Here is a 97582-nt window from a genome sequence, read left to right on the forward strand (position 1 = left end):
CATAGAATTGGCTGGCGACGGGAAGGGGGAATTCCTGCCCCATTCCGCAGCGTTGCGCCATGGCAGCAATGGGATCCATGCCGATACGCTGAGCGAAGTGATAGTAATAGACGTCGCAGGACTGGTAGATGCCCTTGGCCATGTTGACCGTGCCGTGGCCGCCGCGTTTCCAGCAGCGGAATACGCGATTGCCCACCCGTAAGCCACCGCCGCAGAACACGGTTTCGTCCGGGTCCAGACCTTCACGCATGAACGCCATGGAGACCATGGGTTTGACCGTCGATCCAGGCGGATACAGACCCTTCAGAACCTTGTTTCGCAGCGGCACGCGTTCGTCGTCGCGCAGCATGGAATATTCGACGCGCCCGATCCCTTGCGAAAAGCTGTTCGGATCGAAGCTAGGCATCGATGCCATACACAGGAGGTCGCCGGTTTCGCAGTCCATCACGACGACAGAGCCGCTTTCCAGGCCGATGCGCCGTGCGGCATAATCCTGCAGGGGCCCATCGATGGTAAGCCGGATCGGATCGCCCTGAATATCCTCGCGAGTTTCCAGTTCCCGTACGATCCGGCCAGATGCCGTCACCTCGACCCGCCGGGCGCCAGGTACACCGCGAAGTTCCTGCTCGTACTGCTTTTCCAATCCGTCCTTGCCGATCTTGTAACCCGGTGTGACGAGCAGAGGATTCCGATCCTGTTCGGCATATTCTTCGGCATTCGCCGTCCCGACGTAGCCGATAAGATGGCCTACGCTGGGCCCTGTCGGATAAAACCGCGAGAAACCGCGCTGAGGAACAACACCGGGCAGATCGGGCAGCCTCACGCTGACCGCGGCGAATTCGTCGTAAGTTATGCCAGAAGCAATCTCGACCGGCTGATAACCAGGACCATCGGAAACCTGCTTGCGAATATCCGCGGCCTGATTTTCATCGAGGTTCAGGATCTTTGTAAGGGCCGCGATCGTCGCTTCCGTGTCGGGAGTGCGATCGGGAATGATATCGACGCGAAAATCCGCTCTATTGGAGGCGAGGGGGGCGCCATTACGGTCCAGAATCCAGCCGCGCCGAGGCGGGATGAGCGAAAGGTTGACCCGATTGCTTTCCGATTCCAGTTCGTATTTTTCGTTCTCGGCAATCGCGATGTAACCCATCCGCGCTGCCAGCAGCACGCCAAGGCCGCCCATGGCGGTGCCGATGACGAAGGTCCGCCTGTCGAACGCATTGTCAAGCGTCGATTGCGTTACGACCTCTTTCGGCTTTGCACGCTTACGCAGACGCATCACAGCGCCTTCCACCTGGTCAGGCGGAAGCGGTCGAGCATGGCGACCAGACGAGCGGCGATCGGGAAGAGAAGGATGGTAAGCACTAGCTGCGGTATCAGGGCGATAAGAGAATGGAACGTAGGTTGGCCACCTGAAAGCAGCCAGCCTGCCAATAGATAACCGAAGATCAATATACAGGCGGTGAACCAGTCCTGCCAAAATGTGCGCCACGGCAGCCGGGTTTCAATAAGTTCGATTACGATCATGATCAGAGACCATGTGAAAATCGCAAATCCGAAGGGTTGGCCGTTATATAGATCGTCGAGCAGACCAAGTGGCATCCCTGCCCAGATCGGCATCAGGCCCGGGCGAACCAGTCGCCAGGCGAGAAGCATCAGCAATCCAAGGGGTGGAATGATCGGGAGAGCCGAAGCGATCGGAAAGATGGGCAGGATCGAAGCGACCATGATGCTGACCCAGGGAACAACATTTGCCAGCAAGCTGGAATGCGAACGGTTGATCCGGCTGCCATAGGCATCGCTGCGAGAACGCGGGTCGTTGCGTTCCATCAGTCGGTCAGTTCGCGCTCGATCGGCGTCTCCGCGCCGAGCACTGCTTCGGGTTCGTAGATCGGTTCTACACTTACATAGTCGGTCGCCGCGGGATCGCTGATGATGCGCGCCACCCCGCCGTCATCGGTCGTTTCCGTCAGGATGGCGACTGCGATACCGGGAGGGTAGTATCCGCCAGCGCCGCTGGTCACGAAAACATCGCCAGGCTTGAGCGGGTTGATACCCAAATTGATAAGCCTGATCCGTATCAGCCCATCTCCGCGCCCCTCGGCGAAGGCGACAACCTCGTCATTGGCGCGGCGGACCGGGAGGATGCTCTCGGTGTCCGTAAGGAGAAGAACGCGCGAACTGTCGCTGCCGACCTCAAGAATCCGGCCAACGATGCCGCGCGGCGACCGTACCGGCATGCCGATCGCGACACCCTCGGACGAGCCAGCGCCCAAATAAGCGAAGCGTCTCGTGCTCGAGGCCGAAGAGCTCACCAGGCGGGCCACCGCAACGGGCTCACGCTCGGCGTCCTGAAGTTTCAGCAAGCCCTTGAGGTGAAGATTTTCGCGCTTCACTGCCTCCGCTTCAGCAAGGCGGATCCGCGCGATTTCCATTTCGCGTTTGAGGTCAGCATTCTTGGACCCGGCCCGGTAGTAGCCGCTGATCGTGTCCCAGAACCCCTTGCTTCCCGTTCGAACAGTAGAGGCAGCTTCCGTGGCGGGCGAAACACCATCCTGCGCGACCCCGCGGAGTCCGCCAAACAGATGGGGTTGAAAAAACGACAGGGCGAGCAGGATCGCGCCGATCAGCGCGCCGATGCCCGCGATCACGTAACCGGTAAAAAGATTGTACTGCGCCCTGCGAGAATACCCCGAGCGCCGTGAACTTATCGGCGCCATCCGTTTTGCCTTTCTACGCCGTCATCAGGACGCCGCGATAGATCGGGTCCTCCATCGCACGACCGGTGCCGAGTGCGACGCAGGAAAGCGGATCTTCGGCTATGGTGACCGGCAGGCCGGTTTCTTCGCGCAGGTAATCGTCGAGCCCGCCGATCAATGCGCCGCCGCCGGTCAGCACGATGCCCTGATCGACAATATCGGCAGCCAGTTCAGGTGCAGTATTTTCGAGCGCAATACGCACGCCTTCGACGATAGCGCCGATCGGTTCATTGAGCGCTTCGGCAAGGTGGCCCTGATTGATCGTGATTTCCTTGGGCACACCGTTCACGAGGTCGCGGCCCTTGATGGTGATGCTTTCGCCAACACCATCTTCCGGTGGGCGCGCCACGGCGTAGTCTTTCTTGATGCGTTCGGCTGTGCTGTCACCGATCAGCAGGTTGTGGTGTCGGCGGACATAGGAAACGATCGCTTCGTCCATCTTGTCGCCGCCAGTACGAACCGACGTGGTGTAGGCAAGGCCACGCAGGGAAAGAACGGCGACTTCGGTCGTGCCGCCACCGATGTCGACGACCATGCTGCCGACCGGTTCCGTAACCGGCATGTCGGCGCCGATCGCAGCGGCCATCGGTTCGAGAATAAGATAAACCTGCGATGCGCCAGCATTCGATGCCGCATCGCGGATTGCGCGACGTTCGACCGAGGTGGAACCCGACGGAACGCAGATCGTGATTTCCGGATAGCGCATCAGGCTCTTGCGACCATTCACCTTGCGGATGAAGTGCTTGATCATCTCTTCGGCCACGTCGAGGTCGGCGATCACCCCGTCACGCAGGGGGCGGATGGCTTCGATGCTGTCCGGCGTCTTGCCCATCATCATCTTCGCATCATCGCCTACGGCCTTGACGCGCTTCATACCGTTGATCGTCTCGAGGGCGACGACGCTCGGCTCGTTAAGAACGATGCCCTGATCCTGTACATAGACGAGGGTATTGGCGGTCCCCAGGTCGATCGCCATGTTCTGCACGCCGAATTTGAAGATGTTGTTCCAGAAGCCCATTTTAACTCGATTTTCCGTGTTGTCGCGTGGTCAGGCGAGGGGGATGCGGCCCACTCGCACCTCTCCGGGGGGATATGGTGGCCGTGCCTTAGCGAGATTAAGCAGGGAATGCCAAAAATTTCCGTGCATCTCATGGGGGATAGCGAAACGCACTGTCTCGGAATCGTGGCGCTTCATCGTTAGGATTGCCCATCAATGCCCGAAATACGCCGCCTGCCCGAGAATCTGGTCAACCGAATTGCCGCCGGTGAGGTGGTGGAGCGTCCGTCTTCCGCGCTCAAGGAGGTGGTCGAAAACGCCATCGATGCTGGCGCAAACCGGATAGCGATAAAGCTGGTCGACGGTGGGTTGACGAGTCTCGAAGTGACCGACGACGGGTGCGGCATGTCGCCCGAGGAAATGGCGCTGGCCTTAGAACGTCATGCCACGTCTAAACTGCCGAACGAAGCAATCGAACAGGTTGCAACGCTCGGCTTTCGCGGAGAAGCGCTGCCGAGCATCGCCAGTGTGGCGCGCTTTACGCTGGAAAGCCGGCCGCACGGGGCCGAGCAAGGCTGGAAACGGGTCGTGGACCACGGCGAAATTCGCGACGAGGGACCGGCTGCATTGCCACCGGGGACGCGCGTGCGAATCGAAAACCTGTTCGGGAAAATTCCCGCGCGGCGAAAATTTCTACGCACCCCGCGCAGCGAATACGCCGCATGCAAGGATGTGGTGCAGCGACTTGCCATGGCGCGACCCGATATTGCGATCACGCTCGACCACGGCGATCGCCGCATTTTCGGTTTGCAGGCCGGGGAAGGGCTGGCGAACCGCGTGGCACAACTCGTAGCACGCGAACTCAAGGATAACGGCGTTGCCATCGATCTCGAACGTGGGGCGATGCGTCTGACCGGAATTGCCGGCCTGCCGACGTATAACCGCGGCATTGCGGATCATCAGTATCTGTTCGTCAATGGCCGACCGGTAAAGGACCGCCTTCTGACCGGCGCAGTTCGGGGGGCTTATGCCGACATGCTCGCCCGGGATCGCCACGCTGTGCTGGCGCTGTTCCTCGAACTGCCGTGTGAAGACGTCGATGTGAATGTCCACCCGGCCAAATCGGAAGTGCGCTTCCGTGATGCCCAGGGGGTCCGCGGATTTATCGTTTCCGGACTGCGGCAGGCACTGGCAACGGGCGACAAGCGCAGTGCACAATCGCCGGATGCCGGAGCGATGGCGCGCTGGCAGCAGGAACCGGTACGTGAAGAACCGGCTGCGGCATTGCGGTCCATGTTCAGCGGTCGGGACTGGTCCGCTCCGCGGCAGCGCGTGGCGGAAGCCAGCGCCGCACGGCGCGGTGTCGAGGCCGATGTCATGGCGCAGCCGCAGGGGCGCGCCGAAGAAGCTGCACCGGTAACGCAAGCGACGGATGAATATCCGCTCGGCATAGCGCGCGGACAAGTGGCGAATACCTACATCGTAGCAGAAGCGAAGGACGGTCTCGTACTGGTGGATCAGCACGCGGCGCACGAGCGTCTGGTGCTTGAGCGGCTGCGCGAGGCGGGGGCTGAAGAGGCCGTGGCACGCAGCCAGGCCTTGCTTATTCCCGAAGTGGTCGAACTGGACGAAACGAGTTGCGACAGGCTGGAGGATGCAGCGCCGAAGCTGGCGGAACATGGTCTGGCTATCGAGAGGTTCGGCCCTTCCGCGATGCTTGTCCGCAGTCTGCCGCATGCCATTGCACGGACCGATCCGGAAAAGCTCTTGCGTGATATCGATGATGATCTCGCGTTGAATGGGGAGGCATTGCTTCTGGGCGAAAAGCTTGACCTCGTGCTTGCCACCATGGCGTGCCATGGGTCGGTAAGGGCGGGCCGCGTCCTGCGTGTCGATGAGATGAACTCGCTACTGCGCGAGATGGAGCGGACACCGCGGTCCGGGCAGTGCAATCATGGCCGTCCGACCTGGGTCAAACTCTCGATGGAAGACGTCGAAAAACTGTTCGGAAGGCACTGATGCGCGTTTCAATTATCCTACTCGCCCTGACGCTGGTGGCGTGTTCGAATGAACCGAACGAACAAGAACGCGCTGCCGCGGTTGCTGAGGTGGAGGCTAACCGCATCCCTCCACCGGAGGAGCTCCAGCTCGAACCAATCCGCTACCGCGAGATCGAGAAGAACGAATTATACGGAACAGGCTGTAGCTTTGCACCGGACGGTGGGGGCATGTCTGCGGTTGCCCTGGCGATGGCCGAAACCGGTCATTTTCTGCGCGGCGATAAACTGATTACGCTTGCAGCCGACAAGGGCAGTCCAGAATTGCCCTATCTCGCGCGTCGCAAATATGACGGGGCGGCTTATTCGATGACCCTGGATCTCGATGAGGCCGAGGGCGAACAATCCGGCGAAGAGACAAGCGACTATCCGGCCACCCTGACGATCCGGGATGCAAGCGAACAGGTCGTGTACCGCAAGAGCGGAATTGCCCAATGCGGCGCGTAGCCTAGTCGTTCCCTTCCGGGTCGCGCGTGCTGATCAAACCATTGGACACCATTTCCAGAACCGGCTCGTCGTTCTGATTGAACACGGTCAGCGAGCTTTTGAAGATTCCCATCTCCGGGCGCGATCCACTGCGGCGCTTTTCTATGACGACACTTTCACAGCGCAACGTGTCACCGGGAAAAACGGGTTTCTTCCAGCGCAGTTGATCTATGCCGGGCGAGCCGAGTCCTGCCTGGCGGTTGGCTTTCAGGTTCTCGACCAGCATGGCCATCGTCATTGCACAGGTATGCCAGCCACTGGCAGACAATCTACCGAAATGCGTCGCAGCAGCAGCCTCGTCGTCCAGATGGAAAGGTTGCGGATCGTATTTCGAAGCGAATTCGATCACTTCTTCACGCGTTACTTCGTAGCGCCCGAAAGCCTGCTTCTGCCCGACGGCTAGATCTTCGTAAAACTGCATTGCATATTGCAATGGATCACAAAGTCGGACGAAGCAACATCCAAATCGCCATGCCGATCATGGCGAGATTTTCGCTCAGGGAAACGAAACCCAGCGGCACATTCGCACTGCCGCCGACACAGGCACATTTGATGCTGCGCTTCTGGATGTATACCGCATAGAAAACGCTGATCGCGCCTACCGTCCCGATGAACAAGGCAACGGGTATGGATAGCCAAGGCAAAAGACGGCCTGCCATCAGGATGGCTGCGGTCGCTTCCAGGTAGGGGTAGGCATAGGCGTAGGGCACCCATCTTCGCCCCAGAAGATCATAACCGACGAACATGGTGGAAAATTGCTCGACATCCTGCAGTTTCAGCATGGCGAGCATCGCCATCGAAAAGGCGACAAACCATTCGGCCGTGCGAATGGTGAAGGGCAGCTGAAAAACGAACAGGCTCAGTGCAATCGCCAATGCAGCGCCGACTGCGAATACTGCAATGACAGGCCGATAGCTTGTCCCCTTCGCATCTCCGCTATCGTGACCGAAGTGCTCGCGGAGCTCGGTGTAGCCCCCAATCCGCTTGCCATCGATAAAGGTCTGCGGGGTGGTTTCTACCCCGTGTTTTGCTTTGAAGGCTTCCGTTTCCTCACGGGTCGTCAGGTAACGATCATCGACCGAAAAACCTTCCCGTTCAAGGAGCCACTTCGATTTCACACCGAATGGACAGACATGCTTGTCCATTACCATCCGATACAGGGTCGCGGTTCTCGACATAATCGGAATGTATACCCCTAGGGGGTATTATTCAACTCACGAACGGAACTTGGGAACGCGCCCGTTCAAATTCATCTCGGGAATGGTCCGATACCTCGCGAGCACCAGACTGAATATCCCGAACGCCAAGACACCGATCGCGACAAGCGTGAAGGCGATGCCTTCGCCGGCAAGGGCTGCGACTGCGTCGCCCAGCGTTTTAATCTGACCTGCTCCGGCTGACATGAACCCGGCTTTGAACAACGACCACCCGATGACGAGGAATACAACCGCCCGCGCGATGTATCCGATGCCCCCGAGCAAACGTGTTTGCGAAGGAGCAGCAGGACTGATCCGGTTCATAAAACTGCCGGTCACCGCCTTCTTCGCCTGAAAAAAAGCAGTCGCGAAAAATGCTATGCCTAGTAAGCCGAGCGCTGCCCCGCCGAATTGCATGGAAAGTATGCCCGAAGCTGCATCCTGCGCCCCGCCACCATTGTCGCTTCCGGTAGTCGCGAATTGATATGCGGAGAAGGCCAAGGCAAGGTGACCGATGGCACTACCGGCATGGCCGATACGATGCGCCCATCCCGTGGTGTCACTGCCTTGGTTTTCGATATCGAAGAAGGTCGAGGCGAAGCGAAACAGGGCATAGGCCAACAGGCCGACCACCATGAGCCAAAGGATGGCATGCCCCAACGGAAACTCTTCGATAGCGTCGAAGATGCCATTCGTACCCTGACTGATCCGACCGGCACTGGTCAGGGCGATCAGGCCGAGAACGCAATAGAGGATGGCACGACTGAAGTAGCCGACGCGCACCAATGTGCTGAATTTAGAAGACTTGCTACCCACGTTTCATCCCCACTACCTTTGCATGGCAACGGGGACATGGGACGCTCGTTCCGGATGGTGCTTAAATTAGGGTAGCAGCGCCCCGGACACATCGGACAGTTCGCCGTCAGTTTTGGCTGCTTGAGGAAGGCCCAGTAGCTGGCGAAGCAACGGCGTCACAGCCGTATTCTGAAAAGCAGGGAGCGTGGTACCGTGCTGAAAGGCTGGACCATTGACGATGAATAGCGACGTCATCTCCGGCGAATTGGGATCGAAACCGTGATTGCCGCCGTGCCAGCTACCTTCCGGCGCCGTCGGAGTGATGGTCCAACCTGTATCCGGCAAACAGAAATAAGGTGGGATACGTCGGTGGGTGCCATACTGGAAGCGGGCGGGCATATCCCCCTTGCGCCAGCATTCCATATGCTCGTGCTCACGCAAGAGTGCAGCTTCCAGCGCAGCCGTGTTGCCTTCAGTCGGCTCGAACGTGGCATAGGCGCCGCCTTCTACCAGGCGATAGAGCGACGGATCGACGATTTCGGCCAGCACGACCACTTTGTCCGATCCTGTTGCGGCCATGCCGTGATCGGACACGATGACCAGATTGGCTGGTTGCCTCAGGGTTTGAAGGCCCGAAACTAAATTTGCGATGTGCTGGTCCACGTCTGCGAGTGCGCGGTTCACCTCTTCGCTTTCGGGACCGCCATCATGACCCGCACTATCGACGGTGTCGAAATAGAGGGTCACGAATTCGGGACGAATGTCGGCAGGACGCCGCAACCAGTCGAGCACCGCATTGACCCGTTGGGTATTCGAAACCTGCATGCTGAAAGCCTGCCAGTCGCTTGCCATCTCGCCGTCCGTGACGGGGCCGTAGCGAACCGCGGTGCCGCCCCAGGGGACCGCCGAGCCGGGCCAGAACATGGCAGCACTGCGGATCCCTGCCTCTTCCGCTTCCACCCAGATCGGCTTGGCCTCGCTCCACCAGTAAGGATCGACCGTCGCCATCGTAAAGGTTTCACCAGGCCTGCTCTTATCCTCCATATTGTTGGCGATAATGCCATGATGGTCGGGGACGAGACCCGTTACCAGCGTCCAGTGGTTGGGAAATGTCTTGCTGGGAAAAGACGGTCGCATCGGCGCAGTGACGCCATCCGCGGCCAGGCGGGAAAGGGTGGGTGTCAAACCGCGATCCAGATAGCTGGGATGAAATCCATCTATCGCGATGAGAATGGTGACCGGATCACGCTGTTCGATAGCCGCGCTTGCAACGGGCTCACCGGAATATGTAGCGCAACCGCTCGTAATTGCGGCAAGACCAAGGGCGAGGGCGGCAGCGATCCGGTTCATTGGTGTTCTCAGACGTTGAATTTGAAAAGCATGACGTCGCCGTCCTGCACGAGGTATTCCTTGCCCTCCTGCCGCAGCTTGCCCGCTTCGCGCGCACCGCTTTCGCCACCGAGAGCGACATAGTCATCGTACGCAATTGTTTCAGCACGAATAAAGCCGCGTTCGAAATCGGTATGGATTTCACCGGCCGCCTGCGGAGCCTTGGCGCCGGCCGGGAATGTCCACGCGCGTGATTCCTTGGGGCCGGCTGTAAAGAAGGTCTGCAGGCCCAGCAGCTTGTACCCTGCCTTGATCACGCGGCTGAGACCCGATTCCACGAGTCCGAGTTCGGCGAGATATTCTGCGCGGTCCTCTTCCGGCATGCCGACCAGTTCGCTTTCGATGGCTGCTGATACCACGACGGCTTCAGCGCCTTCGGCAGCGGCTTTGGCGAACACCTGTTCCGAAAGCGCGTTTCCTTTCGCCGCATCTTCTTCCGCGACGTTGCACACGTAGAGGACGGGCTTGGCAGTCAACAATTGGGCTTGACGGAATACCCGCGCCTCCTCCTCATCCTTCGGTTCAGTGAGGCGGGCTGGTTTGCCATCTTTCAGCAGTTCCAGCGCTTGACCCAGCACACTGGCCATCAGCTTGGCTTCCTTGTCGCCGCCAGTGGCACGCTTGGCCGCTGCCGGCACGCGCTTCTCCAAGCTCTCCAGATCAGCGAGCAGCAATTCAGTCTCGACCACCTCGGCATCTGCGAGGGGGTCCACCTTGTTGGCTACATGCTGGATGTCGTCATCCTCGAAGCAGCGCAGCACGTGAACGATCGCATCTACTTCACGGATGTTGCCGAGGAACTGGTTGCCCAGACCTTCACCCTTGCTCGCGCCTTTCACCAGACCGGCGATGTCGACGAAGGCCAACTGGGTTGGAATAGTCTTGGCCGATTTGGCTATCCCGGCAATTTTCTCGAGCCGCTCATCAGGGACAGACACCTGGCCAACATTTGGTTCGATCGTGCAAAACGGATAATTCGCAGCTTGCGCAGCCTGCGTCTCGGTCAATGCATTGAACAGGGTGGACTTGCCGACATTCGGCAGGCCGACGATCCCGCAGCGGAAACCCATCAGAAACTCCGGATATAGTGTGTGGCGCGCGCCTTAGCCGCACCCCACACGAATTGCCATAGCGTCAGACGTTATGGACGGCCTTGATAAGCGGGCCATAGCCGCTTTCCCCCAACCACCCGACCTGGGTCTCGGCGGAAACCTTGTTGATCGCGACTTGCGGAATGCTTCCCGCACTGACTGGCAGGCGCACGGGGCGAGTGCCCGGCACCATTGCAAGCACCCTGGCCATGGCGCGTGGGACGTCCATTGGATCTGCTTGGCGTCCCGATCCGTCCTCAGTTCCCATGGTCGCGACGATTTGCGGGTAGCCATCGAGATGAATTTGAGACGCGCGATTCTTGAGGTCCTGCGAATATCGATTTCGGTTGACCCAAACCTTTGTCGGATAGCCGCCCGGCTCGATTATCGTGACGCCGATATCATGCGGTACCAGTTCGTAGGCTAGCTGCTCGAACATGGCTTCGACCGCGAACTTCGTTGCGGAATAGTGGCCGGAATAGGGGACCATTACCCGGCCGAGCTGGCTTGAAACAGCAAAGATATGGCCCTGTTTGCGCGCACGCATTCCGGGGAGGACAGCGCGGACAAGCCGGTGATAACCAAGCACATTGGTATCGAAAGCGAGCTTGGTTGCCTCCATGTCCTGAACCTCGACAGGGCCCGAAATGCCGACACCGGCATTATTGACCAGAACGTCGATCCCGCGTCCAATTTCTCGCTCTGCTGTCGCAACCGCTTCTGCGACCTCATCGTCGAGCAGAACGTCGAGCCGCAATACCCGGATATCCAGACCTTCGTCGCGCGCCAATTGCTGCAATTCATCCGCTTCGGGCCGCGGCGTATTGCGCATGGTAGCGAAGACCGTGGCGCCAGCCCGGGCAAACAGTTCGCTCGCCCGCCGGCCAAAGCCGGACGAGGTCCCGGTAATCAGGATTGCCTGCCCGGTCAGATCAGGAGGGGTGTCTAGCTTATCGTCCTGAGCGAACGAGGCCGTAGCGGCGAGCGCGCCCGTTGCCGCGGCGCCTGCGAGCAAGGTCCGGCGAGTAAGATCGGTCATGGCTGGTCTCCTTCACATCCATGATGCCGCGGCACAGCCCAATTGGCCAGCGCGTCATCAGGATCGTGAAAAAGTCTGAGCCGACCGGCCAGATATTCGCTGCCTTTGCGGTCCCATAGCGGAACCGCCAAATGTCTCAGCGCTTTTCGTTGCGCTTCTTGCGGCGGTAGAGCGCGACGGCCGCGCCATAGCCTGCAACGCCGGTTCCCATCATGGCGAGCGCACCGGGTTCTGGCACGGACGTCCCACCGCTGCTGCCACCCGTATCGCTAGGCGGACGGGTCATGGCTGCTGCCGAGGTGGCCGAGGCAAGCAAGGTAGCGGAAAGGAGAGCCGTCTGAACTAAGCGCATGATGAAATCCCTGAACAATCTTGATTGGGGACTAGCGTTCGGAGGACGAAAATCGACTGCCGGCTTCAAGCTGTCTCTTGCCGGGACAGTTTATCGCAGCGCAGCGTAAGTTAGTCAGATCCGCAAGGCGAGATCGCTCATGAAGCGTGCGTCATCGCCTGCGGCGAGCCACCTGGCTTCGGCGGCGATTCCGGCCAGCATGTCGGTTAGCGGATCCATTTCAGCTTTCGCGTAATTGCCCAGTACGTGGCCGTGGACGCGCTCTTTGGTACCGGGATGACCGATGCCAACTCGTACACGGCGGAAGTCGGGTCCAAGGTGCTGGTTGATCGATTTGAGGCCATTATGGCCTGCCAGGCCGCCACCGACCCGGACCTTTACCTTGAACGGTGCCAGATCGAGTTCATCGTGAAAGACTGTGAGTGCATCGGGCTCCAGCTTGTAAAACCGCAATGCCTCGCCCGCAGCACGGCCGCTCTCGTTCATGAAGGTGGCGGGCTTCAGAAGCAAAATCTTCTCGGACCCGATCCGCCCCTCCTGTACCCACCCGGAAAATTTCTTCTGAACGGGGCCGAAATCATACATGTCGGCGATCACGTCCACCGCCATGAAGCCGACATTGTGCCGGTTCATCGCATATTGCGGTCCGGGATTTCCTAGGCCTGTCCAGATCTGCATGCGGCTCCTCTAGCTTCGCTCACCTCAAAAGCAAAACGCCGGCCCCTTGCGGGACCGGCGCTTCGTAAAACCCCGGTAAGGGCGGAAGGATTAGTCCTCGCCGCCTTCTTCCTCGGTATTCTCTTCGTCGCCTTCGCCAGCGTCCTGCTCGGTTGCAGGAACATCGGCTGCGTCGGCGCTGGTCGTATCGCCTTCGGACTTCTTGAGAGCCGAAGGAGCAACGAGCGTAGCGATGGTGAAATCGCGATCCGTGATCGCGCTTTCGCTGCCTGCCGGCAGTGCGACTTCGCTGATGTGGATCGAATCGCCGACTTCCTTGCCGGTGACGTCGATTTCGATTTCGCTCGGGATCTTGTCGGCATCGCAGACAAGTTCAAGCTCGTGGCGGACGATGTTGAGCACGCCGCCCTTCTTGAGGCCCGGCGAGGCTTCTTCATGCGTGAAGACAACCGGAACCTGGACTTCGACCTTGGCACCCTTCGAGAGGCGCAGGAAGTCGGCATGTTCCGGACGGTCTGTGACCGGGTGAAGCGCTACGTCCTTGGGAAGTGTGCGGAATTTCTTGCCGCCCAGTTCGATTTCGACGATCGAATTCATGAAGTGGCCGCTGTCGAGCTGCTTGATCAGCTCCTTGGCTTCAACATGGATCAGGGTGGGTTCTTCCTTGCCGCCGTAAATCACGGCGGGGACGCGGCCATCGCGGCGCAGTTGACGGGAGGCTCCCTTGCCAGCCCGTTCGCGCGCCTCGGCCGGCAGGGTCAGAGCGTCGCTCATGTCACATACCTTTCGAATGCATATTGGTTGCTCGGTCCACCACACCTCCAGGGATGACCATGGTGCCGAAGGGCGCGCCGATAGCACGAAGCGGGGGAAAGGCAAGCCTTAACCGGCCTGTCCGGCTATTCGATTCGCCTGACGGTATAGCCGCGTTCCTGCAATAGTGCCGGCAGGCCGCCTTCGCCCAGAAGATGCCCGGCGCCAACCGCGATCAGCGGTTTTTCTTCGGCAGACAGCAAATTCTCGATCTGTGCCGCCCAACTCGCATTACGGTCGTGCAGCAGGGCTTTCTCGAGTTCGGGATCGGCCAGAACCCCGCGTCGCGTCAGTTGCGTCAGCTGGTCTAGATCGCCGGCAAGCCAGGCTTCGGCGAGAGCACCCCGGCCATCGCCATACTCCTTCGATTCCTCCAGCACGGCATTCAGCAGGTCGCGCTGCTCGGATTCGGGAAGCCTGTCGAAGATCGCCAGCTGTTTTCGCGCCCCCTCCAATTCCACGATTTCGCGCCCGTCGAAGGCGGTCAGTAGCGCGCGATCGGCACCATTCTGCGACTTATTGGACTGCGCCACCTGAGACAGTGCCAGAGCGGCCGCCCAACTTTCCATCGAATCGAAATGGTTGCGCCGGACTTTTGCCTTCGCCAGCAGCGTTTCGAACTCGTCCCGAAATTGCGGGTCGATGCGATTTTCCAAAGGGCCGGTGGACTGATCGAACGCCATCTCGCCGAACAGCCGGGACAGTTCCGCACCGTCTTCCAGATTGGCGACCTCGACCACCAGCGTATCGGCGTTGTCGATAACCTCGGCCAGTCTGGGCGAACGCCATTTGGTCCCGTCGGGAAGGGCGTGAATGGTCCCGAACATCCAGCCTTCCACCGAGCCGGAGCCGTTCACGATTTCCCACAGGGCCGGGTGCGGCCCCTCCGCTTTGCCGATATCCGGTTGCGAACCGCATGCCGCGATCAGCACGGACAGCGCGAAGCAGATGGACGTGAGGAAGCCGCGTTTCACGAAAAACCCGCTGTGCTCGAACGTTACTGTACGCGCTCAACGGTCAGACCGCGCTGTGTCAGGAAATCCTGCACGCTTTTCTGACCTGCAAGATGCCCCGCGCCAACTGCGATGAACACGGTACCAGGGCGCTCGAGGCGGGTATTGATCCACTCGGCCCAGTTTTCGTTGCGTTTGTAGAGCAGGGCATCCGCCAGCGCCGGATCGGTCAGGCCTTCGTTCATTAGCTCGGCCAGCCCGTCCGCATCGCCGGCCAGCCATTCGGCGACCATGCTGTCCATCATGGGCACGATGCGATCGATATTTTCTGCCGACACCATGAGGAAGGCGGTCTGGGATTCCTTGGGCAGGGAATCGAACAAGCCGATCTGCCATTCCATGGTTTCCAGCGCTCCGCGGGCGGCCGAAGCTGGGGCGAGCTGCTCCAGCTTGGCTTCCACGCCGCTTTCGGCACTGTACCCCGCCTTTATCAACGGCAGCACCGACAGCGTCATTCCGGCAAACCACGGTTCGAAACGGTCAAACGCTGCGGGCGGCATCTCCAGCTTGGTCAGCGCCGCTTCGTATGTGGTGCGGTCGCTATCGCTGAGCATTTCGCGCAGCGACTGATCTGCCGGCAGGATCGCCTTGGACATCACCATCTGCTGCGATGCCGGGTCCTGCGTTTCGGAGCTCGGAATCTCGGTTACGAGTTCCTGCGTTTCCGCAAGCGCGCTTTCGATCGGTCCCTGATACCAGTCGACGCTATCGGGCAGGGCGTGAACCGTGCCGAACAGATAGATCGTCGTATCCTCATCCGCCACCTTCCACAGGCCCGGGCCATCGCCTGTCCGCCCATCCGCCACGGGCGCGGTGGCAACATTTTCCTGCGAATGGGCGGCACACCCCTGCAGCAGAAGTGCAAGCGACAGAAGGCAGCCCGACAGCGGGCCCGAAGTAAGGCGTTTCATATTATGTGATTCCCTGTTGATTGACACAGGGATAGCGGGCGGCACGGCCTCTTGCAAAGCAACCCGCACGCGAAAGGCACCGAAGGCACGACGCTGTGGCATTGACGCATTTTCGCGCTTGCGCCATTGCCCCGCGCCATGGACCGCAATCCGCAGAATTCCTTCCAGGACATGATCCTCGCCCTCCACGATTTCTGGAGTGCACAGGGGTGCCTCATCCTCCAGCCCTACGACATGCGCATGGGCGCCGGGACGTTCCACACCGCGACCACCTTGCGCGCGCTGGGGCCCGAACCGTGGAACGCCGCCTTCGTGCAGCCCTGCCGCCGCCCGACCGATGGTCGCTATGGCGAGAATCCGAACAGGCTGCAGCATTACTACCAGTATCAGGTGATCCTGAAGCCGAGCCCGCCCGACATTCAGGATCTCTATCTCAAGAGCCTTGAAGTGATCGGCATCGATCCGCTGAAACACGACATCCGCTTCGTCGAGGACGACTGGGAAAGCCCGACGCTGGGCGCGTGGGGGCTGGGCTGGGAGGTCTGGTGCGACGGGATGGAAGTTACCCAGTTCACCTATTTCCAGCAGATGGGCGGCTTCGATTGCAAGCCGGTGGCGGGCGAGCTGACCTACGGGCTCGAACGGCTGGCCATGTACATCCAGGGCGTCGACAACGTCTATGATCTCAACTTCAATGGGGGCACGTCCTCAAGTAACGAAGCGGTAGGACGCGAAAGACTCGTTTCTTATGGCGACGTGTTTCTCGAGAACGAGAAGCAGATGTCGAAATGGAACTTCGAGGTCGCCGAGACTGATGCTCTGTTCGACCTGTTCAACAAGGCCGAAGCGGAATGCAAAAACGCGCTCGCGAGTGAAGTGCCGATCGCCGCTTACGAACAGGCCGTCGAGGCGAGCCACATCTTCAACCTGTTGCAGGCACGCGGAGTGATCAGCGTGCAGGAACGGGCCAGCTACATGGGCCGCGTCCGCGATCTGGCGCGCGGGTCTTGCGAAGCGCACATGGCGAAGGAAGCACCCGTCTGGGCAGAGAAATATCCGGAGTGGTCGAAATGAGCGACTTTCTCCTCGAACTGCGCAGCGAAGAGATCCCAGCGCGCATGCAGGCAGGCGCGCGCGCCGAGCTGGAAAAACTGTTCCGGCGCGAGCTGGACGCGGCGGGCATTTCCGCCGGTGAGATCACTGTGTGGTCGACCCCGCGCCGTCTCGCATTGATTGCCCGCGGTCTTCCCGAGGCAACCGAGGCGGTGAGCGAAGAACTGAAGGGCCCGCCGGTCGGCGCGCCCGATCAGGCGCTCGAAGGCTTCTGCCGCAAGGCCGGGGTCGACAAGGCCGACCTCGAGGTTCGCGAGCTGAAGGGCCGCGAGACCTATTTCGCTATCAAGAACGTCCCCGGCCGCGCGACCAAGGACCTGCTCGCCGAGGCAATCCCCGCGATCGTTCGCGATTTCAGCTGGTCCAAGTCGATGCGCTGGGGCGCGGCCTCGATCAGCACCGAAAGCCTGCGCTGGGTCCGTCCGCTATCGGGTATCGTTGCGCTGCTGGGCGACGATGTGGTCGATTGCGAAGTACATGGCGTCACCTCGGGCGCGGTCACGCTCGGCCACCGCTTCCACCATTCCGGCGACATCACCATCGGCAATGCTGAAGATTATGCGGTGAAACTGCGCGCCGCGCATGTGATCGTCGATCACGAGGAACGGCAGGACCTGATCCGTTCGGGCGCTGCCAAGGTCGCGTCCGAAGCCGGTCTCGAGCTGGTCGAAGATGAGGGGCTGGTGATCGAAAACGCCGGTCTCACCGAATGGCCCGTTCCGCTGCTCGGGCGGTTCGAAGAAGATTTCCTCGAGGTGCCGCCCGAGACGATCCAGCTGACCGCACGCGTGAACCAGAAATATTTCGTCTGCGAGGACGGCAAGGGCGAGCTCGCCAACGCCTTCATCTGCACCGCCAATATCGAGGCGGAAGACGGCGGCGCGCGCGTGGTCGACGGCAACCGCAAGGTGCTCGCCGCCCGCCTGTCGGACGCGCGTTTTTTCTGGGATGTCGACCGCAAGAAGACCCTCGCCCAGCACGCGAAGGGTCTGGAGCGGATCACCTTCCACGAAAAGCTGGGCACGGTCGCCGACAAGGTCGACCGGGTGGCCAAGCTGGCCGACTGGCTGGTGTTCGATGCCAAGGCCCCGAATGGCGATCATAAGCTCGCACGACAGGCAGCCGAATTGAGCAAGGCCGATCTCGTGACCGAAATGGTCGGCGAGTTCCCCGAGCTGCAGGGCCTGATGGGTGGCTATTATGCCAAGGCCGAAGGTCTCCCGCTAGAAGTGTCCGAGGCCATTCGCGATCATTACAAGCCCGTCGGTGCGAGCGACGAGGTGCCGACTGCGCCGACAACGGTCGCAGTAAGCCTCGCGGATAAGCTCGACAATCTGCTCAGCTTTTTCCGCATCGGCATCCTGCCGACCGGATCGAAGGATCCCTTTGCACTGCGCCGGGCCGCGCTCGGCTATCTGAGGCTGGTTCAGGCGAATGGACTTAAGCTTGAGCTGGATCAGGTGGTCCACGCCTGGGCAAGCCAGCGCGTTGCAGGTTTGCCAGAGAAACTAGGCGAATTTCTCCTGGGGCGTCTCGCGGTGCAGCTTCGTGATGAAGGTGTGCGGCATGACTATATTCAGGCATCGCGTAGCTGGCAGGGGCGGCCCGACATGCGTGTCGACCGCGTCGAAAGCCGGGCGAGGGCGCTTACCGCGTTTCTCGGTACCGAAGACGGTGCCAACTTGCTCGCCGGTTACAAGCGCGCCGCCAACATCCTCAAGAAGGAAGACTGGCACGGCAGCGAGGGCGAGATCGCCCGCACAGGTGAAGAAGATCCTCTCGCGCTTGTCGACGATCCGGACATGAAAGCCGTGATCCAGGCCAAGATGAATGAGCGCCACGCAAAAGAGCTTTCCTACACTCCGGAACCGGCCGAAAAGGCTCTTATGGACGCGCTGGAATCATCGGAACCTGCAGCCACACGAGCCATTGATGCGGAAGACTTCTCCGGCGCAATGGCTGCACTTGCTTCTCTGCGCGCACCGATCGATCGCTTCTTCGATGAAGTGACGGTAAACGCGGATGAAGAAAACAAGCGCGCCCATCGGCTCGACCTGCTTGCGCGTTTTCGCGCTGCAGTGCACCAAGTGGCAGATTTCTCTCGCATCGAGGGATGACTTTTTCCCCCTTGGACCGTGTAACAGGCGGTCCATGTCTCGGATAAGCAGGGATTAGAATGAACGATACGGTCTTCACCTTCGGCGGCAACGCTCCGCATTCGAATGCACGACAGAAGGACAAGACCGTCACGGGCGGCAAGGGTGCGAACCTGGCCGAGATGGCCAGCATCGGCCTGCCGGTTCCCCCCGGCTTCACCATCGCGACCGAAGAATGCCTCGAATATCTCGCAGGCGGTTCGGACTTCTCCGAAAAGTTGCGGGCGGACGTTGCCGACGCACTTCGCCACGTCGAAGAAACGGTGGGCAAGGGCTTTGGCAATGCTGCCGATCCGCTGCTCGTGTCGGTCCGGTCGGGCGCGGCCATTTCCATGCCGGGCATGATGGACACCGTGCTCAACCTCGGCCTGAACGACGAGACGGTCGAAGGCCTTGCCAGGACGTCCGGCGATGAACGTTTCGCTTGGGACAGCTACCGCCGCTTCATCCAGATGTACGGCGATGTGGTCCTCGGGGTTGATCACGGCCTGTTCGAAGAAGCGCTGGAAATCGCCAAGGAAGACAACGGTTATTACGCGGATACCGAGCTTTCCGCAGACGAGTGGAAGACGCTCGTCGCGCAGTACAAGTCCATTGTCGAAGAAGAACTCGGCTCTCCTTTCCCTCAGGATCCTATCGAACAGCTATGGGGCGCAATCAGCGCCGTCTTCGACAGCTGGGATACCGAGCGCGCCAAGGTCTATCGCCGCCTGAACGACATTCCGCATGACATGGGCACTGCGGTGAACGTGCAGGCGATGGTATTCGGCAACATGGGCGATACCAGCGCTACCGGCGTTGCGTTCACGCGCGATCCGTCGACCGGTGAAAAGGCTTACTACGGCGAATGGCTGGTCAATGCGCAGGGCGAAGATGTGGTCGCGGGCATCCGCACACCGCAATATCTCACCAGGGCGCGTCGTGAAGCCGCCGGGGCAGACAAGCCGAGCATGGAAGAAGCCATGCCCGAAGCGTTTGCCGAACTGTCGCATCTGTTCGATCTCCTGGAACGGCATTACACCGACATGCAGGATATCGAATTCACCGTGCAGCAGGGCAAGCTCTGGCTCCTGCAGACGCGCAACGGCAAACGGACGGCAAAGGCCGCTCTGAAGATGGCCGTCGACATGGTGGACGAAGGGCTGATCGACGAGAAGACCGCCATCCTGCGTGTCGATCCCATGGCGCTCGACCAATTGCTGCACCCCACGCTCGATCCCGATGCTCCGCGTGATGTTTTGACAACCGGCCTTCCTGCATCGCCGGGTGCCGCGAGCGGCAAGATCGTTCTCGATGCGGATACGGCCGAACTGTGGGCAAATCGCGGCGAGAAGGTCATTCTGGTTCGTGTTGAAACCTCGCCGGAAGATATTCACGGAATGCACGCTGCAACCGGGATTTTGACGGCACGCGGTGGGATGACCAGCCATGCGGCCGTGGTTGCACGCGGAATGGGGCGTCCTTGCGTATCGGGCGCTTCGCAGGTCTCGATCGCACGGGAAGGGCGCACGCTTAGCATCGGCGATCGCGAACTTTCCGAAGGCGATATCATCACCATCGACGGCGCGAATGGTCAGGTCATGGCGGGCGAGGTCGCCACAATCGAACCCGAACTCGCTGGCGATTTCGGTACCTTGATGGAATGGGCCGACAGGCACCGCCGCATGCGCGTGCGCACGAATGCCGAAACCGAAACCGAATGCCGCATGGCGCGCCAGTTCGGCGCCGAAGGCATCGGCCTTTGCCGGACCGAGCACATGTTCTTCGATGCCGGCCGGATCAGCGCCGTGCGCGAGATGATCCTGGCCGATACCGAAAAGGGCCGCCGTGCTGCGCTCGACAAGCTGCTGCCGGAGCAGCGCAGCGACTTCGTGACCATCTTTGAAGTGATGGCAGGCCTGCCATGCACTATCCGCCTGCTCGACCCGCCGCTGCACGAATTCCTGCCGCACGGCGATACCGAGTTCGAGGAACTGGCCGAAGCAACTGGGGTGCCGATCGAGAAGCTCCGCCGGCGCGCTGGCGAATTGCACGAATTCAACCCCATGCTCGGCCACCGCGGTTGCCGCCTGGGGATCACCTATCCCGAAATCTACGAGATGCAGGCACGCGCAATCTTCGAAGCCGCCTGTCAGGTCGCCAGGGACAGCGGGGATGCACCTGTCCCTGAAATCATGGTCCCGCTAGTCGCCACGCGGCGCGAACTCGAATTACTCAAAGCTGTCGTCGATAGGGTCGCGGCCGAAGTGTTTGCCGATACCGGAACGACGCTCGAATACCTCGTCGGCACGATGATCGAGCTCCCTCGCGCTGCACTGATGGCGGGCGAGATAGCCGAAGTCGGCGAATTCTTCAGTTTCGGGACCAATGACCTCACGCAGACCACGCTGGGGGTCAGCCGCGACGATGCCGGACGATTCCTCACAACCTACGTCGACAAAGGCATTTTTGCGCGTGATCCGTTCGTCAGCCTCGATGTCGACGGCGTCGGGCAACTAGTCGAACTCGCGGTAGAGCGGGGCAGGGCCACGCGCGAAGGGCTGAAGCTGGGTATTTGCGGCGAACATGGCGGCGATCCGGCAAGTATAGCCTTCTGCGATCGTACAGGTCTGGATTACGTGAGCGCGTCCCCTTACCGCGTACCCATCGCGCGTCTGGCCGCTGCGCAAGCCAGCCTTCGTTAGTCTTTCCAGCCGGTAAGCGTCAGTATCTCGAAAGTTTCGAGCACACGGCCCTTGTCGTTGGCAGCGGTGATGAACGCGTTGTCCGCTCTCTTCTTCGCCCTTTTTCCAAGCGGTGGAGGCACATTGGCTAGCGTGCTGCCCAATCCCTGATCGCGAAGGTCGGACACGAGCCGGTCAAGCGAGGCGAAGGATACGGTCAGGCGCCGACTGTCGACCACCTGCCGTTTGAACAAAGCGCGCTGGAGGAGGGCGGATGCCGCCTGATTGTCGACCAGCGGATGCATCCGCGCCGTGGGCCTGTCCGGTTCACTCGCGATCATGGCGCGCCGCAGATTGGGAAGGCTTCCAGCCCCAAGGAAGCTGGCCATCATCAGGCCATCATCCGCCAAGGCGTTGCGCATATGGAGAAGAGCGCCTGGAAGGTCGTTGACGCGGTCAACCGAAGAAAGGCTGACGATCAGATCGAACGGTTCGCCTTTGATCGGTCGCTCTTCGTCGAGAGTGGCAACGTCATGCTCGACGACGTTCGAACCAGCGCCTCGCAGCGACAGCGCCAGAGTTCCAGTCCAGTCGCCGATTACCAAGACACGTTCAGGCGACATGCGGATAAATTCGAGCCGGTCGAGAATATCCTCGACCATATCGTCCATGATGTAACGCGCCGCATCGCGATGAGCCTGCCTCACCCGGGCACGGCGCAAGCCCGCAATACGACGCTCGCGAGAGAATATCCGGGGGGGCGTGGAGGAATTCATGCCTCGATCCCTGCCGCGCTTGCCAGGTGCGCGCAAGCCGGGCAGCAAGGGAAGGTGTCGACAAGCCGCCTTCTCGCGACCAGCTTCGCGCCCGTGCTCAACTTCGTTTATCCTCCCCGTTGTCCGGCGTGCGGTGGGGGAGTGGGCGAGCAGGGCGGTTTGTGCATGACCTGCTGGGATGATCTTGTCATCCCATCTGAGCCGTGTTGCACTTCGTGCCAGCGCCCATTCGGCGAAAACGGTCCGACCGATGGCGCTATTTGTGCGCCCTGCCTTGCCGATCCACCGAAGCACGACGGGATCGCCGCGGGAACGCTCTATACCGACACGTCGCGAAAGCTCGTTCTCGCGTTCAAGCACGGGCGGCGGATCGCGCTAGCGCCGATGCTTGCAAAACTGATCGCCGCCCGGCTTCCGCGAGCAGACGGCCTCAGGCTTATCATTCCTGTTCCGCTTCACCGCGGAAGGTTGTGGCAAAGGGGCTATAATCAGGCGGCGTTGCTCGGACGGGAGCTTAGCCGCATGGGACATGGAACCCTGTGCGTAGATGGATTGATTCGAACCAAACCCACGCCAAGCCTTGGTGGTCTCGGAAGAAAGGCCAGGGCAAAGGCTCTGTCCGGGGCCGTGAAAATCAATCCCAAGCGCGCACGAGTTTTGAATGATGCTGACATCGTGCTGGTCGACGATGTATTGACCAGCGGTGCGACGAGCGCGGCTTGTGTGAAGGCCTTGAAAGCTGCTGGCGCGAAGAGCGTGATGATCGCGTGTTTTTCGCGCGTTCTCGACGAGGCCATACGAAGCTGACCCATAACGGAAACGCCCGGGATCTTGCGATCCCGGGCGCCACGTGACGAATATAACCGGACCTGCCTTGCGGCGCGGGTGCAGCCCCCCAGCATGCACCTTGGGTCCATCCCTCATCGTTTCCGGATGCGCCGCGCATACCCTCATCGCGGCTGCGGATCCGTTAACCCCCTGAACCTGGCGCTCTACTGGCACCGCTGCTCCGGTGGGCAGGCCTCACGTGCCTGCTGACCCTTTTGTTCCTCAAAAACGCCTGACTTCAAACACACTTCTGCAAGAGTGTGTGATTTTGGGTCGACTTTGTGGTTATCGTGCAACAAGCATGTCGCAGGTGTACAATTTGAAAGGTTCTACCATGTCAGATCGATCCGAGCGCGAAGCTGGACGGTCCTTTATGCCGAAGTTCGACGACAAGGGCCTCCTCACTGCTGTGGTGGTTCACCACGAGACTCGCGACGTGCTCATGGTAGCCTTCATGGATGCCGAAGCACTGAAGGCGACGCGAGAGACGGGGGCCGCCCACTTCCATTCCCGCTCGCGTGGCAAATTGTGGAAGAAGGGTGAAAGCTCCGGCAATATCCTCGAGGTCCATGAGATATTGGTGGACTGTGATCAGGATGCGCTTGTTCTGTCTTGTACACCGGCGGGGCCGACTTGCCATACCGGAGCCCGTAGCTGCTTCTACCGCGTATTGCAGGATGACGCTCTCGAACCCGTCAAGACTTGACGCTTACGTAAACGTTGGATTATTGGAAGGGCATGAACCAGCCGCTTCCCAAGGATGTCACCGCCGCGACTGGCGATCGCCGCCACGCCGGCGCCCATATCGAACGACCCGACGAACTGGGTCGCGAACAATACTCCATATCCGATCTTACCAGCGAATTCGGTTGCACGGCGCGGGCGCTCCGCTTCTACGAGGACGAGGGCCTTATCGCGCCGTCGCGTATCGGGCTGACCCGCATCTATTCGAAACGGGACCGCGCGCGACTCGCATGGATCATGCGGGCCAAGAACGTCGGCTTCTCATTGGTCGAAATCCGCGAGATGATCGACCTCTACGATCTGGGTGACGGCCGCGTCGAACAGCGGCGCGTCACGATCGAGAAATGCCGGACCCATGTCGCCAAGCTGAAGGAACAGCGCGACGATATCGACAGCGCGATCAGCGAACTATCCGACTTCATCGAACATATCGAAACACTCGACCGCGATTGATTTCACCAACCGGCGCCATGCCGGCCAGGCTCAAACCAAGGACACGCAGATGCCCACATATACCGCGCCGACCCGCGACACCCGCTTCCTTGTCAATGAACTGCTCGATCTTGCCAGCTACGGCAACCTGCCGGGCTTCGAAATGGCGAGCCCCGATGTCACCGATGCCGTGATCACCGAAGGCGGCAAGTTCTGTGCCGAGGTACTGGCACCCATAAACCAGTCGGGCGATCAGGAAGGCTGTACGCGTCACGAGGACGGTTCCGTCACCACTCCGAAAGGTTTCAAGGAAGCCTTCAACCAGTTCCGCGAAGCGGGATGGGGGACGCTGGCGCAGCCCGAGGAGTTTGGCGGACAGGGCTTGCCGCATGTGCTCGGCTTCGTGATGGAAGAATTCATTTCCAGCGCCAACCAGGCATTCGGCATGTATCCGGGCCTGACCAATGGCGCCATTTCTGCACTGATCGCCAAGGGCACTCAGGAACAGAAGGAAATGTATCTGCCCAAGATGGTGTCCGGCGAATGGACCGGCACCATGAACCTGACCGAACCGCAATGCGGCACCGATCTCGGCATGATCCGCACCAAGGCGGAGCCGAAGGGCGATGGCAGCTACTCGATTACCGGCACCAAGATCTTCATTTCTGCCGGCGAGCATGACCTTTCGGACAACATCATCCATCTGGTTCTGGCGAAGACCCCGGGGGCGCCAGACAGCACGAAGGGTATCTCGCTGTTCGTGGTGCCCAAGTTCCTGGTGAACGAGGACGGTTCGGTTGGCGAACGCAATGGCGTGATGTGCGGTTCGATCGAACACAAGATGGGTATTCACGCCAATTCCACCTGCGTCCTCAACTACGACGGCGCCACGGGATGGCTTGTCGGTGAAGAGAACAAAGGCCTCGCTGCAATGTTCATTATGATGAACGCAGCGCGCCTCGGCGTCGGCATGCAGGGTCTCAGCCAGGCTGAAGTCGCATACCAGAACGCTGTCGCCTACGCTCTCGACCGGCGTCAGGGCCGGGCACTGACCGGCCCCGCCGAGCCGGAAGCCCAGGCCGACCCGATATTCGTCCACCCGGACGTTCGCCGTATGCTGATGGATGCCAAGGCCTTTACCGAAGGCATGCGCGCCCTGTCGCTGTGGGGGGCATTGCTCGTCGACCTGACCCACAAGGCGCAGACCGAAGAGGAACGCGCCGAAGCCGATGCGATGATCGGTCTGCTGACCCCGGTCATCAAGGGATATGGCACCGACAAGGGCTATGAGGTTGCGACCAACATGCAGCAGGTCTTCGGTGGCCACGGCTATATCGAGGAATGGGGCATGAGCCAGTTCGTGCGCGACGCCCGGATCGCCCAGATCTACGAAGGCACCAACGGCGTGCAGGCGATGGATCTGTGCGGCCGGAAGCTCGCGCAGAAGGGCGGGGCAGCCATCCAGGCATATTTCAAAGCGGTGGGCGACGATATTGCAGCGGCCAAGGACGACGACGATCTGGGTGCAATGGCCGAAGCTCTGGAAAAAGCGCTTGGCCAACAGCAGGCGGCGACGATGTGGTTCATGCAGAACGCCATGCAGAACCCGAACCATCTTGGCGCTGGCGCGCACCACTACATGCACATCATGGGTATCGTGACCCTGGGCTGGATGTGGCTGCGCATGGCCAAGGTGGCACAGACAGCTCTCGCATCCGACACCGATGACAAGGCGTTCTATGAGGCGAAGCTGGCAACTGCGCGCTATTACATGGACCGGTTCCTGCCTGACGTGGGAGCGCTGCGTCGCAAGCTGGAAGCCGGTGCCGATAGCCTCATGGCGCTGGACGAAGCAGCCTTCTCAACTGCCGCCTGACAGCAGGGCGGGTGACACCGACCGGGGGTGAATTAAAAACTGCCTCCGGTCGATTTCCCGTTTGCAATCATCGAATTACAAACCTTTTCGACGAAGCGTGTGTCACCTTTCGCCTTTCCTCGAGTATGGGCGACACATCTAAAAGCGCGATCGCGAGAAAATGCGACTTACGCATTTCAAAGGCGCGGCTCGCCGTCACTTCTTCATTGATGTGAAAGAGCTGCTTCCAGCATCTACCCAACAGCAGCAGTGTAGGAAAATGCTTTTGCGCTCGTGAGTAACGGGTCCAACATGATCCGCTAAGCATCGGTAAGAAAACGCAGATCAGAAGTTCGATCTTATTCATCACCGGAGCGTCGGAGCACAGATTGACCTGACTTGCTCCGAACGAAGCTTAGAGCGGACAATCATTCCACCGAATTGTTTCCAAGGGCATGGTCGTTAATCCCGTCAAACCCTAATGCGCGTTTAACCAAGCATTCGCACTTGGAAGTTACCGACTGGCTCCGCTCATGACCGCCGTTTTCATCCTCAGCATCAACATGTTCGTTTCGGCGCTGTTTGCGGTGGCATTTGCGGTGGTCGCATCTACCAATCCAACCGTTCGCGGTGCGCGGTGGCTCGCTGCTGCCTATGGCATCGGAGTAATCGATGTCGCGCTGGAGTTCCTTCTGCCTTCGCTGGCCCATCCGGGGGTCGGCGTGGTGGCGATCTATCTTGTCTATCTGACTGCACTGACCTTTGGGGTCGTGGGCGTCGCAACGCATTACGATGTGAAGCGACCGAAGATAGCTCTGGCGACGATCTGGGTTGCCGCCCTGGGGCTGATCCCGGCCCTGTTCTACCTGCCATATGGCTCGACCCTGCGCACGCTACTGTACCAGCTTCCTTATGTGTCGCTGCATGTACTGATCGTTGTGCTCGTGCTCCGTTCTGGGCGGCGTATGGCGCTCGACAGACTCTTGGCGGCAGTCAGTGCGATGGGCGCGCTCACCTATCTGTCAAAATCCGCCATTGTTGCGCGAGTGAACAATGCCCCCGATCCGCAAAGTTACCTCGGTTCGGAATACGCCGCGATTTCTCAAACCCTGGGCGCGGTTGTCCTCGTCGCCCTGGCATTGGTCCTGTTGCTGGTGATCATGCGCGACACCACCATGGAAATGGTCGTCCGCTCCGAAACGGACCCGCTTTCGGGCGTACTCAATCGTCGCGGCTTCGAAGCGCGCGGACAGCCTTATGTCGAACACGCAAAAAAGAACGGTCAGCCATTGGCGCTGATCACGATCGACCTCGATCGGTTCAAGGCGATCAATGACAGCTTCGGCCATGCCGCGGGCGATATGGTGATCGCGGACCTAGCCGCATTGTTGAGTGCATCGTCCGGCCAGAGCGATCTGGTCGCGCGGTTGGGCGGTGAAGAATTTGCGATGCTTCTGCCGGGGCATAATGCAGCACAGGCCCAAGCTTTAGCCGAAGACATCAGGGTGCTGATTTCGCGCAAGCTTCCCCTTCGCTTGGGCAATGAGAAAGCGGTCACGGCATCGTTCGGAGTGGCTGAGTTGCAAATGACCGATCAGCTTTCCGACCTGTGCCGTAGATCAGACGTCGCCTTGTACGAAGCGAAAGCCGGAGGCCGCAACAAGGTCGCCGCGGCATCCATTCTGCGCGCGGTCGGTTCTGAAGAGGACAGGCGCGATTACGGCCGGGTGCAGGACAGCCGCACCAAATACTGCGCGTAATCCGCTGCGCTAACTGCGCAATTCCAGCACTTCGTCGAAGAGCGCGTGCATTGCGGCCCAGCTTTGGCGATCGGCGCTGGGATCGTATGCGGGATTTGGCGTCCCGTCGCGCGCAAGCGGGTTGGTGAAGCCATGTTCGACGCCGGCATAGCTGTGGAAGTGCCAGTCGGCTCCGATTGCGTCCATCTCTTCCCAGAAGGCCAGAACCTGTGGCCGCGGAACCAAGGAGTCCGCATCGCCATGACACACCAGAATGCGCGGTTTTATCGGATCGTGCGCGGGAAGCGAGGTTTCCAGCATCCCATGAAAGCTGGACACGGCAACCAGATCCTGCCCGGCGCGCGCAATCTCCAGTACCGCCATTCCCCCCAGACAGAAGCCTATCGCCAGATGGGGTAAATCTGGGTGCAAGGTGCGAAGAAGGTCGAGCGTTGCCCCCAACCGTCGGCGCATGGCTGCCGGATCGCTGCGCAAGGTCCGCATGGCGGCAAAGGCCTCTTCGGGATTTTCCGGTGCTTCGGGCCCGTAAAAATCGCCGATCAGAACGGCGTAGCCGGCATCGACCAGTTGCCGCGCCTTCATTTCGACCGCCGGGGTCGAGTTCATGAAGGTCGGATAGATCGCGACAGCGGCGCGGATCGCATCTTGCGGGTGTGCATGCAGTGCGGTCAGATCAACCGAACCGTCGCGATATCCGACCTTCCTGAGTTCCGTCATTCGGGAAGGAAATCCGGCACGGAGAGATAACGTTCACCGGTGTCGTAGTTGAACCCCAGGACCCGGGTGCCTGCGGGCAGATCGTTCAGCTTCTGCTTGATGGCGGCCAGCGTCGCGCCGCTGGAGATACCGACGAGCAAGCCTTCCTTTGCGGCACACTGACGAGCCATTTCCTTCGCATCTTCCGGTTCCACCTGGATGGTGCCGTCGATAGCCTGCGTGTGCAGATTGTCAGGGATGAAGCCGGCACCGATACCCTGAATGGGGTGGGGACCAGGTTGGCCGCCGCTGATGACGGGAGAGAGCGTCGGTTCGACGGCGAAAGCCTTCATATCAGGCCACGCGTCCTTCAGCACTTCTGCGCAGCCGGTAAGATGGCCGCCCGTGCCAACACCGGTGATCAGCGCACCGATCGGCGCGTCGCTGAAATCGTCGAGAATTTCCTTTGCAGTCGTGCGTGCATGGACCTTCCAGTTGCTGTCATTGTCGAACTGGCTGGGCATCCAGGCACCATCGGTCTGTTCGACAAGCTGCTGCGCACGCTCAATAGCGCCCTTCATGCCGCCTTCCTTGGGCGTGAGATCGAAGGTGGCGCCGTAGGCGAGCATAAGGCGGCGACGTTCGACGCTCATGCTTTCCGGCATAACAAGGACCAGCTTGTAGCCTTTGACCGCGGCGGCCATGGCAAGTCCAATGCCGGTATTGCCGCTCGTCGGTTCGATAATTGTGCCGCCGGGTTTGAGCTTGCCCGCCTGTTCCGCATCTTCGATCATTGCCAGACCGATGCGATCCTTGATCGAGCCGCCGGGATTGGCGCGTTCGCTTTTCACCCAGACTTCGTGGTCGGGAAAAAGGCGCGACAGGCGAATGTGTGGGGTTCCGCCAATGGTGGCGAGGACGGAGTCGGCTTTCATGGCATCTGCTCCTGCAGTTTTTCTTCAGGGGGAGAGTCTAGCAATTCCTCAGGCGGGTCAAAGGTCCGCGTGGTGCGCAAAACGGGAAATATTCTGGCCCAGATGGCGACGGTGACGATGGCGCCGACCCCGCCACCCACGACAGCGAAGACCGGCCCGATGAGAAAGGCCAGGCTGCCGGAAAAGAAATCGCCGAATTCGTTGGAAGCGCTGATGGTCAAGAGGCTGACGGACGAGACGCGGCCGCGCTTGTCATCGGGCGTGTGCAACTGGATCAGCGACTGACGGATGTAGACGCTGAACATGTCTGCGGCACCCACGATAAAGAGCATGGCCAGACTGAGCGGCATCCATTTGGAAAAGCCGAATATGATCGTGGCCATGCCGAAAATGCCGACGGCCCACAGCATGCGAGGGCCGACATTGGTCTTTAGGGGCCGGAAACTGAACCAGAGCGCCGTCAGCGCGGCGCCTACTGCAGGTGCCATGGCAAGCTGGGCAAGGCCGGTCTCGCCAACCTGGAGGATATCGCGTGCGAAGACCGGGAAGAGCGCCGTGGCCCCGGCGAGAAAGACGGCAAAAAGGTCGAGCGTTATCGCGCCCAGAACCATCTTGTTATGCACCACGTAGCGAAGGCCTTCGACCATTTGATGGATCGGCCGCTTGTTCGCTTCACGCGGGGGCTGGGGGACCTTGCCGATGAAGGACAGGGCGGTAATGGCGACCCCGAACAGGACGCATGCGAACGCATAGGGAAGCGCCGGATAGATGGCGTGCGTGTAGCCGCCGATCGCCGGTCCGACGATCATACCCGTCTGCCACGCGATGCTGGAGAGCGCGATGGCATTGGGCAGGATCGTCTTGGGCACCAGATTGGGGGCCAGCGCGGATAGGGCCGGGCCGTTGAAGGCCCGCACTATGCCGAGCACGATCGCCACGCCGAAGAGCGCTGTGATCGTGAGCGTTTCGGACCAGGTGAACCACGTGAGGGTTGCGGCGCAGCCGAGCTGTGCAAGCATCGTCAACCGCGCGACGTTGCGCCGGTCGAAATGATCGGCGGCCCACCCCGAAAACGGGGTAAGCAGAAACAGGGGCACGAATTGCAGCAGGCCGATCAGCGCGAGCTGCCCGGATGCCTCCGCAACGCCCAAACCGCTGTCACGGGCAATGTTGTATGTCTGCCAGCCGATGATCAGCATCATCGCATACTGCGCCAGTGTCATCGTCAGTCGCGAGACGAAATAGGCGCGGAAATTCGCGATGCGCAGTGGCGAGGATTCGGGAGAAAGGGTGTCGGTTTCGTTCACCCCGGACGCATGACAGGCCCGCCTTCGGTTGTGAAGGCGGGCCTGCTTGTTCTTCTAGAAGAAGGTGTTGCGGCTCAGCGCAGCTTGCGTAGGCGCGGATTTGGCTGAAGCGTGTCGATCAGGGCCAGAAAGTCGTCGACGCGGATGATGCGTTCGAACTGAAAGCCAGCGCGGTTATCGCGGGTCCAGATGCAGTAGGCCTCGATGCGTCCGATGACAGGAAGCCGCACGATTACGCGCTCGCCCCGTGCGATCGCATCGGCGTTGTCGACCATGAAGCCGTTAGCCGAAATATTCGCAATGTGCAGCCGCACGTCGCCCCTGCCGAAATGTTCGGCAATGACGGGGTGGTCGACCGGATGGCGCGCCATGCGCCGCTGATCGGTTACGCTCAGTTGTGCTCCGGCACTCATGGCTGACGATCCCTTTATTCGTGAAACAATCGAGGGTCTTTATGCCTGTAAAAGGCTAGCAATTGGTAAACCGAAGCACTGTAATCGGGCGTTGTGCCGGTTAACGGCGGATTATGGCGTGCTTTTTCTTGCCCAGGCTGAGCTTGGATTCCGCGCCTTCGGCTATGGTTACCAGATAGGCCGGATCGGCGACCGCTTCTCCGTCCAGCCTCACTGCGCCTTCGGTCAGTTTGCGCTTTGCTTCGCCGTTGGAAGCGGTGAAGCCCAGTGCAGTCAGAACGGCACCGATGCGCATGCCGTCTGCGCCCACTTCCAGAGTGGGCAGGTCCGCACCGGCCCCGCCGCCGGCGAAGGTTTCCGCTGCGGTGCGTTCGGCCAGCGTCGCAGCCTCGTCCCCGCGAACAAGCCGCGTCACCTCGTTGCCGAGTACCGTCTTCGCGTGATTGATTTCCGAACCTTCAAGCGATTCGAGCCGGGCGATCTCGCCAAGATCCAGATCGGTGAAGAGACGCAGGAAGCGGCCGACATCCCGGTCGTCCACATTGCGCCAGTACTGCCAGAAATCGTAACTCGGCAGCTGTGCCTCGTTGAGCCACACCGCGCCCGCAGCGCTCTTGCCCATCTTGGCGCCATCGGCCGTGGTCAGCAGCGGCGTCGTCAGGCCGAACAGCTCGCTGCCGTCCATGCGGCGGCCCAGTTCCATACCGTTGACGATGTTGCCCCATTGATCGCTGCCGCCCATCTGCAGCCGGGCGCCCATTTCCTGCGACAGGTAACGGAAGTCGTATCCCTGCAGGATCATGTAGTTGAATTCGAGGAAGGTCATCGGTTGTTCGCGCTCGAGGCGCAGACGAACCGAATCGAAGCTCAGCATCCGGTTGACGGTGAAATGCGTGCCGACCTTCTGCAGCATTTCGATGTAGCCCAGACCGCCGAGCCAGTCCTGATTGTTGACCATGACCGCATCGGTCGGGCCATCGCCGAAGGTCAGCAGTCGTTCGAAGACGGTCCTGATGCCGGCGATATTCTCGTCGATCGTGGCGTCGGTCAGCATTTTGCGGCTTTCATCGCGCCCGGTCGGATCGCCGATCCGTGTCGTGCCGCCGCCCATGAGGACAATCGGCTTGTGTCCGGTCTGCTGCAAACGGCGCAGCATCATGATTTGCACGAGGCTGCCGATGTGCAGGGAAGGCGCAGTGGCGTCGAAACCGATGTAGCCGGGCACGATCTGTTTTGCAGCCAGGGCGTCGAGCCCCACGGCGTCGGTTACCTGGTGGATGTAGCCGCGCTCGTTCAGCAGGCGCAGGAGATCGGATGTGTAGTTGCTCATGACGATGCGTCCGCTAGCAGCTAAGGGGCGGCATGGAAATGTATCGATTGGTGCCGCATCAGGCTCATCCACCACTTGCCATTACAAGCATCGAAGCACGCGTCATCGGTCGCGATCCGAACTGGCTGAGGCTGCGCTGGCGCATCGAGGGGGCGGGCAGACTCGTCGTGCCGAAATTCGCGGGCAAGGGCCGGGCGGACGGCCTGTGGCAGGCAACCTGCTTTGAAGTGTTTCTGCAACCCGAAGGCGGTGACCCCTACTGCGAATTCAACCTTTCCCCGTCCGAAAGGTGGAACGCCTATGATTTCCAATCCCGACGCGAGGGCATGGCGGAACGACCCGTCCAGCGCGAGCCCGTCTGCACGATGCGCATGGGCAGCAGCTTCGCCATTTTCGACGCCGCAATTCCCGGCGCGGCGTTGCCGCAGTCGCACTGTGCCATGGGGCTGACGAGCGTGATCGAAGAAGAGGACGGGCATAAAAGCTATTGGGCGCTGGCTCATCATGAAACGAAGCCTGATTTTCACGATCCGGCTTGCTTCACCGCCCGCCTTGCGCCACCCAGCGCGACATGAAATTCGGCATCGATCGTCTCATTGCAGAAGATGAACTTCGCAAGCCCCTCCAGAACCAGAGGGTTTCGCTCATTGCCCATCCGGCGTCGGTTACGGCGAGCCTCGATCATTCGCTCGATGCGTTGATCGATCGCGGGGTGAACGTCACCTCCGCCTTCGGTCCGCAGCACGGTCTGAAGGGCGACAAGCAGGACAACATGGTCGAGACCGCGGACGAAACCGATCCGCAGTACGGGATCCCCGTATTCAGCCTCTACGGAGAGGTTCGCCGCCCGACCGGACAAATGATGTCGAGCGCCGATATCTTCCTGTTCGATCTGCAGGACCTGGGTTGCCGCATCTACACCTTTGTCACGACATTGCTCTACATGCTCGAGGAGGCGGGGCGAGCGGGCAAGAGTGTCTGGGTGCTGGACCGGCCAAACCCTGCTGGCGGCCCGGTCGAGGGCACGCTTCTTCTTCCGGGACAGGAAAGTTTCGTCGGCGCCGGACCGATGGTGATGCGCCATGGTCTTACGATGGGAGAAATGGCAAAATGGTTCGTCGACCACTTCAAGATCGACGTCGACCTCAAAGTGATCGAAATGATCGGCTGGAAGCCCGGGCATCCTTCGGGATACGGTTGGCCGAAAGACCGGGTCTGGATCAATCCGAGCCCCAATGCTGCCAATCTGAACATGGCAAGAGCCTATGCCGGGACGGTGATGCTGGAAGGGACCACGCTTAGCGAGGGCAGGGGCACCACACGCCCGCTGGAAGTGCTGTTCGGCGCGCCCGACATCGATGCGAAGGCGGTTCTGGCCGAAATGAAGCGTCTGGCACCGGTCTGGCTGCGAGGCTGCGCAATACGCGAATGCTGGTTCGAACCGACGTTTCACAAGCATGCCGGCAAACTGTGCAATGGCCTGATGATACATGCCGAGGGACCGTTCTACGATCACCACGCTTTCCAGCCGTGGCGACTGCAGGCGCTGGCTTTCAAAGCGATACGGCGCTTATATCCGGATTACCCCATCTGGCGGGACTTCCCTTACGAGTATGAATTCGATCGGCTGGCAATCGATGTCATCAATGGTGGACCGGCCTTGCGCGAATGGGTCGACGATAGCGAATCCGTGCCCGACGATCTGAATGCCCTCGCGAGCGCCGATGAGCACGCATGGCGCCAAACCATCGCGCCGCATCTTATCTACAGCTAGTTCTCCCGTGGCCTCCCCCGTGAGAGCTTTAACGTCCCGACCGTCGGTTCAATTTTCCATCAACGGCCTTGACGAAGTGTCGTAATCAGTAAAGCTTGGTCAGACAAAACGGGCATACCCGTACTTCTGGAGAGGTTTTAATGGCGACGTCGGCAGAACGGCAGACCGGTGGGTCGGTGAGGGTTACACTGTGGATCCTGCTGATCGTCTATATCTTCAATTTCATCGATCGGCAGATCGTCAATATTCTCGCCGAACCGATCCGCATGGAACTCGGCCTGAGCGACACGCAGATCGGATTGATGACCGGGCTGGCATTCGCGCTGTTCTACACCGTGCTCGGATTGCCGATTGCACGGTTTTCGGACCGTTCGACCACCAACAGACCATGGCTCATCGGCGGGGCGCTGGCGATCTGGTCTGCGATGACGGCCCTGTGCGGACTGGCGCAGAATTTCGCCCAGCTTCTGCTGGCACGGATCGGCGTGGGCGTTGGTGAAGCAGGTTGTACACCCCCCGCGCACTCCCTGATTGCCGATCTCGTCGAACCTTCCAAACGGGCATCGGCGCTTGCCTTCTATGCCCTGGGAATTCCCGTCGGCACGCTCCTCGGGATGTTCATAGGCGGGTTGCTGGCAGACGCGGTGGGGTGGAGAAACGCGTTCCTGATCGTTGGTCTGCCCGGATTGATCCTCGCGATAATCGTCTTCACCACCCTGAAGGATCCGCGGCGGACGGGGCTCGTCAAGCAAACAGCTGCCCAGGCATCGGCTGGACAAATGCCCTTGAAGGACGCGCTGAGGGCGATGTTCAGTTCCCGCGCTTTCGTGCTTCTGGTGATCGCCGGTTCGGCGGCTGCGTTTCTTGGCTATGGGAAAATCACCTGGATCACGATCTTCTTCCAGAGAACGCACGGCCTGACACCAGGAGAGACGGGCTTCTGGTTCGGCGTCGTCAATGGCGGTGCGGGTATCGCCGGCACCATGCTGGGCGGATATATTGCCGACCGGTACGGCGCGAAGAACCGCAGGCATGTTCTGACCGCACCGGCCCTGGGAATGGTGCTCACCATCCCATTCGCGCTGTGGGCGTTCATGACCGACAACTGGTTCCTGGCTCTGTTCCTGCTGATCATACCGACGCTGTGCAACTCGCTATATTACGGCCCCACATACTCGAGCGTTCAGGGTCTCGTCCCGCTTCGGGCGCGAGCGATCGCAGCTGCAGTATTGCTTTTTTTCCAGAACCTGATCGGCCTCGGGCTTGGGCCTCTATTCTTCGGTATGCTGTCCGATATGCTTCAGCCTGCGTATGGAGAAGAAAGCGTCAGGTATGTGCTTTACGGAGCCACATTCCTCGGGCTCGTTCCCGCATTTTTCTTCTGGCGCTGCTCGCTGCGACTGGACGAAGAGCTCGACCGTAAGGATTGATCGGGCGCACGAACCGGGGCCACCAGTTCAACCAGGACGAAACTGATCAGCATCAGGAGAAACCAGCTGCCCAGCTTGGCGAGGCTGACCATCTGCCAACCGTTCTCCTGACCGGGATAAGTCCAAGCGCGTGCGAATGTGCCGATGTTCTCCGCGCCCCAGATGAACAGGGCAACGAGCAGAAACCCCAGCAAGAGCGGCATCCAGCGATGTTCGCGCCAGTTGCGGAAATAGACCCTGGTTCGTGCAAACAGGAGGATAGTCGCCGCGAAGAGAGCGAGGCGTATGTCGGGTAGCCAGTGATGGGCGAAGAAATTCACATAGACCGCGGCGGCAAGCAACCACGTCCAACCACGCTTTGGATAGCCAGTGTAGCGGAAATCGAAAATTCGCCAGACCCTTGCGATATAGCTGCCGACGGCCGCATACATGAACCCCGAGAAGAGCGGGACCGAGCCGATGTGTAGGGTGCTTGCTTCGGGATATACCCACGAGCCGGCGGCTGTCTTGAACAGTTCCATGACCGTGCCGACCACGTGGAAGATCAGGATCACCTTCGCTTCCGCCCAGGTTTCCAGTCGAAAGGCGAGCATGGCACCCTGAATGGCGACTGCGGCGATCGTAAGGAAATCATAGCGGTGAACTGGCGCGTCTTCCGGATAGAAGAAGTGCGTGGCCAGAAGAAGCGCGAGCATGAGGCCGCCGAACAGGCACGCCCAAGCCTGCTTTATGCCAAACAACAGAAATTCATACAGCCCAAGGCGCCATCCGGTACCTGGATCGAACCGTTCGAGGCTGAGGCGAATTCGAGCGAAACGTGAGTGATCGAACTCGTCCGTTCGCAACGCTGTCATCAAGACAGATCAGCGCGCCGGTTCAAGACGGGCTGGGCCATCCGGAGAAGAGGGCAGGGGGCGGAAATCCGCCTTGTCGTTGTGCATCACCATGACGCTGCAACCATCAATCTTCTGGTCAACTGCGGCAATGAAATAGGGTTTGTCAGCCGTTGCAGGCTGGCGATCCAGTTTGGGCAAAACGGAATCCTGGCGCGCTTGCGTAATCAGATCGTCGCACGCGTCTCGCTCGACATCCAGAGATCCCAAGACCGGCATTGCCGATTGAGGCGCGCTGTGCGTGGCTTCGCCTTCAGGTGGAGACGCCGCTATCGATAGGCCGGCTGCGCAAAGCATGAATGTAACTCTCATCGACATTCTCCTTTCCACACACGGTAAAGCAAATTTAGGAAGGGTTACAAGATGGGGTTCACTTGGCCGCGTCAGCCCTGCTTGCGGCTCAGTTCGCGCATCGCATCATCCAGCCCGTCGAGCGTTAGCGGGTACATACGATCATTGACGATGTGTTTCATCACCTTGGTCGACTGCGAATAGCCCCATTGCTTTTCGGGCACGGGGTTCAACCATACGGTTGCCGGGTAGGTGTTTACCACGCGCTGCATCCACGTGGCACCAGCTTCTTCGTTCATATGTTCCACACTGCCGCCGGGATGCGTGATTTCATAAGGGCTCATCGCGGCGTCTCCAACGAAGACGACCTTGTAGTCATGCCCATATTTGTGGAGCAGGTCCCAGGTCTTGGTGCGTTCCTGCCAGCGACGACGATTGTCCTTCCAGACGCCTTCGTAGAGACAATTGTGGAAGTAGAAGAATTCCAGATTCTTGAATTCGCTGGTCGCAGCGCTGAACAGTTCTTCGGTAATCTTGATGAACGGGTCCATAGATCCGCCGACGTCGAGAAACAGGAGCAATTTCACCGCATTGCGACGTTCGGGTCGCATATGAATATCCAGCCAGCCCTGCTTTGCCGTACCTTCAATCGTCGCGTCGATATCCAGCTGGTCGGCGGCGCCTTCACGGGCAAACCGGCGTAGACGGCGCAGGGCCATCTTGATGTTGCGAGTGCCGAGTTCCTTGGTGTTGTCGAGATTCTTGAATTCTCGCTTGTCCCACACCTTGAGCGCGCGCTTATGCTTGCTTTCGCCGCCTATACGCACGCCTTCCGGGTTGTAACCGGAATTGCCAAAGGGCGAGGTGCCACCCGTGCCAATCCACTTGTTACCGCCTTGGTGGCGCTTTTCCTGTTCTTCGAGCCGCTTCTTCAGCGTCTCCATGATCTCGTCCCAATCGCCCAGGCTCTTGATTTTTTCCATCTCCTCGTCGGATAGAAATTTCTCGGCCACAGCCTTGAGCCAATCTTCGGGTATGTCGACAGGGTTCTGACCGTAATCGCTGAGGACGCCCTTGAAGACCCGCTGGAAGACCTGGTCGAACCGGTCGAGCAGGCCTTCGTCCTTCACGAAGGTGGCCCGGGAGAGGTAATAAAACGCCTCGGGCGATTGTTCGATGACATCGCGATCCAACGCCTCGATGAGCGTCAGGTGTTCCTTGAAGCTTGCGGGGATGCCCGCAGCGCGGAGTTCGTCGACGAAATTTAAGAACATCGGTAATGTCTAGCGCGTGCCGATCCGTCGCACCAGTCCTGCTTTGCCACTCGTCGCGGAGGCCATTTAACCGTCCGCTAACCACCCTTCGTTAGGAGGTTCGCAAACAGGGACAAAGGGGTCACAACAGCCATGGAACTTAGCGCGATCGATGCCCGGGGCGCATCGGCTCTCGACAGGATACCCGAGGCGTGCGGGAAGGTCACCGTGGGCTGTTCCGATGTCGCCGGTATCGTTCAGGGCGTGATCGATTCCTTCGGCCACCTGCGTAGCGAATATGTCGAGTTGCAGGGTACCGTACGCGCCCTCGATGAAGACCAGAGTAAAGTCCTGGAGGCGAGCGACGAAGCGCGTTTGCTTTCCGAACGGGCCATCGAACGCCTCAACGACGGCACGACGCTTATCAGCAGCTCGCTCAACGAGATCGGCAATCTCCTGAGCCTAGTCGAAACACTGACGGAGCACGTTACCGGCTTTGCTGCGGCAATGGACCAGGTGCGGCGATCCAGCCAGGAAATCGACCAGATTGCCGAAACGACCAATATTCTCGCGCTTAATGCCACCATCGAGGCCATGCGGGCCGGTGAACAGGGACGCACCTTCGCCGTTGTCGCGAACGAGGTAAAGGCGCTCGCCAGCGAAACACGCAAGGCGACTGAGGAAATCAGCCGGACCGTCGATATGCTGGGCGGCGAGGCGGAACAGGTCATCGAAAAGATCCAGAGCGGTGCCGCGGCCAGCACGCAGGCCAAGAACTCTGTCGGTGCGATCGAAGACACGATGCGCAGCGTCACCGAACTGCTGCTCGAGGTCGACGGACAGCAAGACCAGATTGCCCGCAACACAGCCACGATTTCCGATCACGTTCACCGGGTTCAGGACGTGCTCGGCGATTTCGACGGTGCCGTCAGCGAAAACGAAAGCAAGCTGGCCACGGCGCATGGGCGCATGGAAGAGCTTGAACTGATCGCCAGCGACATGTTCGACAAACTTGTCAAAGCGGGTCTGTCGCCGCAGGACAGTTCCATGGTCGAGAAGGCGCAGGGACATGCGCAGGAGATCGTCGCACTAGCCGAGCAGGCCATCGCTGCGGGCGAGCTGTCGATGGATCAGCTGTTCGATCGGAACTATCGTCAGGTTCCCGGTACCAATCCGCCCCTTTACCGCACGGCGCTGAGCGAATGGGCCGATGCCAATTGGCGTCCACTGAACGATCGCGTGAGCGGCGAAGGCGGGGCAGTCATCATGTGTTCGCAGGCCGACATGAGCGGATTCCTTCCGACCCACGTCACCGCGCATTCGCGTCAGCCGACGGGCGATCTGCCGCATGATACGAAATACTGCCGCAATGGCCGCATCATTCTTGAAGGGATCGACCACGTCGCGAAGGCGACCACCGATCCCTACACGATGGCGGTCTACCGCCAGGAAGGCGACGGCAAGAACTACATGGTCGTGCGCAACGTCTACGTGCCGCTTCACATCGGCGGACGACGCTGGGGCGATTTTGAGCTGGCTTACAGCTTCCGGTAAAACCGTCGGTCGGGAAAGGCGACGGGACTGCACGTCAGCCCCATCGCACACCGAATTATTGCTGGCGCCGGGCCATGAAGGCGAGGCGTTCGAACATCATAACGTCCTGTTCGTTCTTGAGCAGGGCGCCGTGCAGCGGCGGGATCGCAGCGTTGGGATTGGCATCCTGCAGCACGTCGAGCGGCAAATCTTCGTTGAGGAGCAGCTTGAGCCAGTCGATCAATTCGCTGGTCGAGGGCTTCTTCTTAAGGCCGGGGACGTCACGGATTTCGTAGAAAATTTCCATCGCCTTGGTGACGAGAGATTTCTGGATGCCCGGGAAGTGGACTTCGATGATGTCGCGCATCGTGTCGTGATCGGGGAACTTGATGTAATGGAAGAAGCAACGACGCAGGAATGCGTCGGGCAGTTCCTTTTCATTGTTCGAGGTAATCACCACGATCGGGCGTTCTTTCGCTTCGATCCGCTCGTGCGTTTCGTACACGTCGAAGCTCATGCGATCGAGTTCCTGCAGAAGATCGTTCGGAAATTCGATATCGGCCTTGTCGATTTCGTCGATCAGCAGGACGGGCAACTGCGGTGAGGTGAAGGCTTCCCACAGCTTTCCCTTCTTGATGTAGTTGGCGATGTCGTGAACGCGCTCGTCACCGAGCTGGCCATCCCGCAGACGGGCAACGGCGTCATATTCATACAGGCCCTGCTGCGCCTTGGTGGTCGATTTCACGTTCCATTCGATCAGGGGCGCATCGATGGCCTTGGCGATTTCATGCGCGAGGACCGTCTTGCCGGTACCCGGTTCGCCCTTGACCAGAAGCGGACGGCGCAGCGTCACCGCGGCGTTGACCGCCACCTTGAGATCTTCGGTGGCGATATAGGACTTCGTACCTTCGAAACGGCTCGGTTCGGTCATCGGTTTTCCCTTGCAACTTTACGTAAGCGTTAGGGGCCGCAGAAGTGAAGGGCAAGGGGCATCTCGAACCCAAGCGTGACAGCGACCAGGGGTGAATTAAAAACTCCATATCCTTCTATTACTCCGCAAAAACAGATGGATATGGGGCAAATGATCAATTTCGTTGTCACCTTAGTTTTAGCCGGCAGAAACCATACCCGACTACCGGTCGATGTGCCGACATGCACGAATTTCCCGTTGTAGGAAAATGTCCAGTCGCGTGACGATGGCGAAAGAGGGCGACACCCCAGCGGTATCTTTGCAGAGCCTTCGTCCCTACTATTGAAGATCAGATCATCCGTCAGGCTGCGAGGAGACCCCATGCCGACCGAAACCATCACCATTGCGACCAACGCGGGCCATAATCTGGAGGGTTCGCTCGAATTACCGACGGGTCTGGTGCGTGGTGCGGCGCTGTTCGCGCATTGTTTTACCTGCACCCGGCAGAGCAGGGCGGCGGTACATGTTTCCCGTGCCCTGGCGCAGCAGGGCATCGCCTGCCTGCGGTTCGACTTTACCGGGCTTGGAGGCAGCGAGGGCGATTTCGGGCATGCCGGTTTCGCCACGGATATCGCAGACCTGGTTGCTGCGGCAGAGCATTTGCTCGAGCGCTTCGCACAGCCGATCCTGCTTGTGGGGCACAGCCTGGGCGGCGCGGCGGTTCTGGCGGCGGCGGATGATATCGGTTTCGACAGGATCGCTGCCATCGCCACCATTAGCGCGCCCAGCGACGTGCCGCATGTCCTTAAGCGCATCGACGGCGATATCGACGCCATACGAAAGGAGGGGGAGGGCCCGGTCACAATCGGCGGGCATTCCTTCACGCTCAGCCGCGAATTCATCGAGCGGGTAGAGGATGTCGATCTGCTTTCCCAAGTCAGCAAGTTGAAGCGGCCCCTGCTGTTCCTCCATTCGCCCACCGACGAGCTGGTGGGGATAGAGAACGCCACCGCGCTGTTTAGTGCGGCGAGGCATCCGAAGAGCTTCGTCAGCCTGGATCACGCCGATCACCTCCTGCTGGACGACAAGGACGCAGCGTTCGCAGCCGATGTCATCGCCGCATGGGCGAGCCGCTATATCCCTGTAAGAAACGATTGGCCGATGCCGGAGGAAGGCGTGGTCGTTAAGACGGGCCATGGCAAATTCGGAACGGAAGTACACACGGCCACCCACCGCTTCGTGGCCGACGAGCCGGCCGACTATGGCGGTGACGATAGCGGTCCCACGCCCTACGATCTTTTGGCCGCGGCGCTGGGGACCTGCACGGCTATGACGATGAAAATGTACGCGGACCGGAAAGGCTGGCTGCTAGACGGCGTGACTGTGCAGGTGACGCATGAGAACAATCACGAATGCGTGCATGCCAAGGCGATGGAAGACGGAACCAAGATCCAGGCGCTCAATCGCCGGATCTCGATCCACGGCGATGAACTGGACGACGACCAGAAAGCGCGAATTCTGGAAATGGCGGACAAGTGCCCGGTTCACCGCACCCTGGAAGGCGAACTGCACATTCACACCGATCCGCTTTAGAATTGCGGGAAAATGTTACCCGGCGACAGGCTTTACGCTTGCGCAGAAGCGTCGCCGGGCATCTGTCGTAGCCTGTTAACTGAGCAGGCGCGCGACCTGCTGGACGGCAAGCACCACGAACAGGATTGCAGAGCCCGCGAGCGTCAAGTTCGCGACCACACCGTTCCGGGCATGGGCTGGCACCCGCTCGGAATTGTTGAGCATCAGCAGCGTAACGGCCAGGAACGGCATGAACAGCGCGCCGAACGCCCCGTAGATGATGACCAGCAGGAACGGCCGGTCTGCGAACAGCAGGATCATGGGCGGGAATGTCAGCCAGGCGAGATAGAACTTGTAGGCGCCGCTGCCTTCATGGCCGCCTTCGCTGGCGCCGCGCAACTGGTACCACCAGTCAGAGAAGAACAGGCTCATGCCCTGCCAGACACCCAAGAGCGATGAGAGGGAAGTCGCCGCAAAGCCGACCAGGAACAAGGTCGCGATGGTCGCGCCGAAGCGTTCTTCAAGCACCCCGGACAGACCCAGCAGCCCCTTGTCGCTGTCTTCAAGCGCAATACCTGCAGAATAAAGCAGTTCCGCGCCCACGATCAGCATGGCGATGACGAAAATGCCGGTGACGATATAGGCCAGCGCATTATCCACCCGCATCATCGGGAACCATGGCATGCCGCGCCAGCCCTTGGCCTGCGTCCAGTAACCATAGGCCGCGGTGGTGATGGTCCCACCCACGCCGCCGATCAGGCCAAGCGTATAGAACAGCGAACCTTCGGGAAGTTCGAACGTCATCCCGCGTGCCATGTCGGGAAGGCTGGGCGCCACCAGGAAAGCGAGGCCGACCATGATGATGAACATGAGGCCAACCAGTATCTTCATGACGATTTCGAAGGTTTCGTACCTGTTGAACCACACGAAGACGAAGCCGAAGATACCGGCGATGATCGCCCAGGCCCGCAGGGGCAGTTCCGGGAACAGGGCTGTCAGTGGAAGGGCGGTCGCGCTCATGGCGGTGGCCCCGTAGATGAAGCCCCAGATGATGACGTAAACACCGAAATACCAGCTCGTCCATTTGCCCAGCGAGCGCCAGCCCGCCAGGATCGTGGACCCAGTAGCAAGGTGATAGCGCGCCGACCCTTCGGAAAGGGCGATCTTGACGATGCAACCGACGACCGCCGCCCACAGCAGGGCATAGCCAAAGCGGGAACCGGCAATCAGGGTGGCGACCAGGTCGCCTGCACCGACACCGGTCGCGGCGACCACGATGCCAGGCCCAAGATGGCGCCACATCTGCCCGCGGGTGGGCGGAGCGGAATGCGCATCGGGTCCCTCGGAGCTGGTGGCCGATGGGCCAGTCTGCGCAGTTACGCCGGTTTCAGTATTCATGTCTCTCCCCTGTGACCTTGGCGGCCCTTATGGTGGAACAAAATCAGAAGCGGTAGCTCAGCCACGCTGTCGCAAAAAAGCTGTCGGCATAGCCCGCGCGGGACAGGACGTTTCGCGCTATGGTGTATTCGGTGCGTGTACCCAGGAACAGGCGCGGCGTGATATTCCACCGGGTCTGCATGCGGATCATGTCGGCCACCTTATGCCCGGACACCTGATCGGTGCCTATGTAAGGGCGGTTGATGGGGCGATAGACCGCGTCGGTTTCTTCCGGACGATAGCTGAGCTGGTATTCGAGATTGACCGAAAAGTTCTTGAAGGCCTGGAAATTGAAACCGGGCGTGACCGCCAGCAAATTGGTCGGCGTCATGGTGATCTGATAGCCGAACGGCGCATTGATGCCATAGGGCGTGGTGGCCGTGCGCAATGTGCCCGTACCGCTGGTGCCGTTGCCCCCGCTGCCATAATCGAAGCGCAGACCGACCGAAGGCGCGGTGCGATCTTCCCCCAGACGATAGGTTTGCGACAGGAATACCTGCCAGGCGGAAATGTCGCGATCGCCGAATGATCCGGACTGGTAGTTCGCGTTCCAATCCACCGTGATCGGACCAGCGCTGCCCCAAAGACGTGCGCCCGTATACAGGCGCCGATCATCGGCAATTTGTGGCCCCCACGTGAGATCGTTCTGCCTCAACCGCCAGATGAAGGGATCGAAGTACAATTTCGATCCCCCGAACATATCGGTCGGCAAGACAAAACCGAGATTTACACCGCTGAAGCGGGTATCGTCGTCGCTGCGATCGTCACTAGTGCCACCCGCGCCAAGTTCGGTGAACTCGAAATCGAACAGTCCTGCGCGAACGCGAGAGCCGCGAACCCATGTCCGCAGGCCGTTGACGACGAAGCGGATAGTGTTGAAATCGCGTGACCCGATCAATAACGCGGACCCATCGAGGAATTCCTGGCGGCCGTAGCGCGCACCAGCCTCGAGCCCTGCAATATCACCGCTGACTTCCGCAAAGGCTTGCTGGACGACGAGGTCGTTCTTGAAGTTGGTCTGCTGGGTCGTGAGATTGCGACCGTCGAGCCCCCCATGGGCGATCTCGGCGAAGAGCCGGACATTCGGCCCTAAATGCAGGTCCGCGCCGCCGATCACCCGGAGCCGGTCACGCCGTTCAGTAGGGCGTTCGACCAAGCCGGTGTTGGTGAGAAAATCACTGCGGACGCGAATTTCGCCCGAGAGGGTCAGATAGACTTCGCCGTCGTCCGAAAGAGGCAGGAATTTAAGCCGATCCAGGAAATCGTCGCGCTTTGTCTGATCGGCCATGGCGCGCCAATCCTCGGTCCAGCGGGTCGAGGCGAGGCGCCCCACGACCTGACCTTCGCCGATTGCTTCGCGTGGATAGGGATCGGTTGCGGGTGCCTCGTCCTGGCCTTGTCCCACATCGTCAGCGGCCTGCGAGGCGACGGGCACCTGGGCGCTTTCACCGTCACTGCTAGCCGTGGGCAGGTTGGGCTGGGCGGCTCCTGCAAAGGCCAGAGCGAGCATGATCGATTGCATGATCCGCGCTTCTTATCGAGCTGCGAAAAACTGGTTGGCGGGCGTTGACCCACACGTCGCTTGCGCGAGCGGCGATGCGATGGATCGATCGATGATCGGCAAGTCGTGTGCCATGATAATGTCCTCTCTCTCGCAGATCCCGCTTTCTGCGGGATCCCCCAACGGCGGAGCATTCGTGCGCCCTGCCGACCTTGAAGGAGGAGAATGACCGATTTCGTGGCGTGGCGAAGAGGAATCCCACCTTGGATAAAGTGACTGAATATCAGGACGTTGCTTTAGGCCTCCAGTTTTTATGTGCCGAACTATAGACATACATCCCTCGGCATGTGCAGAAATATGCACGTAGTGTTCGAACGCGATTCGCCCCTCAGATATGCCTGGCGCTGGATAGTTGCGGTCGTTGCAAGCGTTGCTGCGGCGGGTTGGCTTGCCGGATTGGCCGCCGCGCAATTCACGCAGGATGCGGCCGCATCACGCATGGCAACCGAAGCACAACTGCGCGCCTCGCTGCTGGAAAGCGAAGTTGCGCGATACCGGCTTCTGCCGACGCTGCTGGCGAACGATGTCGACGTGTTGCGATCCGTGGATGATGCGCCAGGCGCACGCGAGACGCTCGATGCACAGTTTGCCCAACTCGCCGATGCAACCGGGGCAGCGGCCATTTTCCTGCTGGCACCCAATGGGGATACGATCAGCGCCAGCAACGCGAACACTTCGATGAGCTTTCTTGGCCAGAATTTCGCCTTTCGCGAATATTATCGCGAGGCGCGCCGCGGCGGCACCGGTATCGATTATGCCCGGGGAACCGTAAGCGGCAGGCCCGGACTGTTCCTCTCCCGGGGAACTGCCAACGGCGGCGTGGTCGTCGTCAAACTCGAATTCGATGAGTTGGAAGCCCAATTGGCTCGTGGGGGAGGGGCCACCATGGTCGAGGGGCAGAACGGGACTGTCTTGATCACCAGCGATCCTGCCCTTCGTTTCCGCTCCAGCGACGCGGGCAGTGAAGAGGGCGATCTCTCGGCGCTGCTGGGCGGCGCGCAAATCGCCGCTGCCGTCCCGATCGCCGTTGAAGGCTGGAAGCTCGTCCATGCAGAACCGCGCGCAGTGGCGCTTGGCGGAGTGGTGCCGATCGCCCGCCTCGCCGGCGCGCTGGCGGCGCTGGCGGTGCTTGCGCTGACGTGGATCGTTCTCGCGCGTCGCCGCCGACGGGTCGACATGGAGCGCGCGCGGATAGCACGCACGGCGGAACTCGAATCCGAAGTGGAGGCCCGCACTCGCGCTCTCCGGCTGGAAATGGACGAACGGGCAGCAAGCGAGGAACGTGCCGCCGCGCTGCGGGAGGGGCTGCGTCAGGCAAACCGCCTCGCCACGCTGGGACAGGTTACGGCCGGGGTCGCCCATGAAACCGCACAGCCGGTCGCCGCGATCCGGACCTATGCCGCCAATGGCGTCACGCTGTCCGAAAGGGGAGACAGCGCGGGTGTGTCCGAGAACTTCGTCGCCATTTCACGCCTGGCAGACAGGATCGGAAAGATCACTGCAGAGCTTCGCAATTTCTCCCGAAAGCGGACCGACAAGCTTGAAGATGTACGATTGAGCGACGCCATGGCAGGGGCGCAACTCATTCTCAAAGAGCGGTTGCGGCCGATCGAGCTCGATCTCGCACCCGAAATGGAGACACTGACGGTTCGCGCCGGCCGGGTTCAGCTGGAGCAAATCCTGGTCAATCTACTGCAGAATTCTGCCGAGGCGCTGGTTGATGTGCCGGATGCAAAGGTCACGATAAGTGTACGAAAAGAAAACGGAATGATTGTCATGAACGTTGCCGACAATGGTCCCGGTCTGTCGAAAGCGATGATTGCGCGACTGTTCACTCCGTTTTCCACCGAGCGTGAGGGCGGGCTGGGGCTTGGCCTGGTGATCGCCCGTGACCTCGCGCGAGATATGGGCGGAGATCTTCGTCACGTCGCCAATGGCGGGAAGGGTGCGGCGTTCGAGCTTACCTTGCGCCCGGCAGGAGAAGTGCCGTGACGTCTCGCGGACCGGTGATGGTCGTCGACGATGATGCGGATCTGCGCGCATCATTAAGCCAGATGCTGACACTCGCCGGATATGAGGTCAGCGAGGCGCGCGACGGCGCCGAAGCGTTGCGGGCGCTAAGTCGCGAATTCGCCGGACCAATCGTCAGTGACATCCGCATGCCGGGAGTGGACGGGATCGAGCTGCTAGAGGCAGTGTGCGACATGGATCCCGAACTCCCGGTGATCCTGCTTACCGGTCATGGCGACGTTGCGATGGCGGTAGACGCCCTGAAATCAGGGGCTTGGGATTTCCTGACCAAACCCTTCGACCCGCACGAGCTTGAAGGGGCCGTATCGCGCGCGGCGGACAAGCGGCGACTGGTCATGGAAAACCGCCAGCTAAAGGCCGTGGCGGGGAAGGGGGCGCAGACATCCCCGATCATCGGGCATTCTGCCGCTATCGAACAAGTGCGCCAGACGCTGGCGGCGCTAGCCCCGACGCCGATCGATCTGCTGATCGAAGGGGAAAGCGGAACGGGAAAGGAACTTGCGGCACGGGTGTTGCACCATGATTCCCGAAATTCCCGGCGGTTCGTTGTGCTGCCCTGTGCAGGCATAACGGAAGCAATGGCGCAGGATCGGTTGTTCGCGCCCGATGGCCCCATTGCCGATGCGCAAGGCGGCACGCTCTTCATCGATGACCTGCATCGTGCAGGGCCGCTGCTACAGTCTCGCCTCGCGGAATTTGCGGAGACGCGCCAGCTCGGCACTCTCGATCGGGATCAGGCGCTCAGCGTGGCCTGCCGGGTAATCACAACGGTGGCTCACCGTGACGATCTCGCCAAGATCGATCCCGCCTTGCTCTATCGCGTATCCAGCATGCGCATAACGCTGCCGCCGTTGCGCGAGCGTCGAGAAGACATTCCGTTGCTGCTTACCCATTTTCTGGGAGAGGCGGCCCAAAAACATGGGCGTGATCCGATCCAGCCCGATCGGTCCACGTTGGATTGGGCGGCGGGCCATCGATGGCCCGGCAACGTCCGCGAGCTCGAAAATCTGGCCGAACGCATGATCCTTGGGCTGGAAACAAGTTTTGGCGTTGGAGAGCAAACGCAAACATTGCCGGAGCGGCTCGAGGCTTTCGAGCGCAACCAGATCATCGCCACGCTGGCCGCGTCAGGTGGCAGCGTCGCCAAGACGATCGAGCGCCTCGGCATTCCGCGCAAGACGTTTTATTACAAGGCGAACAAGCTCGGCATCGATCCAGCGCAGTTCCGCGGAGACTGAATCAGACGATCGCTTGTCAGAATTTCGCTTGGGGTGTTTGCACGGGTGTCCGATCCTGGACGGACCGCCAGAAATCCAAAATTGATAATATATATTATGTTAAATTGAGTGCGGGTCGAGTTAGCGTACGATGTCGACGAATAAAATGACGATGGCGAATATACCCGCCCATGCACCGGCCATATAAAGACCTTTCTTCCAGTTCACGTCGTGCGAGCGAAATGCCGATGCGACCAGTATCAGAAAGCCGGTCAACGAAATCAGCGACACGATCTGATACTCGTTCATACTTCGAGGCCCAGTCCATCGAAGCCGACCACGACGTCTTTGGGGACTTCATCGCACAGCGTTCGATAGTCCATGCTGTTGTCCATATGAGTGAGGACGGTCTTCCGAGCCTTAATCTTGCGCGCAAGCTCTATGGCCATATCGAGATGCGCATGTGTTGGATGAGGACGGCGGCGCAGACAGTCTACGACCAGAAGATCAGGACCCTTGAAGCATTTGATCATTTGCGGAGTGATTTCGCTGAAATCCGTCGCGTAGACGAGAGATTTGCCATCTGCTTCAAAGCGAAATCCGGTGCTTGTTACCGGCCCGTGCGGCATCTCCACGAACTGAAAGGAAAATCCCGCAACCAGCTGAGCATCTTTGACATTCTTCAGACCAATCAGTGTGGGATATCCGAACTGGCCCTCGAATATATAGTCGAACCGCCGACGCAGTCGCTCGCACGTTCCTGTGTTGGCAAAGCCTGGTAAGGGATTGCTTCGATCGTAACGCATGACGCGAAGATCATCGATCCCGTGGCAGTGATCGGCATGATCATGTGTCCAGAAGACGGCGTCGACCTTTTCGATGTCATTTGCCAGCAGTTGGGCCCGCAGATCCGTCGATGTGTCGACGAGGATTCGCTGTCCTGAATCATTCTCGACGATGATCGACACGCGGGTACGGCGGTTGCGCGGTTCGTTCGGATCGCATTCGCCCCAGTCGTTTCCGATGCGGGGCACCCCGGTGGAGGTACCCGAACCGAGCATAAGGAGCTTCACGGTACCGCCTTGCTGAAGAGCGCATAAAAATTCCGGGTCGTGTATTCAGCCAGGCTGTCGAGACTTTCGCCGCGAAGGTCCGCCAGGAATGTTGCGGTATCATGCACGAAACCGGGTTCACATGTCTTGCCACGGTGAGGAACCGGAGCAAGGAACGGGCTGTCGGTTTCGACCAGTAGACGGTCTTGGGGAATGGCTTTGGCAAATTCCTGCAGATCGCGAGCATTCTTGAACGTAACGATGCCCGATATGGAAATGGACAGCCCAAGATCGAGTACCTGCCGACCAAAGTCGGCCGATGCAGTGAAGCAGTGAATGAGGGCCGGAAAAGCCCCCTTCCCCATTTCATCCTTAAGGATGGCAAGAGTGTCATCCTCTGCATCACGCGTGTGAATGATTACAGGAAGTTGCAGCTCTCGCGCGACATCGATGTGAAGTCGAAACAGGCCCTTCTGCGCCTCGCGGTCGGAATGATCATAGTAATAGTCGAGACCGGTTTCGCCGATACCGATGACCTTCCCACCCTTCGCCGCTGCCAGGAGGTCAGCCCTTTCGAGCTCTGAATGCTCATCCGCATGATGCGGGTGAATGCCGACACTGGCGTAAACATCCGCCGTTTTCTGCGCCGTGCCGACGACCTGCGCCCATTCGGCTTGTTTCGTCGAAATATTGAGAAAGGCCTGAACCCCTACACCGCGCGCACGATCGAGCACGGCTTCCTGTTCGTCGACCAACCCCTCATATTCCAGGTGACAATGGCTATCGACCAGCATCACGCAGCCTCTTCAGTGGGAAGTTCCAGGCGCGGAAAGATAGGGTTAGGTTTGTCGATCGCGTGCTCGGCGGCTACCAATTCGCCAAACCAGCTTTGGTCCAAAAGATCGGCGTAACTACGGCGATCGGTTGAAATGCCGAGCTGATCAAGCACCGCAACTGCTTTTTCCGGTACGACCGGTTGGATCGCAATAGCGAGATCGCGGATAGCAATAAACAAGGTCTGCAGTACCGCCTTCATCCGCTCGGGGTCTGCTTTCTTGAGCGCCCAGGGCGCCTGTTCATCGACATAGGCATTGCAGGCATAAACGGCCCTGAGCCAGGCTTCGATCCCAACCGAGAAGTTCAGCTTCTCGAACTCTCGTGGCAGTTCGGTAGCGCACGCGTCAGTGACCTTTGCCAGAAGCTCATCATCGGCGGGCTGCGTTTCGAACTGCTCCAGCTTCCCATCCATATTCTTGGCGATCATCGACAGTGTACGCTGTGCGAGATTGCCGAAGCTGTTGGCGAGTTCAGCATTCACCTTGTTTACAAGAGCTTCTGCCGAATAGCTGCCGTCCTGGCCGAAGGTTACTTCTGCCAGAAGGAAGTAGCGCAGCGCATCGACGCCGAATGTTTCGGCGAGTTCCATCGGGTCGGTGACATTCCCGAGCGACTTCGATTCCTTCACACCCCGGTTGAGCAGGAAGCCATGGCCGAACACCTTCTTCGGCAGCGGCAGATCCGCGCTCATCAGGAAAGCCGGCCAGTAGATCGTGTGGAAGCGAACGATGTCCTTGCCGATCAAGTGCAGATCGGCAGGCCAGAACTTGTCCCATAATTCGCCACCATCCGGATAACCGAGGCCGGTGATGTAGTTCGTCAGAGCATCCACCCAGACGTACATCACGTGGCCGTCATTATCGGGAACCTTCACACCCCAATCGAAGCTGGTTCGGCTGACGGACAAATCCTGTAATCCGCGCTCGACGAAAGCGACCATTTCGTTACGGCGACTCGCCGGCTCGATGAAGCCTGGCGCGTTCAGCACGTCCAGAAGCGGTTCGGCATATTTGGACAAACGGAAGAACCATGTCTCTTCCTCCGTCCATTCGACAGGTGTTCCCTGCGGGGATAGCTTTTCGCCCCCCTCCCCTTCGACGAGTTCCTTTTCGTCGTAGTAAGCCTCGTCACGAACGGAATACCAACCTTCGTAGCGGTCGAGGTAAAGATCGCCTTTGGCTTCCATCGCCCGCCAGATTGCCTGGCTGGCGCGATGATGATCGTCATCGGTCGTTCGAATGAAGCGATCATAGGATATGTTCAGAACATCGAACAATTCCATGAAATACCCGGACATTTCATCAGCAAGCTCACGCGGACTCTGGCCCAGATCGCGAGCTTTCTGCGCCATTTTCAGACCGTGCTCGTCTGTTCCGGTTTGAAAACGGACGTCGCGCCCGCGCAAACGCTGGAAACGGGCGACAACATCTGCTGCAATCGTCTCATAAGCATGGCCAATATGCGGCTTGCCATTGGGATAGTGGATTGCGGTGGTAAGGTAATAGGGTTCAGCCATCGGCTCGCTCGCTAGCGGTGGCAGCGTTGGCGAGCAAGGTACCGATTTCCATTGCAAGCAATCCGGCGTCGAAATTATAGGTCGGTTGTTCGCCGGTGAGGCGGACCAGTTCACTGTGCGTGTCGATTATCCGGCGCGGGTCGGACAGATTGTTCTCAAGCCTCTGACCCACGACCGATCGCGCAAGTTCCAGCACGGCGCGGATGCGGTTGCGATCGGGGCGTCCGCCGATCAGGCCAGCCAGTGTCCCGCGCATTCGAAAATCGGGGTCACCCCGATCCAGAATAGCGCGCATTTCCTGGGCGACTTTGCCGAGTTCCATATCGACGAATTCGAGAGCGGCACCGGGCGACCCTGCTGCCGCGGCAATCGCTGCAGACCGGGTGGCATCGTCAGCGCCTGGGGACAACTGGGTCAGCAGCCGGTCCATCTCGTTATCGCTGACGGTCGGGAAGCGAAGGACGCGGCAGCGCGAACGGATCGTGGGCAGTAGCCGGGCAGGACTATGCGCAACCAGGAGGAAGTACGTGCCGACGGGCGGCTCCTCTAGGCTCTTCAGCAGAGCGTTCGCTGCGTTTCGCTCGAGATCGTCCGCCGGGTCGATAATGATCGCCCGCTTTTCGCCCATGGTCGGCCGCGTGCTCAGCCGGCTTTGCATGGCGCGGACTTGGGAAATCCGAATTGAGCGAGCCAGTTCGAAGGACTTTCCTTCGGCGCGTTTACGCTCTTCCTTGTCGTCCTTCGGCGCGAAGGAGAGGACGTGAATATCGGGATGCTGGTCTGCCTGTCCATCGGCCCCGACCAGTTCGCGAGCAGCGGCAAGCGCGAATGTGGCCTTGCCGACGCCGCGCCGACCGGCGAGCAGCCATGCATGATGCATTCTGTCCCCGGCCATGGCCTTGTGCCATTCGCGCCAAGCCGCATCATGGCCAAGCAGGGTCACGCCGTAACCTCGAACCGCTGCGAAATGGCAGCGATAACCTGCTGATGAACCTCTTCGATCGATCCGGAACCATCGATGACAGCAAACCGGTCCGGTTCGGCGTGGGCAAAATCGCGAAACGCCGCGTTCACCGCAGCGTGGTAATCTGCGGCTCGCCCGCCAATGGCGTCGCTCGTGTCGCCATCACGCTTTGCCAGCCGCGCGGCGACCGCATCATTCGGCGCATCGATCAGGAGCGTCAGATCGGGAAGCAGCCCGGCGCTACCGATCCGGTGAAGCTGGCTGACTTTATCGTCGCCCAATCCACCCGCGATCGCCTGATAGGCACGGCTCGAATCGATAAAGCGATCACACACAACCCAGGATCCCGCCTCGAGCGACGGCCGGATCCTGCGCGCGACGTGATCGGCGCGGGCGGCAGCGAACAGCAGCGCTTCGGCCTCGGGAGTCCACCCCTCCCCCGGAGGTGACAAAAGCAGATTGCGGATAGCTTCCGCGCCTAGAGTGCCGCCGGGCTCGCGCGTCAATTCAACCTTGATTCCATCCCGCTGCAGCAAATCCGCGAGCAATCTGGCCTGGGTCGACTTGCCCATCCCCTCGCCGCCTTCGAAGGCGATGAAGCGGCCACGGGTCACGTTGCCCAACCCTTGAAGGCATTGAACACACGCTGGAGCGCAGTCGCTTCGATGACCTCTTCACCTGCAACCAAAGGCACGCGGTGCTGGGGCATGCCGGCGATGGAGACGACCAGTTCGGCCACCTCCTCCCCCTTGGCGACAGGCGCCTGTAATGGCCCTTCGTATCGCAAGGACAGGGAAACGTCCGGATTGCTGCCACGGGGAATGGATATTCGCACGCCGCGCGGGGCGATCAGCCTGACTTCGGATACTCCGCCGTCCTGTACCTGCGCGCTGGCCACGCGCTCCCCTTCTCCGAACAGGACGCGGCTTTCGAAATTGCGAAAACCCCATTCGATGAATTCACGCGCCGCCTTGTTCCGGCCCCTGCCGGTCGGACTCGCTGCGACGACCATCACAAGCCTCTGACCATTCCGCTTCGCCGAGCCGAGAAAGCCGTAGCCTGCCTGATTGGTAAAGCCCGTCTTGATACCATCGGCCCCTTCGACGACGCCGGAGATGGGGTCGTGATTGCGCTGTTCGATGCCGTTGTATTTCAAACCCGTCGCGCCCACGAAATGCCGATATTTGGAGGGATGCCGCGTGACCATTGCTTGCGCCAGCGTGCCGAGATCGCGGGCGGTCACAAAGGTCTTTCCGCCGTCCATCCAGCCATTGGGCGTCCCGAAATGGCTATTCGACATTCCGATCGCATGAGCCCTCGAATTCATCGCGGCGACCCAGTCCTCGACCGATCCTGCCGCACCTTCTGCCAGCACGACGGCTCCGTCATTGGCTGAAACGGTGGTGATGCCATGCAAGAGATCGTCGACCGTCACGCGAGCGTCGGCGGGGAGAAACATGGTCGAACCCTTGCGGTTCCATTTGCGGAACGTGTCCGGTCGAACACCATAGACTTGTTGAGGGAACAGACGGCCCTCTTCCATCCATTCGAACGCCAGGAACGTGGTCATCACTTTGGTGATGGACGCCGGCATGAAGCGGCGATCAATGTCGCGCTCGTACAGCACCTGTCCGCTGGACGTATCGAGCAGATAGGCGATCGGCGCATCCTGCACATCGGGAATCCGCGCAGTCACCTTGTTCTGCGCACCCAGAGGTGTTGCGATAAGAATCGTCGTCAGCAGAGCCAGCGACATCAGGCGGTTACGCAAGTTTGCTCCCGTGCCGGGCGAGAGCCGCGGCCTGTCAGTCCAGTGAATGTATCAGAGCATCGCTATAACCGCGCGCGCGCAGCTTGGCGAGCGCCTGTTCGGCCTGTCCACGGCTTGTGAAAGGTCCGACGCGGACAAGGGAGAACCGCCCGCTGGTAGCGATGCTGCCATCGACCTCACGGGCAAGCTTCTCGGCATTGGTGCGGATGGCAAAAGCACCGAGCTGCACGACATAGCCACCCTCCGCAGATGGCAGGTTCGATGATTGGGCCGGTTCAGCAGCGACTTCACCCTCTTCGGCCAATTCGACACCTGGCGTCATGGGCGCGGCGACTGCGGCAGGCTCGACGTCCTCCGACTCAGTCCGCTCTGACGTCATGACGGCTTCGCTTGTCGGGTCGATTGCCGTCACGATGCTTTCGGTTGGTTCCTTGCCGCTGACCATAGCCTGGCGCGGATCGCCAAGCGGCGCGGCGCCCTGTTCCGGCAAGCGTCGGCGCAGGACCTCGAGCAGACCAGCGGGCGTGTTCATGCGAAGGGGGGCTTCATTTCCGGCGCGAAGGTCCGCCCGATGGTCTTCGGGCGGATTTACGCGTCGCATGCGGATCGGTGCTCCTGCGACAACGCCCAACTGCGCCAAAGCGGGTGCAGACAGGGCCACCAGGCCGTCGCCGGTCATCGGCCCGCGCCGTTCAAGCCTAACGAGGATTGTTCGGCCGCTATCCAGCGATGTCACCTCGACATAACTGGGAAGCGGCAGGATGCGGTGCGCTCCGGTTATGCCCGACGCGCCAGGGGCGTCTTCGGTCACATAGCCGACCTGATCGTAATTCATCGTGTCGATCGGCGTGTAAGTAACGCCGTCGATCACATAAGGCTCGCCGATTACCACCGGGTAATCCGCTGCCGGACCGGTCCTGACAGACGAGGAGGTATCGTCCGGCTGGACCTTCGCATAGCTCACGCCACCGGCAGGCGCGAGCGCGGCCAATGCAGTGACTACGGCAAGCGTAGTCTTAATTGGCGATTTCATCAGCGAGCAGCCCCACACTCATCGCGTAATAGTTCGAGCAATTATACTCGAGGATAACCCGATAGTTCGAAGTCAGCAGCCACGCCGGCGTGCCCGGCCCGTCAGGCTGGAACAGCGTCGCGAGCGTATCATCACCAATCCCGCGTTGTGGTTGGATGCCGAGGCTGCGCCATTCGCGGACCGGCTTGTAAACGCTATGGCGCTCGTGAACGCGCGAGCAGACGGGAGCAACGATGGGGCTGCGGTAGGCGTTCACATTGAAGCCAGAGGGAACCGAGGCGCGTACACCCCAGGGTTGACCGGTGCGCCATCCGGCATCGCGGAAATAATTGGCGATAGAGGCCAGCGCATCAGCGCTGTTATTCATGATATCTGCCCGGCCATCACCATCGCCATCCGTAGCGAGCCGCAGATAGACCGACGGCAGGAATTGCGGATTACCGAACGCACCTGCCCAGCTGCCTTTCAGTTCGTTACGCGAGTAGCCCTTGTCAGCCACTTTCATGAGCGCAACCCATTCGCTCGCAAACAGATCGCGGCGGCGACCTTCCCAAGCGAGGGTAGCCAGCGATTGCGACAAGTCGAAACCACCCTTCACGGCACCGTAGGCTGTTTCATGCCCCCAGATGGCGACGAGAATTTCGGCCGGAACGCCATATTGCCGTTCGATCGCCCGTAAAGGGCCAGACCAGGTCGCGCGGGCACTGCGCCCACCACTAATCCGTGCCGAATCGACATGCGTGGCGATGTAGGGCGCGAGCGGAGGATAGCCGGAGCCACTCGACGAGCCAGGCTGGCTCTGATCGAGTTCGATCACACGACTGCTTGGCTGGAGACCCGACGTCATTCGTTGCAACGTAGCCTCGCTGACCCCTTCCGCCCGCGCGCGCGCGATGAGCAATTGCAGGTAGGCATCGAAACTCAGATTGTCCTGAGCATTCGCCGGCAAGCCTGGGAGCGCGAGTGCTAACGCCCCGAGGGCGGCTAAAAATCTTTGAAAAATCATGAGGAGGTTGTCGCAGAGTGAAGCTGAACGGCAAGTGTCATCTGTCGTGTACGGAGAACCCGCTATCGATGTTCCCGCAAAGACGTGACAAATCGAAAAGATACGACTAGCTAGCCTCGGCTCGCGGACAGGTGGCAGAGCGGTTGAATGCACCGGTCTTGAAAACCGGCAAGGGTGCAAGCCCTTCGTGGGTTCGAATCCCACCCTGTCCGCCACCACCCCGTCCTTCTGTAGCAGAAAAACCAACTCTTCCTGCTATTCCGCGAACTGGACTTCGATCTCCTTCTGAAAATCCATTTCGCTCGCTGAACAAGTGATCGTCGTAGTGCCTGGCACGGGATTTTCGATGTAGCTATCCGGATTGTCACCTTCTGCGAACTGTGCGCCCGGAACAAGGCGCCGCGGCTGGTAAACCTTTCCGTCGCTATCCGTAAAAGCGTTCATGGAGTAATCCGGAACATATTCGGCTTCCTTTATCCCGACAGAAAGAAATCGAGAACGCACCTCGTCCACCGATCCTCGCACTGCGATGGAAATGAACGTGGGTGGAGCAGTTCCAGGACCACGACCGAAGGGCTCCATGGCACCGCCGTCGGGCGACGACTCCCAGCCTCCTAACCTTACAATATCGAAACCAAGCAAGGACATCGGTCGCGTCGGCACGAAAAATGCGATGCCATCGCCTCCGCCGTCCGTCTCAGCGATCGCATGCCGCCGCAGCAACGCATTCATTGCTACAGAGGCCTGAGGAAGCCGGACACAACTAACTTGTTCTAAAAGCGCTCGCTCAAGAGGCGATTCCGCCGGTTGCTGGTCAACCGCTTCGATGTCGTCCGCCGATGCTTCTGTTGACCCCGATCCACACGATACAAGAAAAAAAGCAGCAAGCGCGCAGGCATTACTAAGAAATCTCAATTCTACCCCCAAATTTTTATTCCGACATTGTATGAATATAGTTCTTTGCTGCTTGCCGAGCGGCGTTCGGATGACCATCCTCTAAAAGAGGAAGAAAGTATCCGTGTAATCGGCGAAGCCTCTCAACATCGATCGCATGGAGATTGCCTCCATAGTGAACGTAGGAAGGTCGTATCGTCGTGCGACGGGGCCGTAAGCTGCCTCAAGTCGGGTGCCATGCAGCGATCCTATCTATTCCTGAAAAGATTTTCGCGGCATTTCGAGCGTTCAATAAAGCTTTCCGCAACGTTAGGACATCGATCGTCTCTGGCGATACTTCACTATACGGAGATTGCTCGCCAATAGGTGAAACAGCAGGTGCGGTGACTGTCGACTGCCTTGGCTGTCGAAGATGCCAGACCAGTGCGACAGCGAGCAGAACCACACCGAGAATCGTCAGCGATATTGAGTCGACAACCAACCCTGCTGCAGCAATGAGCACAGCGAGTCCCGTATTCACTAAAAGTCCGACGCCAGGAGACATTATACGAGCTCTTCCGCGGCGATCACCGTGTCGTAGAGCCCGACGTCCGAACCTCTGTGCCGATTGATACCGGTGTAGGAGAGGCTAGAATCCTCGTAGCGTTTGAACTTGTAGACCGCGTCATTCATCAGCCCGCTGTTGAATACCCCAAGGCTCACGAGGAGCTCGAAGTCGCGGATCGTCAGGCCCGTGACCTTCTTGAAGAGGCCGGGCTCCAACTGGGTGATAACATCGCGGAGCGACCGCTCGCGGTGATCCGTCAGATACATGAAGATCGGGATCCGCGTCGCGAACTTGATCAGCTTCTCCTGGATCTCCTTGCGGGCGCTCTTGTATTCCTTCTCCTCCTTCGTCAGCTGCTTCTTTTCCTTCGCAGTCAGATCGCGCTCGCTCGCTTCGGCCTTGGTATTCTTAACCGATTCCGACTTGTTGATGATCGTCTCGATTTCCTGGTTGAGATTACGGAAACCCTCGATCTTCATCAGTGCCTGCATGGCAGCATCGTTGTTCATCAGGCGCTGCAGGGTATTGTTGTCCACGTTGACCAGCAGGGCGCTTTCCCAGCGCCGAGCTAGCAGGGTCGCCGTTGTCCCGCTCATCGCCATATCGAGGACGCCGGCCGCGTCGATCTGGCGCATGGAGCTGCCATCGTATGCGAGCACCGGCAGGAAGTGGATGAACTCCTCGACCTTCCGCTCGGGGTTCGATTCATCGACATTCAGCCGGCAACTGTAGTCGGCCACCTGCTTGAGCGCCCGGTTGGGTGCGAAGTCGAACACGTAGCATTCCTGCTTCATGATCTCGCGCTTGGTGGGCGAGACGGAATCCGGGTTCTGGACCACCCAGGGCGTCTGCACGCGGAATGCGGCCTGGAAGTAGCTCTCCGGGCTGGAGATGTTGCGAAGCATCAGGATGCCGGTCCACGGTTTCACCGAGACACCCGTTGTCAGCTTTCCGCAGGAGAGCGTGATCGACTTCGACTTGAGCGGATCCTCCATGCAGTCCAGCACCGGCTGAAGCGCTGCAACGCCAATCCCAGCCTTGCTACCAGCGCAGACCATGACATTGTAGTCGCGATAGAAACGGTTCTGGCGCTCGGACATCAGGTTCTTCATGGCATGGCAGGCTGCCACCGAGGGGAGATACCAAAAGGTGTGAGACAGGAGGCTGAGCAGCCGGGCGTCCGAGAACGGCATCGGTGGGCGTTCCCTGCCCAACCGGAGGTCGTCGACCGCCGTATCCTCGTAGGATCCGCGGATCAGGTCGAGCCAGCTCTGAACCTCGTTCTTGTATTTGAAATGGGCCTCATCCCCTTCGCCATCGGCGGAGAAGAAGGCATTGAGGTCGAACTCGTCGAATTCGCCCTGCATTGCGATCTCGCGGATGGCATCGGGCAATTGATAGGTCAGCATGACCATGCGGGGCAGCGAGGCGTAGGGATTGTCGTCGCCCTCCCACTGTTCCTTGGCCCGTTGTTCGTCGGAGTAGGTCCAGTTGTATATCTGCTCCTCGATGAACTCGCCGGACGCGATGGCACGGAATGGGGTTCCGGAAAGATAGAGGTAGGCGCCTGTGGTGATCGGCATGTTCTCCTCGGAGAAATAGTCCAGACCTTCGCCTTCGGCGAATTCCATCTCCTTTCGGCCTTCGGCCTCGAACAGCTCCTTCGCGTTCTCGCGCCAAGCGCCGTAGTGGTATTCGTCGAAAATCACGCAGTCCCAGTTGGTCGCGTGCACCCATTCGTTCTTGGCCTTGATGCCTCCTGCCGAGTTCTTACCGAGAAAATCCTGGAACGAGCCGAAGCACACGATCGGACGCGACATATCGACATCATCCTCGGACAGGCCGCCGCGAGATACGAACTGCCACCCCTTGAAGTCGATGTGGCTTTTGAGGTCGTCCTCCCATGCATTCTGCACGGCCGGCTTGAAGGTCAGGACGAGCACCCTCTTCCATCCCATGCGCTTGGCGAGCTGATAGGAGGCGAAAGTCTTCCCGAAGCGCATCTTGGCGTTCCAGAGGAAGTGAGGGGTCTCGTTCGTCCCCTCGTCCTTGAAGCTGGAGAAATATCTGGCCGTCTTCTCGACAGCGGCGGCCTGCTCCGGCCGCATCTTGAAATCTTGCGTGCGGTTGTCGTCATTGTCGATGCCCTCGCGGACGGCCAAGATGGCAGCGAGAACATCATCGACTTCGCACTCGAACCATTCACCGGCCGGATTACGGAAACCCCTCTTTCGCAGGTAACGATGGATATCGTGGTCGGTGAACGAGCCACCATCGCTCCACACGGCGCTTTCCTCGAGCAGGATCTCGTAAGGCAGTTCACCTGGTCGCTTCGTCGGGTATTGCTGCGCGACTCGTCCTTCGACATCGCGGGCAGTGAATCCGACCTTGAGGAAGCCATCGTATGACGGGTTCTTGTCCCGATACGCGTAGATCTTGGGTTCGATATCGGGCTTGGGAGGAAAGAAGGTGTCAGGCATCGATCAGGTCCACCTCCAGCGGCCGGACCATTGACTCGATGAATGCAATCTCTTCGTCGTCGAGGCCATACTTGTCGTAGAGCTCCTCATCGGTCCACACCTTGTCCCAATTTTGCGTTGGAACAAAGGTATAGACTTTCCGCGTTGTGTCCTGTGAGGGCTTGTGGAGGAGGATCAGGAGACGGGTCAGCTTACAGGAAAGGTAAGACAGGGCACTATTCGCTTCTTCCTTCGTGTCGAAGGGGCCGATGGCGAGATATGTCTCCGATGATATCGATTCAGGTTCACCAAGAAACGGTGTGCTGATGATCCGGTGCGGGTATGTATCCTTGTTCCCCGTTCCAGGTGCGGCTCTACCTGTATAGATTTTCCATTTATCGATGTATTGCTTGCCCGAGCTCACTTCGCTCCTTTTCACGAAGCCCGATCCGCCATTCTGGTAGATCTTTAGATCGTCCTCTTGGGACTTTCGGCCGCGACCCTTGAAAGTCGTCGATAGGCCAAAGGGCTTTCGTGAGCTTACCAGCGCATCAAAGCGCTTTTCCTGAGGAATAGACAGGTGGGTATCCTGTCCCGTTTCCATTTGAACCACCTTTTTGAGGATGGAAAGACCGTCATTGAAGCGGATGAAGACGTCTGCCCCATCCTCGAGCAGTTTCCTTCTCACAGGCTCTGCCGATACCCCGTTGAGATGGGTCGTAACTTCGCAGTCACCCGGATTATCGCGATCCCACAGGAAGATGCAGATGCCTCCTTTTAGACCGACGCCCGGAAAGACATCGGATGCACTCAGGTAGTCGTCGATCTTCCGAATTCGGGTATCCGACAGCATCGTTTCGCGGAAATCGTCCAGCCCCTTTCCTCCCGCGAACCAACGCGCGGGAATAATCATGGACAGGTATCGCGGATTAAGCTTCTTCGCCTGCTCCACGAACTTCTGGTAGATCGGCGCGGCACTCGTTCCGAACCCAGAGTCGGCGAGCTGATACGGGGGATTGCCGACGATGACATCGAACTTCATGTTGAAAATCCCTTCCGGATGATCAGTGTGTATTAACTGGTAGGCGTGAGTTTCGAATTCAGCTCCGCGATCGAACGCTTCCTTGCTCGCGCCGCAGAACTTGCAGCGTCCATCTTCCCAGGAATGGTCGACTTTCTCGAACTTTATGTTCCCATCCGGGGCGTCGAATTCGGTGCAGACCGAGTAAGGACCGTTCGCGTTCTTCGAGCAGTAGACTGAACGGCGCGCCAGCAGTGATGTCAGTTCCGTGATCGCGATGCCGAACAACTGGTTCTTGAAAATGTGGTTGATGCGCTCCTGCTCATCCGGGAACTCGTCCTTCAAGCCTTCGATCAGCCTCTTAGCTATCTCCCGGAGGAATACGCCCGACTTGCTGACGGGATCGAGGAACGTGGCGCTGCTGTCCGACCAGAGGTTCTCCGGCAGCTGGTCGAGCATCTCGTTCGCTAGTTCCGGCGGCGTGAACACCTCATCGTTGCTCAGGTTCGCCAAGCAGCTCAGGACGTCGGGATTGTAATTGATCTCAAGCATGCTCAGCCTCGGCCAGCTTCAGGTAGTGGGTCAGCGGGAAGTCGCGGACGGGCTTCGGGATAAAAGCCTCCTCTCCGAGATCGGAGAACAAGCTCGGTCCTTCCATCGGCTGATAGACGAGCAGATGCGCCAAGGAGTAATCGCGGCGCTTCACAAGGCTACCATTAACGGGAGACCACTCAGAGAAGACGATCGGCTCGGGCTTCCTCCCCACGGTCTTCATGGTCAGCGCATCGCCACAGATAATGTTGCGGTCGAGGACATACCTTGCGGAGACTCGGCACTCAGCGCGGCAAGCTTCCCCGAAGAGCCGTGTATAGACCCCCTCGAAATGTTCGAACAGGCGCTCACGGCATTCGGCGGCATTGTCCTCCAGCAGATCGACCCCGTAGATGGAGCCGATCGCGACGATGGCATAGCGCTCGAATTCAAGCTGCCCTTTACCGTAGCGCTCCTCCACGACGGCGAGCTTCCGCCGGAGCACCTCGATCAGGAAATTTCCGGACCCGCAGGCCGGCTCGAGGAACCGACTATCGATACGCTCGGTCTCGGGTTTCACCAGGTCCAGCATCGCATTCACTTCCCGCTCGGCGGTGAACACTTCCCCGTGGTCGGCAACTCTCTGGCGGGTTTTGATGAGCGCGGCGGCCATCAATCAGCCTTCCCTGACTTGCTTCTTGCCAAAGCCTGAGCACCACCCTTGCGGCCGGCTTCCTCGATAGCCTGAGGGATCTGCAACAGCTCGACGCCGAGGGCCTGCATGCACTGCATGAAGAAGACGGCGGTGAATCGACCGCGGCTGACCTTGTTGCGGAGGTTGAGCTCATTGTCCTCGACGCCGTGCACTTGGAGCCGTTCAGCGAGGCCAGCGTAGGACACGCCGCGCCGCATCATTTCGGCGCGCAGAATGTTCTTCACCATCTCTTCCCAGACCTTTTCTTCGACTGGCATCGCGTCACATCCTTCTGAGGTTCACGCCACCTTGTAGGATTGAACGGACGGGTATGCCAAGTGGGTTGTAGTCATTTTGCGTGATTAGGATCATCACAAACGATGATGATATTGCTAGACATGACGCTGACATCACCATATATGATGATGCAGGACATCATATACCGTGGCGCAGCATCCTCTCCTCTCTCCAGCGATTTGCACGCTGACCATGCGGGAAGTTTACCGCATGACGGAGGATGAGGCCTACGAGAGGTTCAAGGCGATCAAGTGGCCCGATGGTGTCCCCACGTGCCCGGACTGCGGATGCAAGTCATCTTGGACGCTGAAAGGCGGCCGGAGGTGGAAATGTCAGGGAGTGATCACCGATGCAGGGACTGGCCTGCAGCGCAAGTGCTATCTGCAATACACGGTTACCAGTCGGACTCCGCTCCATAGCCGTAAGCGGTCCTTCTGCGATATCCTTGTCGCCATTGCTGAGTTCGTGAACGGAGTGCTGGGCACTGCGGCGCTCAGGTTGAGAAGAAGGGAAAACAATTCCTACAAGACGCCGTTCGTCTTTCAGCACAAGATTCGGGAAGCGCTGAAGGTGGACTACGACCAGAAGCTCGGTGGTGTCGTCGAGGTCGACGGATTGTTCGTGGGCAGCAAGAAGGTGAAGCCACCTTTTCCCATTACGAACGAGGCCGAACTCGAGAAGTTCTACGAAGTTTACCGCAAGAAGCAGACCTCCCTTGTCGTCGTGAGAGAGCGTCCGTCGGATGACGGCAAGAAGCCTGGTCGTCTGAGGGTTGTCCATCGGGAAAGCGAGGCGGCTGCCGTTGCCTTCGTGAAATCCGTCCTCACGCCCGGCACGATCGTTCACGTGGACTATGGATCGCAATGGATGCGATTGAACATGCATTTCGAGCTCAAGCGCGTCAATCACTCGGTGTCTTACAGTCAGGATGGAGCTTGCACCAACTGGGCGGAGAGCTTTTTCTCGCGCGTCCGTGCAGCTGAACGCGGCGTCTATCGATACTGGTGGCCTCGGTATGCCGAACAGTATGGGGTTGAACTCGCTTGGAAGGAGGAGAACCGTCTCGTCGACAACGGTTCACAGGTCGATATGATCATTAGCTGTCTGATGCGTGCCGGCCGATCGACTTGGACCGGCTACTGGCAACGATACAAGAACCGGATCCCGTTCTAAGCGTGGGGATCCGTCCACTCCTCGGGCGGTATTATTTCCCAACGAGTGGGGCGTCGGCTCACGATGCGGACCTCGTCTTTCGCAGACCGCAGGCTGGCATCTATCGCCGACTTTACGGCGTCACGAAGGTCCTCATCGTTCACGTCGCCCTTCAGTCGCTCGATGACCAACGGCGCGAGTTCGGCAGGGTTCGTGCCTCGGCCGAGTTCGCGCATGATTGAGAATGCGGCGACTGTCGTGGCACCGTGCTCGAATGGAATTCGCTGGGCTTTCGGCAACTTCGGTGGTGTGTCGCTGGGCTTCCACTCCGAATCAAGCTCGCCCATGATCGTAATAGATGCCTCGACCAGGTCCTCGAGGCGTGAAACGCGATCACGTTTTTCGGATAAGGTTTTGTATTCAGCCTCGATCTCGGCGATCTTCCGCTGAAGCTGAATTCGCTCACCGCACCATGCTGCATACTTGCGCAGCAGCCCCATTCTGAAATTGGTAACCCCCATCCTGAAACCGAATAGCGTCTTCACTGCGATTCGAGAACGCCGTTCGGATAGGTTTTTCTGCTACAGAAGGACGCACCACCCTTTCCCTCATTTTCCGCCGATGACCTGAAAAAGCCAAGCATTTGCGCGGCTTATCAGGTGATTCGGGTCCCACACTGTCCTTGCTCATCCATCGGTGTCCGATTGGATTTGTGGGAATAAATGTGGGAGAATTTGAAGCCATGGGTAAGCTTTCAGCAACAGCGGTAAAGGCCGCCACGAGACCCGGCAAATTAGGCGATGGCGACGGGCTTTACCTCGTGGTGAAGCCCTCCGGCACGAAGAGCTGGATGGTCCGGGTGCAGAAAAACGGCAATCGCCGCGATTTCGGTCTGGGCAGCGCATCGAAGATATCGCTGGCGATTGCGCGCGAGCGCGCACGCGAGGTCAGGACCTGGGTCGAACTGGGCCTCGACCCGCTGTTCGAGCGCCGGAAAGCGGAAGGCATTCCCACATTCCGGGAAGCTGCCGCCAAGGTACTCGCCCAGCATCGCGCGACATGGCGCAACGAGAAACACGAGAAGCAATGGATCAGGACGCTGGAGGCCTATGCCTTCCCCCATCTTGGCAACGTGCAGGTCAACGACATCACGGGGCCGATGATCCGCAATGTGCTGGCCGAGATCTGGCTGGCAAAGCCTGAGACGGCGCGCCGGGTGCGTCAGCGGATCGGGACCGTGCTCGACTGGGCCTATGCCTCGGGATACCGCGACAGCGAGGCACCCATGCGCGCGATCACCAAGGGCCTGCCGCGCCAGCCGAAGAAGGAAGGCCACTACGCGGCCATGGCCTATGCCAAGGTGCCGGACTTCATTCCGCGGCTACGCGAGCGTGAAAGCTACAGCAGGCTGGCGCTGGAGTTTGCGATCCTGACGGGGGGCCGCTCGGGCGAAGTGCGCCATGCTGTCTTCGATGAGTTCGATCTCGATGAGAAGCTATGGACCATCCCGAAGGAGCGGATGAAGGCCAATCGCGAGCATGTCGTGCCGCTGTGCGATCGGGCAATACGGATCATCGAGCGTTGCATGGAACTGCGCATACGCAATTGCGAACTTATCTTTCCCGGCATGCGAGGGAGGAAGGCGATGTCCGATATGACGCTGACCAAGCTGCTGCGCGAGATGAAAGAGAGTTGCACGGTTCACGGCTTCCGCTCGGCGTTCCGCGACTGGGCGAGCGAGGAGACCAGTCACCAGAGCGATGTCGCAGAAGCAGCGCTGGCGCATGTGGTGAAGGACAAGACCGAGGCGGCCTACCGGCGCGGTAATCTGCTGGAGAAGCGCAAACTGTTGATGGAAGACTGGGCTGCCCACTGCTGCAAGGGAAGCTAAAGCGATGAAACGTAGCCCAATGCAGAAAATCATGCACCGTGAGGCATCCAGGTCGCCTTCGATCAGGCCGCCTTTTCCACTCTCCCGTTACCGCATAGCCACGCCGGTCCCTGTGGATAAACCTGTCACCTGTTCGGACTATCAGGAACCGCAGCGTTCGGACTATCAGGAACCGAAAGTTCGGACTATCGGGAACCGAAACAGGCGGCAAACCCGCAGGATTGCTGGGCTCCAGCGTCCTTTAACTATCCTAACGACAATCCTTACCGGATTGTTGCTAACGTGGAGCGCTCCGCGCGCGGCTCCTCAGCGCTATGGATGGCGCCGTCGCCGCGCGCTGCTGCACTCGGCACGTGCAAGCGGCCGAACAGCTTGCTAGGGTTTGACCGATGAAGACGGACCTTGATCATCTTCCCCCTCAAAAGCAGCGCGAGATCGAACGCGTTGTCCAGCTCATCTTCGAAGAGTTCAACGATGCCTTCGCGCTCGCCAAGCACGAGTGGAAGAAAGCCGGACGGATACTCAAGATTATCCTCTACGGCAGCTATGCCCGCGGCACCTGGGTCGATGAGCCGCACACCGCCAAGGGTTATCAGTCAGACTACGATCTGCTCATCATCGTCAACGACAAGAGGTTGGCGGACAGGGTCAAATACTGGGCCAAGCTCGATGACCGGCTGATGCGCGAGTACGGTGTGACCGGTACGCTCAAGACGCCGGTCAACTTCATCGTCCATACATTGCAAGAAGTGAACGACGGTCTAGCCCATGGTCGCTACTTCTTCATGGACGTGAAGCAGGACGGAGTAGCGCTTTACCAGTTCGACGACAGCGAACTGCATACGCCCAAGCCCAAGACGCCCACGCAGGCGCTCACCATGGCGCAGGAGTATTTTGACGAGTGGATGCCGAGCGCGGCGAGCTTTCTAAAGGGCTACCGCTTCTATATGTCCGAAGGCGACTGGAAGAAAGCTGCCTTTCTTTTGCATCAGGGGACAGAGACCCTCTACCACTGCGTCCTTCTCGTCTGCACTTTCTACACGCCCCACGTGCACAATCTGGGCTTCCTGCGTACGCAGGCTGAGCGGATCGATTATCGCCTGACGTTCGTCTGGCCGCGCGACAATCGTAAGGATCGCGCGCGGTTCGAGAAGCTCAGGGAAGCCTACGTCAAAGCGCGATACTCGAAACACTACCGCATCAGTAAAGAAGAGCTTGAATGGCTTGGCGAACAGGTTGAGGAGCTTGGTCGCGTTGTACACGAACTTTGTTCGGAACGACTAGAGAAGCTCAGGGCAGAAGCGCTCGCGAAACCAGACAAGCAATAGTCTTTGCCCAAGAAGCTTTGGCAATTCGTGCGTCGCCCATTCTAGCTATCTAAAGCAGTCCGGCCATGACGACCGCTTTTGGGTCGTCTCCTGACTGTCCAGTGTTGCCGGCGTGAGTGCTCAACGCGGTCGTTCAGCTAATGACCTCGAGCCAAACATTCGCCATGCTCCCCGATCACGCCTCAATAAAACCAGGGCGCTATCGCTATGATCACGGCGCCCGCCACGATTGCAGCTGCAAGCCAGTGAATATCGCCGCTCGAGCCGCCGCGAGCCGGAGGCGATGGAGACGGCGGCATTCCATCTTGTTCCAACCGGCGGATCGCCGCCCGGATCAGGCGCGGCGCGTCATCTCCGATCTTGAACAGTTCCCAAGCGACGCCCTGCAGAATGGGACTCCAGTGCTCGGGTGACAAGCGCGCCTGCGCGATTCGAAACGAAGAGCGTCGCATGGCCTGCGTCAGGTCGAAGTCCGGTTCGATTTTCGCCAATACCCCGTCCATCGTGATCAGCGCCTTGAAGATCAGGAGAAGGTCGGGCGGTAACGTCATGCGCTCGTCGCGCATCAGCCCCAGAAAATCGGTTACCATGGCGCCCAGAACAAGGCGACCGCTGCCATGGCGCGCGATCAGCCGTTCCGATGCAGAGAGCACGCGGTCCGCCGGAACGTCGTCGCCGATCGACCACCGCGTCAACACGTCGGCGAGCTGCGTCGGACTGCCAGTGCTAAGCGCCTGCACGAAGCTGACAAATTCTTCTCTCCTGCGCGGGGATACATAGCCGACCATGCCCAGGTCCAGCAGAGCTATATGATTGCCCGGCAGGCAGAGAAGGTTGCCCGGATGCGGATCACCGTGGAACCGGCCGTTCACTAATACCATGTCCAGCACCATGTCGGCACCCAGCGCTGCTATTCGGGCCGGATCAAGGCCCGCAGACACCAGAGCCTGCGCATTGCTCGGCGGCACACCATCAATGTATTCCATGACGAGCAGCGTCTCAGACGTCCATTCCCAGTGGATTTCGGGCACGACGACGCTCGGCTGATCGGCAAAATCGGTTCGCAGACGATCAGCATTGCGCGCTTCGTTCGTGAAGTCGAGTTCCTCAATCATCGCGTCCGCAAGCTGTCGCATCATCCGGCTCGGCCCGAAGCGCCTCGCTTCGGCACTGCCGCGTTCCGCCAGGGCCGCAATATGCGCAAGGAGCCGGATATCCGCCTCGACCCTCAAACGAATGCCGGGCCGGCGGATTTTGATCACTACTGCACGCCCATCGTGCAGCGTTGCGCGATGGACCTGCGCTATGGAGGCCGCCGCCAGCGGTTCTGTATCGAATTCCGAAAAAGCGCTTTCGGGCGCCTCGCCAAGCGCCTCCTCGACAATCGGTCGCAACTCCTCGAACGGAAGCGTTGGTGCCTTGCTATGCAATTGCTCGAATTCTGCAACCCACTCCGGAGACAGGAGATCGGCGCGTGTCGCCAGGATTTGGCCGAGCTTTACGAAGGTCGGCCCAAGCTCTTCCATGGCAAGTCGAGTGCGCCGAGGCAGGCTATGCGACACACCATCGCCCGCATCATCGCTGCCCGAGCGGTCCAGTCCTATCCGGGCGAGCAGAACGCCGAGGCCATAGCGGGAGGTGACGCTGAAAATTTCATCCAGGCGCTTGCGGTCCCGGCCTGCGATACGCAAAGTCTTTAACATCGCTTAGCATATGGTCACGCCGCAGCTTCTGTTCCACATCTAACTTGCGTGCGCGGTCAGTGATTGAATGGGGCAGCCATAACCGCCCTCGGCGCACGGCGCGATCCGCATTGACCAGTCGCGGAAAACCAGGTGGAGCATATACCTATGAGAAATTGAGTTTCCGCCGCCCAGCGAGCAGATGATGCTAGTCTACCACGAACTGGCTAAAGAAACGCAGCCTGCCGTGAACATAACAGACAGGAGTAGCCTCTCGTCTCAATAGCGGGCGCGCTTCGGCGTGATCGCCTTTCAGAGGAGATCATTCTCATGCTTGCTTCGATCCAAGACCTCGACGGTGCGCTCCAAAGTCCCATCACTGGAGAGGCGCTTAAATTCGAAAACGGACGCGTGAGCCGTCGGACCTCGGTCGGCGGAAGCGAGCCCTGCGACTTTCCAGTAGCCCGTGGAAAACCCGTGCTAATCGATTTTGCGAATTCGGTAATCCGCCGCGAAGATCTTGAAACAACGGGGGCAGAAAGCGCGATCGAGCGGCCACGATATTCCTTCGCCACGAAGCTGATCAAATCCCTGCTGTCGCCGGAAAAGAAATCGACGCGCAGAAATGTCTGTCGGCTGATTTCCGAACTCAAGCGCCGGTCCGATCGTCCCAGGGTTCTCGTGATCGGTGGCGGGAGCGAGGGACAAGGAATGAAGGCGCTCTATGTCGACCCCGATGTGGAAATATTTGCTTTCGACATCTATTCGACGCCGCAGGTGCAGTTCGTCGCCGATGCGCACGATATTCCGATCATCGATTGCTATTTCGACGGGGTCGTAGTGCAGGCTGTGCTCGAACACGTTCTGGAGCCGCAGCGAGTGGTTGACGAAATCCGGCGGGTGCTGAAGCCCGGAGGCCTGGTTTATGCCGAGACCCCCTTCATGCAGCAGGTCCACGAAGGGGCTTACGATTTCACCAGATTTACCGAGAGCGGTCACCGCTATCTGTTCCGCCAATTTGCCCTGATCGATTCAGGTGCATCCGGCGGACCGGGAAGACAGTTGATGTGGGCAGTCGATTATTTCGTGCGCAGCGTTTTTCGCTCACGCGCCGCCGGCAAGATAGCCAAGCTGGCCTTTTTCTGGGCAGTCTATTTCGACGCGATCATCCCTGCCGACTATGCCATCGACGGTGCCAGCGGAGTTTATTTCCTGGGCACCAAATCGGATCAGGCGGTCGGTCCGGATGCGATCATCGCGCATTACGGTGGGGCGCAATAGCTGTTTCACCCGAGTGAGCATCGTACAGCGCCATATTCAGGCACGATGCATGCAGTTCCTCATAAGCAGCGCCGATCTTTTCGAGCGCGTAATCTCTCGCCACGGTGGATGGCGAGTCATTTGCAGCAATGGGATGAGGGCGCAAATGCGATCGTGGCACCTTGTTCAAACATCCCAGGACCCGATGGATGCCTTTCTGATCCAAAAGCGAGCAGGACAATACAAATGCGTTGGTCCAGAAAGCCCAACAACTGCTCGAAGGTTTCTCTGCTAAAGGCTTCACGGATGACTGTGAGCAATCGAAGACAGGTGCCACAGAAAGCGTACCCTTTACTGACAGCAAATGGGCCGGTTCCAGACTGTCCGCTTTTAGCAAACAATTGGATGAAGCGAACATTTGATTTTTGGCGCACGCAATCAAACGCCTTTCCAGCCTTCTTTAAACGGATATTGGACCAGATCCCGCGAACTCGCTAGAAAGCGTTCCAATGGAACTGTCGACGAGTGATCTTCCCGCAAATTTCTGCCAAGCCTGTGCAGTGCGCAACCGGGCGATCTGCGGCGATCTCGACAGCAATGAACTCGACCTTCTAAATTCGATTGGGCGCCGACGACGTCTCGAACAAGGCGAACAACTCTTATGGGAAGGCGACGAAGCTGTCCTTGTCGCCAACGTGATTGACGGCGTGCTTAAGTTGTCGACGCAGTTGGCCGACGGCAAGGAGCAGATTCTCGGTCTCGTATATCCGTCGGATTTCCTTGGGCGACCTTTTGGAGACACCACTCCCTATGGTGTTGAAGCCCTGACTGACGCCAATGTTTGCGTGTTTCGCCGAGCGGACTTCGATCGCTTCGCGCGCGATCATCCACGCTTAGAGCACAAGCTGCTTGAACGTACGTTGTCCGAGTTAGACCGGACGCGCCGCTGGATGCTACTGCTTAGTCGCATGAATGCGGAACAGAAGATGGCGACTTTTCTACTCGAAATGTCGGAGAGGCTCGCGCCACATGGGTGCCTAAACGCGGTCAATGCCGCGTCGGTATTCGCTTTACCCCTGTCCCGTCAACAAATCGGTGACGTGCTTGGTCTAACCATCGAGACAGTCAGTCGCCAATTCACGAAGTTGAAAAGCGAGGGGCTGATTGGACTACCTTCGCGTCGAGAGGTCACGATCCTCGAGCGAAGTGCACTCGAGAATCGCGCCGTCTAGTACCGAGCATTTATTCCGGGTTCCTTGGACTTTTTAGAAGCGGTAGCTCGCGCCTGCACTAAGGACCCAAGGGTCAAGTTGGTGGCGGGTTTCAATGGCCAACGCATCGCCAGAATACCATCGCGCTGTGGTATCGACAAAGTAGCGCTTTGCGTCGATTGTCAGGCCGAAACCGCTATCTCCGATCGCGATGTCGGTGCCTGCCTGCAGGACAAAGCCGAACTCGTCGGAAAGAGTGGTCCGCGTCACTCCGAGCGGAATAGTATCTGCCCCAGGATCTACATCGATCCACCAGAAATACGTCATCCCTAAGCCGAGGTAAGGCCTCACATTTGCAGCACCGAAGTGATATTTCGCTGTAAGCGTGGCGGGTATGAGCTTGGCCTTCGAAACCAGTTCGGCGCCAGGGACACCCGTCACGCCATCGACATCATGTTGAGTCAGGCAGCAGATCGTCTCGACCGAGAACTTCGGTTTGACGAAGTACTCGACTGCAAGCGTTGGCACGATGTTGTCATTGGCTTTGGTCTGAGTGGTGGCAGGAAGACCAACGACGTCTGTCCTGAACTCTGTGATTTTGCCGTCGGGGGCGACGTAGGTGCCGAGCAGTTTAACCTGAAGGTTCCTGTCATCATCCTGCGCCTGCGCCGGTGTGGCGAACATCGCCGCGCTAGTCAGCACAGCCATAAGCAACTTGTTCATATGGTGATCCTTCTGCGCTGCAGTGGAAGCACCATGCTTCCATAAGTTCCAGCGTTCGGCCGCGAATTATGTCGCGGGAAAGACCGCCGCATTGATCTAGATCAATGATCTCCCAGCGGCTTTCACCCATTGCCCACAAGTGACCAGTTGCGCGAACGCTTTCGAAGAATTCTTGAGCTGTGTAGTGCCGGCAGGTTCTCGCGATGCTGCTCGTCGGCGTCTTCAGCACCGCGCGAAGTTAAGCTCGCTTACGCGCAACGCTTCGTTCGAGGTCAGCGAGGGCGACCACCAAATCATCTATGTCGCATGTGGCGTAACCAAACTGGTCGCTCACATGTCGGACTCTCGTGACCAAGTTCTCGCTTTTCACTTTGTTGGCGACATTTTCACCGTGCCCGCACCCGATAATTACGTTTATTCTGTCATCGCATTACGCGAAGCCCGGCTCGTGACCTTTCCTTCGGATGATTACCTCACGGAGGCGACAACGGAACCAGGCATCCTTCGCCATCTGCTAGACAACACCATACTTTCACTCCGTCGCAGTCGCGAAAAGGTCATCGCCCTGGGAAGCAAGACCGCTGCCGAGCGGCTTGCCGTTTTCTTGCTCAACATGGCAGAGCGTATTGGTACCGAGCGGGACGGCCTGTGCGCTTTCGACTTGCCAATGTCGCGCCGCGATATCTCCGAAAGCCTTGGTTTGACGATCGAGACCGTCAGCAGACAATTGACCAAGCTCCGAGACGACGGGGTGATCGAAACCATCGGTCGCTCGAAAGTAATTTTGCGTCGCCCCGAACTGCTGCGAGAGCGTGCCGGTTATTCGACGCGAAGCTGCGCGATTTCTTCTTCCTAATTTGATCTGGGTCAATGAACCGCTGCGCCTGCTTCGATCGCGCCAGGCACAGCCAGCGATGCAAGCCAGCAGGCAGCCGACGCAGTTTTCTTGGCAGGGCGCTTATGCCGGTCGCGCTGGCCGTGCGTGTCGCCCGCAAGACCATGGTCATCGTGCGCCAGAACTTCGCATTCGCGATAATCTACAACGTCTTTGCGGTACCTCTAGCGCTGGCAGGCATGGTCACCCCGCTTATTGCCGCTGTCGCGATGTCATTTAGCTCGCTTGTGGTAGTGGGCAATTCGCTCCGCCTCGCCAAGGCCGCCCGATGAGTGGGCTGGCCTTCCTCATTCCGATCGCACTCGGTCTCGGGGTGCTGGGTCTGGCAGCGTTCTTCTGGGCAATGCGCAAGGGCCAGTTCGAGGATCTGGATGGCGCGGCCCGGCGCATCCTGATCGACGACGATGAAGACGAGCGATGAGTATTGCATCGCTCTCCGCGCTGTGCGCCCTCTTGCCGCTGGCGCTGGGACCACTGCCTACTGCCGAGACAAATATCACGGCCAAGCTATGCGGCGGCGGATTTGCGGAAATCCCGATCAAGCACAAATCGCCTCCTGCTCCGCCTTGTCATGCAAAGGCGTGCCATGCCGGATCTTGCCGCAAGAGATTTGATCTGGCTCAATGACCGATCTTCATGGCGCGCCCATGAGGGCTGCTATGTGGACCTATTACCCAGACCTCCTCGCAACGCCCGTGCCCCGCTATACGAGCTACCCTACTGCTGCGGAATTCGGTGATCTCGATCCCGACCATTACCGGCAGGCCCTGCGGCACGCAGAGGGCGACATCTCGCTCTACATCCATATCCCGTTCTGCGAGAAAATTTGCTTTTACTGCGGCTGCAACACGGCAGCCGCGGGGCGGCGACAGCGGCTGGAATCCTACTTGGATGCTCTCCATCGCGAAATCGTCCACGTTGCATCACTCCTTCCGCCATCGACCCGCGTCAGGCGCATCGCATTTGGCGGCGGGAGCCCGAATGCCCTCGAGCCGGATGATTTCCAGCGTTTGGTCGATGCGCTGTTCTTCAACTTTGCTTCGCCCAATCCGACCATGTCCATCGAACTCGACCCGCGCACGATGACGCGCGAATGGGCTGCGGCGATCAATCGTGTCGGCATTGAACGTGCCAGCCTCGGCGTGCAGACTTTCGCGACCCATTGCCAGGAAGCCATCGGCCGCGTTCAATCGGAAGACTGCATCGTCCAGACTGTCGATTGGCTGCGCGACGCTGGCGTTACGTCGCTTAACTTCGACCTCATGTACGGACTTCCGGGCCAGTCCTTGCACGACCTCGAGGACAGTCTCCAACGCACCCGCGTGCTCGGCGCCGACCGTGTAGCGTTGTTCGGCTACGCTCATGTTCCGCATATCGTCCCACGGCAAAAGGTTATCGACGACAACAACTTACCCGACCAGCGCCGGCGCTTCGCCATGGCCGAGATGGGCTACGCCTATTTTGTCACCCACGGCTATGCATCGATCGGGTTCGATCATTTTGCACGGCCAGGAGGCGATCCGCTGGCAAGTGCTGCATTCAAGGGTAAGCTTCGCCGCAATTTTCAGGGCTTTACCGACGACTCGAGCGACATTCTCATTGGCCTCGGCACATCGGCCATTAGCAGTTTCCCGCACCTGCTTGCGCAGAACGAAAAGAACAGCGGCCGTTATCGGATGATCGCCTCGCAGTACCACGTCGCAGCCAATCGCGGCATCAAGCGCACAGCCGTCGACCGCTATCGAGCGGCGGTTATAGAACAACTGCTTTGCCAAGGGCGCGCGCAACTCGGAGCATGTCTGATGAACGAAGCCCGTGAAAGGCTTAGTCCATTTTTAGAGCGTGGTCTCGCGTTGATCGATCGACAATGGCTCGAAATTCTTCCTGGGGGCCTGCCCTACGCACGAAGTATTGCAGTAGCTTTCGACACCTATCGACAACCGAACGGACGGAAATTCAGTTCTGCGGTTTGAGCACTTCTAAAGATTGATGATTTTTGTCTTTTAGGCGTGCCGCGTGCTTTTCGGCAGTCACCGGACGACCAGTGAACCGCCCATCCGGGTCCAGTCATGCGCGTCGTGCGTGCGCGTGTTAAGCTTGTGTGAGAATTGAGTCGCTCGCGCACAGTTCTGTGCAATCTGGCTCGGCGCAAGACGCTAATAAACATAGGGATAAGAACCTTAAGCGAACACGAGATCGCCTCATTAAACTCTATCTGTCTGATAAATTACGATAAAAATACGAGCACGAGTATTCACTTCCCTTCATCGCGGGTGGCGCCCCATGCAATTAATGGCCACCACGGCTTCTTCGGCCGCACAAACGAGATGTTCTCCGGCAATCAGTTCGTGCCTCTGATTAGTTGACGCGTCCGATTGCCATCTCGCTGGTGCATCTTCGTTCAAAATTGTCCTAAATCAATTACGCCCTTGTCGACTCGTCCTATCCTTAACGGAGTTCGGATGGGTCTCTCCGTCCGTGTTGGAGGGCAAATGATGAAAACGATCCTATTCAATGCCTATAGCGACGAAGATTACCCACGGCGTTTGGATCTGGTTCTCGATCTGGCCCGGTATCTTGATGGCCATCTCACCCTTCTGAACTCGATGCCGTTTGAAACGACTGTTTCAGCCGATCCCTATGGCGCGGCGTTCGCAGCTATGGTGCCAATTTGGCGTGAGGAAGCACGCAACCTTCGCAAGAAGTCCGAAGTCGATCTGGCAAACGAGAATGTACCTTGGGACTGGATAGAGGATACCGGCCCAGTTTCGCACGCCATGCTTCGGAGTTCGGCCATGGCGGATATAATGGTTCTAGGTGCTCGAGAGCCCAGGGTCGGTGGATCGCTACCGTCATACACGGCGGGAGAGATCGCACTGACAGCCGATTGTCCAGTGCTTGTCCTGCCGGAGAACATCGAACGGCTTGAACTGGACCAGCCAGCCCTTGTCGCTTGGGACGGGTCGGCAGAAGCATCCCACGCGCTGCGTTCAGCCATCCCGCTGCTAAAGCGTTCGAAGAACGTATTCTTGGCCACCGTCGCGGTGAAAAAGAAGAAAGGTGGGCAATTCGACTTTCCCCCCATCGCCGGGGCCGAATACCTTTCTCGGCACGGCATCGAATGCGATATGGTTGAACTTCAGCACGAAGAGATGTCGGTGGCGCAGACTATGAAAATAGCCGCGGCCGCGCGAAGGTGTGGGCTAATCGTAATGGGCGCTTATGGCCGCATGCGGATCACTGAACGCATTTTTGGTGGTGTCACGCACGACATGCTCTCTAACTTAAGCATTCCTCTCCTGTTGCGGCATTGACAAGAGCACGCTCCTTTCTGTGATAAACATCCAACCCTTCCACATGAAAATGGGGCCGACATTCTTGCGCTTAATGATCGATCCGCTCTTTCTAATGCCGGATCAATGATGGAAAAAAATTCAGGCCGATGTAATTAATCCCGTAGCTCATGCTTCTGGTTGACACCAGACACGCTAGCCTTTTCCAATGGCGGAACGATGAGATCTCAGGTGCATGTCCGCATTCCAGCGACGTGCAGCTTTTTCCGATCCAAATAATGCTAAAAAGCGTAACGCGAGAAAAGCGTGTCACAAAGGTTACGCGGTCAGCACCTTATAAATCATCAGTTGGCCAGTTCCTGACTCAGGAATATGAGAAAAGCGCTCGGTTCCTTCCACAATGATAAAGCAAGACCATCCATGAAATGACGCTGATAGCAAAAGCACTGAGCATTGTGATTCGCGACGCCGCGCGGCAATTGGACCGACGAACCTATCTACCGTAGAATGCCTGCACAGTAAGCCCGAACGCCATTGCCGTTAGCGTAACCATGGTGGTTGATCATCGACATGCGATAAGGCGTTAGCGAAATCAATCGGGGCGATAAGATGCCGGCAAACGGCGAATGAATAAAGAGGATGCGACGAATGAAGTACGCCATTCCGTTAATTTTGTCTTGCTCGCTTTTAGTAGCTTGCCAGTCCAGCGAAAGGATGAAGCTCGCGAACACCAGAAAGGGTGCCCCGGACTTTATCGTTGGAGTCTGCGGGGAATGTCACGCTGTTACGGCGAACGGAGTGTCTCCAATAGCTGACGCACCCGAATTTGGCGACATCGCGAACACCCCAGGACTGACCCGCGAAACCCTAGAGGCCTTCCTGTCAGATGCGCACAATTATCCCATGCAAATGGATCTGGATCTGGATCAAACCGACATCAAATCCATCGTCGACCATATCATGGCCATGCAATCGGAGAAGCATATGAGGCGACCCTCCTGATCTGCCACTGCTTCGCCTATAGAATTGTGAAGCGCCAAGTGTTATTCAGGCATGCTCTGCAGAGTTCGTGACGACGAGAGTATCGATCGGAAGGCTTCGCAGTAGCTCGTTAGCGGTGCTCCCGATGCTCGCGTGCCTTAGAGCGGACTCTCCGTGGGTCCCGAGAACTAGCAAGTCGGTTTCGCTCTCGCGTATGTCCTTTCGAAGCGCACCGCCGGGGCTGCCATAAACAAGATGCGTCGTGACACGCTTACGAGTTTCAGGATCAATATCTTCCAAAAACTCGTCAAACACTTTTCGCTCGGCTTTCTCGACGTCCTTCTTCACATATTCGGCCTTCTGCCACCCTTCGAACGGCACGTGATAGGCATGGATCAGCTGGAAATCCGCCTTGGGAAAAAGTTCTGCGGTCTTCTCCAGCGCCACTCGGGATGGAGTATAGAAATCGGTCGCGCACGCGATGCGGCGATATCGCGCGGTGGCCCTGGTCTTCACAACAAGGACTGGAACCGGCGAGTGGCGGATCACGTAATCGACAGCCGTCCCCAGCAGGAAGTCCTTCATGCTGTTGAAGCGCGCCGCTCCAAGCACGATCAGGCTGGCACTCTCTTCTTTGGCGACGCTGGCGATCGCGTAGTCCGCGCGCTCAATCGGATACCTGAAAGTGACCTTGATATCGCTATCCGGCAGTACGGACCGCATCCGCTTGTCGAGCTCGCCACGTGTCCGCGGATCGCCGAGAGCGGGATCGAGAGCATGCACGAGGACAACCTCGGTGTTCCACTCTTTTGCCAATTCTAATGCGCGATCGATTGCGCGATCCGCTTCCGCGCGAAAATCAGTTCCTACAACAATTTTGCCCGGCATGACTAATCGGCCCTTTCGGTTCTGCTCCTGCTTCCCCACGAAAAACTACCATCACGGATGCCACTCGACAAGAATTTCAGAGGTTCTGCTATCGACAAGCACAGCGGGTTTGCAGAGAGTTGGAGCTATGGAATCGCAACTACACATTCCCTACCTGCGTGAGGTCATTGTCTTTTTAGTCGTGGCTGGATTTGCAGTGCCGTTACTGCAGAGAAAATTCAGTCCGGTTCTTGGATATCTCCTAATTGGCGGAATGATCGGTCCCTACGGGCTCGGACTTTTCGCCGACGAAATTCCACTCGCGTCGTTTCTGGTGATTGAAGATATTGAGGGCGTTCGAGCACTTGCCGAGATCGGGATTGTGTTTCTTTTGTTCGCCATCGGGCTTGAGCTCTCGCTAGACAGACTCTGGTCGATGCGGCGACTGGTTTTCGGCCTTGGGAGTGCGCAGATTGTCGTCACCGGGACCCTGATAGGCGGTATAGCTTACGCGTGGGGTAATCCCCCTGCAGCGGCGCTCGTTTTAGGTGCGTGTCTCGCGCTTTCGTCCACGGCGATCGTCATGCAATTGCTGATCGAAAAGAGCAGGCTTACCACCCCGATGGGGCGCTCGGTCTTTTCGGTTCTGCTGATGCAAGATCTAGCAGTGGTTCCAATCCTTTTTGTCGTCGGAGTGCTCGGAACCGTTGCAGCCAACGAAGGTATATTCGGGGGCCTTGCTTTGGCAATGGGCGAAGCTGCGGTCACGGTAATCGTCATCTATGCGGTCGGCCGCCTGCTGCTCCGGCCGGTATTCCGCGCGGTCGCGCAGACGAACAGTCGCGAAGCGTTCATGGCAATGATCGTTCTGGTCGCGCTGGGCACCGCTGCGATTACTGGCGTCGTCGGACTGTCGATGGCGCTCGGTGCGTTTCTTGCTGGACTGCTGATTGCCGAAACCGGTTATCGCCACCAGGTCGAAGTCGATATCGAACCGTTCAAAGGCTTGATGCTTGGGCTTTTCTTTATGTCCGTCGGCATGGGCATCGACTGGCGTGTTCTAGGAGATTCGCCGTTCTGGATCGCGGCCTCGGTGCTGGGACTGATCGCTCTCAAGACACTACTAAACGTCGGCCTTTTCCTGCTGTGGAAATTGCCGCGGCATCGCGCGGTAGAAGCGGGTCTACTGCTGGCCCAAGCCGGAGAATTTGCCTTCATCGTAGTGGGGCTGGCCATGTCTCTGGGCTTGGTGCCAAATCCCACGGGTCAGTTCATGCTTATCGTGGCGAGCCTTACAATGCTGTTGACGCCAGCGCTGGCCACGCTGGCGCGTGTGCTAGGTAGGCGGCTCGAGGATAGCCAAGCCCACGATGCGACCACAACTTTTGAGCAGGTGGAAGAGATCGAAGGGCACGTGGTCATCGCAGGTTTTGGAAGGGTCGGTCGAATGATCGCATCGATCCTTGATCGCGAGGATTTGCCATTCATCGCCATCGACAGGGATTCAGCTATCGCATCGGAAGCTCGATCAGCAGGATTGCCAGTGCGGTTTGGTGACGCATCCCGCATAGAGGTTCTGCAAGCTGCACGTGTAAGCCAGGCCAGTGCCCTAGTGATTACGATCGGGGATGCAAAGGCCACTGAATTGCTCACCATTCGGATGCGGGAAGCTGCGCCTCACGTTCCGCTTTTCGTGAGAGCGCTCGATAAGGAGCAGGCCGCGCGACTTACCGAGGCAGGCGCCACCGCAGCTGTTCCAGAAACTGTTGAGGCAAGCCTCCAGCTTGCTGCGAGAGTTCTAGAAGGCTGTGGGCTTAGTGAGGATGGAATACAGCAACGGATACAGCTTGAACGCTAAGCTAATTGCAATTCTGAGCGATGGGTCACGGAAGCAGAGCTTGCCTTTCCTGCCTATACGCTCAGAGAAAAATAGCTTGCGAGTTGGGACCTAAAGTCGCAGTCAACTGAGGTCTATTGACGGAAAAGCGGACCGTCAGCTTACAGACGATCGAGAAGCCCCCTCCAATGACAGAAAGGAGGGCGCAAAGCTGTCGCTTCAGGGCTCGCTTTCAAACGGCAGCCTAACCCGGCTATTCCCTACGTTCAAACAACTTTGGAACGGTTCCGAAAGCAACCGCAATAACAATTCGTTTGCTGTCGCTCAGATCTTAGCGCGCGCGAAGCGAAAGCATCGTGACCGTTTCTTCTGGTTGCTCACACACTGCTCCGCTGCTGGTCGAGAAGACACGCCTCAACCATTTCGGCATCCGCGCAAGCGCAGTTTGGTGATGTTGAGAAAGAGGACCGTCGAAGGTTTCACCGCGTCACCCATGTCGCCGGGCGACAATGTCGGTGCGAGTTTGTTGCAGGTTATAGCCCCTCGCATGGGCCGCTTCATGCCGTTTAATTTGCAGCACTTTTGCAATCGAATTGCAGGGGCAGCGCTTCTGGCATAATCTTCGCCTGCGATAACAGGAAGTGTCCGCAGGCGTCTAATATTTTGGATGATTTTGATGGCGAGATAAAAGCAGCGCCGTCGTCCATGCTGCAGGTGGTTGGTTTTGTTGAGCAATAGGCGACGGCACTTGAGCTGGCTCCGCGGCGCTTTCCTGGAAAAGGCGTTTGTTCTCAGGTATATTAGCGACGGCACTTAACTTGGGATGGTATGTTTGCTGGACAAACCGCCTCAATTCGGAAGTCCCTCGCCGTTCGCTCGAACTCTGGTACATGCGAATGGTGAGCTCGCTCTCAGACTTCGGCGCTGCAGCGTAATAACGGCAACGACAGCGTACGAACGTCATGTGGCGCTGAACGGCGTGTTCGATCGATACTCGGTGTCGATGGCGGGCCGGCCTGTCCCCTCCCCTGCTCCCCAGGTCGGTCCGTCATCACCCGACAGACGAAAGGATCGACCGGTATGCCAACTGCAGGCACGACAGAGCATCTTCGAAAGCAGCGTGGGAGCCCGGCTATCGAACCGATCGTCATGCGTGTCCCGGACGCCTGTCGCTATCTTGGGATCGGGCGCAGCACGCTCTATGTGCTTATCGGCAAAGGCGAGATCGAGGTCATCAAAATGGGAAGCGCTACTCTCGTCATCACAGCCAGCCTTCGATCGCTGGTGGAACGGCTGCGAAGTCCGAACGCACAGCAGGCAAGTAGCACAGTATGATGACCGCGCACCGTGACCTCCTGCAAGCTGTCGTGCTTGCTGCCATCGTCCAGCACGCCGGATCACTCCAAACGCCAGCTCGTCTCGAAAGTGCGGGAGCGACGTGAAAAAGCAGAGCAAGCTCTCGCGGCCAGACTTGTGATCGCTCTTTTGCAGCGGTCCTAGTCTCTTTGCCGATGGCGGCTTCGCGCCCTCATTCCGGACATAGATGGCCACAGTTGAACTTCTTAAAAGCGGACCGTCCGCTGCTCCGACGGTACAGCGTCAGCCTTTGGCGCCTTAGGGGTGGAACGCGACTGCTACTCTATCGTCAGCCGATATTTAAAGCTTCTTGCCGAAGGTCGACCGGATGTGTGAGAACGAGACCTCAGATCGGAAGGAACTTATTGGTGCAATCGAACCAGGATCGAAACACGGAAAACGTAGCGACGATCAAAGCCAGTGAGGGGCTACAGCCAATATCGCGGGAATTAGCTAAGCTGATCGAGCCGCTCCATGCCGAGTTTCCCAGTGCTGTTGAGATCAGTTTCACGTTCCGGAAAAATCTCCGCCTTCACATTGACGTGAAGACACTGGAAGAGGCGCATGCTGTCGAAGCAAGATTGCCCGCGCTGTGTGGAGGTGTCTTCCAAGAGTTATTCTCTGGCAGTTCCCCGCATCATGCGTTTTTTCACAGGGTGAGCGCGAAAGTTAGCCGCTAGTCGTCCACACCGCTTTGATCAGAGATGAAATCCTAGCGTAGCATCAGCGTCTTCCGCCAAGAATGGAGCCGAGTACGCCGCCCAATCCGCCTCCCGGGCCACCACCGGCTGTACCGCCCATGCTGCCGATGACCTGTCCCAACACGTCATTCAGACCACCGGGCTGACCCGGCTTGTTCTTTTGCGACGACAGGTATCCAGCAACGAGCATCGCCACGATTGGCAGCATCTTCTTTAGCAGTGCAGGGTCCAGCCCTGTTGTTTGCGATGCTTCTCCAGCTACTTGCCGACTAACATCCTTTGTCCCGAAAATCTCGCCCAGGATATTGTCGCCTTTTTCGACGTGTGTCGGTCCCGGCCCGACGACATCACGGCTGAGGTCTGCTCCGCCAAGCGTCTCCAGGATGGTCCCTAACCCGCCAAGACCACTGCCTCCCGAACCTCCAGCACTCTGACCAAACCCACCGAGGATTGAAGGCAAAAGCGCTGCAGCACCTTGCTCCGCCTGTGCTTCGGATATGCCCAGCTGATTGGCAATCGCGCTAATTCCGCCCTGCGAGCGAAGGATTTCGTTGGGGTCCATTGCTATCTCCGTATTTGGGATTTTTCGAACTTACGGGATTTCGACAAATACGCAACGCGGAGTGACCCCCTTGCCAACGAACGGCTCGCGGAGCATCCTCTTCGGGCTAACGAGGAGAATTTCATGAGCATTTTCGGAAAAATCAAGGACGCTATCTTTGGCGAGGCGAAGGCCGCATCCCCGAAGCCTGGTGCCGGGAATGTCGTCCCGACCGCCAGTCCCGGCACAAAGACGCATCAGACAGCTCCCACGGAAGTTTCCGAAGTGGACGTCGAACGCAATCTGGCGGCCATGGCCGAAGGTAAAGACTTGAACTGGCGGACTTCGATTGTCGATCTCATGAAACTGATCGGTGTCGACTCCAGCTTGGACAACCGTAAGGAACTGGCTCGGGAACTGGGCTATACAGGCCAGCTCGATGGAAGCGCAGAAATGAATATCTGGCTTCACAAGGCAACGATGCGCGAACTGGCAGCCAACGGCGGAAAGGTTCCGCCCGAGCTTCTTGACTAGAATTCGCGCTTTTCAGTCAATCGGCCTCGCAGCACGCGGCATGCGAGGCCGATTAGCGTTTGTCTTTATTGTTCGACTGCGACGGGTCCCTGTCCCGGCTGCGTGTAGATCTGGTAAGTTTCTCCACCTGCGCAATTTGCGGTGATTGTTCCGTTTGCGCCCCGCTCGGCGTTCGCTACTTCAGTACAGGTCTGTCCGCTCTCTGCGATCACCTCACGAGCAATGCGGGACGGCAGTCCTTCAGGAGCGGGCTCCATGACAACGGGCGCGGTCATCGTCGTCGAGGGAGTTTCCGCGGCCGGCACCTCGGTTGGCGCTGCTTCTTCGGCAGGTTCGGAATTGCACCCAGCGAGCGCAATGCAGAGGCCAAGGATTCCGATCGTTCGAGTGTTCATCTTCCCGAGTTCCTTTTTCAGCGGTTTTACCCATCGCCAAACTTGGGTGGGCGCAATTGCAGAGACGCTTAGCTGTTATCTTCTACTTGGGCTCCCGGTCCGTTCTTTTTAAACGATTCGATTGCGGAGATAGCAGACGATTTGCTGGTGTAGCCTTCCGACGCGAACATGACCTCCGAGTTGTATTTGAACCGAACGCGAAACTCGCCCTTTTTATCTTTATGTATCTCGAACTTATGTGCCATATCTCGTTCCTTCAGATCAGTTTACGATAAATGTGATCACCATGGTCACTCGCCATTCGGCAACGCTTCCGTCGCGGACGACTGCCTTTGTGTCTTTTACCCATGCGCCCTCGATATTGGTGACGGTTTCGCCCACCTTGGCGATGCCATCGCGGACTGCAGCCTCTATCCCCTGAGTTGAGCTTGCAATCACTTCGATCGTTTTAGCTATCGCCATTTCAGTCCTCCTTTGAACATTTAGACCAGTGCGTTGCTCCGCCTGCTGGCGCAGCAGTTGAGGCGCTCAGCGCTCTATTACATTTGTTAAACCCTGCGATGCGCCCAAAGCAAGTCGCCATCCCATCTAGATTTAGAAGTGAGGGCAAGAAAAGCCAGATTGGGTCGATGGACCCGTGACTGGCAGATGGGACTGGGGCTGGATGGATCTGTGCGTTTGCCGGCCGCCCATCGCCCAGATCGCGCAGCTGGCCCTGTGTCAGTTCGCAGCCGCTGCCAAAGGAGAACATCGGGCTCCAGATGGTGAGCCGGTCTTTCGGCGAGACACCCGGACCGGACACCGGCCGCCATTCGCCATAGAGCGCCTTCACCGCATCCGTCATCGGCGCGAGTGTGCCTGTCTCCGACAACTGCGGCGCAGGGGGCAGCGGCATGGCTGGAGGCTCGCGCGACGGGCCGGAAGTGGTGCAACCGGTCAGCAACAGTGGCGCTGACAGCATGAACGGGGCGAACAAGGCGAACTTATACCTAATCGACATATTCCTTGCAGAGCTCCTCCGCCCCGGGTGGTCTGGGAGCCGGTGGAGGGGGTGGCGCCGCCGGTCGCAACTGTTCCGGACCAGGCAGCGGAGCGGGCGGTGGCGGAATGATCGAGCTATCGGGGCGATAGCCGGGCGGCGGCACAAATTCCGGCGGCGGCGGCGGAAACATCAGCGCGCATTCCTGGCTTGCCTGGCGCATCGTCACACTGGCGAGGGTCTGCAACACCGCGACGCAATCCTCGTCGGCATAGCAGGTGCCCCAGAAGATCGGTTCTTCCTCTTCCCGCCAGATCGCCACTGCCGCACTCTCCGGTCCGTCATAATGGTTGGTAATGAGGTAGCGCCTGCCGCCATCGTCCAGCGTCTTGCGAAAGGCGGGCCTGCCGTTGATTGTGATAGGCTCGCCCCACTCGTCGTCCCACATGGCCTTGCCGAAATGATCGAGGACGTAATCAAAGCGCAGGGTGCCTGATCGCCAGACCGCATGCACGCTATCGTCACCGAGAGGGCATTCGCTGGCACGATTAGGACAGCTTTCCGTGTCGCCCTCGAACTCCAGACCGACCGGGAAAAAGAAGCTCATTGCGCCGAGCGAAATGCCTGAGGACGGTGGGATTTCCGGCTCTGGAACGGTAATGTCGCTCGGCTCGCCGCATGCGGTCAGGACGGCACACAACACGACCGAGACCGCCGTTGTTCGTCTCACGGCAGCGTTCCTTGCCTGTTACCCGCACCACCATTGAGCAGCCAAATATCCCGGTCGATCCGCTGCATGGTGGCGAATGTGTCTGCCTCATCCGCGCCGCTCACTTGTGGCAGACGGTCGAGTTGCCGGTCGAGCGGGGCGACGCGCGAGACGAAGGGATGGCCAGCGAGAACACCGGGATCGCCAGCCAACTCCACCGCAATGAGGCGCGGCGTGCCTGTAGCCCGCTGCACATAGCGCACAGAGCGGGTAAAGGCCTGCGCGACTTCATAGCCGAGCCCGGTGCCGTAGCGCTCCATCGGAGAAAGTCTCCCGCGCAGGAACTCCGCCGCGCCGTGATGCGGATCGCCGATGCGGCCTCGCTGGCTCTGGGCGAGGTAATCCGCTGCTTTTGCGAGCCATAGCGAGGCCTGCTCATACGGCGACGGACGCACCTCCTCGATGAAATCGCCGCGCGCATAATAGGCCGCGCGGATCGTCGCCCCCGCGGCGCGCAGATCGCGTTCGACACGTACGGGATCGCTCCCCGGTGTAAGGTAGAGTACATCCTGCGCCTGCGCCGCTTGTGGCGTGGCGGCGGCCATACGCACCGACCAGAGCCAGAAATCCTCGTCCGACAAGGCCACCGGCACAAAGCCGAAGGCGGGATGGTTGGGCGAGGCTGTCTTGCCATCGCTCATCGTCAGCCTGTTGAGAACCCGGCCCTCCGCATCGCGCAGGACGACGTAGAAGCGCCCTGTCTCGGCCATGAGCGCAGGCGGGCTGCAACTGGTCATAGGCAGCGGCGGTGGCGGGGGGCTACCGGGAGCGGTCGCCTGCGGAAAGAGTAAAGCAGGCCGTTCCTCTGTGTAGCTGAAGGGCGTGACCTGCCCGGTCTCGCTGGTGAAATGCTGCAAGGGGGCGTTGAAAATCCGCTCCTTGTCGGGCGAGAAAGTCAGCGGGCTTCCGAACACGGTGAAGCGGTCGGCGCTGTTGCCCTTGAAGCGGGCGATCGTGCGCAGGGTAATGATGCCGGTGGGCCGCGCATCCATTGCCCGCGTTCCGTCATCCTCCACCAGCACCAGATCGGCATAGGTCGCGGCGGCCAGCATCTCCTTGGCAAAATACCGGCCACTGGCGTGGCCGACCTGTTCGGGGCGCTGGGTATATAGGCAGGCTTGCGCCGCTTGCGGCAGGGCCAGCGCGGCGAGCGCGACGATTGCCAGGATCCGGCGCATCATTGCGTGTCTCCTGCCTGTTCCAGACCCAATGCGCGCTGGATCGGAGCGATCCTCTCCCGCAGTTCATCCAGAGCGACGGGTTCGGGGTAGCTGGAAACGGGGCGAGCCATCCCGTCCTCGCCCACCAGCGACGGCGTCATCCACGGCACGTTGACGTACCACTTGCCTTCGGTACGCGCCGCACCTTCGCCGCCCTGCACATAAGCGGAATGGCGATAGAGCGCGTCACTGAGATGCAGGACCCAGCGAGACCCCGGCGCCAGCGAATTCGGCAGGCCAGGCAGCAGCACCGGATCATCCATTCCCTGCCCATAGCGAGTTTCGCCCGCGTCATCGGTCCGCATGCCGGAGGCGAGCCGCTGCCGCAGTTCGTCGCCCGGTTGCGCGCCACCTTTCATCACCTCGACCACGCGCCAGCGCACGCTGGAGGAAAAGCCGTCCGGCCCCTCGTCCGCGATGTCGATCCCCGCCGGCTCGGCAACGACGATATCGGTTGCGGTCATGGCGCGCTTCTCGATCGTCTGGCGACCGTTCATCGCTTCCAGCGCCTCGACAGGGTCGAAGCCTGCAGCGCGCAGCTTGCGAATGCTGTCGAGCGTGAGACCGTAAGCGATCAGGAAATGCGTCTGCTGGAGCGATCCGGCCTTCGACGGCTTGCGCATTTCCTGCCGCGATACAGTCTGCCCGGGAGCTGGTGGTTCGAAATAGGGGAGCGGCGTTTCCTCAACCAGCGCGCGGATCGCGGTAAAATCGGGATGCGCCTCCAGCGGATACCAGATCGCCTCCGGATCGCTGCGGATCGGGATATCCTGACGGTAGATCGCGCTCTGGTTCTCCATCGCGATGCGGACCAGCGCGGGGAAACGCAGCTTGTCCTCGACTGCCGCCTGCGACACTGCAGCGATATCCGCCGCACGCACCTCGACCGTTCCGCCAAGCGGCTCGACAGCGACTTGCGCTTCGACCCCGGCGGCCTCAAGCTGCGCGGCGATGTCGGCGCGCGCCTCTTCCAGCGCATCGGCACCCTGCGGCACGACTTGCGACGTTACGAAATCGCGCAGCTTCGCAGGCACCAGTGCCTCTTTCGTCACGGCATCGGTGTGGAAGATGTGTGCAGTGCCCTGACCCTCATCGATCCAGATCGCCGCGACCACATCGCCGCGCTCCGCCAGCAAGTCGAATCGCCACACCTGCAGATCGGCAAGTCGCGCCATATCGGCCTCGTAATCCGCCTGTGCCGCTGCCTTGCTGCCCAGTTCCACCTGCCTGCTCGCAATGCCTTCCTCGCGCTGCTGCTTGTCCCACACATCGTGCGGGACGATGCCGCGCACGACGCGATAGGGCCCGGGGCAGCCCTCTGCACCGACGACATTATCTGGTGGCGCGACCTCGTCCGGTTGCAGGCCCATCAGCACCACATCGCTGCCTGCATAGACCATTGCGCCGGAAAAGCGGTTCATCACCGCCACCCGGTCAGGGTTGGTCAGGTCGAGCGCCATACTCTGTTCCCAGACGGCGATTTTCGGTTCTTCGCCTTCCGGTGCCAGCCACAAGCACCCGTCGCGCAGTTCGAGGCGGGCAGGCACGTCCGGAACGCGGACAAGGGTACTCGGCATACCATCGGTGCGATACGCAAACTGCGGAAAACCCCTGATCCGCGCATCGCCGGATGGGACCGGCGGCGCAGCGATCGGAAACGGATCGGGCTCCTCGAACACCACGAAGTCGGGCAGATCGAACTCGCCGCGTGCCGCCGCCTGCCGGATCGGGTCGGCACTCTGGCCGAGTCTGACCTCGATCTTCCCGGTCGCCTCGTTCCCGCCCATGCCGAACCAGTTCACGCCGAGCGCTTGAAGATCGCGCATCAGTCGCTCCTGTGCCGCGCGCAGCTCGGTGAGGCTTGGGCCGGGGCGATCGACCGGGACATAAAGCGGATCGCTGGTGTATTTCGCCAGTGTCGACGCCGCATCGCGGGTGAAGGCGACCATCACGCCATAGGTCGGGCGATGCTGGATCCAGAGCCCTGCAAAGGTCTCGCCTTCCTTTTCTTGAAGAGTCTGCGCCAGCAGACCGAGGGAATCGTCGGGCGCTGGCGGCGGAGGTGGCGGCCCCGGTTCAGTGCGCGGGCCGATGGCACCGCGGTTCTGGATTTCCATCCGCCGCTCCGCCTCCTCCACGCTTACGCAATAGGCGCGCGCGTACCAGGCGTTTTCCGCATACTGCCCCTTGTAATTCTCGATAGCCTCGATCTCTTCCGCCGTCAGGTTCGGGCAGGTTTCGGAGAGCGGTTTTTGATCCTGCGCGAATACAGGTGATGGCATGGCAAGCGCCATCGCGCTCGCGCCGAAGAGATAGCGGATCATTCGGCTTGCTCCACGGGGGTCGGGTCGGCAATGCGACCGAAGAAGATCAGCGCGCCGCTCGCACGGTCGCGGATGGTGAGGAGGAACGACCGGTCGACAATCATGCGCGGCAGATCATCCGGCAGTCGGCGGGAGCCCGTAACGATGATCTTTACCGCGGTAACAGCGGCTGCTTCTGTGCCTTTCTCATCGACCCGCAGGAAAGTGGCGTGGGCGACATCGTCAATCGCGAGCGGTGTGTCGGCCATTGCCCCGAAATCGGCACAGGTCGGCGAAAAGGCGCAGGGCATCCCGGCTGCGATCAGCGCGGCTTTGACGCTATCGTCGAAACGCGCCTCGAAACGCGGCAGGCGCAGCAGGATTTCGCGTTCTTCCGCAGCGCCCAGATCGAACTTCGCATCGCTGCCCTGCATCGAAAGATCAAACGATCCGGCATTCAGATCCCGCTCCCACCGGCGCAGGGTTGCCATATCACGCGGCAGGAACACTTCCATGACGAAGCGCCCGTCCTTGCCATAGGGCAATTGCACGGCCTGCCCTTCGCGCGTCTCGCGATAGGCCATCGGCGCGATCCGCTCCATCATGTAGATCGGCATTTTAGTGCCATCGCCGCGCGTGAATTCGCCCGTGGAGCCATCCTCGAACGGCACCGACCAGTCGGCCTTGAACCACACCGCATTGGTCAGCACGGCAGCGGTCAGATCGTTGAACCCGCTCGCATCGACAATCTTCGTGATCCGCTCGCGGGTCTGTTCGCTGACCCAGCCATTGATCGTGTTGGCCGAGCCTGCCGGATTGCCGCCGAAATCGACCTTCCGCGCGTTGGCTCCGAACCCGTTCTTCGCCGCGCGCAGATAATCCGGCGTGAAGTCCAGCCTGTTCGAAAGCCAAAGAGCATTGGCGACCGACAGCGCCACCTTGTCATCCCCGGTGCTTGTCAGAAAACGGTCGTAATCCTTCACCAGCAGTTCGGGCCGGCTTGCCGCATCCCAGCCCAGTAAATCCCGCATTTCTGCCTCGGTCTGCCCCCGCGCACCGGGGAGCGCCAGACCCAGTCCCTCGCTCAGCGAGAGCGGCGAGATGAACAGATTGTCGTTTGGCTCCGCCGCCTCGGCGAGTTTCGGATAAAGCTGCACGGCAAGCCGGGCCTGTCCTGCCGTGATGTCATGCGGGATAGCCTCGGAAAATGCCGTTGTCCCGGTCTGCGCTGGTACCGTCGCGCAGCCGGCCGCAAGGGTCAGCGGGGCGAGCGAAAGAATAAGGCGTTTCATCGATCTTGCTCCTTTCCAGAATAAGGATCGGGCGGCGGTTCGGTGGGGAAGCTGTTGACTACCGTGGCAACGAGAGGTGTTTTGCAGTTCACATCGGCAGCCTGCTCGCGCGAACGGAACCCGGCGCTGAAGCTCACGTGCTCGCCGATCTTGAAGGAAACTTGCCCGTTCGACAGGATGTCTTTGTTCAGTTCGAAACTGTCGGGCATCACCAGACCGGTTTCCCCGCCACCCGGCGACGTAACGAACAGGCAACCGTCCCTGTATCCGAGTGTGCCGCCGACGCCTTCTGCATAAGGCACCTCGTTCGGTGCGGCAGGCCTTGTGTCGAATGGCAGCGACTGGGCGTCGCGGTTTTGCTGTTGCTCGCCGCAACCGCTCAAAAGTGCAGCCCCCATCGGGGCAAGCCATAGTCGCGCCTGTGATTTGTCGGCGCGCTTCATCAATCCTGCTCCAGAAATTCGACCAGCCAATCCGGCAGTGGTCGCAGATGGCCTTCAGGGGTTCGGCAAAGACCGGCGTTGAGGCTGCTGCCGGGCGGGCATTCGGACGGATCCATCACTGGGCGCGGCGGCATTTCGACCATCATCGTACCCGTGATTGGCGGCAGCGCGATGCCTTCCGGGCTGGTTTGGCGATTGGCCTCACCCCTTGCATCGAGCCAGTCAAGCGCACGTCCGGCCTGCCGCGCATCCAGGCCGTATCGGTCCCCCAGGCTGCGGATGGCAATGGCACGGTCGGTCACTTTCCTCTGCGCATCGCCTGCGGCGGCGCTTTCCATTCCCTCCACCTTGATGACCTTGCCCGGTCCGCAAGCGGCGTGGATCGGATCGACCAGCTCTGGCGTCGTTACCTCATTGACAGAGCCCATGAACTCGACCGCTTCGCCCACGCGCGCGTATCCGGGACGCTCGCCACTGCCGAAAGCGAGGTAATTGTTGCTATCGACGAACAGCTTTGCGCCGAACGGGAACAGCACCAGCGCATCGTTCCTGTCGGCGGCGCGGAAGCAGCCGTCCTTCAGAACCACGGTCACGCGGCTGTTTATTGCGTGCAACGCGCCTGCAAGGCGATCGTGTCGGGGGAAGATACGCAGATAGGGCGCGACTTCGTCCGGAACCGCCTGATCCTGCGTAGCCGGGCGTGGCGGGTTGACCAGGGGCACCATCGGCGTTGCGTGAAAGACCAGCTCAACCGGCTCGGGAATGGTCACTCCCTTGCGCTTCACCAGCGCCCGGAATTCTTCTTCCGAGACGCTGATCTCGACAGTGGCGACCTGCGTGCCAACACCGGTTGACTGGATCACGCGATCTTCGCGGAACGTTTCCCACATGAAATCAGCGGCAGCCCTCAGTTCCTCCTGTGACCAGCGCACGGTTTCCCCGCGAAAGGTCGGGTTTTTGCTATACTTGCGCAGCGTGGCCGGGCCATCGCGCAGAAATTCGAAGACGACGCCGAGTTCGCCCTCATTGTCATAATGCAAGGTCTGGAAGTTTCCGCGCTCTTCCCGGCGCAGTCGTTCAGCCAGCGCCTGCACTTCGTCCATCACGCTGTTTTGGTAGTCCGCGACCCGCATGAAATCCGCGTCCGCCGCATCCTGTTCTGCCGTACGGGGTGCGGGCACCGGGGGTTCGACCGGATCAAATGATGCAGGCGGCGCAGACAGGATCGTGGCGAAACCGCTCGTCCCGATTTCCGCGTGAAACGGTAAGCCATCGGACAATGGCGGCGATGCAGCATCTTGCGAAGCGCAACCGGCAAGGCTGGCGGCCAGCAAGCCGGACAACGCGGGGGAGAAGATCTTTCGCTCAGTCATCCTTCCAGAACTTCCATGTTTCGCAGCCGCATGATGTCGTCTTTCGGGCAGGCCGCAGGGATCGTAACTCCATAGAAACGCTCGATATCCGAAATCGGCCATCCCTTTGCATTCTCGCGCAAAAAGCCCCCTCCGCCGCTAATGCGTTGGCCGAAAGGAATGTCGTTGCCGGAATGTGGATCGTGGAGCCCTTCAACAGATGGCAGCAAGGTGACGCCCGGATCGAACAGGACCGTCGAATTGCGGCGGGGACCTTTCATCACGACGCAGCCGCGCACCACCGCCAGTTCGCCCCGGATCAGCGCCTCTCCCGCACGTGCAGGCTTCGCGATGGTAATCAGGTGCGGCGATGATGGCGCGCCTTGGCAAGCGGTCAGCGGTATGACCAGGGCGAGCGCTGCAATCCTCACCAGTCTTCGGGCTGGCTGCATGCGAATATCTCCGGGCCGGAATGGAGGTAGATCGGGCCGTCGCGATTGGGGAAGATCCACAGATCCTTCATCCCTTCGCGCGCCGCGACGATGCGCTTGCCGGGGATCACCATGCCTTCGTCGATGAAGCCGTTGGGGTGATCCCACAGCGCCGCGCCTTCATCGGCCCAGAAGATCATATTGGAATCGCGGTTGGTCGCGATCAGTTCTCCGGGTCGTTCGGCAGGGTTGCGTTCCTCGAACCGGCACACGCCGTTACGGGTCGGCACCAGCTTCTTGGGAGGCGATGGAGGGAAAAGCGGTTCGGTGGCGGATTGCGTCTGCATTCCGGGCAGCAGGGGCGGCGGCGACGGCGGAGGCGGGTTTACGGGGTTACCCCAGATGCCGAACAGTTTGGCGCATTGTGTCGGATGTTCGCGCCCGCCGCGCAGGCGATTGTCCGCCATGGTCTGCTCCTGCGCCAGCATGCATTCGTTCGCGCGGCGCATGGCCTCAGCGCTGCTGATCCCTTCGCGGTCGCGATATTCGCGCACGGCGAACCAGTCATTGCCATACCCCGCCGCCTGATCGAGCGAAGTCACGGCAACAACGCGATGGTTGCCGCAGGCCGAAATCAGCTCTGCCGGCGGATCGCTGATTTCACCTCTGCTGCCCAATTGCAGGCGCGTCCCGACACGCCCGAACCGGCGGGTATCGGTTGAAACGCGGGGACGAAAGGCGACGTGCCCCTGCTCATCACGCCAGACACCAGCCTCGAACGGAAACAGGACAAGCGGATCGTCATCCCCATATTCATCTATAAAGAAGCAACCATCGCGCAGGACGATGGCATCGAAGCTCGCCAAAGCCGGAGGCGGAACAGAAGATAACTCTGTCTGCGCAAAATAGCGGATCTGCCCTGCTACATCGGACGCGATCGGCGGTAAATCGGGATTTGCCCGTGGTTCGAAACGCAGCGGCAGGTTGGCCGGAATTTTCCAGCCCTTCTTCTTTCGCAGCGCGTCGAATTCAGTACGCGGCATGACGATGGAAAGCCACGGCACACTCATGTTCCCGAAACCGGGATAGGCCCGCTCGGGACCGATGCGTTCCGCCCATTCGCGAACGATCCGGTCCTGATCCGAACACGAAAAACCAGCTTGTTCGGCGCGGAACAGCGGATCTGATGTGTAACGCGCCAGTGAGGCCGCCGGCTCGCGCAGGAACCAGGCAATGCCTTGCACGGTCCCGAGGCCATCGTTTTCCGGTCCATCGCTCCAGCGCCACTCGATCCCACCGAAATTGCCGAGTTCGCCCTTCTTGAGGCGGCGCAGCATCGGCAGATGTTGCTGCTCCAGCTGGTCGGCAAAGCGCATTCGCCGGTCTTCCACGGTCGGCGTGTAGGCCGCAGGGCCAAGCGTTTCGATCGGCGTGTAAGGCGGCGCCTCTACTATCGTGGCATAGCCGTCACGATCCGCGCCCGAATTCTGTGCAGAGCAAGCCGCCAGAATGGCGCACAGGGCAACAGCAAGTCGAATCAATACACCATCTCCCAGTGTGATGATGTATCATGGAGCGTTCTCGCTGAACGGCACTGAAACGAAACGTTTTCTTGAAAGCAAAAGCTTCCGCTTATGTTGGAATTTCCGGATCCGGGATAATCCGTTGAGTGTAGCCTCCTTGGACTGCTATGTTTTCGATCATGAAGAGCTCTCGCTTCATCTGGCTGGTTACAACTATTGCCGCAATCGTAATTGTGGCCGGGGGAAGCTGGTATGCTTTTTCGCCCAGGCTGGCGATTGCAGCACTCAGCGATTGGGAAACTGCGCCCGAAGTGTTGCTCGCTCTATTCGACCGGGCGCGCGTGCGAGCAGCCTTCGAGAATCAGATGTTGCCTCAGGTCGATACCTATGAGCCGCCCTACACTAAGGACGTCATTCTGGATGCGATGTCGGACCCGCGTGCAGTGCGGATGTTCGTCAACGAACCTTATGGCGAATGGCAGTTCGCAGCCGCCGCCGGACTGCCCGCAGATTTTCCCGAGGAAGAGCCCGCCGGCCCCATGCCCCGCATAATGGAAACCACCGATAGCTGGTCGTTCGACTGGTCCGGGCTGAATACAATCGTGGCGACGCCTTCGGGCCGCAGCGAAGCAAGGGGCAACAGCTATCGCTTCGAGCGGGATTGGCTCAGCTGGCACCTCGTAGCAATCGAACTCACAACAGACATTAGGTGATCCGCTCACCTGTAAGTGCTTCCCATTGACCTCGCCGAAAACCAGAAGCGCCGAAGTGCTGCGCTTCCAGGGTCTGGTTTCGGATTAGAGTTACGACGGCATCTACATCGGTAGTTGGGATCGCTTCCAGAATGACGGCTTTCTGCAATTTGGGAATTGAAAGCCGACAGTCCCCTCACGGCCCAATTTCTGTCAGTCGGCAAAGCGCCCTCATCTCGGACACTCGGATTGACGCAGATCGTGCCTGAAAGTTGTCATTCGGTCAGACCCAATTCGGCGCAGGGCTGATAAAAACCGGCCCGGTCGCTTTCGGGCATTGAGCGAAATCCCCCTCTATCTTGCTCGCCGGGAAAAGAGCATATAACTGAGCGAGTGATTTGCATCTGGTGCCTCAACGATTTTCCGAAGCTTTCGCTTGAGCACGGGATTCCCGAGGCGCTCGGCTGTCCGCCCGATCTGGAACTTCGCGACACCACCTGCGCCGAATGCAACAATCGCCTCGGCACGATTGATCAAGCCCTGTTGAAGTCGTTCGAGGCAATCAGCGTGATGTATGGCGTACACCTTCACCTGGTCGGGCTACACATCCCAGTATTCGCCATCTCGAACACCTTCGAATGGTCGCCAAGTAGCAACGTCTGCGAACCGCACGGACACAGCCGAAGTCGCGATGGGAAGCATGGCAGGGTCGGTAGACGCCGCTGCAGAAACTTCATTCGATTGGGGAGCCTGGAATGAAACAGGTGTTGGCGAACGAAAGCGGTTTTTCAGACTGGATGGCGATGTGGTTATCAGCCCAGCAACCTTTAGCGCTGGCTATTGCGGCACCAGTACCACACCTAGCAATATGAAGGATATTCGAGGGTTAACGGCGCACGAGTTAGGCCATACCCAAGGTTTGGGGCATAAACTCACTACCCAGACAACCAGAGACATCATGTATGGCTATGCATACAACGGCGCATGGCCGAGCACTCTGTCTGAAGCCGACAAACGTAGCCTTAGGTGGTTGTATGATTAATAGAGTGGGCTCATTGTTAACATTGTGTTGTATGTTGGCCTCGTGCGCTACTGCGCCGAGCATGTCTCCGCGACAAAGCTCTCAACCGAACCTAGAAGTACGACGGGACGTTGGTTTCGTTACTTTAGCCTCAAAAGACAGTTCGTTTGACTTTAGCTTTCGATATCCTGAGGGAGCGGTCGTCACAAAGATTGTCGGCCACGGTGGGAGCGGCTATCAGATCGCTGGTAACTCCTATATTTTGAGGATGACAGCAGGACAGGAATCGGGATCGGTATCGTGTTCGAATGAACAGAATTGTGAGATGTTCACCCTCACATACCCATCTGCAGTACCTGAATACGCGCTTAGATCGCTGGACCCTCCACGCATTGGTTCGGACATTGCGCACCCGACGCAATCCGAAGAGCGATTTCCGATTCAAATTTTATCGCTGTCACCGATAACGGGCGACCGGAGGATATTCGTCGAAACCTTTTGCAAGGTTCGAAGTGAGTGCATTCGCTTGATACAAAACCTTGAACTAACGGCAGGATCGGATAATTGAGATCCCCGTCATAGCCGCATCATGACGTGAATTCACGACGAGGATAGCACGTTTTTATTTGCGGATAGCGGAGCACCAGTCGCCGTACCGATCACTTGGAACGAGCTCAAAGCAACGGAGAATGCCAAGCCTTTCGGCATAGCTGATGCCAACAAACTGATTGGCCGCAGTGCATCGAAATCGCTCGCTGGATGGGGGTTCGCGGTACAAAGTTTGCCGGACATTTAGCAGCAGTCTCAAGGCTACCGCTTTCAAAGGGTCGAGCCAGCGGTCAGATATGCTTCGACCCACCGGACCAATGTCGGCATTGATGCAGTTCTCGCTTAAAAGCAGACTGACCGCAAACGGCCCATTTGCAGCCATTGAGCACCCTCAGCAGGACCGCTCAGAAACGAACTAGATTAACTGCTGTTACGAGTTCTGCTGATGGGGCTGTCACAACCGCCTTGCACCATTTTACGATGCGACCCGTCCGATGGTGCGCCCTGTTGTGTCTGCCTCCTTATTGCGGCAGGGCACCAGCACTTCACGCGAGACGCTCAGGAACGAGATTTATGATTGCGAGTTCATCTGCTGCACCATCGTCCTTACGCCCCCATGCGAACGTGCAGATGGTGTAGCCCTGTCGTTGTAGATTCGGTTCTAAGCGACAGGGCACCTCTGCTATCGAAATAGTCAAAGAGCGCTCGAAAGCGATGCTGCAACCGAGCATGTGCGAATGATACCAGCGCCTCGGGCTAGTATAAGACTGGCCCTGCACCTTCATTTCTTCGATTCGAAATGTTGGTGTAGCCCTGCCGTTTCAAGCTTCCCTTGGCGGCGGGGCCCCCCTTTTCCAATGTCTGCGACGGCTCAACATTGCCTTCCCCGAAATTTCGAGCCAGAAACCTGGCAGAACTGCCAGCGACGAACCTTTGACACGACGATTGCCTCGTAATCCTTCAAGTCTGCATGGCATTGTTAAAGCTGTGATTGATTAGGAGCGTTTCCGCACACCATCCCCGGTATGTATCACACCGCTCGCGGTTTCCGCGCAACTTTGAGAAGCGACGTCTGAACTAAAACGCGGCGAAGCTTCGCATGCGTCAAACTTAGCTAGTAGTTGTGAAAGGTTCGCAAGCGCCGCAGTCGTTTGATCGTGACGTGACCCCCTGATTTTCCTCCAGTCTCGATTAGAGTCCGGCCCTGACAGAAGGACGGACGAGATGAAGAGAACGAGGTTTTCAGAAGAGCA

At 59.2% G+C, this 97582-nt stretch carries 90 protein-coding genes, 1 tRNA gene and 1 pseudogene (1 of these 92 cut by a window edge); 35 read left to right on the forward strand and 57 right to left on the reverse strand.

Features of this window, described 5'->3' with window-relative positions:
* The 4 genes in view from mrdA to ACIGGE_RS13155 are tightly spaced (at most 13 nt apart) and all read right to left on the reverse strand, a layout consistent with a single transcriptional unit that may run on beyond the window.
* Window positions 1-1279: the 5' portion of a penicillin-binding protein 2 gene (mrdA, locus tag ACIGGE_RS13140; protein ID WP_103025076.1), read on the reverse strand. The gene continues 779 nt to the left of window position 1, outside the view; 1279 of the gene's 2058 nt are visible here — the first part of the coding sequence; its start codon is at window positions 1277-1279; its stop codon lies off the left edge, out of view.
* Entirely contained in the window at window positions 1279-1830 is a 552-nt protein-coding gene (locus ACIGGE_RS13145) for a rod shape-determining protein MreD (protein WP_103024950.1), read from the reverse strand. The genes mrdA and ACIGGE_RS13145 overlap by 1 nt, the downstream gene beginning before the upstream one ends.
* Window positions 1830-2720 (reverse strand): rod shape-determining protein MreC, encoded by an 891-nt coding sequence (mreC, locus tag ACIGGE_RS13150; protein WP_103024951.1) that lies wholly within the window; start codon window positions 2718-2720, stop codon window positions 1830-1832. Before mreC ends, ACIGGE_RS13145 begins: the two co-directional genes overlap by 1 nt.
* A 13-nt stretch (window positions 2721-2733) precedes the next feature.
* Window positions 2734-3777 (reverse strand): rod shape-determining protein, encoded by a 1044-nt coding sequence (locus ACIGGE_RS13155; RefSeq protein ID WP_103024952.1) that lies wholly within the window; start codon window positions 3775-3777, stop codon window positions 2734-2736.
* Between the two features lie 195 nt (window positions 3778-3972).
* Here ACIGGE_RS13155 and mutL point away from each other — a divergent pair, with 195 nt between their 5' ends.
* Together mutL and ACIGGE_RS13165 are read left to right on the forward strand one after the other, a co-directional pair.
* Window positions 3973-5775, forward strand: a complete 1803-nt coding sequence (mutL, locus tag ACIGGE_RS13160; protein ID WP_397490685.1) for a DNA mismatch repair endonuclease MutL — start codon at window positions 3973-3975, stop codon at window positions 5773-5775.
* The gene (locus ACIGGE_RS13165; protein WP_397490686.1) at window positions 5775-6260 is read left to right on the forward strand and encodes a hypothetical protein; all 486 of its coding nucleotides are present in this window, start codon (window positions 5775-5777) and stop codon (window positions 6258-6260) included. Before mutL ends, ACIGGE_RS13165 begins: the two co-directional genes overlap by 1 nt.
* A 1-nt stretch (window position 6261) precedes the next feature.
* On the opposite strand, the gene ACIGGE_RS13170 is transcribed toward ACIGGE_RS13165, so the two are convergent.
* The 11 genes from ACIGGE_RS13170 to ACIGGE_RS13220 form a co-directional block, all read right to left on the reverse strand.
* Entirely contained in the window at window positions 6262-6720 is a 459-nt protein-coding gene (locus ACIGGE_RS13170) for a MaoC family dehydratase (RefSeq protein WP_221598463.1), read from the reverse strand.
* 16 nt (window positions 6721-6736) lie between these two features.
* The gene (locus ACIGGE_RS13175) at window positions 6737-7477 is read right to left on the reverse strand and encodes a MauE/DoxX family redox-associated membrane protein (RefSeq protein WP_397490687.1); all 741 of its coding nucleotides are present in this window, start codon (window positions 7475-7477) and stop codon (window positions 6737-6739) included.
* A 36-nt stretch (window positions 7478-7513) separates the two neighbouring features.
* Window positions 7514-8311: a DUF1206 domain-containing protein gene (locus tag ACIGGE_RS13180; RefSeq protein WP_103024956.1), complete on the reverse strand. Its 798-nt coding sequence runs from the start codon at window positions 8309-8311 to the stop codon at window positions 7514-7516.
* Window positions 8312-8377: 66 nt separating this feature from the next.
* Entirely contained in the window at window positions 8378-9640 is a 1263-nt protein-coding gene (locus tag ACIGGE_RS13185; RefSeq protein ID WP_397490688.1) for an ectonucleotide pyrophosphatase/phosphodiesterase, read from the reverse strand.
* Window positions 9641-9648: 8 nt separating this feature from the next.
* Window positions 9649-10749: a redox-regulated ATPase YchF gene (ychF, locus tag ACIGGE_RS13190; RefSeq protein WP_103024958.1), complete on the reverse strand. Its 1101-nt coding sequence runs from the start codon at window positions 10747-10749 to the stop codon at window positions 9649-9651.
* Window positions 10750-10813: 64 nt separating this feature from the next.
* The gene (locus ACIGGE_RS13195) at window positions 10814-11809 is read right to left on the reverse strand and encodes an SDR family oxidoreductase (RefSeq protein WP_397490689.1); all 996 of its coding nucleotides are present in this window, start codon (window positions 11807-11809) and stop codon (window positions 10814-10816) included.
* 136 nt (window positions 11810-11945) lie between these two features.
* Window positions 11946-12161, reverse strand: a complete 216-nt coding sequence (locus tag ACIGGE_RS13200; protein ID WP_397490690.1) for a PEP-CTERM sorting domain-containing protein — start codon at window positions 12159-12161, stop codon at window positions 11946-11948.
* Window positions 12162-12275: 114 nt separating this feature from the next.
* Window positions 12276-12839: an aminoacyl-tRNA hydrolase gene (gene pth / locus ACIGGE_RS13205; RefSeq protein ID WP_397490691.1), complete on the reverse strand. Its 564-nt coding sequence runs from the start codon at window positions 12837-12839 to the stop codon at window positions 12276-12278.
* A 90-nt stretch (window positions 12840-12929) separates the two neighbouring features.
* Window positions 12930-13613: a 50S ribosomal protein L25/general stress protein Ctc gene (locus ACIGGE_RS13210; protein ID WP_103024962.1), complete on the reverse strand. Its 684-nt coding sequence runs from the start codon at window positions 13611-13613 to the stop codon at window positions 12930-12932.
* A 125-nt stretch (window positions 13614-13738) separates the two neighbouring features.
* The gene (locus ACIGGE_RS13215) at window positions 13739-14626 is read right to left on the reverse strand and encodes a TraB/GumN family protein (RefSeq protein ID WP_397490692.1); all 888 of its coding nucleotides are present in this window, start codon (window positions 14624-14626) and stop codon (window positions 13739-13741) included.
* A gap of 23 nt (window positions 14627-14649) precedes the next feature.
* The gene (locus tag ACIGGE_RS13220) at window positions 14650-15576 is read right to left on the reverse strand and encodes a TraB/GumN family protein (RefSeq protein WP_397490693.1); all 927 of its coding nucleotides are present in this window, start codon (window positions 15574-15576) and stop codon (window positions 14650-14652) included.
* Window positions 15577-15714: 138 nt separating this feature from the next.
* On the opposite strand from ACIGGE_RS13220, the gene ACIGGE_RS13225 reads away from it, so the two are divergent.
* The 3 genes from ACIGGE_RS13225 to ppdK are packed head-to-tail and all read left to right on the forward strand — an operon-like array spanning window position 15715 to window position 21529.
* On the forward strand, window positions 15715-16650 hold the full coding sequence (locus ACIGGE_RS13225; RefSeq protein WP_397490694.1) for a glycine--tRNA ligase subunit alpha: 936 nt from the start codon (window positions 15715-15717) through the stop codon (window positions 16648-16650).
* Entirely contained in the window at window positions 16647-18806 is a 2160-nt protein-coding gene (gene glyS, locus ACIGGE_RS13230; RefSeq protein WP_397490695.1) for a glycine--tRNA ligase subunit beta, read from the forward strand. The genes ACIGGE_RS13225 and glyS overlap by 4 nt, the downstream gene beginning before the upstream one ends.
* Window positions 18807-18865: 59 nt before the next feature.
* Window positions 18866-21529 carry a pyruvate, phosphate dikinase gene (gene ppdK / locus ACIGGE_RS13235; RefSeq protein ID WP_397490696.1) on the forward strand — a complete coding sequence of 888 codons (2664 nt, stop codon included), beginning with the start codon at window positions 18866-18868 and terminating at the stop codon, window positions 21527-21529.
* Here the strand turns inward: ppdK and ACIGGE_RS13240 are convergent.
* Window positions 21526-22284, reverse strand: a complete 759-nt coding sequence (locus ACIGGE_RS13240; RefSeq protein WP_397490697.1) for a methyltransferase — start codon at window positions 22282-22284, stop codon at window positions 21526-21528. The two genes, ppdK and ACIGGE_RS13240, sit on opposite strands and share 4 nt — an antisense overlap.
* Before the next feature lie 93 nt (window positions 22285-22377).
* Between ACIGGE_RS13240 and ACIGGE_RS13245 the strand changes: the two genes are divergently transcribed.
* From ACIGGE_RS13245 to ACIGGE_RS13265, 5 genes are all read left to right on the forward strand, one after another.
* The gene (locus ACIGGE_RS13245) at window positions 22378-23091 is read left to right on the forward strand and encodes a ComF family protein (protein ID WP_397490772.1); all 714 of its coding nucleotides are present in this window, start codon (window positions 22378-22380) and stop codon (window positions 23089-23091) included.
* A 394-nt stretch (window positions 23092-23485) separates the two neighbouring features.
* Window positions 23486-23818: a phosphoribosyl-AMP cyclohydrolase gene (gene hisI / locus ACIGGE_RS13250; RefSeq protein ID WP_397490698.1), complete on the forward strand. Its 333-nt coding sequence runs from the start codon at window positions 23486-23488 to the stop codon at window positions 23816-23818.
* A gap of 32 nt (window positions 23819-23850) precedes the next feature.
* Window positions 23851-24309: a MerR family DNA-binding transcriptional regulator gene (locus tag ACIGGE_RS13255; RefSeq protein WP_103024969.1), complete on the forward strand. Its 459-nt coding sequence runs from the start codon at window positions 23851-23853 to the stop codon at window positions 24307-24309.
* Between the two features lie 49 nt (window positions 24310-24358).
* Window positions 24359-26164: an acyl-CoA dehydrogenase C-terminal domain-containing protein gene (locus ACIGGE_RS13260; protein ID WP_222828188.1), complete on the forward strand. Its 1806-nt coding sequence runs from the start codon at window positions 24359-24361 to the stop codon at window positions 26162-26164.
* Window positions 26165-26676: 512 nt separating this feature from the next.
* Window positions 26677-27903 (forward strand): diguanylate cyclase, encoded by a 1227-nt coding sequence (locus tag ACIGGE_RS13265; RefSeq protein ID WP_397490699.1) that lies wholly within the window; start codon window positions 26677-26679, stop codon window positions 27901-27903.
* A 9-nt stretch (window positions 27904-27912) separates the two neighbouring features.
* Here the strand turns inward: ACIGGE_RS13265 and ACIGGE_RS13270 are convergent, their stop codons facing one another.
* The 5 genes from ACIGGE_RS13270 to tyrS all read right to left on the reverse strand — a co-directional run bounded on the left by ACIGGE_RS13270 (window position 27913) and on the right by tyrS (window position 32584).
* Window positions 27913-28620 (reverse strand): dienelactone hydrolase family protein, encoded by a 708-nt coding sequence (locus ACIGGE_RS13270; protein ID WP_397490700.1) that lies wholly within the window; start codon window positions 28618-28620, stop codon window positions 27913-27915.
* Window positions 28617-29534 (reverse strand): cysteine synthase A, encoded by a 918-nt coding sequence (gene cysK / locus ACIGGE_RS13275; protein WP_103024973.1) that lies wholly within the window; start codon window positions 29532-29534, stop codon window positions 28617-28619. Before cysK ends, ACIGGE_RS13270 begins: the two co-directional genes overlap by 4 nt.
* Window positions 29531-30841: an MFS transporter gene (locus ACIGGE_RS13280; protein WP_103024974.1), complete on the reverse strand. Its 1311-nt coding sequence runs from the start codon at window positions 30839-30841 to the stop codon at window positions 29531-29533. The genes cysK and ACIGGE_RS13280 overlap by 4 nt, the downstream gene beginning before the upstream one ends.
* Before the next feature lie 74 nt (window positions 30842-30915).
* The gene (locus ACIGGE_RS13285; protein ID WP_103024975.1) at window positions 30916-31254 is read right to left on the reverse strand and encodes a PilZ domain-containing protein; all 339 of its coding nucleotides are present in this window, start codon (window positions 31252-31254) and stop codon (window positions 30916-30918) included.
* 100 nt (window positions 31255-31354) lie between these two features.
* Window positions 31355-32584, reverse strand: coding sequence for a tyrosine--tRNA ligase (gene tyrS, locus ACIGGE_RS13290; RefSeq protein WP_397490701.1), 1230 nt, complete (start codon window positions 32582-32584; stop codon window positions 31355-31357).
* Window positions 32585-32616: 32 nt separating this feature from the next.
* Between tyrS and ACIGGE_RS13295 the strand changes: the two genes are divergently transcribed.
* The 3 genes from ACIGGE_RS13295 (at window position 32617) to ACIGGE_RS13305 (ending at window position 35788) form a co-directional block, all read left to right on the forward strand.
* Window positions 32617-33159, forward strand: a complete 543-nt coding sequence (locus ACIGGE_RS13295) for a DOMON-like domain-containing protein (RefSeq protein ID WP_397490702.1) — start codon at window positions 32617-32619, stop codon at window positions 33157-33159.
* Entirely contained in the window at window positions 33156-34358 is a 1203-nt protein-coding gene (locus ACIGGE_RS13300; RefSeq protein WP_222828174.1) for an exo-beta-N-acetylmuramidase NamZ domain-containing protein, read from the forward strand. The genes ACIGGE_RS13295 and ACIGGE_RS13300 overlap by 4 nt, the downstream gene beginning before the upstream one ends.
* 140 nt (window positions 34359-34498) lie before the next feature.
* The gene (locus ACIGGE_RS13305; RefSeq protein ID WP_397490703.1) at window positions 34499-35788 is read left to right on the forward strand and encodes a spinster family MFS transporter; all 1290 of its coding nucleotides are present in this window, start codon (window positions 34499-34501) and stop codon (window positions 35786-35788) included.
* Here ACIGGE_RS13305 and ACIGGE_RS13310 read toward each other — a convergent pair.
* The 3 genes from ACIGGE_RS13310 to ACIGGE_RS13320 form a co-directional block, all read right to left on the reverse strand.
* Window positions 35698-36642: a DUF817 domain-containing protein gene (locus tag ACIGGE_RS13310; protein ID WP_397490704.1), complete on the reverse strand. Its 945-nt coding sequence runs from the start codon at window positions 36640-36642 to the stop codon at window positions 35698-35700. The two genes, ACIGGE_RS13305 and ACIGGE_RS13310, sit on opposite strands and share 91 nt — an antisense overlap.
* A 9-nt stretch (window positions 36643-36651) precedes the next feature.
* Complete coding sequence (locus tag ACIGGE_RS13315; protein WP_397490705.1) at window positions 36652-36993, reverse strand: hypothetical protein; 342 nt, start codon at window positions 36991-36993, stop codon at window positions 36652-36654.
* A 71-nt stretch (window positions 36994-37064) separates the two neighbouring features.
* Complete coding sequence (locus ACIGGE_RS13320) at window positions 37065-38246, reverse strand: VWA domain-containing protein (protein ID WP_221598439.1); 1182 nt, start codon at window positions 38244-38246, stop codon at window positions 37065-37067.
* A 132-nt stretch (window positions 38247-38378) separates the two neighbouring features.
* Here ACIGGE_RS13320 and ACIGGE_RS13325 point away from each other — a divergent pair, with 132 nt between their 5' ends.
* Window positions 38379-39779 (forward strand): methyl-accepting chemotaxis protein, encoded by a 1401-nt coding sequence (locus tag ACIGGE_RS13325; protein ID WP_397490706.1) that lies wholly within the window; start codon window positions 38379-38381, stop codon window positions 39777-39779.
* 55 nt (window positions 39780-39834) lie between these two features.
* Here ACIGGE_RS13325 and ACIGGE_RS13330 read toward each other — a convergent pair whose 3' ends face one another.
* Window positions 39835-40689 carry an AAA family ATPase gene (locus ACIGGE_RS13330; RefSeq protein WP_397490707.1) on the reverse strand — a complete coding sequence of 285 codons (855 nt, stop codon included), beginning with the start codon at window positions 40687-40689 and terminating at the stop codon, window positions 39835-39837.
* A gap of 360 nt (window positions 40690-41049) precedes the next feature.
* Between ACIGGE_RS13330 and ACIGGE_RS13335 the strand changes: the two genes are divergently transcribed.
* The gene (locus tag ACIGGE_RS13335; RefSeq protein ID WP_397490708.1) at window positions 41050-42261 is read left to right on the forward strand and encodes an alpha/beta fold hydrolase; all 1212 of its coding nucleotides are present in this window, start codon (window positions 41050-41052) and stop codon (window positions 42259-42261) included.
* 75 nt (window positions 42262-42336) lie between these two features.
* Here the strand turns inward: ACIGGE_RS13335 and ACIGGE_RS13340 are convergent, their stop codons facing one another.
* Together ACIGGE_RS13340 and ACIGGE_RS13345 are read right to left on the reverse strand one after the other, a co-directional pair.
* Window positions 42337-43638: an Nramp family divalent metal transporter gene (locus ACIGGE_RS13340; RefSeq protein WP_196846172.1), complete on the reverse strand. Its 1302-nt coding sequence runs from the start codon at window positions 43636-43638 to the stop codon at window positions 42337-42339.
* Between the two features lie 43 nt (window positions 43639-43681).
* Complete coding sequence (locus ACIGGE_RS13345; protein ID WP_397490709.1) at window positions 43682-45199, reverse strand: alginate export family protein; 1518 nt, start codon at window positions 45197-45199, stop codon at window positions 43682-43684.
* A 345-nt stretch (window positions 45200-45544) separates the two neighbouring features.
* Between ACIGGE_RS13345 and ACIGGE_RS13350 the strand changes: the two genes are divergently transcribed.
* Both ACIGGE_RS13350 and ACIGGE_RS13355 read left to right on the forward strand, forming a co-directional pair.
* Entirely contained in the window at window positions 45545-47230 is a 1686-nt protein-coding gene (locus ACIGGE_RS13350; protein ID WP_397490710.1) for an ATP-binding protein, read from the forward strand.
* Window positions 47227-48507 (forward strand): sigma-54-dependent transcriptional regulator, encoded by a 1281-nt coding sequence (locus ACIGGE_RS13355; RefSeq protein ID WP_397490711.1) that lies wholly within the window; start codon window positions 47227-47229, stop codon window positions 48505-48507. Before ACIGGE_RS13350 ends, ACIGGE_RS13355 begins: the two co-directional genes overlap by 4 nt.
* Before the next feature lie 120 nt (window positions 48508-48627).
* Here ACIGGE_RS13355 and ACIGGE_RS13360 read toward each other — a convergent pair whose 3' ends face one another.
* The 9 genes from ACIGGE_RS13360 to ACIGGE_RS13400 are packed head-to-tail and all read right to left on the reverse strand — an operon-like array spanning window position 48628 to window position 56665.
* On the reverse strand, window positions 48628-48795 hold the full coding sequence (locus ACIGGE_RS13360) for a hypothetical protein (RefSeq protein ID WP_196846170.1): 168 nt from the start codon (window positions 48793-48795) through the stop codon (window positions 48628-48630).
* A complete protein-coding gene (locus tag ACIGGE_RS13365; protein WP_397490712.1) occupies window positions 48792-49559 on the reverse strand; it encodes an MBL fold metallo-hydrolase in 768 nt (255 codons plus the stop codon). The genes ACIGGE_RS13360 and ACIGGE_RS13365 overlap by 4 nt, the downstream gene beginning before the upstream one ends.
* Window positions 49556-50332, reverse strand: coding sequence for a TatD family hydrolase (locus ACIGGE_RS13370; protein ID WP_397490773.1), 777 nt, complete (start codon window positions 50330-50332; stop codon window positions 49556-49558). Before ACIGGE_RS13370 ends, ACIGGE_RS13365 begins: the two co-directional genes overlap by 4 nt.
* On the reverse strand, window positions 50332-51891 hold the full coding sequence (metG, locus tag ACIGGE_RS13375) for a methionine--tRNA ligase (protein WP_397490713.1): 1560 nt from the start codon (window positions 51889-51891) through the stop codon (window positions 50332-50334). Before metG ends, ACIGGE_RS13370 begins: the two co-directional genes overlap by 1 nt.
* Window positions 51884-52834, reverse strand: coding sequence for an AAA family ATPase (locus tag ACIGGE_RS13380; RefSeq protein ID WP_397490714.1), 951 nt, complete (start codon window positions 52832-52834; stop codon window positions 51884-51886). The genes metG and ACIGGE_RS13380 overlap by 8 nt, the downstream gene beginning before the upstream one ends.
* Window positions 52831-53469: a dTMP kinase gene (gene tmk, locus ACIGGE_RS13385; RefSeq protein ID WP_397490715.1), complete on the reverse strand. Its 639-nt coding sequence runs from the start codon at window positions 53467-53469 to the stop codon at window positions 52831-52833. The genes ACIGGE_RS13380 and tmk overlap by 4 nt, the downstream gene beginning before the upstream one ends.
* A complete protein-coding gene (locus tag ACIGGE_RS13390) occupies window positions 53466-54626 on the reverse strand; it encodes a D-alanyl-D-alanine carboxypeptidase family protein (RefSeq protein WP_397490716.1) in 1161 nt (386 codons plus the stop codon). Before ACIGGE_RS13390 ends, tmk begins: the two co-directional genes overlap by 4 nt.
* Window positions 54627-54660: 34 nt before the next feature.
* Complete coding sequence (locus ACIGGE_RS13395) at window positions 54661-55659, reverse strand: SPOR domain-containing protein (protein WP_397490717.1); 999 nt, start codon at window positions 55657-55659, stop codon at window positions 54661-54663.
* The gene (locus tag ACIGGE_RS13400; protein WP_397490718.1) at window positions 55643-56665 is read right to left on the reverse strand and encodes a lytic transglycosylase domain-containing protein; all 1023 of its coding nucleotides are present in this window, start codon (window positions 56663-56665) and stop codon (window positions 55643-55645) included. The genes ACIGGE_RS13395 and ACIGGE_RS13400 overlap by 17 nt, the downstream gene beginning before the upstream one ends.
* A 125-nt stretch (window positions 56666-56790) precedes the next feature.
* On the opposite strand from ACIGGE_RS13400, the gene ACIGGE_RS13405 reads away from it, so the two are divergent.
* Window positions 56791-56880, forward strand: a tRNA-Ser gene (locus tag ACIGGE_RS13405).
* A 40-nt stretch (window positions 56881-56920) separates the two neighbouring features.
* On the opposite strand, the gene ACIGGE_RS13410 is transcribed toward ACIGGE_RS13405, so the two are convergent.
* From ACIGGE_RS13410 to ACIGGE_RS13430, 5 genes are all read right to left on the reverse strand, one after another.
* Window positions 56921-57580 carry a hypothetical protein gene (locus tag ACIGGE_RS13410; RefSeq protein ID WP_397490720.1) on the reverse strand — a complete coding sequence of 220 codons (660 nt, stop codon included), beginning with the start codon at window positions 57578-57580 and terminating at the stop codon, window positions 56921-56923.
* A 522-nt stretch (window positions 57581-58102) separates the two neighbouring features.
* Window positions 58103-60586, reverse strand: coding sequence for a GIY-YIG nuclease family protein (locus ACIGGE_RS13415; RefSeq protein WP_397490721.1), 2484 nt, complete (start codon window positions 60584-60586; stop codon window positions 58103-58105).
* Window positions 60579-62138, reverse strand: coding sequence for an Eco57I restriction-modification methylase domain-containing protein (locus ACIGGE_RS13420; RefSeq protein WP_397490722.1), 1560 nt, complete (start codon window positions 62136-62138; stop codon window positions 60579-60581). The genes ACIGGE_RS13415 and ACIGGE_RS13420 overlap by 8 nt, the downstream gene beginning before the upstream one ends.
* Entirely contained in the window at window positions 62131-62790 is a 660-nt protein-coding gene (locus tag ACIGGE_RS13425) for an SAM-dependent DNA methyltransferase (protein ID WP_397490723.1), read from the reverse strand. The genes ACIGGE_RS13420 and ACIGGE_RS13425 overlap by 8 nt, the downstream gene beginning before the upstream one ends.
* Window positions 62790-63089 (reverse strand): DUF6471 domain-containing protein, encoded by a 300-nt coding sequence (locus tag ACIGGE_RS13430; protein ID WP_297534064.1) that lies wholly within the window; start codon window positions 63087-63089, stop codon window positions 62790-62792. The genes ACIGGE_RS13425 and ACIGGE_RS13430 overlap by 1 nt, the downstream gene beginning before the upstream one ends.
* Window positions 63090-63255: 166 nt before the next feature.
* On the opposite strand from ACIGGE_RS13430, the gene ACIGGE_RS13435 reads away from it, so the two are divergent.
* On the forward strand, window positions 63256-64281 hold the full coding sequence (locus tag ACIGGE_RS13435; RefSeq protein WP_397490724.1) for an IS1595 family transposase: 1026 nt from the start codon (window positions 63256-63258) through the stop codon (window positions 64279-64281).
* Here ACIGGE_RS13435 and ACIGGE_RS13440 read toward each other — a convergent pair.
* Entirely contained in the window at window positions 64278-64760 is a 483-nt protein-coding gene (locus tag ACIGGE_RS13440; protein ID WP_397490725.1) for a hypothetical protein, read from the reverse strand. The two genes, ACIGGE_RS13435 and ACIGGE_RS13440, sit on opposite strands and share 4 nt — an antisense overlap.
* 242 nt (window positions 64761-65002) lie before the next feature.
* Here ACIGGE_RS13440 and ACIGGE_RS13445 point away from each other — a divergent pair, with 242 nt between their 5' ends.
* Together ACIGGE_RS13445 and ACIGGE_RS13450 are read left to right on the forward strand one after the other, a co-directional pair.
* Complete coding sequence (locus ACIGGE_RS13445; RefSeq protein WP_397490726.1) at window positions 65003-66151, forward strand: tyrosine-type recombinase/integrase; 1149 nt, start codon at window positions 65003-65005, stop codon at window positions 66149-66151.
* A 389-nt stretch (window positions 66152-66540) separates the two neighbouring features.
* Window positions 66541-67479 (forward strand): HEPN domain-containing protein, encoded by a 939-nt coding sequence (locus ACIGGE_RS13450; protein ID WP_397490727.1) that lies wholly within the window; start codon window positions 66541-66543, stop codon window positions 67477-67479.
* A 182-nt stretch (window positions 67480-67661) separates the two neighbouring features.
* On the opposite strand, the gene ACIGGE_RS13455 is transcribed toward ACIGGE_RS13450, so the two are convergent.
* The gene (locus ACIGGE_RS13455) at window positions 67662-69182 is read right to left on the reverse strand and encodes an ABC1 kinase family protein (RefSeq protein ID WP_397490728.1); all 1521 of its coding nucleotides are present in this window, start codon (window positions 69180-69182) and stop codon (window positions 67662-67664) included.
* Between the two features lie 309 nt (window positions 69183-69491).
* Here ACIGGE_RS13455 and ACIGGE_RS13460 point away from each other — a divergent pair, with 309 nt between their 5' ends.
* Window positions 69492-70442, forward strand: a complete 951-nt coding sequence (locus ACIGGE_RS13460) for a class I SAM-dependent methyltransferase (protein ID WP_397490729.1) — start codon at window positions 69492-69494, stop codon at window positions 70440-70442.
* Between the two features lie 488 nt (window positions 70443-70930).
* Entirely contained in the window at window positions 70931-71653 is a 723-nt protein-coding gene (locus tag ACIGGE_RS13465; protein WP_397490730.1) for a Crp/Fnr family transcriptional regulator, read from the forward strand.
* Window positions 71654-71686: 33 nt separating this feature from the next.
* Here the strand turns inward: ACIGGE_RS13465 and ACIGGE_RS13470 are convergent, their stop codons facing one another.
* Window positions 71687-72355: an OmpW family protein gene (locus ACIGGE_RS13470; protein WP_375246780.1), complete on the reverse strand. Its 669-nt coding sequence runs from the start codon at window positions 72353-72355 to the stop codon at window positions 71687-71689.
* Between the two features lie 334 nt (window positions 72356-72689).
* Here ACIGGE_RS13470 and ACIGGE_RS13475 point away from each other — a divergent pair, with 334 nt between their 5' ends.
* The 6 genes and pseudogenes from ACIGGE_RS13475 to ACIGGE_RS13500 all read left to right on the forward strand — a co-directional run bounded on the left by ACIGGE_RS13475 (window position 72690) and on the right by ACIGGE_RS13500 (window position 77545).
* Window positions 72690-73211, forward strand: coding sequence for a helix-turn-helix domain-containing protein (locus tag ACIGGE_RS13475; protein ID WP_375246779.1), 522 nt, complete (start codon window positions 72690-72692; stop codon window positions 73209-73211).
* A gap of 21 nt (window positions 73212-73232) precedes the next feature.
* Window positions 73233-73522 (forward strand): annotated as a pseudogene (locus ACIGGE_RS13480) (nitrogen fixation protein FixI); the annotation flags it as partial.
* Window positions 73519-73671: a cbb3-type cytochrome oxidase assembly protein CcoS gene (gene ccoS / locus ACIGGE_RS13485; RefSeq protein ID WP_103025004.1), complete on the forward strand. Its 153-nt coding sequence runs from the start codon at window positions 73519-73521 to the stop codon at window positions 73669-73671. The pseudogene ACIGGE_RS13480 and the gene ccoS, both read left to right, overlap by 4 nt.
* 238 nt (window positions 73672-73909) lie before the next feature.
* Window positions 73910-75223 (forward strand): oxygen-independent coproporphyrinogen III oxidase, encoded by a 1314-nt coding sequence (hemN, locus tag ACIGGE_RS13490; RefSeq protein WP_397490774.1) that lies wholly within the window; start codon window positions 73910-73912, stop codon window positions 75221-75223.
* Between the two features lie 519 nt (window positions 75224-75742).
* Window positions 75743-76564, forward strand: a complete 822-nt coding sequence (locus tag ACIGGE_RS13495; RefSeq protein ID WP_397490732.1) for a universal stress protein — start codon at window positions 75743-75745, stop codon at window positions 76562-76564.
* A gap of 627 nt (window positions 76565-77191) precedes the next feature.
* The gene (locus ACIGGE_RS13500; protein WP_146029888.1) at window positions 77192-77545 is read left to right on the forward strand and encodes a hypothetical protein; all 354 of its coding nucleotides are present in this window, start codon (window positions 77192-77194) and stop codon (window positions 77543-77545) included.
* 45 nt (window positions 77546-77590) lie between these two features.
* Here the strand turns inward: ACIGGE_RS13500 and ACIGGE_RS13505 are convergent, their stop codons facing one another.
* Window positions 77591-78412 (reverse strand): universal stress protein, encoded by an 822-nt coding sequence (locus ACIGGE_RS13505; protein WP_397490733.1) that lies wholly within the window; start codon window positions 78410-78412, stop codon window positions 77591-77593.
* A 127-nt stretch (window positions 78413-78539) separates the two neighbouring features.
* Between ACIGGE_RS13505 and ACIGGE_RS13510 the strand changes: the two genes are divergently transcribed.
* Both ACIGGE_RS13510 and ACIGGE_RS13515 read left to right on the forward strand, forming a co-directional pair.
* Complete coding sequence (locus ACIGGE_RS13510; protein WP_397490734.1) at window positions 78540-80249, forward strand: cation:proton antiporter; 1710 nt, start codon at window positions 78540-78542, stop codon at window positions 80247-80249.
* Window positions 80250-81308: 1059 nt separating this feature from the next.
* Window positions 81309-81563 carry a helix-turn-helix domain-containing protein gene (locus ACIGGE_RS13515; RefSeq protein WP_103025010.1) on the forward strand — a complete coding sequence of 85 codons (255 nt, stop codon included), beginning with the start codon at window positions 81309-81311 and terminating at the stop codon, window positions 81561-81563.
* Window positions 81564-82307: 744 nt separating this feature from the next.
* Here ACIGGE_RS13515 and ACIGGE_RS13520 read toward each other — a convergent pair.
* On the reverse strand, window positions 82308-82847 hold the full coding sequence (locus tag ACIGGE_RS13520) for a DUF937 domain-containing protein (protein WP_397490735.1): 540 nt from the start codon (window positions 82845-82847) through the stop codon (window positions 82308-82310).
* A gap of 123 nt (window positions 82848-82970) precedes the next feature.
* Here ACIGGE_RS13520 and ACIGGE_RS13525 point away from each other — a divergent pair, with 123 nt between their 5' ends.
* Complete coding sequence (locus ACIGGE_RS13525) at window positions 82971-83360, forward strand: DUF3597 domain-containing protein (RefSeq protein WP_397490736.1); 390 nt, start codon at window positions 82971-82973, stop codon at window positions 83358-83360.
* A gap of 65 nt (window positions 83361-83425) precedes the next feature.
* Here ACIGGE_RS13525 and ACIGGE_RS13530 read toward each other — a convergent pair whose 3' ends face one another.
* The 11 genes from ACIGGE_RS13530 to ACIGGE_RS13580 all read right to left on the reverse strand — a co-directional run bounded on the left by ACIGGE_RS13530 (window position 83426) and on the right by ACIGGE_RS13580 (window position 94085).
* Window positions 83426-83755, reverse strand: a complete 330-nt coding sequence (locus tag ACIGGE_RS13530) for a hypothetical protein (protein ID WP_397490737.1) — start codon at window positions 83753-83755, stop codon at window positions 83426-83428.
* 68 nt (window positions 83756-83823) lie between these two features.
* On the reverse strand, window positions 83824-84000 hold the full coding sequence (locus tag ACIGGE_RS13535) for a DUF1508 domain-containing protein (protein ID WP_151885243.1): 177 nt from the start codon (window positions 83998-84000) through the stop codon (window positions 83824-83826).
* Between the two features lie 16 nt (window positions 84001-84016).
* Window positions 84017-84217 (reverse strand): dodecin family protein, encoded by a 201-nt coding sequence (locus ACIGGE_RS13540; RefSeq protein ID WP_151885244.1) that lies wholly within the window; start codon window positions 84215-84217, stop codon window positions 84017-84019.
* Window positions 84218-84744: 527 nt separating this feature from the next.
* Entirely contained in the window at window positions 84745-85464 is a 720-nt protein-coding gene (locus tag ACIGGE_RS13545; RefSeq protein ID WP_397490738.1) for a hypothetical protein, read from the reverse strand.
* Window positions 85461-86684 carry a hypothetical protein gene (locus ACIGGE_RS13550; RefSeq protein ID WP_397490739.1) on the reverse strand — a complete coding sequence of 408 codons (1224 nt, stop codon included), beginning with the start codon at window positions 86682-86684 and terminating at the stop codon, window positions 85461-85463. The genes ACIGGE_RS13545 and ACIGGE_RS13550 overlap by 4 nt, the downstream gene beginning before the upstream one ends.
* Window positions 86681-89047, reverse strand: a complete 2367-nt coding sequence (locus ACIGGE_RS13555; RefSeq protein ID WP_397490740.1) for a hypothetical protein — start codon at window positions 89045-89047, stop codon at window positions 86681-86683. The genes ACIGGE_RS13550 and ACIGGE_RS13555 overlap by 4 nt, the downstream gene beginning before the upstream one ends.
* Window positions 89044-90318 (reverse strand): serpin family protein, encoded by a 1275-nt coding sequence (locus tag ACIGGE_RS13560; protein ID WP_397490741.1) that lies wholly within the window; start codon window positions 90316-90318, stop codon window positions 89044-89046. The genes ACIGGE_RS13555 and ACIGGE_RS13560 overlap by 4 nt, the downstream gene beginning before the upstream one ends.
* Entirely contained in the window at window positions 90315-90761 is a 447-nt protein-coding gene (locus ACIGGE_RS13565; RefSeq protein WP_397490742.1) for a hypothetical protein, read from the reverse strand. The genes ACIGGE_RS13560 and ACIGGE_RS13565 overlap by 4 nt, the downstream gene beginning before the upstream one ends.
* Entirely contained in the window at window positions 90761-92134 is a 1374-nt protein-coding gene (locus tag ACIGGE_RS13570; RefSeq protein WP_397490743.1) for a hypothetical protein, read from the reverse strand. Before ACIGGE_RS13570 ends, ACIGGE_RS13565 begins: the two co-directional genes overlap by 1 nt.
* Entirely contained in the window at window positions 92131-92565 is a 435-nt protein-coding gene (locus ACIGGE_RS13575; protein WP_237452529.1) for a hypothetical protein, read from the reverse strand. The genes ACIGGE_RS13570 and ACIGGE_RS13575 overlap by 4 nt, the downstream gene beginning before the upstream one ends.
* Window positions 92541-94085 carry a hypothetical protein gene (locus ACIGGE_RS13580; protein ID WP_397490745.1) on the reverse strand — a complete coding sequence of 515 codons (1545 nt, stop codon included), beginning with the start codon at window positions 94083-94085 and terminating at the stop codon, window positions 92541-92543. The genes ACIGGE_RS13575 and ACIGGE_RS13580 overlap by 25 nt, the downstream gene beginning before the upstream one ends.
* A gap of 161 nt (window positions 94086-94246) precedes the next feature.
* Between ACIGGE_RS13580 and ACIGGE_RS13585 the strand changes: the two genes are divergently transcribed.
* From ACIGGE_RS13585 to ACIGGE_RS13595, 3 genes are all read left to right on the forward strand, one after another.
* The gene (locus ACIGGE_RS13585) at window positions 94247-94780 is read left to right on the forward strand and encodes a hypothetical protein (protein ID WP_397490746.1); all 534 of its coding nucleotides are present in this window, start codon (window positions 94247-94249) and stop codon (window positions 94778-94780) included.
* A gap of 372 nt (window positions 94781-95152) precedes the next feature.
* On the forward strand, window positions 95153-95518 hold the full coding sequence (locus ACIGGE_RS13590; protein WP_160728443.1) for an HNH endonuclease: 366 nt from the start codon (window positions 95153-95155) through the stop codon (window positions 95516-95518).
* On the forward strand, window positions 95460-95801 hold the full coding sequence (locus ACIGGE_RS13595) for a matrixin family metalloprotease (RefSeq protein ID WP_397490747.1): 342 nt from the start codon (window positions 95460-95462) through the stop codon (window positions 95799-95801). The genes ACIGGE_RS13590 and ACIGGE_RS13595 overlap by 59 nt, the downstream gene beginning before the upstream one ends.
* Window positions 95802-97582: the final 1781 nt, after the last annotated feature.

The organism is Qipengyuania sp. NPDC077410, assembly GCF_044543405.1.
In the GTDB taxonomy this organism is placed as follows: Bacteria; Pseudomonadota; Alphaproteobacteria; order Sphingomonadales; family Sphingomonadaceae; genus Qipengyuania; species Qipengyuania pacifica.

Excerpts from the sequence above, each read along its gene's own strand:
- ACIGGE_RS13395 (WP_397490717.1), bottom strand. The coding sequence starts at position 55,659 with ATGAAATCGCCAATTAAGACTACGCTTGCCGTAGTCACTGCATTGGCC.
- ACIGGE_RS13165 (WP_397490686.1), top strand. The coding sequence starts at position 5,775 with ATGCGCGTTTCAATTATCCTACTCGCCCTGACGCTGGTGGCGTGTTCG.
- ACIGGE_RS13535 (WP_151885243.1), bottom strand. The coding sequence starts at position 84,000 with ATGGCACATAAGTTCGAGATACATAAAGATAAAAAGGGCGAGTTTCGC.
- ACIGGE_RS13445 (WP_397490726.1), top strand. The coding sequence starts at position 65,003 with ATGGGTAAGCTTTCAGCAACAGCGGTAAAGGCCGCCACGAGACCCGGC.
- ACIGGE_RS13195 (WP_397490689.1), bottom strand. The coding sequence starts at position 11,809 with ATGACCGATCTTACTCGCCGGACCTTGCTCGCAGGCGCCGCGGCAACG.
- ACIGGE_RS13300 (WP_222828174.1), top strand. The coding sequence starts at position 33,156 with ATGAAATTCGGCATCGATCGTCTCATTGCAGAAGATGAACTTCGCAAG.
- ACIGGE_RS13500 (WP_146029888.1), top strand. The coding sequence starts at position 77,192 with ATGAAGTACGCCATTCCGTTAATTTTGTCTTGCTCGCTTTTAGTAGCT.
- ACIGGE_RS13295 (WP_397490702.1), top strand. The coding sequence starts at position 32,617 with ATGGAAATGTATCGATTGGTGCCGCATCAGGCTCATCCACCACTTGCC.
- ACIGGE_RS13320 (WP_221598439.1), bottom strand. The coding sequence starts at position 38,246 with ATGTTCTTAAATTTCGTCGACGAACTCCGCGCTGCGGGCATCCCCGCA.
- metG (WP_397490713.1), bottom strand. The coding sequence starts at position 51,891 with ATGGCTGAACCCTATTACCTTACCACCGCAATCCACTATCCCAATGGC.
- cysK (WP_103024973.1), bottom strand. The coding sequence starts at position 29,534 with ATGAAAGCCGACTCCGTCCTCGCCACCATTGGCGGAACCCCACACATT.
- ACIGGE_RS13510 (WP_397490734.1), top strand. The coding sequence starts at position 78,540 with ATGGAATCGCAACTACACATTCCCTACCTGCGTGAGGTCATTGTCTTT.
- ACIGGE_RS13515 (WP_103025010.1), top strand. The coding sequence starts at position 81,309 with ATGCCAACTGCAGGCACGACAGAGCATCTTCGAAAGCAGCGTGGGAGC.
- ACIGGE_RS13550 (WP_397490739.1), bottom strand. The coding sequence starts at position 86,684 with ATGATGCGCCGGATCCTGGCAATCGTCGCGCTCGCCGCGCTGGCCCTG.
- ACIGGE_RS13225 (WP_397490694.1), top strand. The coding sequence starts at position 15,715 with ATGGACCGCAATCCGCAGAATTCCTTCCAGGACATGATCCTCGCCCTC.
- ACIGGE_RS13565 (WP_397490742.1), bottom strand. The coding sequence starts at position 90,761 with ATGAAGCGCGCCGACAAATCACAGGCGCGACTATGGCTTGCCCCGATG.
- ACIGGE_RS13255 (WP_103024969.1), top strand. The coding sequence starts at position 23,851 with ATGAACCAGCCGCTTCCCAAGGATGTCACCGCCGCGACTGGCGATCGC.
- mutL (WP_397490685.1), top strand. The coding sequence starts at position 3,973 with ATGCCCGAAATACGCCGCCTGCCCGAGAATCTGGTCAACCGAATTGCC.
- ACIGGE_RS13425 (WP_397490723.1), bottom strand. The coding sequence starts at position 62,790 with ATGGCCGCCGCGCTCATCAAAACCCGCCAGAGAGTTGCCGACCACGGG.
- ccoS (WP_103025004.1), top strand. The coding sequence starts at position 73,519 with ATGAGTGGGCTGGCCTTCCTCATTCCGATCGCACTCGGTCTCGGGGTG.
- ACIGGE_RS13315 (WP_397490705.1), bottom strand. The coding sequence starts at position 36,993 with ATGAGAGTTACATTCATGCTTTGCGCAGCCGGCCTATCGATAGCGGCG.
- ACIGGE_RS13360 (WP_196846170.1), bottom strand. The coding sequence starts at position 48,795 with ATGAACGAGTATCAGATCGTGTCGCTGATTTCGTTGACCGGCTTTCTG.
- ACIGGE_RS13585 (WP_397490746.1), top strand. The coding sequence starts at position 94,247 with ATGAAGAGCTCTCGCTTCATCTGGCTGGTTACAACTATTGCCGCAATC.
- ACIGGE_RS13220 (WP_397490693.1), bottom strand. The coding sequence starts at position 15,576 with ATGAAACGCCTTACTTCGGGCCCGCTGTCGGGCTGCCTTCTGTCGCTT.
- ACIGGE_RS13440 (WP_397490725.1), bottom strand. The coding sequence starts at position 64,760 with ATGGGGCTGCTGCGCAAGTATGCAGCATGGTGCGGTGAGCGAATTCAG.
- ACIGGE_RS13505 (WP_397490733.1), bottom strand. The coding sequence starts at position 78,412 with ATGCCGGGCAAAATTGTTGTAGGAACTGATTTTCGCGCGGAAGCGGAT.
- ACIGGE_RS13450 (WP_397490727.1), top strand. The coding sequence starts at position 66,541 with ATGAAGACGGACCTTGATCATCTTCCCCCTCAAAAGCAGCGCGAGATC.
- ACIGGE_RS13175 (WP_397490687.1), bottom strand. The coding sequence starts at position 7,477 with ATGTCGAGAACCGCGACCCTGTATCGGATGGTAATGGACAAGCATGTC.
- ACIGGE_RS13305 (WP_397490703.1), top strand. The coding sequence starts at position 34,499 with ATGGCGACGTCGGCAGAACGGCAGACCGGTGGGTCGGTGAGGGTTACA.
- ACIGGE_RS13335 (WP_397490708.1), top strand. The coding sequence starts at position 41,050 with ATGCCGACCGAAACCATCACCATTGCGACCAACGCGGGCCATAATCTG.
- ACIGGE_RS13460 (WP_397490729.1), top strand. The coding sequence starts at position 69,492 with ATGCTTGCTTCGATCCAAGACCTCGACGGTGCGCTCCAAAGTCCCATC.
- mreC (WP_103024951.1), bottom strand. The coding sequence starts at position 2,720 with ATGGCGCCGATAAGTTCACGGCGCTCGGGGTATTCTCGCAGGGCGCAG.
- pth (WP_397490691.1), bottom strand. The coding sequence starts at position 12,839 with ATGCAGATCTGGACAGGCCTAGGAAATCCCGGACCGCAATATGCGATG.
- ACIGGE_RS13265 (WP_397490699.1), top strand. The coding sequence starts at position 26,677 with ATGACCGCCGTTTTCATCCTCAGCATCAACATGTTCGTTTCGGCGCTG.
- ACIGGE_RS13325 (WP_397490706.1), top strand. The coding sequence starts at position 38,379 with ATGGAACTTAGCGCGATCGATGCCCGGGGCGCATCGGCTCTCGACAGG.
- glyS (WP_397490695.1), top strand. The coding sequence starts at position 16,647 with ATGAGCGACTTTCTCCTCGAACTGCGCAGCGAAGAGATCCCAGCGCGC.
- ACIGGE_RS13370 (WP_397490773.1), bottom strand. The coding sequence starts at position 50,332 with ATGCTGGTCGATAGCCATTGTCACCTGGAATATGAGGGGTTGGTCGAC.
- ACIGGE_RS13340 (WP_196846172.1), bottom strand. The coding sequence starts at position 43,638 with ATGAATACTGAAACCGGCGTAACTGCGCAGACTGGCCCATCGGCCACC.
- ACIGGE_RS13595 (WP_397490747.1), top strand. The coding sequence starts at position 95,460 with ATGGCAGGGTCGGTAGACGCCGCTGCAGAAACTTCATTCGATTGGGGA.
- ppdK (WP_397490696.1), top strand. The coding sequence starts at position 18,866 with ATGAACGATACGGTCTTCACCTTCGGCGGCAACGCTCCGCATTCGAAT.
- ACIGGE_RS13530 (WP_397490737.1), bottom strand. The coding sequence starts at position 83,755 with ATGAACACTCGAACGATCGGAATCCTTGGCCTCTGCATTGCGCTCGCT.
- ACIGGE_RS13240 (WP_397490697.1), bottom strand. The coding sequence starts at position 22,284 with ATGAATTCCTCCACGCCCCCCCGGATATTCTCTCGCGAGCGTCGTATT.
- ACIGGE_RS13420 (WP_397490722.1), bottom strand. The coding sequence starts at position 62,138 with ATGCTTGAGATCAATTACAATCCCGACGTCCTGAGCTGCTTGGCGAAC.
- ACIGGE_RS13495 (WP_397490732.1), top strand. The coding sequence starts at position 75,743 with ATGATGAAAACGATCCTATTCAATGCCTATAGCGACGAAGATTACCCA.
- ACIGGE_RS13330 (WP_397490707.1), bottom strand. The coding sequence starts at position 40,689 with ATGACCGAACCGAGCCGTTTCGAAGGTACGAAGTCCTATATCGCCACC.
- ACIGGE_RS13185 (WP_397490688.1), bottom strand. The coding sequence starts at position 9,640 with ATGAACCGGATCGCTGCCGCCCTCGCCCTTGGTCTTGCCGCAATTACG.
- ACIGGE_RS13555 (WP_397490740.1), bottom strand. The coding sequence starts at position 89,047 with ATGATCCGCTATCTCTTCGGCGCGAGCGCGATGGCGCTTGCCATGCCA.
- hisI (WP_397490698.1), top strand. The coding sequence starts at position 23,486 with ATGCCGAAGTTCGACGACAAGGGCCTCCTCACTGCTGTGGTGGTTCAC.
- hemN (WP_397490774.1), top strand. The coding sequence starts at position 73,910 with ATGTGGACCTATTACCCAGACCTCCTCGCAACGCCCGTGCCCCGCTAT.
- ACIGGE_RS13145 (WP_103024950.1), bottom strand. The coding sequence starts at position 1,830 with ATGGAACGCAACGACCCGCGTTCTCGCAGCGATGCCTATGGCAGCCGG.
- ychF (WP_103024958.1), bottom strand. The coding sequence starts at position 10,749 with ATGGGTTTCCGCTGCGGGATCGTCGGCCTGCCGAATGTCGGCAAGTCC.
- ACIGGE_RS13155 (WP_103024952.1), bottom strand. The coding sequence starts at position 3,777 with ATGGGCTTCTGGAACAACATCTTCAAATTCGGCGTGCAGAACATGGCG.
- ACIGGE_RS13570 (WP_397490743.1), bottom strand. The coding sequence starts at position 92,134 with ATGACTGAGCGAAAGATCTTCTCCCCCGCGTTGTCCGGCTTGCTGGCC.
- ACIGGE_RS13415 (WP_397490721.1), bottom strand. The coding sequence starts at position 60,586 with ATGCCTGACACCTTCTTTCCTCCCAAGCCCGATATCGAACCCAAGATC.
- ACIGGE_RS13475 (WP_375246779.1), top strand. The coding sequence starts at position 72,690 with ATGTCGGACTCTCGTGACCAAGTTCTCGCTTTTCACTTTGTTGGCGAC.
- ACIGGE_RS13575 (WP_237452529.1), bottom strand. The coding sequence starts at position 92,565 with ATGCAGCCAGCCCGAAGACTGGTGAGGATTGCAGCGCTCGCCCTGGTC.
- ACIGGE_RS13400 (WP_397490718.1), bottom strand. The coding sequence starts at position 56,665 with ATGATTTTTCAAAGATTTTTAGCCGCCCTCGGGGCGTTAGCACTCGCG.
- ACIGGE_RS13270 (WP_397490700.1), bottom strand. The coding sequence starts at position 28,620 with ATGACGGAACTCAGGAAGGTCGGATATCGCGACGGTTCGGTTGATCTG.
- ACIGGE_RS13560 (WP_397490741.1), bottom strand. The coding sequence starts at position 90,318 with ATGAAACGCCTTATTCTTTCGCTCGCCCCGCTGACCCTTGCGGCCGGC.
- ACIGGE_RS13430 (WP_297534064.1), bottom strand. The coding sequence starts at position 63,089 with ATGCCAGTCGAAGAAAAGGTCTGGGAAGAGATGGTGAAGAACATTCTG.
- ACIGGE_RS13200 (WP_397490690.1), bottom strand. The coding sequence starts at position 12,161 with ATGCGCTTAGTTCAGACGGCTCTCCTTTCCGCTACCTTGCTTGCCTCG.
- ACIGGE_RS13170 (WP_221598463.1), bottom strand. The coding sequence starts at position 6,720 with ATGCAGTTTTACGAAGATCTAGCCGTCGGGCAGAAGCAGGCTTTCGGG.
- ACIGGE_RS13470 (WP_375246780.1), bottom strand. The coding sequence starts at position 72,355 with ATGAACAAGTTGCTTATGGCTGTGCTGACTAGCGCGGCGATGTTCGCC.
- ACIGGE_RS13210 (WP_103024962.1), bottom strand. The coding sequence starts at position 13,613 with ATGAGCGACGCTCTGACCCTGCCGGCCGAGGCGCGCGAACGGGCTGGC.
- ACIGGE_RS13540 (WP_151885244.1), bottom strand. The coding sequence starts at position 84,217 with ATGGCGATAGCTAAAACGATCGAAGTGATTGCAAGCTCAACTCAGGGG.
- ACIGGE_RS13260 (WP_222828188.1), top strand. The coding sequence starts at position 24,359 with ATGCCCACATATACCGCGCCGACCCGCGACACCCGCTTCCTTGTCAAT.
- ACIGGE_RS13285 (WP_103024975.1), bottom strand. The coding sequence starts at position 31,254 with ATGAGTGCCGGAGCACAACTGAGCGTAACCGATCAGCGGCGCATGGCG.
- ACIGGE_RS13345 (WP_397490709.1), bottom strand. The coding sequence starts at position 45,199 with ATGCAATCGATCATGCTCGCTCTGGCCTTTGCAGGAGCCGCCCAGCCC.
- ACIGGE_RS13525 (WP_397490736.1), top strand. The coding sequence starts at position 82,971 with ATGAGCATTTTCGGAAAAATCAAGGACGCTATCTTTGGCGAGGCGAAG.
- tyrS (WP_397490701.1), bottom strand. The coding sequence starts at position 32,584 with ATGAGCAACTACACATCCGATCTCCTGCGCCTGCTGAACGAGCGCGGC.
- ACIGGE_RS13310 (WP_397490704.1), bottom strand. The coding sequence starts at position 36,642 with ATGACAGCGTTGCGAACGGACGAGTTCGATCACTCACGTTTCGCTCGA.
- ACIGGE_RS13520 (WP_397490735.1), bottom strand. The coding sequence starts at position 82,847 with ATGGACCCCAACGAAATCCTTCGCTCGCAGGGCGGAATTAGCGCGATT.
- ACIGGE_RS13465 (WP_397490730.1), top strand. The coding sequence starts at position 70,931 with ATGGAACTGTCGACGAGTGATCTTCCCGCAAATTTCTGCCAAGCCTGT.
- ACIGGE_RS13455 (WP_397490728.1), bottom strand. The coding sequence starts at position 69,182 with ATGTTAAAGACTTTGCGTATCGCAGGCCGGGACCGCAAGCGCCTGGAT.